112 protein-coding genes, 1 tRNA gene, 1 pseudogene and 2 riboswitches (2 of these 116 only partly in view) are annotated in these 112,981 nt (G+C 69.4%); of the genes and pseudogenes, 61 read left to right on the top strand and 53 right to left on the bottom strand.

Going from position 1 to position 112,981, the window contains the following annotated elements; translation table 11 throughout:
- Window positions 1-274, bottom strand: partial view of a hypothetical protein gene (locus QSK25_RS29055; protein ID WP_285642927.1) — the 5' portion only. It extends 158 nt beyond the left edge of the window; only the first 274 of its 432 coding nucleotides appear in the window; it begins with the start codon at window positions 272-274; the stop codon falls past the left edge of the window.
- Between the two features lie 271 nt (window positions 275-545).
- On the opposite strand from QSK25_RS29055, the gene radA reads away from it, so the two are divergent.
- The 3 genes from radA to QSK25_RS29040 are packed head-to-tail and all read left to right on the top strand — an operon-like array spanning window position 546 to window position 3,057.
- A complete protein-coding gene (gene radA, locus QSK25_RS29050) occupies window positions 546-1,937 on the top strand; it encodes a DNA repair protein RadA (protein WP_285642926.1) in 1,392 nt (463 codons plus the stop codon).
- Between the two features lie 60 nt (window positions 1,938-1,997).
- Window positions 1,998-2,555 (top strand): hypothetical protein, encoded by a 558-nt coding sequence (locus QSK25_RS29045; RefSeq protein WP_285642925.1) that lies wholly within the window; start codon window positions 1,998-2,000, stop codon window positions 2,553-2,555.
- Window positions 2,524-3,057 (top strand): hypothetical protein, encoded by a 534-nt coding sequence (locus QSK25_RS29040; RefSeq protein ID WP_285642924.1) that lies wholly within the window; start codon window positions 2,524-2,526, stop codon window positions 3,055-3,057. The genes QSK25_RS29045 and QSK25_RS29040 overlap by 32 nt, the downstream gene beginning before the upstream one ends.
- A gap of 59 nt (window positions 3,058-3,116) precedes the next feature.
- On the opposite strand, the gene otsB is transcribed toward QSK25_RS29040, so the two are convergent.
- The 3 genes from otsB to QSK25_RS29025 all read right to left on the bottom strand — a co-directional run bounded on the left by otsB (window position 3,117) and on the right by QSK25_RS29025 (window position 8,540).
- Window positions 3,117-5,648: a trehalose-phosphatase gene (gene otsB, locus QSK25_RS29035; RefSeq protein ID WP_285642923.1), complete on the bottom strand. Its 2,532-nt coding sequence runs from the start codon at window positions 5,646-5,648 to the stop codon at window positions 3,117-3,119.
- Window positions 5,649-5,693: 45 nt separating this feature from the next.
- The gene (locus tag QSK25_RS29030; RefSeq protein WP_285642962.1) at window positions 5,694-7,127 is read right to left on the bottom strand and encodes an alpha,alpha-trehalose-phosphate synthase (UDP-forming); all 1,434 of its coding nucleotides are present in this window, start codon (window positions 7,125-7,127) and stop codon (window positions 5,694-5,696) included.
- 69 nt (window positions 7,128-7,196) lie between these two features.
- On the bottom strand, window positions 7,197-8,540 hold the full coding sequence (locus tag QSK25_RS29025) for a threonine/serine exporter family protein (RefSeq protein WP_285642921.1): 1,344 nt from the start codon (window positions 8,538-8,540) through the stop codon (window positions 7,197-7,199).
- A 259-nt stretch (window positions 8,541-8,799) separates the two neighbouring features.
- Here QSK25_RS29025 and QSK25_RS29020 point away from each other — a divergent pair.
- The 3 genes from QSK25_RS29020 to mgrA all read left to right on the top strand — a co-directional run bounded on the left by QSK25_RS29020 (window position 8,800) and on the right by mgrA (window position 10,870).
- Window positions 8,800-8,872: transfer RNA gene (locus QSK25_RS29020), tRNA-Thr, on the top strand.
- 335 nt (window positions 8,873-9,207) lie between these two features.
- The gene (locus QSK25_RS29015; RefSeq protein ID WP_285642920.1) at window positions 9,208-9,777 is read left to right on the top strand and encodes an RICIN domain-containing protein; all 570 of its coding nucleotides are present in this window, start codon (window positions 9,208-9,210) and stop codon (window positions 9,775-9,777) included.
- 64 nt (window positions 9,778-9,841) lie between these two features.
- On the top strand, window positions 9,842-10,870 hold the full coding sequence (gene mgrA, locus QSK25_RS29010) for an L-glyceraldehyde 3-phosphate reductase (protein WP_285642919.1): 1,029 nt from the start codon (window positions 9,842-9,844) through the stop codon (window positions 10,868-10,870).
- Here the strand turns inward: mgrA and QSK25_RS29005 are convergent, their stop codons facing one another.
- Both QSK25_RS29005 and QSK25_RS29000 read right to left on the bottom strand, forming a co-directional pair.
- A complete protein-coding gene (locus QSK25_RS29005; RefSeq protein WP_285642918.1) occupies window positions 10,871-12,295 on the bottom strand; it encodes a sensor histidine kinase in 1,425 nt (474 codons plus the stop codon).
- 7 nt (window positions 12,296-12,302) lie between these two features.
- On the bottom strand, window positions 12,303-13,001 hold the full coding sequence (locus QSK25_RS29000; protein ID WP_198680521.1) for a response regulator transcription factor: 699 nt from the start codon (window positions 12,999-13,001) through the stop codon (window positions 12,303-12,305).
- A gap of 135 nt (window positions 13,002-13,136) precedes the next feature.
- On the opposite strand from QSK25_RS29000, the gene QSK25_RS28995 reads away from it, so the two are divergent.
- Genes QSK25_RS28995 through QSK25_RS28985 form a run of 3 tightly spaced genes read left to right on the top strand, consistent with a single transcriptional unit; the run spans window position 13,137 to window position 15,750 of the window.
- Window positions 13,137-14,495, top strand: a complete 1,359-nt coding sequence (locus QSK25_RS28995) for a ferredoxin reductase family protein (protein WP_285642914.1) — start codon at window positions 13,137-13,139, stop codon at window positions 14,493-14,495.
- Between the two features lie 14 nt (window positions 14,496-14,509).
- Complete coding sequence (locus QSK25_RS28990; RefSeq protein WP_285642912.1) at window positions 14,510-15,007, top strand: FMN-binding protein; 498 nt, start codon at window positions 14,510-14,512, stop codon at window positions 15,005-15,007.
- A 2-nt stretch (window positions 15,008-15,009) separates the two neighbouring features.
- Window positions 15,010-15,750, top strand: a complete 741-nt coding sequence (locus QSK25_RS28985; protein ID WP_285642910.1) for an FAD:protein FMN transferase — start codon at window positions 15,010-15,012, stop codon at window positions 15,748-15,750.
- 170 nt (window positions 15,751-15,920) lie between these two features.
- Here the strand turns inward: QSK25_RS28985 and QSK25_RS28980 are convergent, their stop codons facing one another.
- Entirely contained in the window at window positions 15,921-16,955 is a 1,035-nt protein-coding gene (locus QSK25_RS28980) for an ADP-ribosylglycohydrolase family protein (protein WP_285642908.1), read from the bottom strand.
- A gap of 101 nt (window positions 16,956-17,056) precedes the next feature.
- On the opposite strand from QSK25_RS28980, the gene QSK25_RS28975 reads away from it, so the two are divergent.
- Entirely contained in the window at window positions 17,057-19,822 is a 2,766-nt protein-coding gene (locus QSK25_RS28975) for an AfsR/SARP family transcriptional regulator (protein WP_285642906.1), read from the top strand.
- Window positions 19,823-19,966: 144 nt separating this feature from the next.
- Here QSK25_RS28975 and QSK25_RS28970 read toward each other — a convergent pair whose 3' ends face one another.
- The 3 genes from QSK25_RS28970 to QSK25_RS28960 all read right to left on the bottom strand — a co-directional run bounded on the left by QSK25_RS28970 (window position 19,967) and on the right by QSK25_RS28960 (window position 23,609).
- Window positions 19,967-20,737 (bottom strand): SGNH/GDSL hydrolase family protein, encoded by a 771-nt coding sequence (locus tag QSK25_RS28970; RefSeq protein ID WP_285642904.1) that lies wholly within the window; start codon window positions 20,735-20,737, stop codon window positions 19,967-19,969.
- A 584-nt stretch (window positions 20,738-21,321) separates the two neighbouring features.
- A complete protein-coding gene (locus QSK25_RS28965; RefSeq protein ID WP_285642902.1) occupies window positions 21,322-22,335 on the bottom strand; it encodes an N-acetylglucosamine kinase in 1,014 nt (337 codons plus the stop codon).
- Between the two features lie 5 nt (window positions 22,336-22,340).
- Window positions 22,341-23,609 carry a 6-phospho-beta-glucosidase gene (locus QSK25_RS28960; RefSeq protein ID WP_285642900.1) on the bottom strand — a complete coding sequence of 423 codons (1,269 nt, stop codon included), beginning with the start codon at window positions 23,607-23,609 and terminating at the stop codon, window positions 22,341-22,343.
- Between the two features lie 65 nt (window positions 23,610-23,674).
- Between QSK25_RS28960 and QSK25_RS28955 the strand changes: the two genes are divergently transcribed.
- A complete protein-coding gene (locus tag QSK25_RS28955; RefSeq protein WP_285642898.1) occupies window positions 23,675-24,907 on the top strand; it encodes an RNA-guided endonuclease InsQ/TnpB family protein in 1,233 nt (410 codons plus the stop codon).
- On the opposite strand, the gene QSK25_RS28950 is transcribed toward QSK25_RS28955, so the two are convergent.
- From QSK25_RS28950 to QSK25_RS28935, 4 genes are read right to left on the bottom strand one after another with little or no spacing between them, the layout of a single operon-like run.
- Complete coding sequence (locus QSK25_RS28950; RefSeq protein ID WP_502881902.1) at window positions 24,897-25,790, bottom strand: carbohydrate ABC transporter permease; 894 nt, start codon at window positions 25,788-25,790, stop codon at window positions 24,897-24,899. The two genes, QSK25_RS28955 and QSK25_RS28950, sit on opposite strands and share 11 nt — an antisense overlap.
- Window positions 25,787-26,761 carry a carbohydrate ABC transporter permease gene (locus QSK25_RS28945; RefSeq protein ID WP_285642895.1) on the bottom strand — a complete coding sequence of 325 codons (975 nt, stop codon included), beginning with the start codon at window positions 26,759-26,761 and terminating at the stop codon, window positions 25,787-25,789. Before QSK25_RS28945 ends, QSK25_RS28950 begins: the two co-directional genes overlap by 4 nt.
- A 12-nt stretch (window positions 26,762-26,773) precedes the next feature.
- Window positions 26,774-28,099 carry an ABC transporter substrate-binding protein gene (locus QSK25_RS28940; protein WP_285642893.1) on the bottom strand — a complete coding sequence of 442 codons (1,326 nt, stop codon included), beginning with the start codon at window positions 28,097-28,099 and terminating at the stop codon, window positions 26,774-26,776.
- A 16-nt stretch (window positions 28,100-28,115) separates the two neighbouring features.
- Window positions 28,116-29,327, bottom strand: coding sequence for an ROK family transcriptional regulator (locus QSK25_RS28935; protein ID WP_285642892.1), 1,212 nt, complete (start codon window positions 29,325-29,327; stop codon window positions 28,116-28,118).
- Window positions 29,328-29,454: 127 nt separating this feature from the next.
- Here QSK25_RS28935 and QSK25_RS28930 point away from each other — a divergent pair, with 127 nt between their 5' ends.
- The gene (locus tag QSK25_RS28930) at window positions 29,455-30,102 is read left to right on the top strand and encodes a DUF3159 domain-containing protein (RefSeq protein WP_285642891.1); all 648 of its coding nucleotides are present in this window, start codon (window positions 29,455-29,457) and stop codon (window positions 30,100-30,102) included.
- A 1-nt stretch (window position 30,103) separates the two neighbouring features.
- Here QSK25_RS28930 and QSK25_RS28925 read toward each other — a convergent pair whose 3' ends face one another.
- Genes QSK25_RS28925 through QSK25_RS28885 form a run of 9 tightly spaced genes read right to left on the bottom strand, consistent with a single transcriptional unit; the run spans window position 30,104 to window position 37,769 of the window.
- Complete coding sequence (locus QSK25_RS28925; protein WP_285642890.1) at window positions 30,104-31,318, bottom strand: hypothetical protein; 1,215 nt, start codon at window positions 31,316-31,318, stop codon at window positions 30,104-30,106.
- Window positions 31,315-32,619 carry a hypothetical protein gene (locus tag QSK25_RS28920; RefSeq protein WP_285642889.1) on the bottom strand — a complete coding sequence of 435 codons (1,305 nt, stop codon included), beginning with the start codon at window positions 32,617-32,619 and terminating at the stop codon, window positions 31,315-31,317. The genes QSK25_RS28925 and QSK25_RS28920 overlap by 4 nt, the downstream gene beginning before the upstream one ends.
- Complete coding sequence (locus QSK25_RS28915) at window positions 32,616-32,942, bottom strand: hypothetical protein (protein WP_285642888.1); 327 nt, start codon at window positions 32,940-32,942, stop codon at window positions 32,616-32,618. The genes QSK25_RS28920 and QSK25_RS28915 overlap by 4 nt, the downstream gene beginning before the upstream one ends.
- Window positions 32,942-33,460, bottom strand: a complete 519-nt coding sequence (locus tag QSK25_RS28910) for a YbaB/EbfC family nucleoid-associated protein (RefSeq protein WP_285642887.1) — start codon at window positions 33,458-33,460, stop codon at window positions 32,942-32,944. The genes QSK25_RS28915 and QSK25_RS28910 overlap by 1 nt, the downstream gene beginning before the upstream one ends.
- A 43-nt stretch (window positions 33,461-33,503) precedes the next feature.
- Entirely contained in the window at window positions 33,504-33,665 is a 162-nt protein-coding gene (locus QSK25_RS28905; RefSeq protein WP_285642885.1) for a DUF397 domain-containing protein, read from the bottom strand.
- Window positions 33,662-34,498, bottom strand: coding sequence for a helix-turn-helix domain-containing protein (locus QSK25_RS28900; protein WP_285642883.1), 837 nt, complete (start codon window positions 34,496-34,498; stop codon window positions 33,662-33,664). Before QSK25_RS28900 ends, QSK25_RS28905 begins: the two co-directional genes overlap by 4 nt.
- Window positions 34,499-34,521: 23 nt before the next feature.
- Entirely contained in the window at window positions 34,522-35,901 is a 1,380-nt protein-coding gene (locus QSK25_RS28895) for a class I adenylate-forming enzyme family protein (RefSeq protein ID WP_285642881.1), read from the bottom strand.
- Window positions 35,902-35,904: 3 nt separating this feature from the next.
- The gene (locus QSK25_RS28890) at window positions 35,905-36,978 is read right to left on the bottom strand and encodes a 3-dehydroquinate synthase II family protein (protein ID WP_285642879.1); all 1,074 of its coding nucleotides are present in this window, start codon (window positions 36,976-36,978) and stop codon (window positions 35,905-35,907) included.
- Window positions 36,975-37,769, bottom strand: a complete 795-nt coding sequence (locus tag QSK25_RS28885) for a 2-amino-3,7-dideoxy-D-threo-hept-6-ulosonate synthase (RefSeq protein ID WP_285642878.1) — start codon at window positions 37,767-37,769, stop codon at window positions 36,975-36,977. The genes QSK25_RS28890 and QSK25_RS28885 overlap by 4 nt, the downstream gene beginning before the upstream one ends.
- Before the next feature lie 204 nt (window positions 37,770-37,973).
- On the opposite strand from QSK25_RS28885, the gene QSK25_RS28880 reads away from it, so the two are divergent.
- A complete protein-coding gene (locus tag QSK25_RS28880; RefSeq protein ID WP_285642959.1) occupies window positions 37,974-38,882 on the top strand; it encodes a LysR family transcriptional regulator in 909 nt (302 codons plus the stop codon).
- Window positions 38,883-38,918: 36 nt separating this feature from the next.
- On the opposite strand, the gene QSK25_RS28875 is transcribed toward QSK25_RS28880, so the two are convergent.
- Window positions 38,919-39,842, bottom strand: coding sequence for an N-acetylglucosamine kinase (locus tag QSK25_RS28875; protein ID WP_285642877.1), 924 nt, complete (start codon window positions 39,840-39,842; stop codon window positions 38,919-38,921).
- Between the two features lie 51 nt (window positions 39,843-39,893).
- On the bottom strand, window positions 39,894-42,710 hold the full coding sequence (locus QSK25_RS28870) for a S8 family peptidase (protein ID WP_285642876.1): 2,817 nt from the start codon (window positions 42,708-42,710) through the stop codon (window positions 39,894-39,896).
- Window positions 42,711-42,822: 112 nt separating this feature from the next.
- Between QSK25_RS28870 and QSK25_RS28865 the strand changes: the two genes are divergently transcribed.
- From QSK25_RS28865 to QSK25_RS28825, 9 genes are read left to right on the top strand one after another with little or no spacing between them, the layout of a single operon-like run.
- Complete coding sequence (locus QSK25_RS28865) at window positions 42,823-43,677, top strand: fumarylacetoacetate hydrolase family protein (RefSeq protein WP_285642875.1); 855 nt, start codon at window positions 42,823-42,825, stop codon at window positions 43,675-43,677.
- Between the two features lie 2 nt (window positions 43,678-43,679).
- The gene (locus tag QSK25_RS28860) at window positions 43,680-44,987 is read left to right on the top strand and encodes an enolase C-terminal domain-like protein (protein WP_285642874.1); all 1,308 of its coding nucleotides are present in this window, start codon (window positions 43,680-43,682) and stop codon (window positions 44,985-44,987) included.
- Window positions 44,984-45,736 (top strand): SDR family NAD(P)-dependent oxidoreductase, encoded by a 753-nt coding sequence (locus QSK25_RS28855; protein WP_285642873.1) that lies wholly within the window; start codon window positions 44,984-44,986, stop codon window positions 45,734-45,736. Before QSK25_RS28860 ends, QSK25_RS28855 begins: the two co-directional genes overlap by 4 nt.
- Before the next feature lie 14 nt (window positions 45,737-45,750).
- The gene (locus QSK25_RS28850) at window positions 45,751-46,788 is read left to right on the top strand and encodes a sugar ABC transporter substrate-binding protein (protein WP_285642872.1); all 1,038 of its coding nucleotides are present in this window, start codon (window positions 45,751-45,753) and stop codon (window positions 46,786-46,788) included.
- Entirely contained in the window at window positions 46,788-48,263 is a 1,476-nt protein-coding gene (locus tag QSK25_RS28845) for a sugar ABC transporter ATP-binding protein (protein ID WP_285642871.1), read from the top strand. Before QSK25_RS28850 ends, QSK25_RS28845 begins: the two co-directional genes overlap by 1 nt.
- A complete protein-coding gene (locus QSK25_RS28840) occupies window positions 48,260-49,276 on the top strand; it encodes an ABC transporter permease (RefSeq protein ID WP_285642868.1) in 1,017 nt (338 codons plus the stop codon). Before QSK25_RS28845 ends, QSK25_RS28840 begins: the two co-directional genes overlap by 4 nt.
- Before the next feature lie 4 nt (window positions 49,277-49,280).
- Complete coding sequence (locus tag QSK25_RS28835; RefSeq protein WP_285642867.1) at window positions 49,281-49,592, top strand: L-rhamnose mutarotase; 312 nt, start codon at window positions 49,281-49,283, stop codon at window positions 49,590-49,592.
- Window positions 49,589-50,545: an aldo/keto reductase gene (locus QSK25_RS28830; protein ID WP_285642866.1), complete on the top strand. Its 957-nt coding sequence runs from the start codon at window positions 49,589-49,591 to the stop codon at window positions 50,543-50,545. Before QSK25_RS28835 ends, QSK25_RS28830 begins: the two co-directional genes overlap by 4 nt.
- Window positions 50,545-51,372 (top strand): amidohydrolase family protein, encoded by an 828-nt coding sequence (locus tag QSK25_RS28825; RefSeq protein WP_502881904.1) that lies wholly within the window; start codon window positions 50,545-50,547, stop codon window positions 51,370-51,372. The genes QSK25_RS28830 and QSK25_RS28825 overlap by 1 nt, the downstream gene beginning before the upstream one ends.
- Here QSK25_RS28825 and dapA read toward each other — a convergent pair.
- On the bottom strand, window positions 51,369-52,226 hold the full coding sequence (dapA, locus tag QSK25_RS28820; RefSeq protein ID WP_285642864.1) for a 4-hydroxy-tetrahydrodipicolinate synthase: 858 nt from the start codon (window positions 52,224-52,226) through the stop codon (window positions 51,369-51,371). The genes QSK25_RS28825 and dapA overlap by 4 nt on opposite strands.
- A 71-nt stretch (window positions 52,227-52,297) precedes the next feature.
- Here dapA and QSK25_RS28815 point away from each other — a divergent pair, with 71 nt between their 5' ends.
- Window positions 52,298-53,176, top strand: coding sequence for a LysR family transcriptional regulator (locus QSK25_RS28815; RefSeq protein ID WP_285642863.1), 879 nt, complete (start codon window positions 52,298-52,300; stop codon window positions 53,174-53,176).
- Here QSK25_RS28815 and QSK25_RS28810 read toward each other — a convergent pair.
- Window positions 53,162-53,836, bottom strand: coding sequence for a FadR/GntR family transcriptional regulator (locus QSK25_RS28810; protein WP_285642861.1), 675 nt, complete (start codon window positions 53,834-53,836; stop codon window positions 53,162-53,164). The two genes, QSK25_RS28815 and QSK25_RS28810, sit on opposite strands and share 15 nt — an antisense overlap.
- A 189-nt stretch (window positions 53,837-54,025) precedes the next feature.
- Here QSK25_RS28810 and nagA point away from each other — a divergent pair, with 189 nt between their 5' ends.
- Window positions 54,026-55,231 carry an N-acetylglucosamine-6-phosphate deacetylase gene (gene nagA, locus QSK25_RS28805; RefSeq protein ID WP_285642860.1) on the top strand — a complete coding sequence of 402 codons (1,206 nt, stop codon included), beginning with the start codon at window positions 54,026-54,028 and terminating at the stop codon, window positions 55,229-55,231.
- A gap of 212 nt (window positions 55,232-55,443) precedes the next feature.
- Window positions 55,444-56,472 (top strand): serine hydrolase domain-containing protein, encoded by a 1,029-nt coding sequence (locus tag QSK25_RS28800; RefSeq protein WP_285642859.1) that lies wholly within the window; start codon window positions 55,444-55,446, stop codon window positions 56,470-56,472.
- Window positions 56,473-56,524: 52 nt separating this feature from the next.
- Here QSK25_RS28800 and QSK25_RS28795 read toward each other — a convergent pair whose 3' ends face one another.
- Genes QSK25_RS28795 through QSK25_RS28775 form a run of 5 tightly spaced genes read right to left on the bottom strand, consistent with a single transcriptional unit; the run spans window position 56,525 to window position 62,088 of the window.
- Complete coding sequence (locus QSK25_RS28795; protein ID WP_285642858.1) at window positions 56,525-57,568, bottom strand: SIS domain-containing protein; 1,044 nt, start codon at window positions 57,566-57,568, stop codon at window positions 56,525-56,527.
- Window positions 57,565-58,983: a glycoside hydrolase family 3 protein gene (locus QSK25_RS28790; RefSeq protein ID WP_285642857.1), complete on the bottom strand. Its 1,419-nt coding sequence runs from the start codon at window positions 58,981-58,983 to the stop codon at window positions 57,565-57,567. Before QSK25_RS28790 ends, QSK25_RS28795 begins: the two co-directional genes overlap by 4 nt.
- Before the next feature lie 3 nt (window positions 58,984-58,986).
- Complete coding sequence (locus tag QSK25_RS28785; protein WP_285642856.1) at window positions 58,987-59,805, bottom strand: carbohydrate ABC transporter permease; 819 nt, start codon at window positions 59,803-59,805, stop codon at window positions 58,987-58,989.
- A complete protein-coding gene (locus QSK25_RS28780; RefSeq protein ID WP_285642855.1) occupies window positions 59,805-60,803 on the bottom strand; it encodes a carbohydrate ABC transporter permease in 999 nt (332 codons plus the stop codon). The genes QSK25_RS28785 and QSK25_RS28780 overlap by 1 nt, the downstream gene beginning before the upstream one ends.
- Window positions 60,804-60,813: 10 nt before the next feature.
- Complete coding sequence (locus QSK25_RS28775) at window positions 60,814-62,088, bottom strand: sugar ABC transporter substrate-binding protein (protein WP_285642854.1); 1,275 nt, start codon at window positions 62,086-62,088, stop codon at window positions 60,814-60,816.
- Window positions 62,089-62,311: 223 nt separating this feature from the next.
- Here QSK25_RS28775 and QSK25_RS28770 point away from each other — a divergent pair, with 223 nt between their 5' ends.
- Window positions 62,312-63,067: a GntR family transcriptional regulator gene (locus QSK25_RS28770; RefSeq protein WP_089910302.1), complete on the top strand. Its 756-nt coding sequence runs from the start codon at window positions 62,312-62,314 to the stop codon at window positions 63,065-63,067.
- Entirely contained in the window at window positions 63,064-64,524 is a 1,461-nt protein-coding gene (locus QSK25_RS28765) for an MFS transporter (RefSeq protein ID WP_285642853.1), read from the top strand. Before QSK25_RS28770 ends, QSK25_RS28765 begins: the two co-directional genes overlap by 4 nt.
- Before the next feature lie 3 nt (window positions 64,525-64,527).
- Here QSK25_RS28765 and QSK25_RS28760 read toward each other — a convergent pair whose 3' ends face one another.
- Window positions 64,528-65,436 carry a threonine ammonia-lyase gene (locus QSK25_RS28760; RefSeq protein WP_285642852.1) on the bottom strand — a complete coding sequence of 303 codons (909 nt, stop codon included), beginning with the start codon at window positions 65,434-65,436 and terminating at the stop codon, window positions 64,528-64,530.
- Entirely contained in the window at window positions 65,433-66,362 is a 930-nt protein-coding gene (locus QSK25_RS28755; protein WP_285642851.1) for a threonine ammonia-lyase, read from the bottom strand. Before QSK25_RS28755 ends, QSK25_RS28760 begins: the two co-directional genes overlap by 4 nt.
- 64 nt (window positions 66,363-66,426) lie before the next feature.
- Here QSK25_RS28755 and QSK25_RS28750 point away from each other — a divergent pair, with 64 nt between their 5' ends.
- From QSK25_RS28750 to QSK25_RS28745, 3 genes and pseudogenes are all read left to right on the top strand, one after another.
- Window positions 66,427-66,915: a superantigen-like protein SSL4 gene (locus QSK25_RS28750; RefSeq protein ID WP_285642849.1), complete on the top strand. Its 489-nt coding sequence runs from the start codon at window positions 66,427-66,429 to the stop codon at window positions 66,913-66,915.
- 360 nt (window positions 66,916-67,275) lie between these two features.
- Window positions 67,276-67,587: pseudogene (locus tag QSK25_RS45620) on the top strand (S1 family peptidase); the annotation flags it as partial.
- A 21-nt stretch (window positions 67,588-67,608) separates the two neighbouring features.
- Window positions 67,609-68,427, top strand: a complete 819-nt coding sequence (locus QSK25_RS28745) for a S1 family peptidase (protein WP_352236466.1) — start codon at window positions 67,609-67,611, stop codon at window positions 68,425-68,427.
- Window positions 68,428-68,481: 54 nt separating this feature from the next.
- On the opposite strand, the gene QSK25_RS28740 is transcribed toward QSK25_RS28745, so the two are convergent.
- Window positions 68,482-69,411: an NADP-dependent oxidoreductase gene (locus tag QSK25_RS28740; protein WP_285642847.1), complete on the bottom strand. Its 930-nt coding sequence runs from the start codon at window positions 69,409-69,411 to the stop codon at window positions 68,482-68,484.
- Window positions 69,412-69,459: 48 nt separating this feature from the next.
- Here QSK25_RS28740 and QSK25_RS28735 point away from each other — a divergent pair, with 48 nt between their 5' ends.
- Window positions 69,460-70,023 carry a TetR/AcrR family transcriptional regulator gene (locus QSK25_RS28735; protein WP_285642845.1) on the top strand — a complete coding sequence of 188 codons (564 nt, stop codon included), beginning with the start codon at window positions 69,460-69,462 and terminating at the stop codon, window positions 70,021-70,023.
- Here QSK25_RS28735 and QSK25_RS28730 read toward each other — a convergent pair.
- Entirely contained in the window at window positions 70,006-70,767 is a 762-nt protein-coding gene (locus QSK25_RS28730; protein ID WP_285642844.1) for a dioxygenase family protein, read from the bottom strand. The two genes, QSK25_RS28735 and QSK25_RS28730, sit on opposite strands and share 18 nt — an antisense overlap.
- A 31-nt stretch (window positions 70,768-70,798) precedes the next feature.
- A complete protein-coding gene (gene thiE / locus QSK25_RS28725; protein ID WP_285642843.1) occupies window positions 70,799-71,437 on the bottom strand; it encodes a thiamine phosphate synthase in 639 nt (212 codons plus the stop codon).
- A gap of 26 nt (window positions 71,438-71,463) precedes the next feature.
- Window positions 71,464-71,575: riboswitch (TPP riboswitch) on the top strand.
- Between thiE and QSK25_RS28720 the strand changes: the two genes are divergently transcribed.
- The 4 genes from QSK25_RS28720 (at window position 71,561) to QSK25_RS28705 (ending at window position 74,000) form a co-directional block, all read left to right on the top strand.
- Window positions 71,561-72,526 carry an FAD-dependent oxidoreductase gene (locus tag QSK25_RS28720; protein WP_502881901.1) on the top strand — a complete coding sequence of 322 codons (966 nt, stop codon included), beginning with the start codon at window positions 71,561-71,563 and terminating at the stop codon, window positions 72,524-72,526. (Overlaps the previous riboswitch by 15 nt.)
- Window positions 72,523-72,723, top strand: a complete 201-nt coding sequence (thiS, locus tag QSK25_RS28715) for a sulfur carrier protein ThiS (protein ID WP_285642841.1) — start codon at window positions 72,523-72,525, stop codon at window positions 72,721-72,723. The genes QSK25_RS28720 and thiS overlap by 4 nt, the downstream gene beginning before the upstream one ends.
- A 1-nt stretch (window position 72,724) precedes the next feature.
- Window positions 72,725-73,480 carry a thiazole synthase gene (locus tag QSK25_RS28710; RefSeq protein ID WP_285642840.1) on the top strand — a complete coding sequence of 252 codons (756 nt, stop codon included), beginning with the start codon at window positions 72,725-72,727 and terminating at the stop codon, window positions 73,478-73,480.
- Between the two features lie 76 nt (window positions 73,481-73,556).
- Entirely contained in the window at window positions 73,557-74,000 is a 444-nt protein-coding gene (locus QSK25_RS28705; protein ID WP_245821941.1) for a MarR family winged helix-turn-helix transcriptional regulator, read from the top strand.
- Window positions 74,001-74,028: 28 nt separating this feature from the next.
- On the opposite strand, the gene QSK25_RS28700 is transcribed toward QSK25_RS28705, so the two are convergent.
- Genes QSK25_RS28700 through QSK25_RS28690 form a run of 3 tightly spaced genes read right to left on the bottom strand, consistent with a single transcriptional unit; the run spans window position 74,029 to window position 75,769 of the window.
- The gene (locus tag QSK25_RS28700; RefSeq protein WP_285642838.1) at window positions 74,029-74,436 is read right to left on the bottom strand and encodes an Imm1 family immunity protein; all 408 of its coding nucleotides are present in this window, start codon (window positions 74,434-74,436) and stop codon (window positions 74,029-74,031) included.
- Window positions 74,433-75,191 carry a DddA-like double-stranded DNA deaminase toxin gene (locus tag QSK25_RS28695; RefSeq protein WP_285642837.1) on the bottom strand — a complete coding sequence of 253 codons (759 nt, stop codon included), beginning with the start codon at window positions 75,189-75,191 and terminating at the stop codon, window positions 74,433-74,435. Before QSK25_RS28695 ends, QSK25_RS28700 begins: the two co-directional genes overlap by 4 nt.
- On the bottom strand, window positions 75,188-75,769 hold the full coding sequence (locus QSK25_RS28690) for a hypothetical protein (protein ID WP_285642835.1): 582 nt from the start codon (window positions 75,767-75,769) through the stop codon (window positions 75,188-75,190). Before QSK25_RS28690 ends, QSK25_RS28695 begins: the two co-directional genes overlap by 4 nt.
- A 68-nt stretch (window positions 75,770-75,837) precedes the next feature.
- Here QSK25_RS28690 and QSK25_RS28685 point away from each other — a divergent pair, with 68 nt between their 5' ends.
- The 4 genes from QSK25_RS28685 to QSK25_RS28670 all read left to right on the top strand — a co-directional run bounded on the left by QSK25_RS28685 (window position 75,838) and on the right by QSK25_RS28670 (window position 78,459).
- A complete protein-coding gene (locus QSK25_RS28685; protein ID WP_285642833.1) occupies window positions 75,838-77,013 on the top strand; it encodes a hypothetical protein in 1,176 nt (391 codons plus the stop codon).
- Window positions 77,014-77,017: 4 nt separating this feature from the next.
- Window positions 77,018-77,572 (top strand): cysteine hydrolase family protein, encoded by a 555-nt coding sequence (locus QSK25_RS28680; protein ID WP_285642831.1) that lies wholly within the window; start codon window positions 77,018-77,020, stop codon window positions 77,570-77,572.
- On the top strand, window positions 77,569-78,045 hold the full coding sequence (locus QSK25_RS28675) for a phosphatase domain-containing protein (RefSeq protein WP_285642829.1): 477 nt from the start codon (window positions 77,569-77,571) through the stop codon (window positions 78,043-78,045). Before QSK25_RS28680 ends, QSK25_RS28675 begins: the two co-directional genes overlap by 4 nt.
- A gap of 159 nt (window positions 78,046-78,204) precedes the next feature.
- Window positions 78,205-78,459: a hypothetical protein gene (locus QSK25_RS28670; protein ID WP_285642827.1), complete on the top strand. Its 255-nt coding sequence runs from the start codon at window positions 78,205-78,207 to the stop codon at window positions 78,457-78,459.
- On the opposite strand, the gene thiD is transcribed toward QSK25_RS28670, so the two are convergent.
- From thiD to QSK25_RS28655, 3 genes are all read right to left on the bottom strand, one after another.
- Entirely contained in the window at window positions 78,402-79,217 is an 816-nt protein-coding gene (gene thiD / locus QSK25_RS28665; RefSeq protein ID WP_285642826.1) for a bifunctional hydroxymethylpyrimidine kinase/phosphomethylpyrimidine kinase, read from the bottom strand. The genes QSK25_RS28670 and thiD overlap by 58 nt on opposite strands.
- The gene (thiC, locus tag QSK25_RS28660) at window positions 79,214-80,854 is read right to left on the bottom strand and encodes a phosphomethylpyrimidine synthase ThiC (protein ID WP_285642825.1); all 1,641 of its coding nucleotides are present in this window, start codon (window positions 80,852-80,854) and stop codon (window positions 79,214-79,216) included. The genes thiD and thiC overlap by 4 nt, the downstream gene beginning before the upstream one ends.
- Window positions 80,844-80,968: riboswitch (TPP riboswitch) on the bottom strand. It overlaps the preceding gene by 11 nt.
- Window positions 80,969-81,680: 712 nt before the next feature.
- Window positions 81,681-82,283: a LysE family translocator gene (locus tag QSK25_RS28655; RefSeq protein ID WP_285642823.1), complete on the bottom strand. Its 603-nt coding sequence runs from the start codon at window positions 82,281-82,283 to the stop codon at window positions 81,681-81,683.
- Window positions 82,284-82,354: 71 nt separating this feature from the next.
- Here QSK25_RS28655 and QSK25_RS28650 point away from each other — a divergent pair, with 71 nt between their 5' ends.
- Complete coding sequence (locus tag QSK25_RS28650) at window positions 82,355-83,284, top strand: aldo/keto reductase (RefSeq protein WP_285642822.1); 930 nt, start codon at window positions 82,355-82,357, stop codon at window positions 83,282-83,284.
- On the opposite strand, the gene QSK25_RS28645 is transcribed toward QSK25_RS28650, so the two are convergent.
- Window positions 83,281-83,856 carry a peptide deformylase gene (locus QSK25_RS28645; protein ID WP_285642821.1) on the bottom strand — a complete coding sequence of 192 codons (576 nt, stop codon included), beginning with the start codon at window positions 83,854-83,856 and terminating at the stop codon, window positions 83,281-83,283. The two genes, QSK25_RS28650 and QSK25_RS28645, sit on opposite strands and share 4 nt — an antisense overlap.
- Window positions 83,857-83,964: 108 nt before the next feature.
- Between QSK25_RS28645 and QSK25_RS28640 the strand changes: the two genes are divergently transcribed.
- Together QSK25_RS28640 and QSK25_RS28635 are read left to right on the top strand one after the other, a co-directional pair.
- A complete protein-coding gene (locus tag QSK25_RS28640; RefSeq protein ID WP_285642820.1) occupies window positions 83,965-84,249 on the top strand; it encodes a DUF3263 domain-containing protein in 285 nt (94 codons plus the stop codon).
- Window positions 84,249-84,848, top strand: coding sequence for a LytR C-terminal domain-containing protein (locus QSK25_RS28635; RefSeq protein WP_285642819.1), 600 nt, complete (start codon window positions 84,249-84,251; stop codon window positions 84,846-84,848). The genes QSK25_RS28640 and QSK25_RS28635 overlap by 1 nt, the downstream gene beginning before the upstream one ends.
- A 33-nt stretch (window positions 84,849-84,881) precedes the next feature.
- Here the strand turns inward: QSK25_RS28635 and QSK25_RS28630 are convergent, their stop codons facing one another.
- Window positions 84,882-87,035, bottom strand: coding sequence for an AAA family ATPase (locus QSK25_RS28630; protein ID WP_285642818.1), 2,154 nt, complete (start codon window positions 87,033-87,035; stop codon window positions 84,882-84,884).
- 40 nt (window positions 87,036-87,075) lie between these two features.
- Between QSK25_RS28630 and QSK25_RS28625 the strand changes: the two genes are divergently transcribed.
- Window positions 87,076-87,576 (top strand): DUF4265 domain-containing protein, encoded by a 501-nt coding sequence (locus QSK25_RS28625; protein ID WP_285642817.1) that lies wholly within the window; start codon window positions 87,076-87,078, stop codon window positions 87,574-87,576.
- Entirely contained in the window at window positions 87,573-87,803 is a 231-nt protein-coding gene (locus tag QSK25_RS28620; protein WP_285642815.1) for a hypothetical protein, read from the top strand. Before QSK25_RS28625 ends, QSK25_RS28620 begins: the two co-directional genes overlap by 4 nt.
- Window positions 87,804-87,855: 52 nt before the next feature.
- On the opposite strand, the gene pssA is transcribed toward QSK25_RS28620, so the two are convergent.
- The 4 genes from pssA to moeA form a co-directional block, all read right to left on the bottom strand.
- Window positions 87,856-88,824, bottom strand: a complete 969-nt coding sequence (gene pssA, locus QSK25_RS28615) for a CDP-diacylglycerol--serine O-phosphatidyltransferase (RefSeq protein WP_285642813.1) — start codon at window positions 88,822-88,824, stop codon at window positions 87,856-87,858.
- Window positions 88,825-89,520, bottom strand: coding sequence for a phosphatidylserine decarboxylase (locus QSK25_RS28610; RefSeq protein ID WP_285642811.1), 696 nt, complete (start codon window positions 89,518-89,520; stop codon window positions 88,825-88,827).
- Between the two features lie 203 nt (window positions 89,521-89,723).
- On the bottom strand, window positions 89,724-91,124 hold the full coding sequence (locus tag QSK25_RS28605; RefSeq protein ID WP_285642809.1) for a M48 family metallopeptidase: 1,401 nt from the start codon (window positions 91,122-91,124) through the stop codon (window positions 89,724-89,726).
- A gap of 26 nt (window positions 91,125-91,150) precedes the next feature.
- Window positions 91,151-92,347, bottom strand: coding sequence for a molybdopterin molybdotransferase MoeA (moeA, locus tag QSK25_RS28600; RefSeq protein ID WP_502881900.1), 1,197 nt, complete (start codon window positions 92,345-92,347; stop codon window positions 91,151-91,153).
- A gap of 72 nt (window positions 92,348-92,419) precedes the next feature.
- Between moeA and QSK25_RS28595 the strand changes: the two genes are divergently transcribed.
- The 4 genes from QSK25_RS28595 to groL all read left to right on the top strand — a co-directional run bounded on the left by QSK25_RS28595 (window position 92,420) and on the right by groL (window position 96,499).
- A complete protein-coding gene (locus tag QSK25_RS28595; protein ID WP_285642805.1) occupies window positions 92,420-93,061 on the top strand; it encodes an AIM24 family protein in 642 nt (213 codons plus the stop codon).
- A gap of 88 nt (window positions 93,062-93,149) precedes the next feature.
- A complete protein-coding gene (locus QSK25_RS28590) occupies window positions 93,150-93,356 on the top strand; it encodes a cold-shock protein (protein ID WP_030470913.1) in 207 nt (68 codons plus the stop codon).
- Window positions 93,357-93,438: 82 nt separating this feature from the next.
- Window positions 93,439-94,671 (top strand): serine/threonine-protein kinase, encoded by a 1,233-nt coding sequence (locus QSK25_RS28585; protein WP_285642803.1) that lies wholly within the window; start codon window positions 93,439-93,441, stop codon window positions 94,669-94,671.
- A gap of 208 nt (window positions 94,672-94,879) precedes the next feature.
- Window positions 94,880-96,499, top strand: coding sequence for a chaperonin GroEL (gene groL / locus QSK25_RS28580; protein WP_285642802.1), 1,620 nt, complete (start codon window positions 94,880-94,882; stop codon window positions 96,497-96,499).
- Window positions 96,500-97,327: 828 nt separating this feature from the next.
- Here the strand turns inward: groL and QSK25_RS28575 are convergent.
- Both QSK25_RS28575 and QSK25_RS28570 read right to left on the bottom strand, forming a co-directional pair.
- Window positions 97,328-97,804 (bottom strand): carboxypeptidase regulatory-like domain-containing protein, encoded by a 477-nt coding sequence (locus QSK25_RS28575; protein ID WP_382442885.1) that lies wholly within the window; start codon window positions 97,802-97,804, stop codon window positions 97,328-97,330.
- Between the two features lie 5 nt (window positions 97,805-97,809).
- A complete protein-coding gene (locus QSK25_RS28570; protein WP_285642800.1) occupies window positions 97,810-98,415 on the bottom strand; it encodes an RNA polymerase sigma factor in 606 nt (201 codons plus the stop codon).
- Window positions 98,416-98,762: 347 nt separating this feature from the next.
- Between QSK25_RS28570 and QSK25_RS28565 the strand changes: the two genes are divergently transcribed.
- The 5 genes from QSK25_RS28565 to QSK25_RS28545 all read left to right on the top strand — a co-directional run bounded on the left by QSK25_RS28565 (window position 98,763) and on the right by QSK25_RS28545 (window position 103,869).
- Window positions 98,763-99,422, top strand: coding sequence for a copper homeostasis protein CutC (locus tag QSK25_RS28565; RefSeq protein WP_285642799.1), 660 nt, complete (start codon window positions 98,763-98,765; stop codon window positions 99,420-99,422).
- A gap of 85 nt (window positions 99,423-99,507) precedes the next feature.
- Complete coding sequence (locus QSK25_RS28560; protein ID WP_285642953.1) at window positions 99,508-100,785, top strand: extracellular solute-binding protein; 1,278 nt, start codon at window positions 99,508-99,510, stop codon at window positions 100,783-100,785.
- A gap of 2 nt (window positions 100,786-100,787) precedes the next feature.
- Complete coding sequence (locus QSK25_RS28555; RefSeq protein ID WP_285642798.1) at window positions 100,788-101,672, top strand: carbohydrate ABC transporter permease; 885 nt, start codon at window positions 100,788-100,790, stop codon at window positions 101,670-101,672.
- On the top strand, window positions 101,669-102,502 hold the full coding sequence (locus QSK25_RS28550) for a carbohydrate ABC transporter permease (protein WP_285642797.1): 834 nt from the start codon (window positions 101,669-101,671) through the stop codon (window positions 102,500-102,502). Before QSK25_RS28555 ends, QSK25_RS28550 begins: the two co-directional genes overlap by 4 nt.
- Window positions 102,499-103,869 carry a beta-N-acetylhexosaminidase gene (locus tag QSK25_RS28545; protein WP_285642796.1) on the top strand — a complete coding sequence of 457 codons (1,371 nt, stop codon included), beginning with the start codon at window positions 102,499-102,501 and terminating at the stop codon, window positions 103,867-103,869. The genes QSK25_RS28550 and QSK25_RS28545 overlap by 4 nt, the downstream gene beginning before the upstream one ends.
- Here QSK25_RS28545 and QSK25_RS28540 read toward each other — a convergent pair whose 3' ends face one another.
- Both QSK25_RS28540 and QSK25_RS28535 read right to left on the bottom strand, forming a co-directional pair.
- Window positions 103,870-104,100: a PspC domain-containing protein gene (locus tag QSK25_RS28540; RefSeq protein WP_285642795.1), complete on the bottom strand. Its 231-nt coding sequence runs from the start codon at window positions 104,098-104,100 to the stop codon at window positions 103,870-103,872.
- An 83-nt stretch (window positions 104,101-104,183) separates the two neighbouring features.
- On the bottom strand, window positions 104,184-104,567 hold the full coding sequence (locus QSK25_RS28535; RefSeq protein ID WP_285642794.1) for a VOC family protein: 384 nt from the start codon (window positions 104,565-104,567) through the stop codon (window positions 104,184-104,186).
- A gap of 28 nt (window positions 104,568-104,595) precedes the next feature.
- Between QSK25_RS28535 and QSK25_RS28530 the strand changes: the two genes are divergently transcribed.
- The 8 genes from QSK25_RS28530 to QSK25_RS28495 all read left to right on the top strand — a co-directional run.
- Entirely contained in the window at window positions 104,596-105,426 is an 831-nt protein-coding gene (locus QSK25_RS28530) for an AAA family ATPase (RefSeq protein WP_285642792.1), read from the top strand.
- Window positions 105,423-106,397 carry a vWA domain-containing protein gene (locus tag QSK25_RS28525; RefSeq protein ID WP_285642791.1) on the top strand — a complete coding sequence of 325 codons (975 nt, stop codon included), beginning with the start codon at window positions 105,423-105,425 and terminating at the stop codon, window positions 106,395-106,397. The genes QSK25_RS28530 and QSK25_RS28525 overlap by 4 nt, the downstream gene beginning before the upstream one ends.
- The gene (locus tag QSK25_RS28520) at window positions 106,390-107,481 is read left to right on the top strand and encodes an XdhC family protein (RefSeq protein WP_285642790.1); all 1,092 of its coding nucleotides are present in this window, start codon (window positions 106,390-106,392) and stop codon (window positions 107,479-107,481) included. The genes QSK25_RS28525 and QSK25_RS28520 overlap by 8 nt, the downstream gene beginning before the upstream one ends.
- An 81-nt stretch (window positions 107,482-107,562) precedes the next feature.
- Window positions 107,563-108,096, top strand: coding sequence for a (2Fe-2S)-binding protein (locus QSK25_RS28515; RefSeq protein ID WP_285642789.1), 534 nt, complete (start codon window positions 107,563-107,565; stop codon window positions 108,094-108,096).
- The gene (locus QSK25_RS28510; protein ID WP_285642788.1) at window positions 108,093-110,519 is read left to right on the top strand and encodes a xanthine dehydrogenase family protein molybdopterin-binding subunit; all 2,427 of its coding nucleotides are present in this window, start codon (window positions 108,093-108,095) and stop codon (window positions 110,517-110,519) included. The genes QSK25_RS28515 and QSK25_RS28510 overlap by 4 nt, the downstream gene beginning before the upstream one ends.
- Window positions 110,516-111,331: an FAD binding domain-containing protein gene (locus tag QSK25_RS28505; protein WP_285642787.1), complete on the top strand. Its 816-nt coding sequence runs from the start codon at window positions 110,516-110,518 to the stop codon at window positions 111,329-111,331. Before QSK25_RS28510 ends, QSK25_RS28505 begins: the two co-directional genes overlap by 4 nt.
- The gene (locus tag QSK25_RS28500) at window positions 111,328-111,924 is read left to right on the top strand and encodes an SRPBCC family protein (protein ID WP_285642786.1); all 597 of its coding nucleotides are present in this window, start codon (window positions 111,328-111,330) and stop codon (window positions 111,922-111,924) included. The genes QSK25_RS28505 and QSK25_RS28500 overlap by 4 nt, the downstream gene beginning before the upstream one ends.
- Window positions 111,925-111,950: 26 nt before the next feature.
- Window positions 111,951-112,981, top strand: partial view of a CapA family protein gene (locus tag QSK25_RS28495; protein ID WP_285642785.1) — the 5' portion only. It continues 61 nt past the right edge of the window; the window shows 1,031 of its 1,092 coding nt (coding positions 1-1,031); its start codon is at window positions 111,951-111,953; the stop codon falls past the right edge of the window.

Here is a 112,981-nt window from a genome sequence, read left to right as displayed (position 1 = left end):
GCGGCACGAACCTCCCGACGAGGAGCAGCAGTCCCGCGACGAGCTGCACGGCACACGTGAGCTGCAGCATGTAGCCGGTCTCGTAGAGCGCGGTGTTGAAGGCGACCCCGCCCGGTGCGAGCGTGCTGGGGTCGGGGGCGGGCATGAAGAGCAGGAAGCCGTTCAGGCCGGTCGTGGTGAAGAGCAGGCCGGTCAGCACGCGGGTGACGACGGTGGCGTAGCGGCCGAGGGCGAACTTGCGGGTCTGCGTCTGCGTCGCGGTGGCGGTGCTCACGGTGTCCTCCAGGCTGTGTCGTGTCCTTCCACTGATGCGTCGAACGGCACCCACGCCGGATCGACACGGCGCACGAAAAATCTTGGAAGTTTTGTCGAACAGGCCCTGAGCTGTGGATTTGCCGGTGGACAGAGGTCAGACGCGCCTCTCGGCAGGCAGCCGGGCTTCGTTGGCTCGCGAGTTCGCGACGACCGACTCCCCGGCGAACGAGCCGCGCGAGCGGAGCGAGCGCCGACGAACACTGTCAGACCCTTGCTCTAACGTTCGTTTCGTGGCGAAGACAGCGCGGCCGATCTTCCGTTGTGCCGAGTGCGGGCACGAGGTGGCGAAGTGGTTCGGCCGCTGCCCCGAGTGTCAGGCGTGGGGCAGCATCGAGGAGCGGGGCACCGCGTCCGTGACGCGGGTGGTGGCGGGTGCGCCGACGTCGGCGGCGCGTCCGATCGGCGAGGTCGACATCGAGTCGGCGCGGGCCTTGTCGACCGGTGTGAGCGAGTTCGACCGGGTGCTGGGTGGTGGTCTGGTGCCCGGTGCCGTGGTGCTGCTCGCCGGCGAGCCCGGCGTGGGCAAGTCGACGTTGCTGCTGGAGACGGCGCACCGGTGGGCGGAGTCGCACGGGCGTTGCCTCTACGTCACGGGTGAGGAGTCGGCGGGGCAGGTGCGGTTGCGCGCCGAACGCACCGGCAACCTGCACGCCGAGATGTACCTGGCGGCCGAGAGCGAACTCAGCGCGTTGCTCGGGCAGGTCGACCAGGTGAAGCCGTCGATGTTGATCGTCGACTCGGTGCAGACCATGTCGACGGTGAGTGTGGAGGGCGTGCCCGGCGGCGTCACGCAGGTGCGGACCGTCGCATCAGGACTCATCGCGATGGCCAAGGAACGCGGCCTGCCGGTCGTCCTCGTCGGACACGTCACCAAGGACGGATCCGTTGCGGGGCCCAGGGTTCTGGAGCACCTGGTCGACGTCGTCCTGCAGTTCGAGGGCGACCGGCACTCCAGCCTGAGGTTGCTGCGCGGCATCAAGAACCGCTACGGCGCCGCCGACGAGGTGGGTTGCTTCGAGCTGCGCGACGACGGCATCGTGGGCGTGCCGGACCCGTCCGGGCTCTTCCTGACGCGCCGCGAGAAGGCCGTCGAGGGCACCTGCGTGACGGTGATCGTCGAGGGCAAGCGGCCGATGCTCGGCGAGGTGCAGGCGTTGGTGGCCAAGACGAACCTGCCCGCGCCCCGGCGCGCGGTGAGCGGTCTCGACTCGGCGCGCATCTCGATGGCGTTGGCGGTGCTGGAGAAGCGCGGCAAGGTCAACCTGTTCCAGAAGGACGTCTTCACCGCGACCGTGGGCGGCATGCGCCTGACCGAACCGGCCGCGGACCTCGCCGTGGTGCTCGCGGTCGCCTCGGCGGAACGCGAGATCGCTCTCCCGGCCGACCTCGTGGTGCTGGGCGAGGTGGGTCTCGCGGGGGAGATCCGGCGGGTCAACGGCGTCGGCAAGCGCTTGCAGGAGGCCGCGCGGCTCGGCTTCAAGAAGGCCCTGGTGCCCCCGGACCACGGCCCGCTGCCGGACGGCGTGCGCGCGTTGGTGGCGAACGACCTCGTGTCGGCGCTGGACGTGCTGGGCCTGAACCGGAGGCGTGCCACGAAGAAGGAGGAGAGGGAAGAAGGCTGAGCCGCGCTCTGCGGCGATGGATCGCCTGCGCCGTGCCTCGGTCCTCGTACCTACCCGCCGATGACTGAACTGCTGCGCCGAGCCCTGACTCTGGTTCCGCCCGACGCCCGCAACGACGCCGGTGCGTCGGCGGAGGACGTGCGCGCCTACCTCGACCAGGACGAGTGGGACTTCGCGCTGGAACTGCTCGGCGCGTTCGGCGGCATCGCCTGGCAGACGTCCGCGTACTGGAAGCTCCTCGCCGCCGCGGCCGAGGAGCTGTACCTGCCGTCGAAGTGGTTCCACTGGCGCGAGGCCGAGACGCGCCTGGGCCTGGTCCGCGCGGACCTGGTGCACGACAGGAGGTACCCGATCCCGGCCCAGGGCGTCTACCGGCCGCTCTGGAACCTCGGCCGAGGCCCCCGGGACCACTGGACGGCCGTGGTGTGGGTCGAGGCGCGACCAGAGCTCCCGGCGGGGGAAAGCGCCACCGTCCGGCTCGTCGCGCTGAGCCCGGAGGGCTGGCGGCACCTCAGGCCCGGTGACGTCATCACCATGCACGAGGGACAGCCGGTGGCGGGCACGGCGACTGTGATCGAATACGCGGGTGTTGGGGAGACACGACAGCGAGATCGGTGAGTTGTTGCGGTACGCCGTGTCCTTGGTACCGCCCGAGGTGCGGGGCGACGAGCTGCCCGACTACCTCGACCTCGAGGAGTGGGACCTGGTCCTGCAGCTGCTGGGCGACTTCGACGGCCACACCTGGCAGACACCGCGCTACTGGGCCCTGCTGGCCGAGGCGGCCACGCAGATGGACCAGGACGAGGCGTGGTTCCAGTGGCGTTGCGTGGAGTCGATCCAAGGTCTCATCAGGGTGGAGCTCACCCTCGCGGTGGACGCGGAACCGTTGCGGGCCAGGGGAGAGCGCCCGCTGTGGGACGTCACCGGCAAGACGCAGCGGGTGGCCGCGCTGTGGATCGAGTCCAAGCCGGTCCTCGGCCCTGGCGAACGAGCCACGGCCAGGCTGAGGCCGTTCGTGCCGCCGGCGTGGGCGCACCTCATCCGCGGCGACATGATCACGCTGCACGGCACCTCGCCGGGCACCGCCAGGATCATCGAGAAGGTCCCGCCGAGGCTCTGAGACGAGAAACCGCCGCGGTCCCGAGAAAGGACCGCGGCGGCTCCGAGCCAGAAGCTAGATCATTGTGAGAGCAGCTGGGCGCAGCGGATCAGGCCCAGGTGCGAGTACGCCTGCGGGTGGTTGCCCAGCGAACGCTCGGCCACCGGGTCGTACTCCTCGGGCAGCAGGCCGGTCGGGCCCGCGGCCGCCACGATCTGGCCGAACAACTCCTCGGCCTCGGTGCGGCGACCCGTCAGGAGATAGGACTCGATCATCCACGCCGCGCACAGGTGGAAGCCGCCCTCGTCGCCCGGCAGGCCGTCGTCGCGGTGGTAGCGGTACACGGTCGAACCGGACCGCAGCTCCGCCTCGATGGCGGTGACGGTGGACTGGAACCGCTCGTCGGCCGGGTCGATGAGGCCCGACAGGCCGACGAACAGCGAGGCGGCGTCGAGGTCGTCACCGTCGTAGGCCGTGGTGAACGACTGGACCTCGTCGTTCCAGCCGTTCTTCAGCACGTCGGTGGCGATCGTGTCGCGCAGCGGCACCCACGAAGGATCGAGCGACCGGCCGAACTGCTCGCCGAGCTTGATCGCGCGGTCGATGGTCAGCCAGCACATGACCTTCGAGTACACGTGGTGGCGCGGTGCGTGCCGCTCCTCCCAGATGCCGTGGTCGGGCTCGTGCCAGCGCCGTGAGACGGCCTCGGCCATCGCCTGGACCATCGTCCAGTCGGCGTCGGACAACGAACCCCGCGCGGTCGCCAGGGACACCACGAGGTCGACGACGGGGCCGAAGACGTCGAGCTGCACCTGCTGGTTCGCGAGGTTGCCCACGCGCACCGGCCGGGAACCCGCGTAGCCGGGCAGCGACTCGATCACGGCCTCGGCACCGAGCTGCGTGCCGTGCAACGTGTACAGCGGGTGCAGGCGCTCGGGACCGGGGATGGTCTCCAGCACGCCGTGCAGCCACGCCAGGAAGCCGTCGGCCTCGGCGAACGAGCCCACCGACACCAGGGCGGCGGCGGTCATCGCGCCGTCGCGCAGCCAGCAGTAGCGGTAGTCCCAGTTGCGGACGCCGCCGAGCTCCTCGGGCAACGACGTGGTGGCCGCGGCCATGATCGAGCCGGAGTCCTTGTGCACCAGGCCGCGCAACGTCAACGCCGAGCGCAGCACCAGGTCCGTCTGCACCTTCGGCAGGTGCAGGCCGGCGGCCCAGTCCGACCAGTAGCCGGCCGCGCGGTCACGGCGGACCGACTCGGGCGACACGTGCTCGGACAGGTCGTCGGTGCCGCACCGCAGTTCCAGCAGCACGGGCGCGCCCTCGCGCGGCCGCACGACGGCGCGGGCCGTCTCCTGCTGGCCGTCCGAGGAGATCTCCCAGTCGACGCCGGGGGACCGCAGCACCATCGGGTCGGACGTGCCGACGATGCGCAGGCCGTCGCGCTCGCGCAGCAACCGCACGGGCACCTGGCCGAACTCCGGGCGCGGCGCGAACGTGATCACCGCGTTGGTCGAGCCCGAGATACGCCGCACCAGGTCGGTGCGGTGCGACGCGAGGTCGTGCTCCAGGTAGTCGGTCACGAGCAACCGCGACCAGCGGGTCTCCACGATCATCGTGCCTGGCAGGTAGCGCTGGCCCAGGGGCAGCGACCCGTGCTCCGGCTTGATCGAGAAGTGACCGGCCGACGGCCCGCCCAGCAGGTCCGCGAAGATCGCCGCGGAGTCCGGTTCGGGGTGGCACAGCCAGTTGACCTTGGCGTCCGGCGTCACGAGGGCCACCGAACGCTCGTTGGCGAGCATGGTCAGGCGCTCGATCGGCACGGCCTGGTCGCCGTGCAGCCACGCCCGGCGCTCCTCCAGCAGGAACGCGAGCACGGTCGCCACGTCGGCAGGGTCGGACACGTAGTACGACGCCAGCGACTCGCCGGCACCCACGCGGATGCCGACGTCCGGGCCGGACAGGCGCGCGAACGCCTTCTCGTCCGTCACGTCGTCGCCCAGGAAGATCGCCGCGGTGGCGCCGACCTGGTGGCGCAGGATGTCGAGGGCGTGGCCCTTGTTGGTCTCGACGACGGCCAGTTCGATGACGGCCTTGCCCTCGGTGACCTGCACACCCTCCCAGGTGCACGGGCCGGAGCGGACGGCGGACAGCACCGTCTCGCCGATCTCCGGGGAGGCCGCGCGCCGCACGTGCACGGCGATCGAGGCGGGCTTGACCTCCAGCTGGACGCCGTCCTGGCCCTCGGCGATCTGCTCCAGCTCGGACTCGAGGCGGCGCAGCAACGCCTTCGCGTCCGCGTCGAGCGCGTGCACGAAGCCGACGTCGAACTCGGAGCCGTGCGACCCGACGAGGTGGACCTCGCCGGGCAGCCGGGACAGGGTGGCCAGGTCGCGCAGCGCGCGTCCCGAGATCACCGCGGATGTGGTCTCGTGCAGCGAAGCCAGCGAGCGCAGTGCGTTCACCGACTCCGGGAGCGGACGGGCCGCCTCGGGGTCGGCGACGATCGGCGCCAGCGTGCCGTCGTAGTCGCTCGCGACGAGAAGTCGTGGGGTCCGCGCGAGCTGAACGATCGCTCTGCGCAGTTCGGCGGGGAGGGCCTCGGCGGTCAACGCCCCTCCTGGAGCACTAGATGGGTCAGGTGGATCTGAAAGGATTCAGACCGAGGTCTGCGTGCCCAACGCCTCCAGGAACGACCTTGCCCAGCGATCAACGTCGTGGGTGAGGACCTGACGGCGCAGCGCGCGCATCCTACGGCGGCCTTCGGCGGGATCGATGTCGAGGGCGGCCTGCAGAGCGTTCTTGACACCGTCCAGATCATGGGGGTTCACCAGGAACGCGCTGGTCAGTTCTGCGGCAGCGCCGGCGAACTCGCTGAGCACCAGAGCTCCACCAAGATCATATCGGCAGGCCACGTACTCCTTGCACACGAGGTTCATTCCGTCCCGAACGGGCGTGACGACCATGACGTCCGCCGCGCTCATGAACGCGACGAGCTCCTCGCGGTTCACCGACTGGTGCAGGTAGTGGACGACGGGTTTGCCGACCCGGCCGAACTCGCCGTTGATCCGGCCGACGGACTGCTCGATGTCCTTGCGCATCGTCACGTAGTGGTCGACGCGCTCCCGGCTGGGCGTGGCGAGCTGCACCATCGCGACGTCCTCCGGGTCCACGCGTCCGTCCGCGATGAGCTCGTAGAGCGCGCGGATCCGGACGTCGATGCCCTTCGTGTAGTCGAGGCGGTCCACGCCGAGCAGGATGCGCTTGGGGTTGCCGAGGTCCGCTCGAATCTGCTTCGCGCGGGCCTGCGTCTCCTTGCGCCGGGCCACCGCGTCGAGGCCCGCGCTGTCGATCGAGATGGGGAACGCGCCGACCCGCACCGTGCGGTCGCCGACCTGCACGACACCTGGCCGGGTCCTGACACCAACGGTCCCGCGCGAGGGCTCCAAGCCCACGAGGCGGCGGGCCAGCCAGAGGAAGTTCTGCGCGCCGCCGGGGCGGTGGAAGCCCACCAGGTCGGCGCCCAGCAGGCCGCGGATGATCTCCGTGCGCCACGGCAGCTGCATGAACAGCTCGACGGGCGGGAACGGGATGTGCAGGAAGAAGCCGATCTTGAGGTCGGGCCGCTGCTCGCGCAGCATCGCCGGCACGAGCTGCAGCTGGTAGTCCTGCACCCACACCGTCGCGCCCTGGGCGGCCACCTTCGCGGTCGCGTCGGCGAACCGCTGGTTGACCTTCACGTACGCGTTCCACCAGTGCCGGTGGAACGCCGGCTGCGCCACGACGTCGTGGTAGAGCGGCCAGAGCGTGCCGTTGGAGAAGCCCTCGTAGTAGTCCTCGACCTCCTTGGCCGAGAGCTCCACGGGGTGCAGCAGCAGGCCGTCGTCCTCGAACGGTGGCACGTCCGTGTCCGCGACGCCGGGCCAGCCGACCCAGGCGCCGCTGTGTGAGCGGAGGAACGGCTCGAGCGCGCTCACCAGCCCTCCAGGGCTGTGCTTCCAGCGCTCGGTCCCGTCAGGGAGCCGCTCCAGGTCAACCGGCAGCCGGTTGGCCACGACTACGAACTCTGCCCCGTTCTCGCCAATGTCCATGCTCACGCGAAAGACGCTAGCCGGTGTGCGTGTCCTCGGCGTGTCGTGTAACCCCCGTCACAGCGAGTTTCACTCCAAACGACGCTTGGTGGGTTTGAGCGGCCCGGACAGGCGTGGACCTGCGAACTTCCGCTCCAGCCGCCCCAGTCCGGTGCGCACCGGCTGGGCCAGGTACTCGCCGAACACGACACCTCCGGCCAGGGCGAGAGCAATCCCACTCGCGAACACCAGCGTGCTCAAACCGGCCGTGTCGCCCTCGGCGGTGAGCTGGAACAGGCCCCGGTACGTCGTCCAGCCGGGCAGCAGCGGGACGACGCCCGCCTGCACGACGACGAGCGTCGGGATGCGCAACCGGCGGGTCATCGTCGCGCCACCGAACCCGGTGATCGCGGCGGCCACGGCCGAGGCCAGCAACGCGTCCAGCCCGAGGCTCGTCATGAGGCCGTAGGCGGCGGTGCCGATCGCACCGGAGACGGCGGCGGCGACCAGCGCGCGGGGCCGGGCGTAACAGGCGAGCGCGAAGAACGCGCTCGTCGCCGCGCCGGCTGCGAACTGCATGGGCACCGCGGAGATCAGGGCGGGCAACGGCTCGCTGAGCTTGATCTCCAGTCCGAAGTGGACGGCCGCGCGGATCGCCAGCGCGACACCGACGATGAGCCCGGCGCTGAGCAGCACGGTCTCCACGGTGCGGCCGGCGGCGGTGACGTTGTAGCCGGAGATCGCGTCCTGCACGGTGCTGACCAGCGCGAGCCCGGACAGCAGCACGACGATCCCGACCGCGACCAGCAGGCTCGGCCGGACCGGCAGCAACCCGGTCGAGTAGATGGCGAGCGCGGCACCCGTGCCGAGCGCACCGCCGACGAGCTGCTGGAAGAAGAACGGCAGGTTGCGCCGGTTGAGCAGGCGCCCGACCCGGTCGACCACGGCGCTGATGCCGGCGGCGGTCAACGCGAGCACCACACCACCACCGACGAGGAACGCGACGGCGGCGGCCATGCCACCCCATGCGACCGTGGCGACCCAACGCGGATATGGGTGCGCGGCGTTCGTGATGTCCTCGAGCCGTGCGTGCGCCTCTTCGATGGGCGGGAGATTGCGCACGAGCTGTTCGACGTCCGCGAGTCGCGTGTAGTCGAGTCCGCGCTGCCGGACGACGCGAATGGACGTGATGGGCAGCGCTTCCGTGCCGCGATGACACGACACGCTGATAGAGGTGTAGATCACGTCGACTTCCGTGTGCGGAAGTCCATAGCTCTCGGTGACCGAGAGAATCGTCGCTGTCACATCGGCCGCACCCGCTCCACTGGCCATTTGGACCTCGCCGATCTTCAGTGCGAGATCGAGTACCAGGTGAACCGTGGTGTCATCGGGCAGAGCAGGGCCGTGCAGGCTGTTCGCGGAAATCTCGTGCACCTCCGTCGTGTGATCGTGACGGACTCTTCGACTGTTGCTGTGTCGTCGGCCACCTCCGATCGGGCGACCCGAAAAGGAGGACATGATCACTGTCCGTTGGTTACCCTCCTGACCTGGTCAAGGCGGTCAGTCCGACGCATTGATCCACTCAGTTGGTTGGTCCGGCTCCGGTCGGAGCAATCCGATCACACTGAGAGCAGACCGTTCGCCGCAGGTAGCACCCGCAACGGGCGCTTACGATGTTCGCGAACACGAGCCGGCCGGCGTAGCTCAATTGGCAGAGCACTCGCCTTGTAAGCGAAAGGTTAGGGGTTCGATTCCCCTCGCCGGCTCTTTCAAGGCGCCCTGACCAGCCATGACGGTTGGCCGGGGCGCCTTCTTGCTTCCCGGGGTTGCGCGGCGTTCAGTTCGCGTGCCCGAACTGAACGCCCATCGCGCCGGCGGGTGGAGGCTCGCGCGTCTCCGCGCAGTTCGTGCGCTGTTCTCATCCGGGCAGTTTCCGGCACTATCCGCACCGCTGCATGTGCGTTCCGTAGTCGTTTGGTTGCGGGCCGGCTCGGCGGAACTCGGGAACGGCTTGAATTCGCGGCCGTGCAACTGGGCCCGCCGCGGCTCCCGTGACCAGTACCGTTCTTGCTTCGACCACACCGCAATTGGGGGATTGCTCATGGCGTTTCTTCGGCGTGTTCTGGTCATCGCAGCGGCGCTCTTCATGGTCGCGTCACTCGGCACCGCCGCGCAGGCCGCGGACGGGACGATCACCTACGTCAAGCGCACCGGCGGCGATGTGAGCGCCGCCGCGCAGACCTACAACCTGAGGAACATCAACACCGGTCGTTGCCTCGCGATCAGGGGCGCGGCGAACTACAACGGATCACCCGCCTTCCAGCACGACTGCGGGTTCGCGGACCAGGCCTGGACGATCCGGCACCTGGGCAGCGACCGCTGGGAGGTCCGCAACGACTACACCGGCCGTTGCCTGTCCATCCGGTCGGCGGACAACTACAACGGTTCGCCCGCGTTCCAGCTCGACTGCGTGCTGTACGCGGACCAGCAGTGGTTCATCGTCGACGCGCACGACTCGGTCGGCTACTACCTCTACAGCATCCTGATCAACAACGTGACCGCGCGCTGCCTCGTCGTCCCGGCGGCGGCGAACTACAACGGTTCGCCCGCGTTCCAGCACGACTGCCACCCGAACTACAACGACCAGCACTGGAAGTTCGTCCGGCTGTGATCCCGGCACGTGCCCACGAGATCATGTCCTGCACTGTCTCGTTAGGACGTGACATCGTGGGCACATGTCCTACCTCGCGGATAGCGCGCGCTACGACCAGATGACCTACCGGCGCACGGGACGCAGCGGCCTCAAGCTGCCCGCCATCTCGCTCGGCCTGTGGCACAACTTCGGCGGCGACCGGCCGTACGAGTCGGGTCGCGGGATCGCGCGGCGGGCGTTCGACCTCGGCGTCACGCACTTCGACCTCGCCAACAACTACGGACCTCCGTACGGAAGTGCGGAGATCACGTTCGGGCAGATCCTGAAGGACGACCTCCGGCCGTACCGCGACGAGCTGGTGATCTCGACCAAGGCGGGCTACGACATGTGGCCCGGCCCGTACGGGGAGTGGGGCAGCCGCAAGTACCTGCTCAGCTCGCTCGACCAGTCGCTGACCCGGATGGGCCTCGACTACGTCGACATCTTCTACAGCCACCGGTTCGACCCGGAGACGCCGCTCGAGGAGACCATGGGCGCGCTCGTGTCCGCGGTGCAGCAGGGCAAGGCGCTCTACGTCGGCATCTCGTCGTACTCGCCCGCGAAGACGCGGGAGGCGGCGCAGCTGCTCAAGAGCGCGGGCGTGCCGTTGCTGATCCACCAGCCGTCGTACTCGATGCTGAACCGGTGGATCGAGCCGGAGCTGCTCGACACCCTCGACGAGGTGGGCGCGGGCTGCATCGCGTTCTCGCCGCTCGCCCAGGGCATGCTGACCGACCGCTACCTCGACGGCGTACCGGAGGGGTCGCGGGCGTCGCAGGGCAAGTCGCTGTCGACGGACCTGCTGACCGAGCAGAACCTCGGGCGCATCCGGTCGCTCAACGAGATCGCGAAGTCGCGCGGGCAGTCGCTGGCGCAGCTCGCGCTGACCTGGACGATCCGGGACCCGCGGGTCACGTCGGCGTTGATCGGCGCCTCGTCGGTGGGGCAGCTGGAGCAGAACCTCGCGGCCCTGCAGGCTCCGCCGCTGACCGACGACGAACTCGCCGAGATCGACAAGTACGCCGTCGAGTCGGGCATCGACCTGTGGGCCACGAGCTCCCAGGCCGAGTAGTCAGGCCGCGTGCCGGGGGAGGCGGATCGTGAAGACCGTCGACCCCGGCCTGCTCGCCAGTTCGATCGTGCCGCCGTGCGCCTCCACCAGCGACTGGACCACGGCGAGCCCCAGGCCGCTGCCGCCGCGCTGCCGGGTCCGCGAGTCGTCGACGCGGTAGAACCGATCGAAGATCCGCGCCTGGTCGGCCTCCGGGATGCCGGGACCGGTGTCGCTCACCCTGATCACCGCCCAGCCGTTCTCGGCCGTCACCTTCACCGTCACGGCCGTGCCCGCGGGCGTGTGCACGGCCGCGTTGGTCAGCAGGTTGTCGAGCACCTGCCGCAACCGCGTCGGGTCGGCCGTCATCCGCACGGTGTCTGCGTCCAGCGTCAGCGGGTGCGTCGAGCGGGCCGCGTGGAACGCGTCGGCGGCGGCCTCGGCGACCACCGACAGGTCCACCTCCTCAGGCCGCAGCGGCGGTTCGGACTCGGCGGCGTCCAGGCGGGCCAGCAGCAGCAGGTCGTCGAGCAGCACGCTCATCCGCGACGCCTCGGACCGCAGCTTCTCCAGGTGCTTCTCGCGTTCGCCCGGTTCGTTGGCTGCCGCGTACTTGAAGAGGTCCGCATAGCCGCGCAACGACGTGAGGGGCGTTCGTAGTTCGTGTGAGGCGTCGGCGATGAACCGGCGCAGGCGTTGCTCCGCGGCCGTGCGCGCAGCCAGCGAGGAGTCGATGTGCGCGAGCATGTTGTTGAACGCCTCGCGCAGCTCTTCGACCTCCACGCCGCCGCCCCGGCCGTCGACGCGCATCTTCAGGTCGCCGGAGTCGGTCAGGTCGTGCGACGAGATGTCGTGCGCGGTGTCGGCCATGTCCGACAACGGCTGCATGCCCTTGCGGATCAACGCCTGACCGCCGACGACCAGCGCGACCAGGGCGGCCAGGAACGCGATCACACCGACCGTGACCAGCTGCGAGATCGTGCCGTCGCGGTCGTGCATGGGGGCCGCGCTGACCACGATGTACTCGTTCTTGATGACCTGGCACGCGCGCAACCGGAACTTGCCCTCGTCGCGCAGGTACTCGGTCTCGAACTCGTCGGCGACCAGGGCCCTCTTCGCCAGGGCGGCGAACTCCGCCCGGTCCTCGCTGTCCGGTGGCTGCTGGTCGCCCGGCAGCGCCTGCAGCTCGCCGTCGTCGATCTTGTAGACGACCGCGAACCAGTCCGGCGGGAGCTTGGTGAGCTTGCCGTAGTACTCCAGCTCCTTGACCGAGCCCTGCTGGCTGATGATCATCTGGTCGTCCAGGCGGCGGTCGAGGAAGTCCTTCATCGACGTGACCATGACCCAGCCGACGATCACGAACACCGTGAGCGCGAGTGCGCCGAGGCCCAGGGCGAGGCGGGTGCCGAGCCGCCAGTCGCGGACGGGCTTCAAGCGGAACCTCATCGGGGGCTCACTCCGCTGCTCGGCGGAGCACGTACCCCACACCGCGCACGGTGTGGATCAACGGCTCGCGGCCGTCGTCGAGCTTGCGGCGCAGGTGCGAGATGACGAGCTCGACGACGTTCGACCGTCCGCCGAAGTCGTACTCCCACACGTGGTCGAGGATCTGCGCCTTGGTCAGCACCGCCGGGGAGCGCCGCATCAGGTACCGCAGCAGCTCGTACTCGGTCGGCGTGAGCGTCACGAGCTTGCCGCCGCGGCGGACCTCGCGGGTGTCCTCGTCCATCACCAGGTCGGACACCTTCAGCACCGACCGCTTCCACGACGGACCGGTCGAGCGGCGCAGCACGGCCCTCAACCGGGCCATCAGCTCCTCGACCGAAAAAGGTTTCACGAGGTAGTCGTCGCCGCCCCTGGTGAGTCCCGCCACCCGGTCCGCGGTGCCGTCCCGAGCCGTCAGGAAGACCACCGGGACCATCGCGCCGGCCGCCCGCATTCGATCGAGAACGGTGAATCCGTCCAGGTCAGGCAACATGAGGTCGAGCACGACGATGTCGGGTTGGAACTCGGCCGCCTCTCTCAACGCGTCCTCGCCGTTGAGCGCGGTCGCGGCCTGCCAGCCCTCGTACCGGGCGACCGTCGCGACCAGGTCAGCGATGTGCGGCTCGTCATCTACGACGAGCAATCGAACCGAGTTCCCCTTGTCCACGTGCTCATGGTGCGTCACCCCGTGGCCCGCGCGCTCGATCGACAGGAAGTCGACAGCGCGTGCAAAGGGGAGCCACAGCTCGACCGCTGAGGATCGACACCGACCGACAGAGACCGCCCGACCGAGGAGCCCGCCGTGACGACCACCCTGCAGCACACCGCGAGACAGGCTCCGGCCGGTCGCGCGACGCCGCACAAGGTGCTGGCCAAAGCCGGCCTGTACGTGTTCCTCCTCGCCAACGCGGCCTTCGTGACGTACCTGTTCAACGCGGCCGGGGTGGGGTCCAACAAGCTCATCAACTTCGGTCGGCTCGCGGGCCTCTACGGCGCGCTCGCGATGGCGTTCCAGCTGCTCCTGGTGGCGCGGCTGCCGTGGCTCGACCGCCGTCTGGGCATGGACAAGCTCACCGGGTGGCACCGCTGGGTCGGTTTCTCGATCTTCTGGCTGCTGATCGGCCACCTGGTCTTCATCGCGTTCGGCAACGCCGGGGACGAGGGCCCGATCGCCGAGGTCGTCCGGCAGGCGACCGAACTCGAAGGCATCCTCCGCGCGCTGGTCGCGTGGGCGATCATCATGACCGTCGGCATCGTCTCGGCCCGGTTCGCGCGCCGCAAGCTCGCCTACGAGACCTGGCACTTCATCCACCTCTACACCTACGTGGCGATCTTTCTGGCGTTCTCGCACCAGGTCGCGGTGGGCAGCACGTTCCGCAAGTCGGCGCTCGCGACCGGCTACTGGTGGGGCCTGTGGGCGTTCGCGCTCGGGTCCGTCCTCGTCGGACGCGTGCTCCTGCCGCTCTACCGCAACTGGAAGCACCAGTTCCGCGTCGCCGCCGTCGTGCCGGAGGCGCACAACGTCGTCTCGGTCTACATCGAGGGCAAGGACCTCGACCAGCTCGGGGCTCGCGCCGGCCAGTTCTTCCTCTGGCGCTTCGTGACCAAGGACCGCTGGTGGCAGGCCAACCCGTTCTCGCTGTCCGCGGCGCCGAACGGCAAGTACCTGCGCCTCACCGCGAAGGCCCTGGGCACCGGCAGCGCCGACATCCGCAACGTCAAGGTCGGCACCCGCGTGTTCGCCGAGGGCCCGTACGGCGCCTTCACGACCATGCACCAGACCAAGCCCAACGCGCTGCTCGTCGCGGGCGGCGTCGGCGTCACGCCGGTGCGCGCGCTGCTGGAGGAGATCCGCGGCCACGTCGTGGTGCTCTACCGGGTCAGCGACCCGCGTGAGGCCGTGCTGCTGCGCGAACTCGAAGGCCTGGCCCGTGCCAAGGGCGCGGTGCTGCGCCTCGTCACCGGTTCGTCGAAGACCATCACCGCCAACGGCCCGTTGCTCGGCCCGGAGAACATCGTCGCGCTGGTCCCGGACGTGCAGGACCGCGACGTGTTCATCTGCGGCCCCGGCGGCATGACCGGCGCGGTGATCAAGAGCCTGGACGAGCTGGGCGTGCCCGCCAACCAGATCCACGCCGAGCGCTTCGCGCTGGCCAACTGAAGGGGTTCGACGACGTGAAGTGGGCAATTCCCGTAGCGGTGCTCAGCGTGGCCGGTCTCGTCCCGGTGTGGCTCTACTCGCCCGGCGCGGCGCACGAGGGTGAGATCAACGAGGTCGCGGCCCCGCCCGCGCAGGAACAGCAGACCGTTCCGCCGGCCACCACCACCGCACCGAAGACGACCGGGTCCGCGCCGAAGACCGGCGGCAGCACGCCGCAGACCCAGCAGGCCCCGCAAACCCAGCAACAGCAGCAGAACCGCACCGTGGCCGGGCCTGCCGTGAACACCTCCGAAGGCACCGTGCAGGTGCAGGTGACGTTGCAGGGCAAGAAGATCGTCGACGTGAAGGCGTTGCGGGCCCCCAACTCCGACCCGACCAGGATGGCGCTGCCGTTGCTGAAGCAGTCGGCGCTGAAGGCCCAGAGCGCGGACATCGACACGGTGTCCGGCGCGACCGCGACCTCCGAGGGCTACAAGCAGTCGCTGCAGGCGGCCCTCGACGGGGCGAAGTAACCGTGGCCGTGCGGCGCGTCGAGCACATCATGGGCCTGCCGATCTCGGTGGACCTGCGTGACGGGGACGCCGCACTGGCCGAACGGGCGTTCGCGTGGCTGCGTGCCGCCGACGCCCAGTTCTCGCCCTTCAAACCGGACAGCGAGGTGTCCCGGCTGGACCGGGGTGAGCTCACCAGGGATGAGCTCACCCCGGACCTGGTCGAGGTCCTCTCGCTCTGCGACTGGTACGAGCAGTCCACCGGCGGCGCCTTCACCGCTCGGGTGCCGGGCCGCGGCCTCGACCCGTGCGCGGTGGTGAAGGGCTGGGCCGTGCAACGGGCCGCGGACATGCTGCGCGACGGCGGCTGCACCTCGTTCTGCGTCAACGCCGGTGGCGACGTCGTCGTGTCGGGTGAACCGGAACCCGGAAAGCCTTGGCGCGTAGGCGTTCGCCATCCCGATCTCGCCGATCGGCTGAGCGTCGTGCTCGGTGTGCGGGACGGAGCCGTTGCCACGTCAGCGTTGTACGAACGCGGTCAGCACATCCTCGACGGCCGCACCGGGAAGCCGGTCTCGGGGATTCTTTCGGTCACAGTTCTCTCCGACGACCTGGCGATCGCGGATACCACTGCCACAGCAGCGTTTGCGCTGGGCAGGGACGGGATCGAGTGGGCGGCGGAGCAGGAGGGCTGCGAGGTCTTCATCGTCGACGAAGATCGTCAGGTGTACTCGAGCCCTGGACTTCCCGTACACATCTGTTAACATGCCCGCCCAACGGAGCTTTGACTCCGGGGCACGTTTCTCGTTGATCAAGAGCTGGATCGGAACTCGCGCTCGGGGCGAGACCCGGCCTGCTGTTGACCAACTACTCGTGCGGGAAGGCCTGCTGCGTCGCGAATTCGGGAGCGCGACACAGCAGGCCTTCTCTGTTTCTAGGCGTAGCGGTCCTCGTTGAAGTCCAGGTTCACCGCGGACATGCCGAGGTCGCGTCCCATCGCGTCCAGCACGTCCACCATCTCGAGCCCCGTCAGCCAGTCCCGCGGCAACGCGTCGGTCCCGTGCAGCGCACCGAGGACGTTCCCGGTCAACGCCGCCGTGGCGTCGCTGCCACCGGAGTGGTTGGCCGCGGCCCGCATCGCGTCCACGAACTGCGAGGGCTTCGGGTGCGTCAGCACGGTGTAGACCGCGATGGCCAACGCCTCGGGCCCGGTCCACCCGCTGCCCAGCCGATCGACGCGCACCGGAGCAGAACCGTCGTGCTCCTCAGCCAGCACCACGGCACGGGTCAGCACCGTCGCGGTGTAGGTGTCATCGCGCAGGACCCGGCCGATGACCTGGTCGATGGCCTCACGCAACGGCCGCGCCTTCACGGCGAGCAGGTGGACCAGCAACGCCAGCGCGCCACCCGACACCCACCCACCGGTGCCGCCGTGCGTCAACGCCGCGAACCGGCACCCGAGGTCGTAGGCGATCGCCGCGGAGGGCGCGAACCCGGCCGGCGCGGTGCGGGTGACCCCGTTGCAGCCGGACGACTCGTTGTGCGGGTTCTCCGGAGTGGACGGTGTCTCGGCGGCCAGCGCGCGCAGGCACGTCAACCCGGGAGACCGGCTCTCGTACAGCCGTTCGTCGGCCAGCAGACCGACCGCACCGCGTTCGGGTGCGGGCTGCTGCTGGGTCACGAGCCACCGGCGGTAGCTGTGCCAGACCATCTCGGACGGTTCCCACTCGCCGGTCCGCTTGCCGCGCACCCAGGCGCGCAGATAGCCGTCGGCGGTGAACAACGTCAGCTGGGTGTCGTCGGTGAACAACGCGGGCTTGGGCGGGCCCAGCACGCCCTCGGGTCCGTGTTCGCGCTGGATGTCGGCCCAGCCGAGGTACTGCACGGGGGCTCCGAGCGCATCACCGAGAGCGCCGCCGAGAAGGCACCCGGCGCCGCGGTCCACCACGGAATTCCTGTCTCGCGGCACGTGTGAACAGTAGCGTCCCGCGAACTCGGGCCGAACTTGTATCTGAGACACGGGCTCGCCCACCTTCTGAAGTGACGAGGTCAGCGCACTTGAGGAGGGGCATGCGGAGCAAAACCGGACTCGAGTTCGGCGTGCTCGGTCCACTTCAGGTGCTCGCGGACGGACGGCTCGTGCAGCTCGGCCGTCGCGGCATGCGCGGACTGCTCGCCATGCTGGTCGTGGAGGCGAACCGACCCGTCTCCATCGACCAGATCGTGGACGCGCTGTGGACGGACACGCCTCCGGCCACCGCGCGGACGATCGTGCACGGCTACGTGTCCCGGCTGCGCAAGGTGCTGGAGGAGTCCGATCCCGCGGGCTCCGCGACGATCCGCACCACGCCCACCGGGTACCAGCTGACCGTCGATCCCTGGCGACTCGACCTGCACCGCGCCCGGCAGCTCGTGGCGTCCGCTCGCGGCAAGCCCGCCGCCATCAGGGCGGGCTTGCTGCGCGAGGCGTTGGGTCTGTGGCGCGGGCCGGTGCTCGCCGACGTACCGGGTGACCCGATGACCTCCGACCTCGAAGAGCTGCGGCTGTCGGCGCTGGAGGAACGCATCGACGCCGAGCTCGAACTCGGCCGCCACCTGGAGCTGGTGGGCGAGCTGCGCGGCCTCTGCACCGAATACCCGTACCGGGAACGCCTGGTCGCGCACAGCATGCGCGCGCTCTACCGGTCCGGGCAGCGCGCCGACGCGCTGGAGGCCTACCAGCGGTTCCAGCGCCGGGCCGTGGACGAGCTGGGCATCGACCCCGGTCCGCAGCTGCGGGCGTTGCACGAGCAGGTGCTGCGCGACGACCCGTCGTTGAGCGTGATCGGACCGGTCGAGTCGCGGCCCGTCGCACCCCGCGCCGGGATCGTGGCGCCCGCGTTGCTGCCGGCGTCCGCGTCGAGGCTGTTCGGCCGCGACGACGACCTGATGTGGCTCGACCACGTCGTGACGGTCAGGAACCTGCTGGCCACGACGGTCATGGTGCTGACCGGTCCGCCCGGCGTCGGCAAGAGCGCCCTCGCGATCACGTGGGGGCACGAGAACTCCGAGATGTTCCCGCACGGCGTGCTGTTCGCGTCGCTCGGCGACCAGGAACCCGGCGAGGTGCTGACCCGGTTCCTGGTGGCGCTGGGCGTGCCGGCGGACGGCGTGCCGGTCGGCGTCGAGGACCGCGTCGGGCTGTACCGCTCGCTGCTCAACCGCCGCCGCGTGCTGGTGGTGCTGGACGACGCGACGTCGTTCGAGCAGGTCCAGCCGCTGCTGCCGCCGGGCTCGGGCTCGGTGGTGGTCGTGACGTCCCGCTCGCAGATGGAACGCCTCGTCGTCACCAACAGCGCCCGCGTGCGCAAGCTCGGGCCGTTGGAGGACGAACCGGCCCGCGCGCTGGTCGACGACGTGCTGGGCAGGCCGCTGTCCGAGGAGGACCCGGTCGCGGCCAAGAAGCTGGCCGAACTGTGCGGCGGACTGCCGCTCGCGCTGCGGGTCGCCGCGGCCAAGCTCGTGATCAGTCCCGAGTGGACCGTCGACGAACTGGTGGGGGAACTGGCCGACGACGAGCACCGGCTGCGCGGCCTAGACCTGCCCGAAGCCGGGGTCGGGGTGTCGCGGGCGCTCGACCTGTCGACCCGCGACCTGCCGGAGGAGCTCGGTGAGGTCTTCCAGTCCGTCGGCATGGCCCCCGGCCGCTGGATGTCCTCGCACGCCGTCGCCGCGCTGACCCGCACGCAGGTCGAGGCGGCGCGGTCGCGGCTCGCCCAGCTCGTCGGGGTGAACCTGCTGGTCGAACCGTGGCCGGACGGCTTCACCATGCACGAGCTGGTGCGCCTGTACGTGCGCGGCGCCGGACGGCCGGACCTGGACTCGTTGCGGCGCTTGGTGAACTACTACCTCGTCGCGTGCGACCACGTCCGCCGCTACCTCCGGCCGGCCAGGGACGGACTGGACTTCTCGTTGGAGGACAACGGTTCCACGCCGTTGCCCGTGTTCGAGGACCCGGTCGACTGGTTCGACCAGGAGTGGCCCAACATCGTCGCGGTCGTGCACGCGTCCGCCGAACGGGGCCTGCACGACCAGGTGTGGCAGCTCGTACGGCTGTTGCACCACTACGCGACGGTGCGCGCGCTCACCGGGGAGTGGGTGGCGCTGGTCGGGTTCGGTCTGGCCGCGGCCGAGGTGACGGGGAGCCGCCTCGGTCAGGTCCTCATGCTGGACACGACCTACACGACGAACGCCCGCCTGGGACGGCCCGTCCTGCTGGCGGACGCCCGTCGTGCGCACCGGATCGCGACCGAACTGGGAGAGCGCCAGTACCTGGTGCTGACGCTCGCCCAGCTCGCCGACGTGCTGTTCCGCCTGCGACTGCACGACGAGGCGTTGCTGCACTTCTGGGAGTCCGTGCAGCTCGCGCAGCAGTCCGGTGACGTCGTCGGCGAGGCGCACGGCCTGAACAACGTGGCGCAGGTCGAGCAGGCCCGCGGGCACGTCGACGTGGCGTTGCGCCACCAGGCCCACGCGGTCGAGGTGTACCGGCGTTCCGGCGACGCCGTGGCGTTGATCCGCGGCCTCGCGAACCTGGCCGAGCTGCACCTCGAGGCCGGGGCGCTCGACCACGCCGAGCGGCTCGCCCGCCAGGTCGTCGACCAGGCCGCCGTCGCCGAGGTGACGTACCTGGAGGGGTTCGGGCGGCACGTGCTCGGCGGGGTGCTGCTCCAGCGGGCGGAACGGGTTGCTGCACAAGCGGAATTGACGGAGGCGCTGCGCCTTTACGCGCAGGTCAACTCGGCGCGCGCGGTCGAGGTGCGGGCCGCTTTGGACATGCTCTCGTCCGAGGTTTAGTCAGCGTTTAGTCGTCTGGTCCCAAAACATGGGATGTTGGACGAGCAGGTTGCCGAGTGGGGGATTACCGAGGGGGTAAGGCGACCTGCTTCTGGAGGGCCCGACCGGCATTCGGGGGAGAGTGCCGGTCGGGCCCTCCTCTTGTCACTTGCCGACGCAGGTCTCGTCACCGCGGCGCGCGACGGGCAGCAGCTCGGGACGCTTGGGCGCCAGACCGTCCCCCATGGACTCGCCCCGCAGCGTGCGGCCGATCCACGGCACCACGTGCTCGCGCGCCCACTTGAGGTCGGCCTTGCGCTGGGTGACCCAGTCGGTCTGCTCGAGCGCGGGCCACGGTTCGTTCCACGAGTGGTCGTCGACGAGCCCGAGCACCTCGGCGGCCTTGAGCGCGACCCGCTGGTGCCCCTCCGGGGAGAGGTGCAGCCGGTCCGCGCTCCACGCGCGACGGTCGTGCAGCGGGTGCATGGCCCACAGGTCGACCATCCGGCAGTGGTAGCGCTCGGCGATCGACCACAGGTGCGTGTTGTAGATGGCGACCTTGCCGCGGATGCTGCGCAGCAGCGGAGTGGACCGGGTGTCGAAACCGGTGAAGATCACGACGTCGGCACCGGTGGCGCGCAGGTCGGCCACCGCCACCTCGTACACCTCGGCCAGCGCGTCCGGGTCGCTGTTGGGCAACATGAGGTCGTTGCCACCACCGCAGAACGTCACCAGGTCCGGCTTGAGCGAGATCGCGAGCGACACCTGGTCGTCGATGATCTCCTGCAGCATCTTGCCGCGGACCGCGAGGTTCGCGTACCGGAACTCCGGCGCCTGCTGGGCGATCATGCCGGCCAGCCGGTCCGCCCAGCCCAGGTAGGTGTCACCCGGCCCCGGGTCGTCCATGCCTTCGGTGAAGCTGTCCCCCAGGGACACGAGACTGTTCCATCGCAGCAGCACAACATCCCCCTATCTCCGTGCGACGTGCCTGCCTGACGACCGCCTGCGGGCTCCCGTCCGAAGGCGACTGGTTAGCATGCACAACGAACCCGTGGTTACGCCACCGTCGGTTATTTCATCGTAAGTTTCGTTGCAGTAGGTGACGATTCTTTTACCACTCGATTGAGGGAAGCTGGAGAGCGTTCCGCGAGGTTCGCCGGGTTGGGTCGCTACCTTCTGCCGGATGCGTTCTGGTTTGCCCCTTCCGTTCCTTTCCCTCGGTGTCGCGCTTCTCACAGCCGCTGCCCTGGCCGCCGCGGTCCTGAGCGACCCACCGGGAGGTGGGATCACCCCGCCCCCGCACTCCCACCCCGTCGTGACGCCCCGGACCGGCACGCCCGTTCCACCGCAAACGGAAAACCCCCGCAACGACCTCGGCGCGTGAGGTCGCTGCGGGGGCAGTGGGGCCTTTCCGGGTGGACGCCGCCGCCGGTCTTGGCCACCCGGAAAGGTGTTCGTGGGGACCGTCTCAGGGGGCGCCGCCGCCGATCTACCCCCTGAGACGGGTTCCGCGAACGGCGTCAGCCGCTCGCCGCCACGTCCAGCGCGGGCGCCGGCTCGTGGTCGTGGTAGGCCGAGCGCAGCCTCAGCTCCGCGCTCGGCGAGGCCCCGATGTGGTCGAGGCCGAGGAGTGCCGCACCCACCACGGGTGGGACGTCGACCAGGCGAACCTGGGCGAGCGGTGCGACTTCCAGGATCTGCTGCCGAACCGGCCCGACGACGACGTCGCCGGTGTGCGTCAGCACGCCACCGCCGAGCACGACGTCGACGGGCTCGTTCATCAGGTCGAGCTTGCGCATCGAGACGGTGGACAGCAGGACGATCTCCTCGATGAGGCGGTCGACCTGGGCCAGCGCGACCTCGTCACCCCGCGCCGCGACCTCGAAGACCAAGGGGCACAACGCGTGCGGGTCGAGTTCGAGCTCCTCGAAGTGGATCTTCTCCACGACGGTGGAGATCGACGTCTCACCGTAGTGCGCGAGCAGTGCGTCCAGCAGCAGCGTGGGCTTGCCGCGGCCGTCCTCGGCGCGCACGGCGTGCCACAGCGCGTCGTTGCCGAGCTGGCCACCGCCACCCCAGTCACCCGAGATCGCGCCCAGGGCGGGAAATCGGTGGGTCCGTCCGTCGCGCGCCACGCCGACCGCGTTGATGCCGGCACCGCAGACGACCGCCACACCCCCAGCGGCGGCGGTCCCCGCGCGCAGCAACGCGAACGTGTCGTTGCCGACGAACGTCGTCTTGGACCAACCACGCTCGATGATCGCCCGCGTCAGGTCCTCCTCCTCGCGGGGCAGATCAGCTCCCGCGAGGTAGGCGGACGTGTGCGTGGCGATCGGCTCGTCGGGGGACAGTCCCGCCTGAGCTGCGGCCTCGCGTGCCAGTCCCTCGAACACGTCGAGTCCGCGCTTCATGCCCACTGTCTGCGGCGGGGCACCGGGCCCGCGCACCTGCGCGAGCACCTTGCCGTCCGCGTCCACCAGGAGCACCGCGGTCTTGCTGTTCCCGCCGTCGATGGCGAGCACCCGGTCGGTCATCGTTGTCAGTTTCCCTTCACCCACGGCAGCAGATCGCGGTTCTGCGCGATCAGCTCGTCGGCCAGCTGGTCCGCGATGGCGTGCTGGCCGATCAGCGGGTGCGCGAGCAGCGCGTTCGCCACTCGGTCCCGGCCGCCGTGCTTTGCGGCTTCCAGAGCCAGGTACTCGTACGCGGTGACGTGCGAGATCAGGCCGGAGATGGACGGTTCCACGGGACGCACGGGCAGCGGCCTGCCACCATCAGCGTCCACAGTGGACGAAACCTCGATCACGGCGTCGTCGGGCAGGAAGGGCAGCGAGCCGTTGTTCTGCACGTTGACCACGTGCTTCTCCGCGCCCTCGCCACCGGTCAGCGCGTGCACGAGCTGCACGGCCGCCTCGGAGTAGTACGCGCCGCCGCGCTGCGACAGCTGCTCCGGCTTCGTCACGACCGACGGGTCGCCGTAGATGTCGAGCAGTTCCTTCTCAACGGCAGCAACGACTTCCGCCCGCGGCGGGGAGTCCAGCTGCTTCTGCACGACGGCGTCGTGGTTGTAGAAGTAGTTCAGGTAGTACGACGGCACCATGTTCAGGCGCCGCATCAGCCCGCCGTCGATGCCGATGTGCTCGGCCAGCCCCTCGACGTGCTTCTCGAGCAGCTCCGGCAACCGGTCGACGCCGTCCACGTACACGCCGCGTTCCCACGTGAGGTGGTTGAGACCCACGTGCTCCAGCTCCACGGTGGACGGGTCCACGCCGAGCAGCTGCGAAGTCCACCGTTGGAACGTGATCGCCACGTTGCACAGGCCGATCGCCTTGTGGCCCTCCTGCAGCAGCGCGCGCGTCACGATGCCCACCGGGTTCGTGAAGTTCACGATCCACGTGTCGGGCCCGGCGATCCTGCGCACCTTCTCGGCGATGTCCAGGACCACCGGCACGGTCCGCAGGGCCTTGGCGAGGCCTCCCGCGCCGGTGGTCTCCTGGCCGACGCACCCGCAGGTGAGCGGGAACGTCTCGTCCGAGGCACGCGCCTTCTGCCCGCCCACCCGCAGTTGGAGGAGGACAGCCGACGCACCCTCGATGCCTTCTTCGAGCGACGAGGTGGTGCGCACCTTCGCCGGGTGGCCCGCGTGCTCCAGCAGACGCTGGCTGAACGGGCCGACGATGCCGAGGCGGTGCTGGTCCGGGTCCACGAGGACGATCTCGTCCACCGCCAGGCTGGTGCGACGGCCGGCGATGCCGTCGATCAGCTCCGGTGTGTAGGTGGACCCGCCACCGACGACCGTGAGTTTCATGAGAAGTCCTTCGAGAAGACCCCGTCCGGTAAGAGGGCGAGGAATCGTTTGGTACCTTGCGAACGATGAACGGGCAGGTGAAGCGGGCGTTTCGGTACCGCTTCTATCCGACTGAGGCGCAGGCGGCGGAGCTGTTGCGCACGTTCGGGTGCGTTCGCAAGGCCTACAACCTGGCTCTGCAGGAACGTGTCGACGCGTGGACGCAGCGCGGAGAACGGATCGGCTACGACGCCACGTCGGCGTTGCTGACCGCCTGGAAGCGCACCGACGAACTTGCTTTCCTCAAAGAGGTCTCGGCGGTGCCGCTGCAACAAACGCTGCGGCACCTGCAGGCTGCGTTCGCGAACTTCTTCGCAAAGCGCGCCAGACACCCTCGTTTCAAGTCGCGCAAGAACTGTCGAGCCGGCGCCGAGTACACGCGCTCGGCCTTCCGCTGGCGTGACGGCGTGCTGACGCTGGCCAAGATGGCCGAGCCACTGGACATCCGCTGGTCGCGACCACTGCCGGAGGGCGTGGCGCCCTCGACGGTGACCGTGTCCCGGGACTCGGCCGGACGCTGGTTCGTGTCCCTGCTCTGCGAAGACCCCGGCGTGACACCGTTGCCCGCGGTGGATGCCGTGGTCGGGATCGACGTCGGCCTCGACCACCTGCTGGTGCTGTCGACCGGCGAGAAGATCGGCAACCCCCGGCACGGACGCCGAGACCGCGCGGCGCTCGTCAGAGCTCAGCGATCTCTGTGCCGCAAGCAGAAGGGCAGCGCCAACCGGGACAAGGCCCGCGTGGGAGTCGCCCGAGTGCACGCTCGGATCGCAGACCGGAGATCCGACTTCCTGCACAAGGTCACCACTCGGCTCGTGCGTGAGAACCAAACGCTCGTGATCGAGGACCTGCCCGTGTCCAACATGGTCCGCAACCGGCACCTGGCTCGCGCCATCAGCGACGCGGGCTGGCGACAGTTCCGGCAGCTGCTGGAGTACAAAGCCGGTTGGTACGGGCGCCAGGTGGTCGTGGTCGACCGTTGGTTCCCGTCGTCCAAGCAGTGCTCGGCCTGCGGTGCGCTCGTCGCGGCGCTGCCGCTGCACGTGCGCACGTGGACCTGTGCCTGCGGCACGACCCACGATCGGGACGTGAACGCAGCACGCAACATCCTGGCCGCCGGGCTGGCGGTTTCGGTCTGTGGAGCTGACGTAAGTCCTCAACGGAACACTCCGAGCGGGCTGTCGGCGTTGAAGCAGAAACCCTGCGGCGCGAGCCGTAGGACTCTCCTCGGACACGAGCGAGAGGAAGTCAACCTTTGACCCCCGTGAACGTGATGCCCTTGACGAACGACTTCTGCGCGAAGACGAAGAGGATGACGGCCGGGATCATCGTCAGGAACGTGACGGCCATCGAGGAGTTCCACTGCACGATGTGCATGCCCTTGAACGTCGCCAGCGCCAGCGACAACGTCCACTGCTCCTTGACCTCACCGGTGTAGAGCAACGGCCCGAAGTAGTCGTTCCAGGTGAAGAGGAAGCAGAACAGGGCGGTGGCCGCGATGCCGGGCTTCGCCATCGGCACGATGATCCGCACCAGCGCCTGGAACTCCGAGCAGCCGTCCACCCGTGCCGCGTCCACGTAGGACTGCGGGATGGTCAGCATGAACTGGCGCAGCAGGAAGATGCTGAACGCGTCGAACAGGAAGTACGGCGCGATGAGCGGCACGAGCGAGCCGGTCAGGCCCAGCGACGACCACGTGTCGTACAGCGGCACGGCGACGACCTGCGGGGGCAGCATCATGGCGCCGATGACGAGGATGAACGCGATGTTCCGGCCACGCCACTTCAGCTTCGCGAGCGCGTAGGCCGCCGGGATCGACGAGATCAGCATGCCCGCCGTCGCCAGCAGCGAGTAGGTGAGGCTGTTGACCAGGTACTGGAAGAGCGGGGCCTTGTCGAAGACCTCGACGAAGTTCTCCCAGTGCCACTCGCGCGGCCACAGGTCCGCGGTGAACGCCTGGTCGTCCGACATCACCGCGGTGAGGAAGACGAACACCACGGGGGTGGCGAACATCAGGCCGAGGGCGAGGCCGAGAGCGTGGGTCGCGACCCAGTTCAGCACGGCGCCGACGTTCATCTTGCGGCGCGGCTGCTCGGGCTCCGCGGGGACGTCGACCGGTGGTTTGGTCAGCGTGGCGGTCATGCTCCCGGACCCCCTTCCTCAGCGGTGGAGTTCTTGCGCATCCGCTGGACCAGGACGATGGTCACGGCGAACGAGATGATGAACAGGACCGTGGCCATGGCGGCCGCGTAGCCCATGTCGAAGTAGCGGAAGCCCTGCGTGTACAGGTAAACCGGGAACGTCAGCGTGGAGTTGTCCGGGAAACCGAGATATTTGGTCGATCCGGTCGCGTCCGCGGCTCCCGAGGCGGCCGACCCCGCGACGACCGCCTGGGTGAACAGCTGCAACGCGAGGATCACCGAGTTCACGATGCCGAAGAGCAGCACCGGGGAGATGGTCGGCAGCGTGACGTGCCACCAGCGCCGGATCGGGCCGGCGCCGTCGAGTTCGGCGGCCTCGTACTGCTCCTGCGGCACGTCGAGGATCGCGGCGAGGATGATGATCATCAGGTCGCCGGAGATCCAGAGCATGATCGCCGTGATGCCGGGACGCGACCAGGCCGGGTCCGCGAACCACAGCGGCGAGTCGATGCCGAACCAGCCGAGCACGCTGTCGAGCGGGCCGCCGTTGGGACGCATGACCATGAAGAACACGAGGGTCGCGGCCACCGGCGGTGCCAGTGAAGGCAGGTAGCAGAGCGTCCGGATCAACCCGACGCCCGACTTGAGTCGAGCGATGACCGATGCCACGCCCAGCGCGAACACCGTCCGCGCGATCGTGAGCACCACGACGAACCAGAGCGTGTTCCCGATCGCCTTGGTGAGCAGGGGATCCTTGAACATGAACTCGTAGTTCGCGAGGCCGTTGAACTCCGGTGCGTTGATCAGGTCGTACTTCGTGAAGCTGAAGATGACCGTGGCGATCAACGGGTACACGAAGAAGATGGCGAAGCCGATGATTGCCGGGGCCATGAACCCGAGCACGGCGAGACGGTGGCGGGCACGAGCCCGCCCCCTGCCGGGGGCGGGTCGGGCGCCGAGCGTGGCGGTCATCTGCCGAATCCCCTACTTGCCGCTCTTGGCGATCAGGTCGTCGATGTTCTTGTCGACCTCGGCCAGGCCCGCCTTCAGGTCGGGGACCTTGCCCGCCTGGTAAGAGATCGAGAAGTCCGTGACGGCCTTGATGTGCGCGTCACCGATCGGGGTGACCGGGTTGCCCTTGAGCTTGTCGCTCTTGGCCAGGTCGATGAACGTCTTGAACTGCTCGTCCACCTCGAGCTTGGGGCTCTCCATGGCGGCCTTGGTGCTCGGGACGTTCTTGATGGCGTTCGACAGGTTGACGATCGTGTCGGTGTCGAACGTCAGGTGCTTGATCAGCTCCCACGCGGCGCCGGGGTTCTTGGCGCCCTTGGGGATGCCCATGATCGTGCCCGTGGTGAACGCGGTGCCGTACGCGGCGTCCTTGCTGGTCGGGAACGGCGCGGTGCCGAACTTGATCTGCGGCGCCTGGGCCTTGAGGAACGCGGTGCGGTACTCACCGTCGATCATGATCGCGATCTTGCCCTGGTGGAACGCGTGGTCGGCCGAGTACTCCTGGCCGAGACCCGCGCGGAACCGCTCGAGGGCGTCGTAGCCGTAGAAGTCGACGAGCTTCTTCTGGAACGTCATCATCTCGGTGAAGCCGGGCGAACTCGCCAGCGCGGACTTGCCGTCCTTCTCCCACTCCGCACCGAACGTCGGCGCGAGGATGGTCGGGCGGTTGGCGTAGAAGCCCATCGTGGGCAGGTAGCCCGCGACCTCGATGTCACCGTTCGGCGCCTTCTTGGTCGCCTTCACGGCCGCGTCGTACAGCTCGTCGAGCGTCTTCGGCGGGGCCGTGATGCCGGCCTCGGCGAGCTTGTCCTTGTTGTAGTACATGGCGTACACGTCGGTGAGCATGGGCATCGCGCAGCGGTTGCCCTTGTACTCGGTGTACTGCTGAACCGCCGGGGTGAGCTGGTTCAGGTCGACCTTGTCGCGCTCGATGTAGGACTTCAGCGGCTGGAACGCCCCGGAGGAGCAGAACTGGCCGATGTTGTCCGTCGTGAACGACAGCGCGACGTCCGGGGTGTTGCCCGACCGGATACCCGCGGTGATCTTGTCGTCGTCCTGCGAGCCCTCGTGCTTGATCTCGATGTTCGGGAACTTCTGGTTGAACGTCTTGAGGGCCTTCGTGACTTCTACGAGCTCGCGGTCGGAGTAGTTGCTCCAGACCGTGAGAGTCAGCTTGTCGTCCTTGCCAGGAGCAGCTGCGGCGTCAGAGTTGGCGCCACCACCCTTGCCCGCCGCACATGCGGTGAGGGTCAGCGCTGCGGCGACACAGAGCAAGGCAGCACGGGTGTGCTTGCGCATGTGCACTCCTTCTCGATCAACGTGGGGACCCGGCGACCACAGGGCCGCGGAATGGAGCCGTGGTGGCGGCCGGGAGGCCGAAGACCTGTTCGCGTGCCACGGCCAGGGCCGAGTGCAGTGCGCCGCTGCGCACCGGTTTCCCGGTCACCAGGGCCAGCTGGACAGGTGTTCGCGGCACCACCAGTTGCCGCAGTTCCGCGGCAACGAGGTCGTTCAGCGTGGTTCCGCCTGCCTGGGCGATGTCGCCGGACAGGAGGATGAGTTCCGGGTCGAGCACCGCGACGACGCTAGCCACGCCCGTGGCTATGCGCTTGGCGAGATCGGCCATGAACTCACGGCCCGCAGGACCCGCGGCCAACGCCTTGCGCACGGCCCCGTGGCCGTTGCGCGCGGCGAGCCCGTGGGCGCGTGCGAGCTTGCAGATCGCTGTACTGCTGAGCAGCTCACCGAACGTGCCGCCGGAGCGGTCCGTGTCGGTGTCGGCCGCCGCGCGGTCCGGGATCATGAGCCCGTCGATCTCGCCCGCGCCACCGGAGGCACCGCGCAGCAGCGCCCCGTTGACGACGACGGCGGCACCGACGAGGTCCGCGGGCCAGATGACGACGAAGTCGCGCACCTCGGTGGCCCGTCCGGCGACCATTTCTTCCAGCGCGACCAGGTTGACGTCGTTCTCGACGCTCACCGAGGTCGCGAGCCGCTCCCGCAACCGGCCGGGCACGTCGAAACCGCTCCAGCCGGGCAGATGTGGTGCGTAGGCGAGCTCGCCGTTCGCGGGGTTCACCGCTCCCGGACAGCCCACCACGACGTGCAGCAGCTGGTCGGCGCTCAGGCCCGCTTGCCCGCAAGCCTTGCCGACCGCGCTCACGAACGCCTCCAGCACGCCGTGCTTCACGGGCATCGGGGCCTTGTGCTCGGTGAGCACGGCCCCGGAGATGTCCGCGATGGCGATGTCGACCGTCTCGGGGGTGAGGTCGACAGCGGCGATGTGCGCAAGCGCCCCGTTGACCGACCACAGCTGGGCCCGCGGCCCGCGTCCGCCGCCACGAAGTCCGTTGCGGACCACCGTGTCGGCGTCTTCGAGACGCGTGAGCAGCTGTGCGGTCGCCGGCTTCGAAAGACCGATCAGGCCTTCCAACTCCGACCTGGTCAGCGGCCCGTTGCGCAGCAGAGCCTCGATGGCTGCGCGGTCGTTGATCTCCCGCAGCAGTCGTGGGCTTCCGGCACGCATTAGGTCCGCTCCTGTCTGTTAACTTTCCAGACGATTTCGGGGCAACGGTAGTGACGCCGTTCACGCGGGTCAATCCCCGATACGGGTCCGTTACCTGACTTAGGCTCACCTAAGGCACCCTGGAGACATGACGGACGTGCGCCAGGAGTCGCTCGCTTCACTGCTGGGAGGCAGGGGCGGCGCCCTCGACGCCTCCCTGCCGCCGCTGGCGTTCGTGGCGGGGTGGCTGATCTGGGGCCACTCGATCGGAGCAGGGGCGATCGCGGCCGTCCTGTGCGGCGTGGTGATCGCGGTGGTGCGGTTCGTGCGCGGCGACAAACCCCGAGCGGTGCTGCTGTCCGTGCTGCTGGTCGTGGCTGCCGCTCTGGTGGCTTTGTACACCGGGCGCGTCGAGGACTTCTTCCTGATCCAGCTGCTGTCCAACGTGGCTTCCGCGCTGGCCTGGGCCGGGTCGATCGCCGTGCGGTGGCCGTTCCTCGGGCTGGTCGTCGGGACTCTGCTGGGGCAGAAGACCCGGTGGCGGCGCGACCCCGAGCTGTTGCGGGCGTACTCCGTCGCGTCGTGGCCGTGGGTCGGGCAGTACGTGCTGCGGGTGGCCGTGTTCACGCCGTTGTGGCTGGACGCGCAGGTGTTCTGGCTGGCCACACTGCGGGTCGCGCTGTCGTGGCCGTTGCAGATCGTCTGCATCCTGGTGTCGGGGTGGGTGCTGCGGCGGGCACTGCCGGCGGAGCACCCCGGGTTCCGGCATCCGCGGGTGCCGGAGTCTGCCCCTTAGGTCAGCGCTTCTTCCGCTTCTTGCCCGAACCCGGCACCGTCCCGGTCTTGGGCGGAGGGGCCGGTGCCTCCGGGAAGGCCTCGATGTAGTCCTGGAACTTCATGCTGCTGACGAAGCCCTGGATCACGAAGCCGTTCAGCAGGTAGAGGAACACGATCGACCCGACCCCGAGCGTCGCGACCCAGATGGGGTCGATCACACCGTCGAACACCTTGAACTGCTTCTGGAGGTACGCGGATCCCGTGATGACCGACAGAGCGGTCCCGCAGAGCATCACGAGCGGCATGAGCAGGAACGTGCCGATGACGCCCAGGACGTACGGCCTCTTGTCGGTGGCGTAGTTGGCGACCTTCTCGTTGCGCCGGAGTTGTTCGCTGTAGATCGTGGTGTCGTACCTCGGCACGCCGGACTGGCGACACCAGTCCTCCTCGGTCAGAGGTGACTCGTCGAGTTCGACTCCTGCCGACCGCTGCCGAACGGCCTCGACGACCACGCGGCCCAGCTGTTCGGTCACCGGCACCAGCAGTTCGCGGGCTGTGCCGATCACGTGCAGTGCGGGGCCGGGGGGCACGTCGAACCTGCGCACGTTCCCCACCTTCGTGGCGGAGAACACGAACACCGAACAGGTCATCTCCTGGTCGACCTCGACGAGCTCGATCGATCTCAAGGTCGTCCACGGGACGGCGGCGACGTCACGCGAACGCTTGCGCCGCGAGGCGAGGCTGTCGAGGACGAGCCGGTCGGCGCGCACGCAGAGCCTCGCCTTCAGACCCCGCAGGGGGAACGGGATCTCGAGCTTCGACGCGATCAACCGAGGTGTGACGGGGCGCGTCAGGACGAGCCGGACCGCCTCGCCCAGCGCCCAGCACAGGACGGCCAGGCCCAGCCAGACGGCGAGCGCGACCGGCCGGCCGCGGTCGCCCGCGAGCTGGACGCACTCGAAGAAGGCCGCGAACAGGCCGGTGGCCGAAGCCCAGCGCGACCAGACCGGCCACATCGTCGTCCGCCGCCAGTGCCACCACAGGCCCACGAGGATGATTCCCCACAGCAGCGTGCCGATGACCGCGACGTCCGCGATGCCGAGCGGCTCGACCGACTTCCTCCCGGCGAGCTCGTTCTCCCACGCGGACAGCCGGGCAGCGGCCACGACGGGCACCACCGCGGCGAGCAGGACCAGCAGCAGGGCTGCGGTTCTGCGCGCGAGCATCTCGATCACAGATCGCCTTCCATGCGCTGGAACGACTTCGGCTGTTCTACGTTCGCGCGCTGGCCGGCCCAGTACTCGCGCCAAGCCTCGTCCTTGTCGTTCTGCTTGGCCTCAGCGTCCGCCTCGCGGTGCGTCTGATCGCTCCACTCCTGGACCACCGCGTTGCCGAGGACCTTGGGGTAGTTCGGTGCCGAGACCGGCATCTCGTGGCCGAGGATCTTGGGTCTGAACTCGCGTTCGAGCACGTCGGCAGCGCTGTCCAGCCTCGGGTCGCCGGTACCCAGACGGTCGCGGAGGTTGTCGCCGCGGGTCTCCACCAGGTCGTCGATGACCTTCTTCTTGTCGGCCATCAATTTCTCGCCCTGCTCGCCCAACTCCCGCAAACTCTTGGCGTCGTCGGCGTCCAGTTTGCCCGCTTCCGCCTTCCTCGCCATGTGCAGCGCCTTGTTGGCGTGTTTGGCGGCGTCGCGGTTGTAGTCGGTGACGGTCTTCTTGAGGTTCTCGGTCGTGCCCTTGATCATGTTCCGCGAGTTCTTGGCCTCGTCGGACACCTTCTCCAGCTGTTTGACGACCTTGCTGATCTTCTTCGCGTTCTTGCCCGCGGTGATCGCACCCTGGGCGACGGTGTCGGCGATGAACGCCGCCTCCGACGCACCGAACGTCACCGGTGCCAGTGCGGTCGCCGCCGCGAACTTGATGATCGCGTTCGACACGAAGGTCGCGATGGCGTCCCGGATCGCGCCGCGCACCACGCCCACCGCGGACGCGGCGACGGTCATCGCCTGCGCGGCGGAGGTGGCATGACTGGCGCCGCCGGCGACGACGTTCGAGAAGTCCTGGACCGCTTTGCGGTAGCCGTCCATCGCCGGCCCCTGAGCGCCGGACAGCGCACTGAGCGTGCTCGTGTACTTGTCCGCGGTCTCCTGCATGCGCTTCGCGATGTTCGTCCACGTCTCGGCGATGGCGTTGACGGCGTCCGGGTCACCCGCGACGAGGTCGAGCGCCTCCTTGATGAACGCGATGTGCTCGATCAACCAGCCGATCCCCGCGGACAACAGGCTGCCGAGCGGGTTCGTCACGAAGCCGAGCAGGTCCATGCCGAATCCGGCCGCGTCACCCAGCACGGCGGTCCAGTCACCCTTGATGCCGTCGTAGATCAGGTTCGCCGAGCTGCTGAAGATGCCCGCCGCGTCCCAGGCCTGCGTGGGACTGTCGAAGTTGGAGAAGACCTCGACCCCGCCGTCTTCGGGCTCCTTGGTCGCGTCGAGCGGGTTCAACTCGCCGATGTTCTTCGGACCGGGCTCGCTCACGGCTGACCCCCGTCCAGGCCCTCACGCAGCTTCCTGAACATCTCGGCGGCGGATTCCTCCTGGTCAGCGTAGGTCTTGCACATGTCAGCGAAGCGCTGGACCAGCACGTCACCCGCTTCCTTGACGGCATCGACGTACTCGCTCGCGTCTCCTGTCCAGTTGCTCATGAGAGCGGCGAACGGCTGACCGGCGACGCCCCACGCCTCGAAGTTCCAGAGGTTGTTCGCTCCCGAGGCTTTGGCGTCCGGGAGACCCCCGAGGAGGGCCTGTAGCTCCCGTCGGTGGACGTCGAGGGCCTGCAGGTCGACGTTGAAGCCCGTCATCACCAGCCACCTTCCTTCTTGAAGAGGCTGCGCTGGTCGAAGTCCGTGTCGTCGTCCTCGGCGGGGCGGCGGGCCGGTCGTGGCGCGGGTGGGGGCTGGGTGGCGACGGCGTCCTGTTGTTCCTCGTTCACCACGAACTGCTGTGGTGCCTGGGGTGTGGGTTCGTCCGGGACGTCGATCTGCGGGATCTGGGATTGGACGAACTCCATGGCCTCGCTGTTGTCTCCGATGAGCGGGGCCATGATGGTGGCGATCTGGGCCACGGCCTGGGCCTGGGCCCGCTTGGACGTCGACATGACCAGGGCGGCCAGGCGGTCTTTGGGCATGTCGTCGGCTTTGGTGCCGAAGCTCAGGCTGAGCAGCGCTCCCCCTGCGCTGACGCTCACCGTCACGGCGCCGTCCGCGCTGGTGGCGGCGCCGGTCAGGTTCGCGATCTGGGACTTGGCCTCTTCGGCCTGGGTGAGCAGGGCTGCGGTGCGCTGCTCGTAGTCCTCGATGAGCTGGTTCGGATCGGTCATGCGGGTCCCCCTTGCACGTGCGTGAGGGGGACGTTACCGAGGGTTACCGGTTCGTGCGGTGCGAACGGAGGAAAGCGGACCAGGCGGCGGCGGAGACCGGGAGATGGGTCGCCGGGGCCTTGCTGTCGCGGATGCCGACGCCTCGACCGATTTCGACGCAGTTGTTGCTGCTGCCGCTGTAGCTGCTCTTGCGCCAGGCGGTCATTGGAGGCCCTCCAAGATGTTGTCGATCACCGCCCTCGATTCTTCCTCGCTCAGCGCGACGGCCGCGAGCGCCGTCAGGATGTTCTCGTGGACCTTGATGGTCTCGGGGTCATCGAAGAAGAGGCAGTAGTTGACGCTGTCGGCGTAGACGACCGGTGGGTACTTCGGGAACTTCATCAGGCAGAAGTCGCCGCAGGTGCCCGCGTGCACGCCTGCTGATCGGGGTACGATCCGGATGCTGATGTATTTCCGCACCGACATCCTGAGCAGGTGCGCCAGTTGCTCGCGCCACACCTCGACGGTGCCGACGGGGATCTCCAACGCCTGTTCGTGGATGAGAAACACGAATTTCCGGCCAGGTTCCAGCACTTCCGCGCGTGCTGTCCTGGCGGCGGCGACCTCAGGAACGTCCTTCGCCTCGATCACGGGCGAACACTCGGTCACGACGTAGCCGTAGTCGAGTGTTTGCAGCAGGCCTGGCACCAGAATCATCGACCACGTGATGACCTCGTTGGCGATCTGCTCGTGTTCGATGAGCGTGCGCACCTGGTCCGGGACGCCGTCCTTCGGCATCTGGAGCCAGGCGCTGCCGCATTCGCGGAACAACGCGAGGAGGTGTTCCCGTTCTTCGACGGTGGCGTGGCAGTAGCCGAGGACCAGGACGACGTCCTGCTCGGTCACGCCGCCCTTGCCGAGCGTCATGTCCGAGATCTTGGCTTCCTGCCAGCCGAGTCGTTCCGCTAGTTCGCGGTGGGTGTAGCCGGTTCTGGCGATGATGGCGCGCATCATGCCGCCGAACTCACGGCCCACCACGCTGGAGGATCTTTTGGGCATGCCGGAAAGTTAGGGCCGGGAAGTCATTCCCTGCCATTGTTTCCGGCCGAATGTGCCTGAAGGTAGGACGCGTGGAGCGGCTCCATGTTTCGGATGATCTTCCCGGTAGGAGTACGGGGAAGTGTGTCCATCACGTGGATGTGCTGGGGGAGTTTGAATTCCGCGAGCCTTTCCGTGCACCAGTCGGACAACGCCTGTGCGGTGAGCGTGTTGGTGGACGTGCCGACGTACGCGCGGATTTCTGGTCCTACGGCGACGGCCTCGGTCACTTGTGGGTGTCCACGCAGGACGGTTTCGACCTCGGTGAGGTCGACCTTGTTGCCGCGCACCACGACCAGCGAGTCGGAACGGCCGAGCAGGTGCAGTTCGCCGTCGCGGAACTCGCCGCGGTCGCCGGTGCGGAACCAGCCGCCGGAGAAGCGCGCCGGGTCGTCCGAGGAGAGGTACGGGGTGGAGGGCAACGCGACCTCGACCAGGCCGTCGCGGACGCGGGCGGTGACGTTCGGCATCAGCGGGCCCACGGACGGGCGGATCGTGCCGCCGACGGCCATGGTCAGCGCGCCGGTTTCGGTGGTGCCGAAGCATTCTCCGACCGGGATGCCGTACTCGGCGAGGAAGCGGGAGGCGACTTCCTGCGGCATCAGTTCGCCGCCGGCGAAGGCTCCTCGCACGGTGCGCAGGGATGCTCGGTCGGGGGAGGAGGCGAGCAGGTCGAAGTGGAACGGCAGGCCGGTGACGAAGTCGACCGCGAACTCCCGCGCCTGCCGCAGGATCGCTGCCGCGGTGGGCTTTTCGGCGAAGACGAGGTGCACGCCGGCCGACAACGCGTGCAGCAGGCCGCCGATCAGGCCGAAGCTGTGGGCGGGGGAGTTCAACAGCAGCAGGCGTTCGCCGCGGCGTGCCATGCCTGCCGACGCCTCGAAGCGCGCCACCTCGTCGATCAGCGATTGCGTGCTGCGGCCGATCACCTTGGAACGGCCGGTCGAGCCGGAACTGAACTGCACCAGCCGGTGCGGAGAAGAGGCGGGCAGGCCGTCGACGCGCGTGGCCACCAGGCCGTAGCGCTCCTGGAAGCCGGATGCCGACGAGCCGCTCGGGTGCACCAGGAACTGCGGGTGGGTCAACGCGTGCAGGGCGTGCGCCTCGGCGGGCTTCAGGCGGTGGTCAATCGAGATCACCTGGGCGCCGAGGCTCCACAACGCCAGCACGGCTTCGAGGTGGCTGAAGCTCGGCGGCACCTGGACGGCCACCGTGCTGCCCTCGCCGATGCCGACCGCGCCGAACCGGTCGGCGTGCGCCAGGACGTCGGCGCGGAGCAGGCCGTGAGTGACGGTGGTGCGGTGGCTGAAGATCGGCGACGAGTCGCCGTGCCGGTGCAGCAGGTCGGTGATGAACGCGCGCATGTGTCAGGACTCCTTGCAGAACTCGCCGATCGGCAAGCCCACGTGTCGTTGCTCGGTGGCGATGTGGCCGAGGAGTTCGTCGCCGGGGCGGAGTTCTGTGACGTTGCGGACCTCGCCGCCGGGGCCCAGGACGCGGACGTGCCAGTCGTCCTGGACCATCAGGTCGACGACGACGCCTTCCGGGGAGCGGGCGGTGATCGTGAGCATCGGGCGGGATTCGAGCTTGGCGCGGCCCACGGTGAGTTCGCGGGTGCGGCCGTCGGCGTTGACGGCGAGGACCTTGCTGCCGGAGCGCAGTTCGGACAGGTAGTTCGTGCGGTTGCCCGGCCCGAGGACGTACGAGTGCAGCGCGCCCGCGTTCACCCGGAACGGCCGGGTCGGCATGTACGGCAACGGATGCGTTTCGCTGCAGCACAGAACGAAGCCGGACGAGAACGAGCCGACGAGGATGCCCTCGTCCTCGGCGAAGTGCGAGGCGGTGTCGACGCAGACGCGGTCACCCAAACCGTTGTGCGTCAACGCTTCCACGGTCAGCGTGGTCAAGGTCAGCGGTGGGGATTTCGCTTCCAGCAGCCGGGCCAGCCGGAACACGTCGGTCGCGTCGGCGGGGGCCATCAGGACGCCGTCGGAGCCGTGTTCCAGGCACTCCAGCACGATCGCGGCCTCGACCAGGTCGGAGACGACGGTGACCAGCTTGCCGGGGGCGCCGTGCGCGGCCGCGATCACGATCTCCAGGGGGATCTTGGTCGGGTCGGTGAACGCGACGACGGTGTGGTCGAGCCGTTCCGCCGCGGCACAGGCGAGTTTGAGCGTGCGGTCGTCGCTGACCGTCACGAACGCCGACCGCGAGGGCGACCGGTCGAGCGAGTCCTGGTCGTCCACCGGCACGACCACCAGGTGCGGGCTCTCGACCGAGGTGTCCGAGAACAGCACGCGGGTGATCGTCGGTGGCAGGTCGTCGAGCAGTGCGGGATCGTCCGCGACGACTCCGGCGACGCGGCTGTGCACGGCCGCGTCGACCACCGCGGTCCGGTGCTCGGCGGCGACGGTTCTGAGGTCGATCCAGGCGAACTTCACCGGTTCTCCCAAGCTGTCAGTGCGTGGATGAGGCCCTCGTCGGCCGGGGCGTGCACGATCGACGCGAGTTCGGCGACGAGCGGCAGCGGGGCCGGCGAGGTGAAGACGCGGCGTCCCACGGCGAGACCCGCGCACCCGGCCGCCATCGCGGCGCGGGCGTGTCCGGCGAGGCTGGTCGTGGAAGCGGGACCACCGGCCACGACAACGGGGATCGGCGAGTTCGCGACGACGTCGGCCATGTCCTCGACGGAGTGCGCGAGGGTGGTCTTGACGATGTCCGCGCCCAGGTCGGCGGCGATGTTGACGACGTGCGCGAGCAACGCCGGGTCGCGAGGATCGCTCACGCGAGGGCCGCGAGCGTAGGCCATCACGACCAGCGGGACGTTCCACGAGTCGCACGCCGCCGCCACCCGGCCGAGGTCGGTGAGCTGGCGGGGTTCGGTGTCGGAGCCGATGTTGACGTGCACGCTCACCGCGTCCGCACCCAGCCGCAACGCCTCGTCGACCTCGCCGACGAGCACCTTGGCGTTGGCGTCGGCCATGTGCGCCGTGCCCGCGCTCAGGTGCACGATCAACGCGCATTCGCCCAGCACACCGGGATCGATCGTGCGCACCCGTCCTTTGTGGACGATGATGGCGTCCGCGCCGCCCAGCACGACGGATCGGACCAGCTCGTGCCACCGGTCGCGCGGCACCACCGGGCCGTCGGAAACGCTGTGGTCCAACGGCACGAAGAGGTACCTGTCGTCGTTCGGACGGGAAAGCCGTCGCAGCCGCAACGCCTTCCTCATGGGCGCTCCCACCTCCTGAACTCGTTTGGTGGTCAACAGCCTGGGGGAGCCCGCGCGGGCAGCGGCAGGTGTGAGATGCCGATAACTCGCGAGTTATCGGCCTGACAGAGCAATCGGCCTTACGACGACCACTGTGCGTTATCTGGTGACACCCGCGTGGCCGTGTTTGTGGTTCCTCAACTGCCTTAGGCTTCGTCAGTGCGAATGGAGCTGAGACATCTGCACGTGGTGCTGGCCGTGGCGCGGGCGGGGAGCATCAGCAGGGCCGCCTCCCAGCTGAAGATCGCGCAGGCCGGGCTGACCGCGCAGGTGCGCAGGATCGAGGCGGGTCTCGGAGGGCCGTTGTTCCTGCGCCGCACCGACGGCGTCGAGCTGACCGAACTGGGCCGCCACGTCGTGCTGCGGGCCCAGGACCTGGTCGAACGGTTCGACGACTTGCTCGTCACCTCGCACAAGCTCGCCCGTCGCGGCGACGCGGGCCTCCGCCTCGGCGGCGTGGTCGGGTCGCCGACGGCGTTGCTGGTCGGGGTCGTCCGCGAGATGTTGCCGGGCTTGCCGCAGACCACGCACATCGAACGCGCCGGTGACACCGTGCTGGAACTGGTGCGCACGGGTGAGCTGGACCTGGCGCTGGTGGTGGAGTTCCCGCGTTCTCCGTTGCGCTACCCCGAGGCCGTCGGCCTGCGCGGGGTCGTCACGGAACGCATGCTCATCGGCGTGCCGGTGGGGCATCGGCTGTCCGGGCGCAGCGAGGTGCTGCTGTCCGAACTCGCCGGCGAGGAGTGGGTCGTGCCGGACGAGCACCACGGCGGACGGCTCAACCTCGACCTGGCCTGCGAGGCCGTCGGGTTCACGCCCCGGTGCGCGCACTTCGGCGTCGATCCGGGGGTGGCGGCCGATCTGGTGCGCTCGACCGGTGCGGTGGCGGGGTTCTTCCCCGGTCACGACGTGCCGGGCGTGCTGCTCAAGCCGATCATCGGCAACCCGTTGCACCGGCGGATCACGTTGGTGTGGAACGACGACGCCGCCGAGCACGTGGACGACGTGCACGCCGGGCTGCTCCGCGCATACCACGAGAGGACGCCGCACTCGGGCCGGTTGCTGGCCTCGTGACGCGGTGTGGGGACCCGGTGCGGGCGTCCCGGCGAGTCAGGACCGGTTCGGCCTCGGCGCGTCCGGCCCCAGCACGTCCACGGCCGCGAGCCACGCCGCCCCGGCCGCCCCTTCCGTCGCCATGATCACCTGAGCGCTGCACCGGGCCAGCAGCTCCTCCTTCAGCCGCGTGCCGACCGGCGTCTTGATCAGGCTTCCCACCAGCACGATCGGTGAGGTGTCGGACGGCTCGCGGACGGCGGTGGCCGTGTCGGCGAGCAACCGGGCCGCGTGCGCCACGATCGAAAGAGCCTCGGGATCGCCGTGGTGGTAGGCCGAACTGACCAGCGGCGCGAACTTCGCCAGCGCGATCGGCGGCCGGTCGTTGACGGCGTTGATGAGCCGGCCGCGGTTCTTGACGCCCGCCGCCGTCAGCACGGCGGTGGCGAGGCCTTCCAGCGGGGCGCCCAGGTCGAGGAGCTTCAGGGTGGCCCGGACGGCCTCGCGGCCCAGCCAGAACGCCGACCCGTCGTCGCCGATCAGCCAGCCGTAGCCGCCGGACTGGGCGACCATCCGGTGCCCGGCGATGCGGCCCGCGATGGATCCCGTGCCCGCCACCAGGGCCGTGCCGTCCGGGGACGACGTGCCGGTGGCAAAGGCCGCCTCGATGTCGGTGATCACCCGCATCGGGCAGTGCAGGCCCGCGTGCGTCCAGGCCTCCTGGAACAGGTCGAAGATCGCCGGGTCCGCGAGTTTCGACGCGCCCGCCATGCCGAGCACGCCGGAGCGGACCTTGCGGGAGTCGAGACCGTCCAACGCCTCCGTCAGCGCCTCACCGATGTGCGCGGCGGCGACCGACGGCGGGTGCGAGTTGGGGTTGGCGCCCCCGGCCAGGCCCTGGCCCAGCCGGGCGCCGTCCAGGTCGAGCACCAGTGCCCTGGTTGACGTGCCGCCCGCGTCGAGTCCCACGACCAGATCCATGAAAGCCGAGTATGCCGAGAGACTCGGGCGGGAGGCACGCCCAACCGGGTGTCACCGCACGAACGCGCGGTTACCGCTCGCGTTGTGGTGGAACAGCACCAACGATCCAGAGGGAACCCGATCACCCGGACGGACCACTGTGGACAGTTCCGGGACGATCAAGCTGTAGTCGAACGTCGCCTGCGGGGCCACGTCGACCAGGTCGTCGGTGTCGGCCGGAGCGGTGTACCGGCTCTGCACGCCGACGGTGTAGGTGACCGGCCCGGACGGCAGCGAAGCACGCGAAACGGGCAACACGACCACGTCGCTGTCGAACAGGTTCGTGTCGGTCGCACCGTCGAACCCGTTGAGCGGCTGCTCGTCGACGACGTCCTCGGTACCGGCCACGACCGTGCGGGCGAACCAGACGTCGGCCGTCACGTCGCCGTCGGGGTTGCTCTGCTTCTCGGCGGTGGTCACGAAGTCCTTGCCGCCCACCGAGAACCTCACCTCCGGCTTGGTGATGCTGCCGATGTTCGCCCAGGTGTCCCAGGTCGCGACGCCGAACGCCAGCAGGTCCTCGGTCGCCGTGGCGCCGACGTACCGCAGGTCGCCGCCGCGAGCCGTGCGGTTGACGGCGCAGTCGTTCTGCACGCCCTCACCGCAGGCCGGCAGCCGGTCCGAGCGCGCGCCGAGGTTCAGCACGGTCATCCGCGACTGGTAACCGGGCTGGTCGAGGCCGCGCCCGGCGACCCGGCCACCGGCCAGCGTCAGGCGGGACACCGGCTTCGGCGCCGCGTACACCGGGACGCGCAGCGAGCGATCACCCGTGAACACCACCAGGCCGGACGCCTCGGCGAGGAACTGACGGCCCTCGTCCAGCGACACCGTCGGGTCGGCCGCCTTGCGCAACGCGGCGGGGTCGGTGATCCGCACCTGCACGGGCACCGACGCCGACGCACCCGGCCGCAGCGTCACCTGCGGCACCACGACCCGGAACGACACCCCGGGCACGGTGGTGATCGGTTCGTAGCGGGTGTTCAGCGACACGGTCTGCGTGCCCTTGTTGACCAGCCTCAACGTCCGGCTGAGCGACACCGGTCCGGCTGCCTCGACCGTGCCGAACGACGCGTCACCGAGCACCAGGACGTCGGACTTCAACGCCGCGAGCCCGTCCACCCGGCCCGCACCGACGCGCATCGGCGCTTCACGCACGCCCGAGGAGTCCTTGATGATCCCGGAGGCCGTGTTCATCAACGCGGCCTTGACCTCCGCGACCGTCCACTCCGGATGGACCTGGCGCAGGAGTGCGGCGATGCCCGCCACGTGCGGTGACGCCATCGAGGTGCCACCCATCGACACGCCGTCCGAGGCGGTGCCGGACGCGGCGGAGAAGATCGTGTCACCCGGTGCGGCCACCGCGATCGACGAGCGCGACCGCGAGGACGACGGGGTGATGGTGTCCTGGATCGACGGCGTGATCGACGGCACGGCGACCTTCAACGACGAGGTCAGGCGCACCGTGAGCGTTCCGGCCGTCAACGAGGGCCGCAGTGCGGCGGAGGCCTCAGCGGTCAGCTGGAACGCCGGGATGTGGGCGTTCCCGGCGATCCCGGCCGCGAACACCGGCAGGGTCGTCGGCAGCAGGACACCCGCCGCTCCGGCCTTCCAGGCGTTGTCGGTGCGGGCACCCGAACCGCACGCGCGGGTCGCGTCGCTGTCGTCCCACTCCAGCCAGACGACCTTCCCGGCCAGCGGCTCGGAGATCGGCTGACAACCGTCCACGTTGGACGACAGTCGAACGACCGGTTTCGAGAGGTCGAACGACTCCTTGTAGTTCTGGCTGTACTGGCCCGCGTACCGCTTCCCGGCCACCTCCAGCCCGTCCAGCATCGAGAACGAGTCGCGCGTGTTCGCCACGGAGATCGCTTCGGCGGAGTTGCCCGGCGAACCCGAGACGTCGTAGAAGTCGCCACCGTTGCCGGCCGCCGCGACCACGACGACACCGTTCTCGACGAGCTTGCGCACGAACAACGCGTCGGGGTCGTCCGGAGCGCCGAAGTCGCTGCCCAGCGACAGGTTCACCACGTCGAGCTTGTCGGAGAAGTCGCCGTCGCCGTTGGGGTCGAGCGCCCAGTCCAGTGCCTGCGCGGTCAGGTTCGTGCCGCCCTCGCAGCCGAACACCTTCAACGCGTACAACGACGCCTTGGGGGCCGTACCAGGGCCGATCTTCAACGCATCGAGATCGACCGAGGCGTACGAACCCCGGTAGGTCGTGCCGTCGGCGTTCACCCCGAACCCGGCCGCGGTGCCGGCGACGTGCGTGCCGTGGCCCTCGCAGTCGAGCGGGTCGGCGTCCGGCTCCGGGATCGACCCCGGCTTGGCCGTGTAGGCGTCACCGGCGAAGTCGTAGCCGCCGACGACCTTGGCGGTCGGGAACGTGCCGCCGCCGAAGTCCGCGTGCCGGTAGTCGATGCCGGTGTCGATCACCCCGATCCGCACGCCGTCCCCGAACCTGCCGAGCGACTTCCAGACGTCGGACGTCCGGGTGAGCCGAACGGCGTGCGCGTTCGAGACCTGCTTGGGGACCATCCGGTGCACCGCGCGGACCTCGGGCATGCGCGACAGCGAGGACAACCGCGACCTGTCGGCCGAGAGCACCACGCCGGGCACGGCGTTGGTCGTTCGGGCCACTTCCCGGCCACCGGATCGGGACACGATCCGGGACACGTGCTCCGAGGTTCTGTCCCGTGCTGAACGGGCCTGAGAAACCGTGCCGGCGTCGACCGCTGCGGCCGAGGTCAGCTCCACGAAAACGGTTACAGGCTCGACCGGTGCGGCCGGTGCCAGCAGTGCGCCCACCAGGAGCGATGCGGCGGCCAGATTCATGATCAACTCCTCTTATTCATCGGACGACTTCATGCCGAGCCCTAGACGAGGGCGCCCTCGCAGGGCTATACATCCGATGTATTTCGTAGGTGTGAGCAGAGGAGGAACGGCCGTGCACTTCTTGCGCCTGGGGCCGGTCGGCGACGAGCGTCCCGCAGTCAGGGCCGACGACGGGATCACGTACGACCTCCTGCCGATCACCCCGGACATCGACGGGGCGTTCCTCGCGAACGACGGCGTCAACCGCGTGCGTGCCGCACTCGAAGCGAACGAGCTGGAGGTGCTCGACCACGAGGACCTGCGGGTCGGGCCGCCGCTCGCGCATCCGGGCAAGGTCATCTGCATCGGCCTCAACTACCGCGACCACGCGGAGGAGACCGGCGCGGACATCCCGGGTGAGCCGGTGGTGTTCCTCAAGACGCCCGACACGATCGTCGGCCCGTACGACCAGGTGCTCGTGCCCCGCCGGTCCGTGAAGACCGACTGGGAGGTCGAGCTCGGCGTCGTCATCGGGAGCACGGCTCGTTACCTGGAGTCCGAGGAGGAGGCTCTGGCGTGCGTCGGCGCGTACGTGCTCTCGCACGACGTCTCCGAGCGCGAGTTCCAGATCGAGCGCGGCGGAACGTGGGACAAGGGCAAGAACTGCGAGACGTTCAACCCGCTCGGCCCCTTCCTCGTGCCCGCCGACGAGATCGCCGACCCGCAGAGCCTGGAAATGCGCCTCTGGGTGAACGGCGAGATCAAGCAGAACTCCTCCACCAAGAACATGATCTTCTCGGTCGCGGAGGTCGTTCGCTACCTCAGCCAGTTCCTTGTCCTTCGTCCGGGTGACGTCATCAACACCGGTACACCCGCTGGTGTCGCGCTCGGCCAGCCGGAGCCGAAGCCGTACCTGCGCGCAGGGGACGTCGTCGAGCTGGAGATCGAAGGCCTCGGCAAGCAACGCCAGACCCTCGGGCAGGCCTGACGATGCCGAAGATCACCGCACTGGACGTCCTCGACATCCGGTTCCCGACGTCGCGCGAGCTGGACGGCTCCGACGCGATGAACCCCGATCCCGACTACAGCGCCGCCTACGTGGTGCTGCGGACGGACGAAGGGCCGGAGGGCCACGGGCTCGCGTTCACCATCGGCCGCGGCAACGACGTGCAGGCCGCCGCGATCAAGGCGCTGGCGCCGCACGTCGTCGGCAAGGACGTGCCGGGGAACGCGAAAGCGCTGGCGGAGCTGTACTTCGAGCTCATCGGCGACTCGCAGATCCGCTGGCTCGGGCCCGAGAAGGGCGTCGCGCACATGGCGATCGGCGCCGTCGTGAACGCCGCGTGGGACCTCGCCGCCCGCCGCGCCGGACTGCCGGTCTGGAAGTTCCTCGCGCAGATGACGCCCGAGGAGATCGTCAGCCTGGTCGACTTCCGGTACCTGAGCGACGCGCTGACGCCCGACGAGGCGTTGCGGATCCTGCGCGAGGCCGAGCAGGGCAAGGCCGAGCGCATGGACACCGTCGCCCGCGACGGGTACCCGGCGTACACGACGTCACCGGGCTGGCTCGGCTACTCCGACGAGAAGCTCGCCAGGCTGGCGCGGGAAGCCCTCGCCGACGGCTTCGACATGATCAAGCTCAAGGTCGGCGGCAGCCTCGACGACGACGTCCGCCGGATGAAGCTCGCCCGCGAGGTCGTCGGCGACGAGGTGCGCGTGGCGGTGGACGCGAACCAGCGCTGGGACGTCGACACCGCCGTGCGGTGGATGAGGGAACTCGCGCCGTACGACCCGTACTGGATCGAGGAGCCCACCTCGCCGGACGACGTGCTGGCGCACCGCGCGATCGCCGACGCGCTGGCCCCGATCCGGGTCGCCACCGGCGAGCACGTGCAGAATCGGGTGATCTTCAAGCAGCTGCTGCAGGCGGGGGCGATCGACTTCCTGCAGCTCGACGCGTGCCGGGTCGCGGGCGTCAACGAGAACGTCGCGATCCTGTTGCTGGCCAAGAAGTTCGACATCCCGGTGTGCCCGCACGCCGGCGGTGTGGGCCTGTGCGAACTGGTCCGGCACCTGTCGTTCTTCGACTACGTGGCCGTGTCCGGCGAGGTCGGCGAGCGCGTGATCGAGTGGGTAGACCACCTGCACGAGCACTTCCTCGACCCGGCCGTCGTCGAGAACGGCCGCTACCTCGCGCCCACGCAGCCGGGCTTCTCCGCCCAGCTCAAGGACGAGACGCTGGCCGACTACGTCTACCCAGACGGTCCTGTGTGGACTGAGCTGGAGGGTGCGGAATGACCGACTTCGAAGGTCTCGTCGCCGTCGTCACGGGCGGGGCGTCCGGCATCGGTCTCGCCACCGCCGAGCTGCTGGCGTCCCGTGGAGCCACGGCCGTCGCGCTGGACCTGAACCCGGACGTCGAGGACCCGCTGGTCGGCATCCGCGCGGACGTCTCGGACGACGAGAGCGTCCGGGCCGCCGTCGACGAGGTCGTCCAACGCTTCGGACGGCTCGACGTCGTGGTCAACAACGCCGGCATCGGCGCGCAGGGCGACGTGACGGCCAACGACGACGCCCAGTGGTCGAAGGTGCTGGACGTCAACGTCCTCGGCATGGTCCGGGTCTCCCGCGCCGCTCTGCCGCACCTGCGGAAGTCGCCGGCCGCGGCGATCGTCAACACCTGCTCCATCGCTGCCTGGGCCGGGCTGCCGCAGCGAGCGCTCTACTCGGCCAGCAAGGGCGCGGTGTACTCGCTGACGCTCGCGATGGCCGCCGACCACGTGCGCGAAGGCATTCGCGTCAATGCGGTCGCCCCCGGCACGGCGGACACCCCGTGGGTGGGCCGTCTCCTCGACTCGGCGCCCGATCCCGCTGCCGAGCGGGCCGCGTTGGAGGCACGCCAGCCGCACGGCCGGCTCGTCTCCGCCGAGGAGGTCGCGGGAGCCATCGCCTACCTGGCGAGCCCGCTTTCGGGTTCCACCGCCGGCACGATCCTCGCCGTCGACGGTGGCATGCACGGCTTGCGCTTGCGTCCCCAGCAGTCATGAAAGGCAACACAACGATGAAGCGTCGCAACCTCACCGCCGCGGTGTGCCTCGCGCTCGCCGGTGCACTGACACTGTCCGCCTGTGGCGGCGGTGGAGCCGCCGGCACCGGAGCCGGTGGTGTCGGCCCGATCGGTGCCGACCACCCCCGTGCCGACACCGACTTCTGGAACTCGTACATCAAGTACTTCCCGGAGAAGGCCAAGGACCTCGGGGTCAACCTGCTGAACCCGACCAACTCGCAGAACAAGGTCGAGAACCTGGTCGCCAACGCCCAGTCGCTGCAGTCGCAGGGCGCCAAGGCGATCATCATGGCGCCGCAGGACACGGGTGCCATCGCGTCCACTTTGGACCGCCTGGAGAAGGCGAACATCCCGGTCGTCACCGTCGACACCCGTCCGGACAAGGGCAAGACCTACATGGTCGTGCGCGCGGACAACAAGGCGTACGGCGAGAAGGCCTGCAAGTTCCTCGGCGACAAGCTGGGCGGCAAGGGCAAGGTCGTCGAGTTCCAGGGCGCACTGGCGTCGGTCAACGGCCGCGACCGCTCGGAGGCGTTCGCCGCCTGCATGAAGCAGAACTACCCCGGCATCACGGTGTTCGAGGAGCCGACCGACTGGGAGGGCCCGAAGGCGTCCGCGGCCCTGCAGACCCGGCTGAACCAGCACCCGGACATCAACGGCATCTACATGCAGGCCGGTGGCGCGTTCCTCACGCCGACGCTGCAGGTGCTGCGGCAGCGCAACCTCATCGTGCCGCCGACCGACCCGAAGCACATCTTCATCGTGTCCAACGACGGCATCCCGCAGGAGCTGGAGGCCATCCGCAAGGGTGAGATCGACGCGACCGTCTCGCAGCCGGCCGACCTCTACGCGCAGTGGGCGCTCTTCTACGCGAAGGCCGCGGTCGAGGGCAAGACGTTCCAGCCCGGCAAGACCGACCACGACTCCACGATCGTCGACACCGGCGGCGGCCGGCTGGAGGACCAGCTCCCGGCTCCGCTGATCACCAAGGAGAACGTCGACGACAAGGCGTTCTGGGGTAATCAGATCTGATGAGCGAATTCGCGGCTGTCGCGCGCGGCGTGACGAAACGTTTCGGGCGCACGCTCGCGTTGGACGACGTGGGCATCGAGATTCGCGCCGGTGAGTCGCACGCGCTCGTCGGTCGCAACGGCGCGGGCAAGTCGACGCTGGTGTCCGTGCTGACCGGCATGCAGGTGCCGGACGCGGGCGAGGTCAGCTTCTTCGGCGAACCCGCGCCGCCCGTCGCGGACAGCGCGGCGTGGCGCCGGCACGTGGCGTGCGTCTACCAGAAGTCGACGGTCGTGCCCGACCTGTCCGTCGCCGAGAACCTGTTCATCAACCGGCAGGACCTCGGCGGCGGGCTGATCAGGTGGAAGAAGCTGCGTGCCGAGGCCTCGGCGTTGCTGGAGACCTACGACGTCGCGGTGAACCCGGACGCGCTGGTGTCGACGTTGACGGTCGAGCAACGGCAGTTGGTCGAGATCGCGCGGGCGTTGTCGATCGGGTCGCGGTTCGTGATCCTCGACGAACCGACCGCACAGCTCGACGGACCGGCGATCGAGCGGCTGTTCGACCGGATGAGGTCGTTGCAGGACAAGGGGGTGACGTTCCTCTTCATCTCCCACCACCTGCAGGAGGTCTACGAGGTCTGCCAGACGGTGACGGTCTACCGCGACGCGCGGCACATCGTCACCGCGCCGGTGGCCGAGATGTCGAAGCCCGACCTGATCGAGGCGATGACCGGCGAGGCCGGCGGGCTGAACGTGCCGTCCGGCGACGACCGGCCCTCGTCCGACGAGACGGTGCTGGCGGTGTCGTCGTTGAGCGGCGACCACTTCTCGGACATCACCCTGTTGGCCACCCGCGGTGAGGTCATCGGGCTCGCCGGCAGTGCGTCGTCCGGCAAGCACGAGTTCGCCGAGACCATCTACGGACTGCGCAAGCCTTCGGCCGGTGCTGTTTCGGTGGACGGTTCGCCGGTGCGCGGCGGTGACGTCCCGGCGGCTCTGCAGGCTGGAATCGGCTGCGTGCCACGGGATCGGCACCACCAGGGGCTGGTGCTGGACCTGTCGATCGCGGAGAACGCGACGATGAGCACGGCCGGGGCCTTCGTGTGGCCGTCGGCGCAGCGTTCGGCCGGCAGCAACGCGATCGACTCGTACGACGTGAAGGCCGCCGGGCCGGACCAGCCCGTCTCGGACCTGTCCGGTGGCAACCAGCAGAAGGTCGTGATGGCGCGGGCGCTGGCGGGCGACCCGTCGGTGCTGGTGCTGATCAACCCGACCGCGGGTGTCGACGTGAAGTCGAAGGAGTCGCTGCTCGGGGTCGTCGACGCCCAGGCGCGGCGGGGCAAGGCGGCGATCGTCGTCTCGGACGAGCTCGACGACCTGCGGGTCTGCGACCGCGTGCTGGTGCTGTTCCACGGCCGGGTCGTGCGGGAGTTCGGCCGCGGCTGGCGTGACCAGGAACTGATCTCTGCGATCGAAGGACTGAGCTCGGAATGACCAAGGCCATGACACCGCAGGTCGCGGCGCCCGCGCCCGCGGAGAAGCAGAAGTTCCGGCTGGCGCGCTACCAGGACCTCGCGCTGGTCCCGGTGATCATCCTCCTGCTGGTCATCGGTGCCGTGCTGTCGCCGATCTTCCTGACCGCCAACAACCTGATCGCCGTGCTGACCCAGCAGAGCGAGCTGTCGTTGCTGGTGCTCGGGCAGGCGATGATCCTGATCGTCGGCAAGATGGACCTGTCGCTCGAATCGACCGTCGGTCTCGCGCCCGCGCTCGCCGTCGCGTTGATCATCCCGTCGTCGGCGGGTGGGCTGGACGTCGGTCTCGCGGCCTGGCTCGCGTTGCCGTTGTGCATCCTGATCGGCGTCGCGATCGGTGGCCTGAACGGGTTCCTGATCCTGAAGGTCGGGCTGTCCGGGTTCATGGTGACCCTGGGCATGCTGACGATGCTGCGCGGGTTGCAGCTCGCGATCACCGAGGGCAAGTCGCTGATCGACGTGCCGGAGTCGTTCCTGTACCTGGGTTCCACGACGTGGCTCGGGCTGCCGGCGGCGGTGTGGATCTGCGTCGTCTGCTACGCCGTGGGCATCTTCGTCCTGAAGTACCTGCGGGCCGGGCGGTCGTTGTACGCGATCGGCGGCAACTCGGAGGCGGCCCGTGCGGCCGGCATCCGGGTCGACCGGGTGGTGTGGACCGTGCTGATCATCGGCTCGGTGCTGGCGGTGATCGCGGGCATCCTGATGACCGGGCGCCTCGGATCCGTCGCCGCGACCCAGGGCGAGGGCATGATCTTCCAGGTCTTCGCGGCCGCGGTGATCGGCGGCATCTCGTTGCAGGGCGGCAAGGGCACGCTGTTTGGTGCGCTGTCCGGTGTGCTGATGCTGGGACTCGTGGAGCAGATCCTGCGGTTGCAGGGCGTGTCCGGCTTCTACATCAAGGCGTCGTACGGCGCGGTGATCATCCTCGCGTTGATCGTGACGCGGTTCGCCACCGGGCAGAAGCAGGAGTAGTTCGTTGGAGACCGTTGCGTTGCACACCCGGCTCCGTGCCGGCGCCGAGGCCGAGTACGACCGGGTCCACGCCACGATTCCGCCGGAGCTGGACGGGGCGTTGCGCGAGGCCGGGGTGCACTCGTGGCGCATCTGGCGGTCGGGGCGCGAGTTGTTCCACCTGGTCGAGGTGGACGACTACCGGGCGATGCGGGCGTTCCTGGCCTCGCACCCCGCCAACGTTCCGTGGCAGGCTCGGATGGCGTTGTTGCTGGAGGTCGAGGACGACTACTCCGGTGCTGAACCCGATGTGCGACTCGTGTGGGAGCTGCCGTGAAGGTTGCTGTTTCTCGTCTGGGCTTCGGTGCCGCGCCGATCGGCAACCTGTACCGGGAGACCTCCGACGCCGATGCCTCCGGTGCGGTGGAGGCGGCCTGGGACGCCGGGGTCCGGTACTTCGACACCGCGCCGCACTACGGGCTCGGGCTGTCGGAACGCCGCCTCGGGGCCGTGCTGGCGGGCAAGCCGCGCGAGGAGTTCGTGATCTCGACGAAGATCGGGCGGGTGCTGGAGCCGTCCGACGGGGTCGGGATGGACGACCAGGGCTTCGCGGTGCCGCGGACGTTCCGGCGCGTCCGCGACTACTCGGCGGACGGTGTCCGCCGGTCCCTCGAGTCCTCTTTGGAGCGTCTCGGCACCGATCACGTGGAGATCGTCTACATCCACGACCCGGACGACCACTGGGACGAGGCCTTCGGCGAGGCCTATCCGGCGCTGGAGTCGTTGCGGTCGCAGGGGGTCGTGGGCGCGATCGGCGTCGGGATGAACCAGTGGGAGATGCCGGAGCGGTTCGTCCGCGAGACCGACATCGACGTGGTGATGCTCGCCGGGCGGTACACGTTGCTGGAACAGCCTGCCCTGCCTTCGTTCCTGCCCGCCTGCGTCGAGCGCGGTGTTTCGGTGGTGGCGTGCGGGGTGTTCAACTCCGGGCTGCTGTCGAAGCCCGTCGTGGCGGCCGATTCGAAGTACGACTACGAGGACGCGCCTCCCGCGCTGGTCGCGCGGGCTCGGGCCGTCGCCGAGGTGTGCTCGCGGCACGGCGTGACGTTGCCCGAGGTGGCGATCCAGTTCGCTCTCGGCCACCCCGCCGTGGAGTCGGTGGTGATCGGGGCTCGCAACGCTCAGCAGATGACGTCCAACGCCGCTTACTTCTCGTCGTCGATCCCTGCCGGTGTGTGGGACGAGCTGAAGTCGCTGGGGCTGCTGGGTGCGGAGGTGCCGACGCCGTGATCGTCGACGCTCACCACCACCTGTGGGACCTGTCGGTGCGGGACCAGGACTGGATCACCGATCCGCCGATGGGGGTGATCCGGCGGTCGTTCCTGGAGTCCGACTTCGTGGCCGCCGCGCCCGAGGTTTCCGCTTCCGTGCTGGTGCAGACGGTGTGCGTGCCGGAGGAGACGCCGGAGTTCCTCGCGGTGGCGGCCTCTTCGGACGTGGTGTCCGCGGTGGTGGGGTGGGTCGACCTGACGTCGGCCGGCGTGGCGGATTCGCTGGCCTCGCTGGTGGAGTCGCCGGACGGCTCCTGGCTGCGCGGGATCCGGCACCAGGTGCAGGGCGAGGCCGACCCGGAGTGGTTGTGCCGCAAGGACGTCCGGCACGGGCTGGCGGCTGTCGGCTCTGCCGGGCTGGTCTACGAGCTGTTGACGTTGCCGGTGCAGCTGCCTGCGGCGGTGCGGACCGCGGCGGCGTTGCCGCAGGTCGAGTTCGTGGTGGACCACTGCTCGAAGCCCGCTGTCGGTGCGGATCCGGGGGAGTGGGCCTCGTCGATCCGGGCGCTGGCGGCGCACGAGAACGTGACGTGCAAGCTGTCCGGGCTGGTCACCGAGGCCGACTGGGAGTCCTGGGACGTCGCTGCTTTGCGGCCGTACTTCGAGGTCGTGCTGGACGCGTTCGGGCCTGAGCGGTTGATGTTCGGCTCGGACTGGCCGGTCGTGCTGCTGGCCGCCTCCTACGAGGAATGGCTTGGCGCGGCTCAGGAACTGGTCTCGCAGCTGTCGGCCGGCGAGCAGGACGCGATCTTCGCGGGTACTGCTCGCCGGGTCTACGGGATTTAGAACAGCGCCTTCAGCTCGTTGATGAGCTGCGGCGTCGCCCCGGCCAGCGGTTCGCGGACCGGACCCGAGGGCAGTCCGAGGATGGTGAGAGCGGCCTTGACGGCGACGGCACCCGGTTCGCGGGTCATGATCGCGGTGATGACCGGCAGCAACGCCTGGTGGCGGCGCAGGGCTTCCTTGTTGTCGCCCTCGTCGTAGGCGTCGAGCATCGCCTTGATCTCGTTGCCGACGACGTGGCCGACGGTGCTGACCGTGCCGACGCCACCGATCGAGTACAGCGGCAGGATCAGCTCGTCGTTGCCGGAGTAGTAGTCGAGGCCGGTCTCGGCGATGACCCGTGCCGTCGCGAGCAGGTCGACCTTGCAGTCCTTCACGCCGATGATCCGCGGGTGCTCCGAGAGCCTGAGCAGCGTCTCGGTGTCGATCGCGGTACCGGTGCGGCCGGGGATGTCGTAGAGCAGCGCGGGCAGGCCGGACGCGTCGGCGACGGCGCGGAAGTGGTTCTCGACGCCTTCCTGCGTGGGCTTGCTGTAGTACGGCGTGACGACAAGCAGGCCGTCGGCGCCGTTCTGCTCCGCCTGGTGCGCGAGTTCGACGGTGTGCCGTGTGGAGTTGGTGCCGACGCCCGCGAGGATCTGCGTGCGGTCGCCGACGGCCTCCTTGACGGCCCTGATGACCTGCGCCTTCTCGGCGTCGGTGGTCGTGGGCGCCTCGCCGGTCGTGCCGTTGACGACCAGCCCGTCCGCGCCGCCCTTGTCGACGAGGTGCGCCGCCAGCTCCTGCGCACCCTTGAGGTCCAGGTCACCGTCGGGGGTGAACGGGGTGACCATCGCTACCAGCACTCGTCCGAACATGACTCCAGCGTGGCTCTAGTTTTCGCGAAGTTCCAGTTAGAAGTTCTGCTCGGAACGTTAAGCTGAGCTTTGTGTTGGATGTGCGGCGTCTCCGGTTGCTCCACGCCCTGTCGGTGCACGGCACGGTCACGGCCGCTGCCGAGGCGCTCCACGTCACCTCTCCGGCCGTGTCCCAGCAGCTGGCTGCCCTGGAACGCGAGGCCGGCGTCGCCCTGGTCGAACGTGATGGCCGCCGGCTGGCGCTGACCCGTGCCGGGCACGTGCTGGCCGCCCACACGCAGCTGGTGCTGGACCAGCTGGCCGCGGCCGAGGCCGATCTGGCGTCGCTGCGGACTTCGGTGTCCGGGGTGGTGCGCGTGGGTGCTTTCGTTTCGGTGGCCGCGTTGTTGCCGCGGGTGATCCAGGTGCTGCGGTCCCAGCACGGGTCCGATGTGGACCTGTTCGTGCACGAGATGGAACCCGAGGCGTCCCTACCCGCGTTGCGGCGCGGCGACATCGACATCGCGGTGATCCACTCCTACAACATCATGCCGCGCTCGCTGCCCACGTCCTGCGAGTCGTTCGAGCTGTTCGTGGAACCCGTGAACGTGGCGCTGCCGTTGTCAGATCCGTTGGTGCAGCAGGATTCCGTGGACCTCGCGGTGCTGGCCGACCGGCCGTGGATCATGCCTCGGACGGACGCGTCGTGCCACGAGCTGACCCAGCGGGCGTGCGGCGCCGCCGGGTTCGTGCCCCGGGCGCAGGCCTACTGCGACGACTTCGGGGTGATGTGCGGGCTGGTCGAGGCCGGGCTCGGGGTGGCCTTGGTGCCGTCGGTGGCGCGACGGCCAGGGGTGGCGTTGCGGCCGTTGAAGCAGCAGGTGTTCCGGACGGTGTCGGCGGTGGTGCGCAACCGTGCCGACGGCCAGCCCGCGGTGCGGGCGGTGCTGGAGCAGCTACGCCAGGTCTGAGAGCCACTGCTCGACGCCGGCCACGTGCACCGTCGACCAGCTGCGGGCGAGTTCCGGCTGGTGGGCGGCCAGTGCGTCGACGATGGCGCGGTGCTCGGCGACCGTGCGGTCGACGGCGTTGGACTGGGTGATGCCGCGCCAGATGCGCACGCGGACCGTCGGGCCGGCCAGCGTGTCGAGGAGCTGCGCCAGGTAGGCGTTGCCGGAGCACTGGGCGATGGCGCGGTGGAAGTCGAGGTCGTGCTCCACCAGTTCCTCGACGGATTTGGCGTGCTCGGCCGCGTCGCACAGCGCCCGCAGTTTCACGATCTCGTCCGGGTCGACCCTTTGGGCAGCCATCGCGGCGGCTGCGGGCTCCAGGATCCGGCGAACTTGGAGGACCTCCAAGACCGAGTCTTCGCCGCGGTGCAGGTCGAGCACGAACGAGAGCGCGCCCAGCAGGTCGTCAGCCCTCAGTGACGACACGTACGTGCCGTCGCCCTGGCGGACGTCCAGCACCCGGACGAGCGACAGAGCCTTGACGGCCTCGCGCAGCGAGTTGCGCGACAGCCCGAGGCGTTCTGCCAGGTCAGCCTCTCGCGGGAGACGGTCGCCGGGCTTCAGCTCGCCCGAAACGATCATCTCCTTGACGCGCAGGATCGCATCGTCGGTGACTGCCACGGCACCCTCAACTCGTCGTAGACCTCGGATGTCTGGGGACCAGTATGCGCCACAGATGGTCATCTTCGGCGCATCCCGGCATTTCCGGCGCTGATTAACCAGGTTTTATGTGAGATGGTTATCTACTAACGACACGTGACGTGGACCTCTGTTGTGGCCATAATGGTCTGGACCATTCAAGGAGGGATCTTGGACGCCGTTGTCGCAGCACCGCGCGCATTGCTCGGTCGCACGATCGTCGGTCCTGCCTCGGTGCGGATCAGGGACGGCCGCATCGTCGAGGTGACCACCGGTGAAGCACCACCCGGCGCGGAGGTCCTGTCCGACGGCCTGCTGACGCCGGGCCTGGTCGACGTGCAGGTGAACGGCGCCGTCGGCGTCGACTTCGCCGAGGTGGACGCCGACGGGATGCGTTCCGTGGCCGAAGCACTGCCGTCCACCGGTGTGACCCGGTTCCTGCCCACGTTGATCACCGCACCGGTCGACGTGGTGTTGAGGCAGGCCCGTGCCGTTCTGGCGGCTTCCGCTGCCCTGCCTTACGGCGTGGGAGCGCGGCCGTTGGGCGTACATCTCGAAGGCCCCTTCCTGTCGCCGAAACGGGCAGGGGTGCACGACCCGTCGTTCATGGTCGAGCCTGGTCCTGACCAGATCTCGGCCCTGCTGGACGACGAGCTGATCCGCCGCGCGTTGCGGATGGTGACCATGGCTCCCGAGCAGCCCGGTGGTCTGGAGGCGGTCCGCCGTCTCGTCGAGGCCGGTGTGCTCGTCGCGGTGGGCCATTCCGACGCCACGGGCGAGCAGACCCGCGCCGCCGCCGATGCGGGTGCCCGCATGGTGACGCACCTGTTCAACGCCCAGCGGCCGCTCGGCCACCGCGAACCCGGTGTGCCCGGGGTCGCCCTGGTCGACGAGCGGTTCACCCTCGGCCTCATCGCCGACCTGGCCCACGTGGGCCCGGACGTGTGCCGCCTCGTGTTCAACGCCGCCGGATCACGAGTCGCACTGGTCACGGACGCCGTCGCCGCCGCGGGGATGCCGCCCGGCCGCTACCACCTCGGTGGGGCGGACGTGCTGCTCACCGAGGACGGCGTGCCGCGCTCGCCGGAGGGCACGATCGCCGGCTCCGCGCTCACGCTGGACCGCGCCGTGCGCAACATCGTGTCCGTGGGCGTGCCGGTGGCCGACGCGCTCGCATCGGCCACGATCGTGCCCGCCGAGGTCATCGGCGAGTCCGGTCTCGGTCGCCTCGCGCCCGGTGCCGTGGCCGACCTGGTGTGGTGGGACGACGAGTTGCGGCCCAGGAAGGTCTGGGTCGACGGCCAGGTCGTGTTCGACGCGGACTCCCCGGTGGTGGCCGCGCCGGTCGCGGCCGGGTACGCGACCGCGGGCCAGTAGCACCAACGCTCAGAGGGCGCTTCCGTCCCCCGTCGCACGGGGAGGGAGCGCCCTCTGTCGTGCGCGGGGTTCAGAATCCATCCATTGCAACGATATCGTTGCGTTGAGTGCACACCCGATGCAACGATCTTGAGGCTTTCAGCTGCTGATAATCGGCTTGAGGCCTGCAAGGATGTTGTTGCAATAAGGAAACGCGCCGTAGCGTTTCGCTCATGGGAAACGAACTTGCTCAGGTCATGGTCGACGCCGGTCTCCTCGGTGTGACGATCCGCGTGCGTGACGAACACGGCGACCAGATCGCGTGTGCCGGGTCGAGCGAACTGGACGGAAGCGCGCAGCCACCGCCGAACGGGTACGTCCGGATCGGCAGCAACACCAAGACGTTCGTCGCGGCGGCGGTCCTGCGGCTCGTGGCGGACGGCCGGGTCGGGCTGGACGACGCGGTGGACGCGCACCTGCCCGAGTTCGGCGTCGACCCCCGGATCACGGTCCGGATGCTGCTCCAGCACACCAGCGGGATCTTCAACCACACCGGCGAGTACTACGAGGACGGCACGGTCGCGCCGGGGATCCCCTGGCAGGGAAGGGAGTGGCTGGACAACCGCTTCCAGTCGCACCGCCCGGAGGACCTCGTGCGGTTCGCGCTGGCCAAGCCCGCGCGGTTCGAGCCGGGTGCGGATTGGAGCTACTCCAACACCAACTACGTGATCGCCAGGCTCCTCGTGCAGAGGATCGCCGGCGTCCCGTTCGCCGAGGCGATGCGCGAACTGGTGCTCGACCCGCTCGGCCTGGACGACACCTCGGTGCCGACCGGACCGGAGATCGCCGAACCGCACGCCCACGCCTACCACCGGCACGAGGACGAGACGATCGACCTCACCCGCCTCGACCCGTCGTGGATCTCGAGCGGCGGTGACATGATCTCGACGACCGCGGACCTCGCCACGTTCGTCGGCGCGCTGGTGCGGGGTGAACTCCTGCCGGCCCCGCTGCTCGCCGAGATGCTCGACCCGCACCCGAAGGTGGGCTACGGCCTGGGCGTGTTCGTCCAGGAGACGGGCGGCGGCAAGGTGATCTCGCACAACGGCGGCGCGATGGGCCACGCCGCGCTGATGTACGCGACGGCCGACGGCGGCAAGGTCCTGACCGCCGCGCTGAACTACGTCGACGACGCCGGCCTGTCGCTCGCACCGGCGTTCCAGGAGATGACGAAGAGGCTCGTCGACGAGACGTTCCACTGACGGAAAAGAGCCCCGCCCGGGGGGACCGGGCGGGGCTCCTCGGTGGTGCGGATCAGAGGGTCCTGGTGACCTTGTTCAGGCCGCGCGGGCTGTCCGGGTCGCCGCCGCGGGCCAGGGCCAGGCCGTAGGCCAGGCGCTGCACCGGGAGGATCTCCAGGACGGGCGCCACCTCCTCGGCGGTCTCGGGGATCGGGATCGACAGCGTCGCGCCCACCTTCTCCGAGGCCGAGCCGACGGCCACGACGTCCGCCCCGCGCTGGTGCACCACGTCCAGGGCGTCGCGCAACGAGTCGCCGCCCTTGCCCAGGGACGTGACGGCCAGGACCGCGGTCTCGCCGTCCACCGCGGCCACCGGGCCGTGCAGCAGGTCCGCGCCGCTGTACGCGCGGGCCGCCAGGTAGGAGGTCTCGGCCAGCTTCAGCGAAGCTTCCAGGGCGGTGGCGTAGGAGTAGCCGCGGCCCGTGGTGAGGACGCGGTCCACGAACCGGTAGCGGCGCACCGCCTCGTCGACGGTCGGGGCCGACGCGTCCAGGGTGACCTGGGCCAGGTCGCCCAGCGACGCGGCCGCCTCGCCGTTGCCGCCGCGGATGGCGTCGACCAGGAGGTACAGGGCCAGCAGCGTGGCCGAGTAGGTCTTGGTGGCGGCCACGGCGTGTTCGACGCCCGCGGAGACGTCCACCGAGAGCTCCGCCGCCGCGTTCAACGGCGAGGAGGCCGTGTTGGTGACCGCGACGGTGAGGGCGCCCCGGCGGCGGTAGGAGGCGGTGACCTCCAGCAGGTCGGGGGAGCCGCCGGACTGGGAGACCGTGACCAGCAGGACGTCGCGCAGGTCCGGCTCGGCGCCGTACAGCGTGGTCGTCGAGGCGGAGACCAGACCGGCCGGGAGCTGCAGCAGGATCTCGGTGAGGTACTTGGCGTAGATGGCGGCGTGGTCGCTGGAGCCGCGGGCCGCGAACAGGACGAAGCGCGGGGCCCGTTCGCGGATCACGGCCGCCACCTCGGCGATCGCGGCGCGCGAGGCGTAGAGCGACGAGAAGATCTCCGGCTGGGCCGCGATCTCCGCTGCCATGTGCCGGCCTGGCTGGGGCGTGGTCATGTGGTGCCTTTCAGGATCAGCTCGGCCGCGGCTCGGAGGCTCACCCGAGAACCGCCGTGGGTGTCGATGCGGGCGACGCTGCCCAGGTCCGGACCCGGCACGCCGGTTTCCACGTGCACCACGTCCAGGCCCAGATTAGTTAAGTTTGTTACCAGTTGTCGAGCGCTCGTGTGGCGGTGAGCGTCTCTGGTCACGACCACGATTGTCCGGGTACCCGCCGAGGCGGCCACTTCGTCGGCCGAGACGTCGCGGGCCGCGATCACCTCGGTGCCCGGCAGGACCTCGCGCAGGTACGGGCCGAGACCCCACGGGACGTCGCCCACGGCGATCGACGGGTCGACCACGAGGTCCACGACGACCGGAGCGGAACCGACGTCGACCCTGCCCCGGACCTCCACGGCCCGGCGGGCGGCGGTCATGCCGATCTCCGCGTCGTGGGCGTCCACGGTGGACGGCGGCAGGCCGAGGGCGAGCGAGCGGGCGGCTGCCTGGGTCAGGCGTTCCTCGGAGAGTTCACCGGACTTCACGGCCGCGACGATCGAGTCGATCAACCACTGGATGTCGTTGTCGTCCAACGACATGCCGCCGAGGCACATCGCGTCGACGCCTGCTGCCAACGCGCGCACGGCGCCCTGGGCCAGGTCGCCACCGACCGCCTTCATGTCCAGGCCGTCGGTGATCACCGCGCCGGTGAAGCCCAGCTCGGTGCGGAGCAGGTCGATCGCGTGCTTGTTCAGCGTCACCGGCGCCGGGCCCCACTCGGGGACGACCAGGTGGCCGGTCATGATCGAGCGGACGCCCGCGTTCACCGCCGCCTGGAACGGCACGAGCTCCACGGCGCGCAGCTGTTCCTCGGTGCGGGGGAGCACCGGCAGCTGCTCGTGGGAGTCCTCAGTGGACGCTCCGTGGCCGGGGAAGTGCTTGGCGCAGGCGGCGACGCCCACGGCCTGCAGTCCCTCGACCCACGCCGCGACGTGACGAGCCGCCAGCACCGGGTCCGACCCGAACGCGCGGACGCCGATGATCGGGTCGTCGAGCGTCAGCACGAGGTCGGCGGACGGCGCGAGGTTCAGCGAAATGCCGCACTTCGCCAGGCGGGCGCCGATCGAGGCGGCCACCGAGCGGGTGAGGTCGAGGTCGTCCGCCGCGCCCAGCGCGTGGTTGCCCGGCACCTCGGAACCGCGACCCGCGTCGAGACGCGTGACGTCGCCGCCCTCCTCGTCGATGCCGATCACCACGTCCGGGCGCACCGCGCGGAGTTCGGTGCACAGCGCGGTCACCTGGGCGTCGTCGACGACGTTGCGCCCGAAGAGCACAACGCCGCCCAGCCCGTCAGCGACGCGCCGCAACAACCAGTCGGGGGCGGTCGTTCCGGTGAAGCCGGGAAGCAGAACGGCTGCGGCCAACTGATCCACGCGTCATCCCTTCACAGCACCAGCGGTGACGCCGGCGACCATCTTGCGTTGCACGATGAGGAAGAACACCAGCGCGGGCACGGTGAACAGGACGGACGCGGCCATCGCGCCACCCCAGTCCGTGCCGAACGCGGTCTGGAACCCCGACAGCCACACGGGCAGCGTCTCGCTGTCCTGGCTGCGGATCAGCACCTTGGCGAAGAGGAACTCGTTCCACGCCGTGATGAACGCGAACACCGAGGTGGCCACGAGACCGGGACCGAGCAGCGGCAGCGTCACCTTCTGGAACGCCTTCCACCGCCCGCAGCCGTCGACCATCGCGGCCTCTTCGAGTTCGGCCGGGATGCCGTTGACGAACCCGCGCAACGTCCACGCGCAGAACGGCAGCGTCACCGCGAAGTACACGAGGATCAGCGACGACAGGTGTTCGTAGAGCTGGAGGTCCCGCATCATCAGGAACATCGGGATCAGCAACGCCTCGAACGGCGCCATCTGCGCGATCAGCATCAGCAGCACGAAGCTCTTGCGGCCGCGGAACGCGAAGCGCGACATGGCGACCGCCGCCGTGATGCCGATGACCACCGCGGCGAGCACGGCGGTGAGCGTCACGAGGAGGCTGTTGCCGAGCGACGACAGGAAGCCCGGCTTGGTCCACGCCGTGACGAAGTTCGAGAACGTCACCGAGAACGGGATCAGGTCGTAGTCCGACGTGATCGTCGTGCCCTTGGGCTTCAACGCCGACGTGATCATCCAGTACGTCGGGAAGATGAAGAACAACGCGAGCAGGAGGCCCGTGATGTTCGCGGCAGACTTCTTGAGCATCAGAGCTTGCCCTCCTCGGTCTGCAGCAGCTTGCGCAGGTACTGGAACGTGATCAGGCCGAGGATCAGCATCATCAGCACGGAGATCGCGGCCGCGACGCCGAAGTGGCTCTTCGCGATGCCCTCCAGGTACTGCAGCACCGGCAGCGTCGTCGACTCACCGCTGGGACCGCCCTCGCGGAACACCCAGATCTGGGCGAAGACCTTGAAGTCCCACAGGGTCGACAGGAACGTCACCATCATCAGCAGCGACCGGATCTCCGGCCACGTGACCGCGCGGAACGTCTGCCACGGCGAGGCGCCGTCGATGCCCGCCGCCTCGTAGAGGTCGCGCGGAATGCCGACGAGCCCGGCGTAGAGCGAGAAGGCGAGGAAGGGGATCGCCTGCCAGATGATCAGCAGACCGACGACGGACAGCGTCGACGTGCCCGAGGAGAACCACGAGTAGCCGGCGTAGGAGTCGAAACCCAGCTGCACCAGCGTCTTGTTCAAGATGCCGTAGTTCTGGTCGAACATCCACTGGTAGACCGTGGTGGACGCCAGGATCGGCATGGCCCACGCGCAGAGCATCGCGATCTGCAACGCGATCCGCACCCACGGCGTGAGCACGCGCATCAGCAACGCGATGCCGAGACCCGTGCCCACCGAGGCGCCGACGACGGCGACGGTGAACACGACGGTCCGCAGCGAGGCGATCCAGAACCGCTCGTCCTGCAGGACGGCGGCGTAGTTGTCGAGGCCCGTCCACACGACCTCGCCGCGCACCAGCTCGCCGAGGTTCAGCTGGCGGAAGCTCGTCACGAAGACGGAGACGACCGGCCAGCCGATCAGCCAGAGGATCGCGATCAGGGCGGGTGCGAGCAGCAGGTAGGGCAGTGCCCGGTCGAAGGCACTGCCCCGGCGGCGCCGCTTGGGCGCCCCCCGGGTCGTGGCAGGCGGCAGCGCCGGGGGGATGGTCCCCGCCGGCGCTGCCGCTTCGGTCGTGTTGACGGCCGTCATCTCAGCTTGGCTAGGCCATCGCCTTGGTGATGGCGTCGCTCGCGTCCTTCGTCGCCTGGTCCAGCGTCTTCGCGCCGGTCAGGTACGCGGTGAGCGCGTCCTTCAGCGGGTTCTGGCCCGCCTCGACGGCCGCCCACTTCGGCGTCACCGGGGTGACCTTGCCGTTGGGGGAGGAGTCCGCCATGGCCTTGCCGATCGCGTTGCTGGCGAGCTTCGAGGTGTCCTTGGAGGTACCGGGGACGGCACCACCCGCGGCGAGCTGGTCCTGGTAGTTCTTGGAGGACAGCAGCGCCAGGTACTTCTTGGCCGCGTCGGCGTTCTTGCTGGACGCCGGGATGGCGAGGTTCGAGCCGCCGAGGAACACCGGCGCGGCCGAACCGGCCTTCTTGGACGGGATCGGGAACGCCGAGGTCTTGTCGGCCAGGTCCGGCTTCGCCTTCACGGCGCCGCCGAGCTCCCACGGGAGGCCGACCATCATGCCGACGTTGCCCGTGCCGAAGACCTCCATCTGCTGGGGCTTCGCCTCGTCGATGTCCGCCGGGACCTTCTTGGTGGCCGACGCGTCGTAGAGCTCCTTGTACGCCTGGAAACCGGCCTTCGCCTGCGGCGTGTCGAGGGTGCCCGTCCACTTGCCGCCGTCCTGCTTGGCGATGTCGCCGCCCTCGTCCCAGATCAGGGACAGCAGGAAGTACCAGGACTGACCGGGCAGGTACAGGGCCTGGAAGTCCGGGTTGGACGCGTTCGCGGCCTTGAGCTTGTTGATCGCGTCGAGCCACTCGGCACGCGACGTCGGCGCCTTCTCCACGCCCGCGGCCTTGAGCAGGTCGGTGCGGTAGATGACGGTGCGGTTCGCGGCGTAGAACGGCACGCCGTACTGCTTGCCGTTCAGCGTCAGCGAGTCCTTGAGGCCGCCGAGCCACTCGCCGCCGTTGAACTGGCCCGCGTCCGCGGTCAGGTCGGCGAGGGTGCCCTGGTCGGCGAAGCTCGCGGTCTGGGTGTTGCCGAGCTCGATGACGTCCGGCGGCGTGCTGCTCGCCAGCGCGGTGGTCAGCTTCTCCTGGATGCCGGTCCACTTCTGGACCTCGTACTTGACCTTGATCCCGTTCGCCGACTCGAACTCCTTGTTCAAGGCGTCGGTCAGGGTCGTCGGCGCGGAGCCGTCCATGAGCCACACGGTGATCTCTTTGGTCTCCGTGGCTCCACCGCTGCTCGTGCTCGTGCCACAACCTGACACGGCCACTGCCAGCGCGGCGGCACCGACAGCGAGTCCTCTCCAGCCCTTCACAGTTCGCGCCCTTTCACCAAGCCCGGCTCTCGGCCGGAACGTCCAAGTGGTGTAGACCAATGCGGAACAGCGTGTGCTGCGTCACCGCGTCTGTCAAGCGCGTGACCAAGACGTTGCGAAGTCATCGGACGAATTTCGTGGCTCATGTCGGGGGTTCGGACGCACGAATCGGCACGGACAAGGCATCCTTGTGATGCGTGACATGGAGTGCGAGGAGGAGGCCATGCTGGAGACGACGCCTGCATCAGGCGTGGACGCCAGGACGCGTGCGCAACGCGAACCGAAGTACTGGGGTCTCAAGCGGCACCTGCTCGACCTGTTGAGGGCGCTGCCGCCGGGTTCACCGATCCCCACGGAACGGTCGCTCGCGGCGGAGTTCGACGTCTCCAGGACGACCGTTCGCCAGGCGCTCGCCGAGCTGACGGTGGAAGGCCGCCTGCTCCGAGTGCAGGGCAAGGGCACCTTTGCGGCGGAACCGAAAGTCGCCCAGAGGTTGCAGCTGTCTTCGTACACAGAGGACATGCGCGCCCAGGGCCGCGTGCCGTCGTCGAAGCTGATCGAGGCCTCCGAGATGCCCGCGGAGGCCGAGCTCGCCCGGCTCCTCGGCGTGCGTCCCGGTGCGAAGGTGCTGCGCCTGCACCGCCTGCGGCTCGCCGACAACGAGCCGATGGCCATCGAGACGACCCACCTCGCGCTGGGTCGCTTCCGCGGGCTGCGCCGGTACCTGGCGCCGGGAGCGTCGCTGTACCAGGTGCTCTCGGAGCGGTTCGGCGTCGAGATGGGACACGCCGAGGAGACGATCGAGACCGCGCTGGCCTCGCCCGAAGAGGCAGAGCTGCTCGGCGCCGACATCGGCCTGCCGATGCTGCTGCTGTCGCGGCACTCGTACGACACCGACGGCAACCCGATCGAGTGGGTGCGCTCGGTGTACCGGGGTGACCGCTACAAGTTCGTCGCCACGCTGAACAGGCCGTCTTGATCGCCTGGGGCACGCCGCGCGCCCGCTGGGTGCTGGCCACGACGATCCTCGGCTCGGGCATGGCGATGCTCGACGGGACGATCGTCAACGTGGCGCTGCCCCGGATCGGCGCGGAGTTCTCCGCGTCGGTCACCGATCTGCAGTGGATCCTGAACGGGTACCTGCTGGCCCTGGCCTCGCTGATCCTGATCGCCGGGTCGCTGGGCGACCGGTTCGGCCGGCGCCGGGTGTACGTGGTCGGCGTCGTGTGGTTCGGCGTGGCCTCGTTGCTGTGCGGTGCCGCCTGGAACGTCCCGGTGCTGGTCGCCGCCCGCGTGTTGCAGGGCGTCGGGGCGGCGTTGCTGACGCCAGGGGCCCTGGCGATCCTGCAGTCGTCGTTCAACCGGGAGGACCGGTCGCGGGCCATCGGCGCCTGGTCCGGGCTGTCGGGTGTCGCGACGGCGGTCGGGCCGCTGGTCGGCGGGCTGCTCGTGCAGGCCTGGTCGTGGCGGCTCGCGTTCCTGGTGAACCTGCCGGTCGCGGCGCTGTGCGTGTTCCTGGCCCTGAAGTACGTGCCGGAGTCGAAGGACGAGTCCGCCGGCCACCCGAACTACCTGTCCGCGCTGGTCGGAGCCGTGGGACTGGCGCTGCTGACCGGCGGACTGGTCGAGCAGTCGTACCTGCTCGCGATCCTCGGTGTGGCCGCGATGGTGGCGTTCGGCGTCGTGCAGAAGCGGTCGGCCGACCCGCTCGTGCCACCCGAGCTCTTCCGCAACCGGACGTTCCTCGTGGCGAACGTGCTGACGTTCCTGGTCTACGCGGCGCTGGGCGGTGTGATGGTGCTGCTGGTGTTGCAGCTCCAGATCTCCCTCGGCTACTCGCCGACGGCCTCGGGCCTCGCGAGCGTGCCGATCACGATCATCATGCTGCTGGCGTCCTCGACGTCCGGGAAGATCGCCCAGCGCCACGGGCCCCGGTTGCAGCTGATCGCCGGGCCGATCCTGGTCGGCCTGGGCATGTTGCTGCTGCGCAACGCCACTCCGGGCGCCTCGTACGTGTTCGGCGTGCTGCCGGGCGTGCTGGTGTTCGGCATCGGGCTCGCGGTCGTGGTGGCGCCGGTGACGGCGACCGTGCTGGCCTCGGCACCCGACCACCACGCCGGGGTGGCGTCCGGGGTGAACAACGCCGTGGCGCGCACCGGCAGCCTGCTCGCCATGGCCGTGCTGCCCGCGGCGGTCGGGCTGATGGGCGAGGACTACGCGAACCCCGAGGTCATGACGGCCGGGTGGGAGATGGCGCTGGTGCTCTGCGCCGTCGCCGCGATCGCGGGTGGCCTGCTGGCGATCGGCGTGGACAACCGCGTGCTGGCCGCGGCCCCGGAGCAGCAGGAGGCGCCGCATCCGGGGGAGTGCCTGCACTGCGGGGTGGAGGGACCGCCCACGCACATCCGCTCAGGCGGGGAGAAGGCGCACCAGTAGGGCTCAGCTCTTCAGCAGGCTCGCCAGCAGCGCCGGGTCCACGTTCCCGCCCGAGACGATCGCGACGCCCGCTCCGCCGATCTTCTCCAGCGCGGCCACCGCCACCGCGCCGCTCGGCTCGGCGATCAACCGCGCCCTGCGGGCGAGGCCGGCCACCGCTGCCAGGATCTCGTCCTCCGACACCGTGATCACGTCGTCCACGTGCGCCCGGATGTGCTCCCAGGTGAGCGCCGAGGGTTCGTCCCGCAACGCGTCAGCGGCCGTCTGAGCCCGCTTCAGCGGGTCCCAGCGCACCAGTTCGCCCTTTTTGAGCGATTCCGCGATGTCCGCGGCCAGTGCGGGTTCGGCACCGAGCACGCGGACGTCCGGGCGCAACGCCTTGATCGCCGTCGCCACGCCGGAGATCAGCCCACCGCCCGACATGGGCACCACGACGGTCGAGACGTCCGGCTGGTCGGCCAGGACCTCCAGGCCGATGGTGCCCTGGCCGGCGATGACGTCCGGGTGGTCGAACGGCGGGATCAGCGCCGCACCGCGTTCGGCGACCAGGGCCTCGGCGCGTTCGACGCGTTCGGTGATGCCGACGATGAGGACCTCGGCACCCAGGGCCTTCGTGGCCTCGATCTTCACGGCCGGGGTGTTGTCCGGCATCACGATCGCGGCCGGGACGCCGTGCAGCCTGGCCGCGAACGCCACGGCCTGGGCGTGGTTGCCGCTGGAGTACGCGACGACGCCGTTCGCCTTGTTCTCCAGGCGCGCCAACGCGTTCAGGGCGCCGCGGAGCTTGAACGCGCCGATCGGCTGGAGGTTCTCGGGCTTGATCCATCCGGGACCGAACGGCAGCAGCGGTGTGCGCACCACGTGCGGTGCGATCACCGCCGCCGCCGAACGGATGTCTGGGAGCGCGATCATCCGAGGATCGACGCGAGCTGGGTGGGCTCGATGTTGCCGCCGGAGACGATGGCGACGGCGGGACCGGAGGGCAGCGAGCGGTTCAGGTACGCGGCCACGGCGACGGCGCCGCTCGTCTCGGACACGACCCGCGTGCGGCGGGCGATCTGCTTCACGGCGTCGCGGATCTCGTCCTCCGACACCGTGATCACGTCGTCCACGTGCTCCTGGATGTGCGCCCAGGTGAGGTCGGACGGTTCGGCGCGCAGTCCGTCCGCGACGGTCCGGGCACGGTCGTGCGCGTCCCAGTGCACCTGCTCGCCGGCGGCGAACGACGCGGCGGTGTCGCCGGCCAGTTCGGGCTCGACGCCGATGACGCGGACGTTGGGGCGCAACGCCTTCACGGCCACCGCGACGCCGGAGATCAGGCCGCCGCCGCTGACCGGCACCAGGACCGTTGCCACGTCGGGAAGATCCGCGCAGATCTCCAGGCCGATCGTGCCCTGGCCGGCGATGACGTCCGGGTGGTCGAACGGCGGGATCAGCGTGGCCTTGCGCTCCTCGACGAGTTCGTAGGCGCGCGACTCGCGTTCGGTGATGCCGACGACGAACACCTCGGCGCCGTGCGCGCGGGTCGCGTCGATCTTGAGCTGCGGGGTGTTCTCCGGCACGACGATCGCGGCCGGCATGCCGAGGGTCTTGGCGGCGTAGGCCACCGCCTGCGCGTGGTTACCGCTCGAGTACGCCACGACACCGCGTTCGCGATCCTCGGAAGGTATGCGGGACAACGCGTTCACCGCGCCGCGCTGCTTGAAGGCACCGATCGGCTGCAACGACTCGGGCTTGATCCACAGTCCGGAGTCGAACGACAGCAACGGGGTGTGGACGACATGCGGGGCGATCGCGGCGGCGGCCGCGTGGACGTCTTCGAGAGTCACCAGGCGCATGGCGTTGATGATGCACGTCACCGGGCCACAACCGGTGAACTGTGCCCAACGTCCTACGTGTGTCATGTCTGAGAAGGAGAAGATCACCCCCGTCAAGCTCGTCGCGAGTGTGCTCGCTGCCGCCACAGCGGCCGTGCTGAGCCTTCGCCTGAACCTCGTCGGCACCGTCATCGGCGCGATCCTCGCGAGCCTGGTGACCACTTTGGGTGCCGTGTTCTACCAACGGTCGATGGAACGCGAGAAGCGCTGGCAGGTCATCGCCGTCGGCGCGGTGCTCGTGTTCGTGGTGACCGTGCTCACAGCCACGAGCGTCCAGCTCGTCACCGGCAAACCCGTCACGGCCGATCCGGGCAAACCGTCCACAAGCACTCATACCGAGACCCGCATCGAGACCACGAAGATCGAGACGATCACCGTTTCGCCTAGTCCGACCACGTCCGTTCAGTCGCCGACCGAGAGCACGACGCCGACCGGACCGCCGTCGTCGACGACAGATTCCCGACAGGTTCCGGGCAGCTCGACGGCGCCGCCGAGCAGCGACCCCATTCGGTGATCACGTCACTACGTTGAGCGACAGTTAACTGTCAATTGCTACGCACCGCAGTTGATCTGTCGTGAGCTGTGACACACTTCGTTCACGTTCGAGGCGGGGCGTCATAGCCGACAGCTCCGCAACTTCACTCGAACGGGCGTAAGGATTCGGTCCGAAAGAGACCGGGAGGAGGCGCAATGAGGCTCGTGGCACGTCCGCTTGAGCCCGGCGCCTGCCGTGATCGCGAGAAGCACGAAGGGATGGGAGGGGTGGGGCGACCCCTGCCGCCGCCCCACCACCCGTCCCCCTAGAGCCCCCGAGAGAGGTCCCTGCAACCGATCTCTCGGGTTCCCCTGCACCCGAAAGTGAGGGAGACGTCTGATGAACCGCACGAGTGCGGCCCGCGTAACCGGTGCCGTTGTTCTCGCCACCGGAGTCCTGACTGCTCTCAGCGTACCGGCGTTTGGCGCCCCTGCCGCACCAGTCGCCCCAACCGGTTCCGATACGGAGAGCTACCCGGCCGAATTGCTCCAAGCGGTCCAGCGTGATTTGGGCCTGAACGCTGACCAGGCCCGCGTCCGATTGGCCAATGACGCCCAGTCAGGCCAAGTTGCCGAGTCCGCCAAGGCCTCTCTCGGCGACGCGTTCGGCGGAGCCTGGATCGACCAGGCCAGCGGCAGACTGACCGTCGCGGTGACCAAATCAGGACTCTCCGTGACCGGAGCGGACACCAAGGTCGTCGCGAACTCGCTCTCCCAGCTCAACGGGACCAAGTCGGTCCTCGACCTCATGACGGCCCCCGCGGCCATCACCAGCTGGCGCGTGGACGAGAAGTCGAACAGCGTCGTCGTCGAGGTCAACAAGAACGTCCGCGACGCCGCCGCCGACCAGTGGATCGCGACCGCGAAGTCCATCAGCGGCTCGGTGAAGGTCGACGAGGTCACCGAGAGCCCCACCCCGCTGTACGACTCGCGCGGCGGTGACGCCATCTACATGGGCGGCGGCCGCTGCTCGCTCGGCTTCTCCGTGACCGGCGGCTACGTGACGGCCGGCCACTGCGGCACCACCGGCACCGCCGTCTCCGGTTACAACCGCGTCGCGCAGGGCACGTTCGCCGGCTCGGTGTTCCCCGGCAACGACTACGCCTGGGTCCGCACCAACGCGAACTGGACCTCGCGTCCGTGGGTCAACCGCTACAACGGCACGAACGTGATCGTGCGCGGCAACACCGAGGCCGCCGTCGGCGCCTCGATCTGCCGCTCGGGCTCCACGACCGGATGGCGCTGCGGCACCGTCCAGGCCAAGAACCAGACCGTGAACTACCCGCAGGGCCAGGTCCGGGGCCTCACCCGCACCAACGCCTGCGCCGAGGGTGGCGACTCGGGTGGTTCGTGGGTGGCGGGCACCAGCTTCGGTCAGGCCCAGGGCGTGACGTCCGGCGGTTCGGGCAACTGCTCGTCCGGCGGCACCACGTACTTCCAGCCGCTCAACCCGATCCTGTCGCGCTACGGCCTCACGCTGACTCGCGGCTAGTTCTCCGACCGAAGCGCCGCGACACCTGCACCGGGTGTCGCGGCGCTTCCGCGTTCAGACGAGGACGATCTTGCCGTGGGCGTGACCGGTCTCGCTCAGCCTGTGCGCGTCGGCGCCTTGCGCGAGTGGGAAGACCCCGGCGAGCGGGACCGTGAACGCGCCGCGTTCGGCGAGTTCCGCGGCGATGGCGAGGCCGTGCAGCGCCTGGGGGTCGGCGCCGGGACCGCCCGCGGTGTGGGTGAGCCGGATCCCGTGCTCGCCGGACAGGTCGGCGATCGTGACCACGCGGTCCGGTGAGCCTGCGAGGGAGATGAGGTCGGGTACGGGCCCCGCGCAGTGCAGCACCGCGTCCACCACCCCGCCCCGGCCCACGCCCGCTCCCGCCGCGCCGACCCGGTCCACCAGCCCCTCGCCGTAGATCACCGGGATCGCGCCCAGCGAGCCGACGAAGTTCTGCGTCCCGGGACCGGCCGTGCCGATCACCTTCGCACCTCGCGCCGTCGCCAGCTGGATCGCCACCGTGCCGACCCCGCCCGCCGCGCCCGCGATCAGCACCGTCATCCCGTCGCGCACCCCGAGCAGGTCCAACGCCCTCGTGGCGGTCTCCGCGTTCGCCGCCGCTCCACCCGCCTGCTCCCAGCTCCACGAGGCAGGCCTGGGAGCCCACGCGGCCAGCACCGCGAACTCGGCGTTGGCCCCGCCGAGCAGCGTCAGGTCGACCATCCCGAACACCTCGTCGCCGACGCCGACGCCCGTCACCCCCTCGCCGACCTCGTCGACGACCCCGGCCGCGTCCACGCCCGGCACGTGCGGCAACGGCAACCGCTCGCCGAACATCCCGGAGCGCAGGTAGGTGTCGCCCGGCGTGACGCCGGAGGCGCGCACGGCGATCCGGATCCGGCCGGGACCGGCGCGCGGTTCCTCGACCTCGGCGACGTGCAGCAGGTCAGCGGGGCCGTACTCGGTGAACTGGAGTGCTCGCATGCCGACGAATTTATGGAACAGGGCGTCCACTTAGGCGAAACTGAGACGGTGACGAGGAATCTGACTCACAACCTGCGTTCGGACGCCCGGGACAACCGCGACCGGATCATGGCCGTGGCGCGCGAGGTGTTCGCCGCCGAAGGCCTGGACGTGTCGATGCGGGAGATCGCCCGCCGCGCCGGGGTGGGGCCCGCGACGCTCTACCGCCGCTTCCCGACCAAGGAGGCGCTCGTGGTGGAGGCGTTCGCGGAGCAGGTGGAGGCCTGCACCCGAGCGGTCGACGAGGGGCTCGCGCACCCGGACCCGTGGGAGGGCTTCCGCTGGACGGTCTCCGAGGTCTGCCGGCTGCACGTGCTCGACCGCGGGTTCGCGGCGGCGTTCAGCACCGCCTACCCGAAGGCGGTCGACTTCACGGCGGTGCGCGACTCGGCGTTCCGCAAGCTCGGCGAACTCATCCGCCGGGCGAAGGCGGCCGGACGGCTGCGCGCTGACTTCTCGGTCGACGACGTGGTGCTGCTGCTGATGGCGAGCGCGGGCGTCCGCAACGGGACGCCCGCCATCGCGCGCAGGCTCGCCACCCTGTTCCTGGACGGCTCAGCTGAACTGCACTGACCGCTTCGACAGGCCGTACCAGAAGCCGTCGACGGTGCTCGTGGCCTTCTCGTCGCTCGCCGCGCCCAGCGCCACGAACAACGGCGCGAAGTGCTCGGTGCGCGGGTGCGCGATCCCGGCGGCCGGTGCCTTGGTCTGGAAGTCCAGCAACGAGTCCACGTCACCGGCGGCGAGCTGCCGGCCCGCCCAGTCGTCGAACTCCTTCGACCACGACGGCGCGTCGTGGTCCGGCCCCTTCTCGAAGTGCACGCAGCTCAGGTTGTGCGTCATGAAGCCGCTGCCGACGATCAGCACGTTCTGGTCCCGCAACGGCGCGAGCCTGCGGCCGATCTCGTGCAGTTCGCGGGGGTCGAGCGTGGGCATCGACATCTGCAGCACCGGGACGTCGGCGTCCGGGAACATCTCCTTGAGCGGCACGTAGGCGCCGTGGTCGAGGCCCCTGGCGGGGTCCTGCTCGACGTGGCCGCCGAGGAGCTTGCGCACGTCGTTCGCGAGCTCCGGGGCGCCCGGCGCCTCGTAGGTGACCTCGTAGTAGCGCTGCGGGAAGCCCCAGAAGTCGTAGACCAGCGGCACGGTGGTGGTCGCGCCGATGGTGGTCGGCGCCTCCTCCCAGTGCGCGGAGACCATGAGCACGGCCTCCGGGCGCGGGAGGGCGGCGGACCAGTCCTGGAGCTCTCTGGTCCACTTCTCGTCGTCAGCCAGCGGGGGTGCCCCGTGGCTCAGGTACAGCACAGGTGCGCTCACGTCATCGAGAGTACGCCTGATAGTTCAAATTTCAACGATCAAGTTCGGATTTGAACAACTCGGCGGCGCGGCGGGGGTCCTCGGCGTCGGTGATGGCCCGGACGACGACGACTCGGGTGGCGCCGGCTTCCTTGACCTCGTGCAGGTTCGTGAGGTCGATGCCTCCGATGGCGAACCACGCGCGGTCGGTCTTCGTGGCGCGGACGAGGTCGAGCCCCGGTGCCGGACGGCCCGGCTTGGTCGGGGTCGGCCAGCACGGGCCGGTGCAGAAGTAGTCGACGCCGGGTTCTTCGGCCGCCGCCGTCATCTGGTCGACGTCGTGCGTGGAACGGCCGATGACCACCTCGTCGCCGATGATCCTGCGAGCCAGCGGCACCGGCAGGTCGTCCTGGCCGAGGTGCAGCACGTCGGCGTCGACGGCGTGGGCGATGTCCGCGCGGTCGTTGACGGCGAGCAGCCTGCCGTGGCGTTCGGTGGCCTCCGCGAGGACCTCGATCGCCTCGATCTCCTGCTTGGCCTCGAGTGACTTGTCCCGCAGCTGGATGATGTCGACACCGCCCGCGAGGGCCGCGTCCGCGAACTCGGCCAGATCAGGCCGGTTCGGCGTGCAGAGGTAGAGCGTCGCGGCGGCGAGTCGTTGCCTGATCAGGTTTCCGTCGAGTCCTGGCACGCGAGCACGTTAACCGTTATGTTGGCATTGGTCCGCACGGGAGCCTGGAGAACACCGGGCTGAGAGGGAGCGTGGTTCGCTCCGACCGTCGAACCTGATCCGGGTCATGCCGGCGCAGGGAGCGTGAATGCCTTGAGCAGTGTGGAAGTGGCCGTCCGGGGTGGCGGTGTCATCGGCCTGTCCGTCGCGTTGTTCGCGGCACGGGCCGGGTTCTCGGTCTCCGTCTCCGACCACGGGTCGCCGCACGCCGGTTCCCGGGTCGCGGGCGGGATGCTGGCGCCGTTGACGGAGGCGTGGCCCGGCGAGGAAGACGTGGTGGCGCAGGGGGTTGAGGCCCTCGCGCAGTGGCCCGCGTTCGCCGCGTCGATCGGCGTGCCGTTGTTCGAGGCCGGAACTCTGGCGGTCGGCACGCAACCCGGCGACCTCGCCGACCTGCGGCACGCGGGGGAGTTGCTGACGTCACGGGAGATCCGGGCCCTCGAACCTTCGCTGGGCCCGGCGGTGCGCGGTGGCGTCCACGCGGCGGGTGACCTCGCCGTCGACAACAGGCTGCTGCTTTCCGCGCTGTGGAAGGCTTGTCAGGAACTGGGTGTGCGGTCTGATGTGGACGGACGGGTCCAGGTGATCGCCGCCGGGGCGTGGAGCGGTCAGCTGCACCCGGCGCTGCGCGACGTCATCCGGCCGGTCAAGGGCGAGATCCTGCGGCTCACGCACCGGCCCGGCGCGTTGCCACCGCCCCGCCACACCATCCGCGCGCTGGTCTCCGGCCGTCCGGTGTACCTCGTGCCGCGCGACGACGGACTGGTCGTCGGCGCCACCCAGTACGAGGCGGGGTTCGACACCGACGTGTCCGTCGCGGGTGTGCGGGACCTGCTGCGGGACGCGGAGACCGTGCTGCCGGGCATCGCCGAGTACGCGCTGACCGAGGCCGCCGTGGGGTTCCGCGCGGGCAGCCCGGACAACGTGCCGGTGGTGCGCCGGCTCGAACCCGGCGTGATCGCCGCGACGGGCCACCACCGCAACGGTCTGCTGCTCGCCCCGCACACGGCTCAGCTCGTGGTCGGCCTGCTAGAGGAGGGAACTTCGTGAAGGCACAGGTGAACGGGACTTCCCGCGACTTGGCCGCGGGCACGTCGGTGGCCGCGGTCGTGACGCTGGTGGGCGCGCCGGACAAGGGCGTGGCCGTGGCCCTGGACGGCGCCGTGGTGCCGAGGGCGTTGTGGGACTCCACGATCGTGCCGGACGGCGGCGTGGTCGAGGTGCTGACCGCGGTCCAGGGAGGCTGACGTGGACGATCCGTTGATCATCGCGGGCCGGGAGTTCCGGTCCAGGCTCATCACCGGCACCGGCGGTGCCGCGAACCTCTCGGTGCTGGAACGCGCGCTGGTCGCGTCCGGCACCGAACTCACCACCGTGGCGATGCGCCGGGTGGACGCGGCGGGCCGGACCGGGGTGCTGGAGTTGTTGCGGCGCCTGGGGATCGAGGTGCTGCCGAACACCGCGGGCTGCCGCACGTCCGCCGAGGCCGTGCTGACCGCGCAGCTCGCGCGCGAGGCGTTGGAGACGAACTGGGTCAAGCTCGAGGTGGTGCACGACGAGGAGACCCTGCTGCCTGATCCCGTCGAACTCCTCGACGCGGCCGAGCGGCTGGTGAACGACGGCTTCGTCGTCCTGCCCTACACCAACGACGACCCGGTGCTGGCCAGGAAGCTGGAGGACATCGGGTGCGCGACGGTCATGCCGTTGGGTTCTCCCATCGGTACCGGCCTCGGCATCCGCAACCCGCACAACATCGAGCTGATCACTTCTCGTGCTTCTGTTCCGGTAGTCCTGGACGCGGGCATCGGCACGGCGTCCGACGCGGCCCTCGCGATGGAGCTGGGGTGCTCGGCCGTGCTGCTCGCGACCGCCGTCACACGAGCTCAGGACCCGGAACGGATGGGCGCCGCCATGCGTTGTGCGGTCGAGGGCGGACGGCTGGCGCGGCTGGCCGGACGCATTCCGCAACGCTTTTGGGCCCAAGCGTCTTCGCCGAGTCGCTGAGGTCGCTACCGTGGGTGCACACGTGTTGGGGGATGATTGAGCACTACCTGAAATCCGCCGAGGAGGACGACAAGCCGTGACGGCCCCCATTGACGCCGAGGTCGAGGACGCGACCGCGCGTCTGTACCTGGCGATCGGCCGGCTGGCCCGGTTGCTGCGACGCACCGGTTCCCCCGGACTCGGCCCCGGCGCGGTCTCCGCGCTCGCCACCCTCGCGCGCTGCGGTCCCATGCGTCTCGGCGACCTCGCGAACAAGGAGGGCGTGGCACCCCCGACGCTGTCCCGCATCGTCGCCGCCCTGGTGGAAGCCGGGTACGTGAAGCGGGAACCCGATCCGCAGGACGGCCGCGCCTGGCTCGCCACCCCCACGCCCGAGGGCGAGACGATGGTGTCCGGCGTGCGTTCCGCGCGGGTGCGTGAACTGCAGCGGCGCATCGAACAGCTGACGCCGGAACACATCTCGGCGCTGGTGGGCGCGCTGGACGCCCTGGAGACGCTGGTGGGCGAGGAGTCGAAGTAGGCGGTCGTTGAACCGGTGCCGAGCCGGTTCAGCTTTCCTCGTCGAGCCTCCACTCGACGCAGGCGGGCCTCTTGCCGGTGCGCACGTACTCGTGCACGGCCTCACGAACCACTTCGATCGGCACCTCGCCGCCTGGCGGGAAGCAGAAGTGGTGGCTGTCCCAGGTGAAGTAGTCCGTCCAGGCGGACTCGACGTCGGAGACGGGGACGAAGGCGTCGTCTTGCTCGCACCACAGCAAAGCGCCTTTGTCACTCCTCATACCCACTACGAGGCTGGGCACGTCCTGTTCCGGCGAGCCTTGGAAGAACCAGACGACTCCGGCGTCGAAACTTCCGAACTGCTGAACGAACCCCGCCATGCCGGAGATCAACCGGTCGGTGTCGGAGACCTCAGCCCGGTAGATGTTCTGCCGCTGCAGCTCGGACAACGCTGTCATGCCTGTCCCTCATAGGTTTGTGAAAGCGGTTCACCCTGCTGAGTAGTGCCGTGGACGGTCAACGTATACCCCTTCGGCAGATACAGGCTCAGGACGTCATGACACCCGAGTGGCTGAATCCGTCCTGCCCGGCAGGGAACATGGTTGATGGTCACTTCGCAGTGACGACGCCCCTGCATCACCATCATCGTGGCGACCTTCAGTTCGACGTGGGTCGAAAGAAATCTGCGCTGGCTTGACGTCGCGATACCGAGCTCACGCATCCTCCGCACGATCTCGGAGGTCCACGTGTCATCTCGCCCGGACACGAACGGGATCGGTGCATGCGCGACATAACCAACCGTCTTGTGGTCGTTGTTCACCACGACACGAGGTGGGAGCAGATCCAGACACCAGGCTGATGAGGACGAGTAGCGAGAGCCATCCGGTGCTGTCACGGCTTCCAACACCGTCGGCTCAGGCGAGACGGTCTGGTCAGGGAGGCGCTCATCGCCGAGCAGGGACCTGCGGTAGGCCGCAACTCGGTCGCAGATGTCACCCAACTCGGTGCGCACGTCGGCGAACCGCAGTCTCGCGATGTCGTCCAGCCGGGCCAGTTCTCCAGCCTCGGCCATCCCGGACCCGGCCACAGCGCTGGACAGTTGCTCGGCAGCGTCGATCCACAGCGACTCGGCCGAGCCCAGCAGGTCCGAAGCATTCGAGACCTGCACCAGGATGCGGTCGATGGTCGCGATGACCTCACTGAGCGACGTCAAGCGCCCTCGACCGCTCCGAGCAGCAGCACAGAAGCATGCTCTGCCGCTTCCGGGTTCAGTCGGTAGTGGAACTGGGGGCGACCGGGCGTGTCCTGGTCAGGTAGGTCGCGCACCACATAGCCGGCCTCGTGGAGTTCCTGCACACTTCGGCGGACGGCAACGTCTCTGCGGCGGGTCTTGTCGCACAGTCCGGCCACGGTGAAGGACTGGTCGGGCTCGTCGTGCAGCACCTTGAGGACTCGCTGATAACGCGGCAGGCCGGGTAGCGGCGAGACCGAACGCGTTTCGCCGTCCTCATCATTCGCGAGGAAACCTCGAACAACGTCTTCGGTGCCCTCCGTCAACCGGTAGTGGGCAATCCCGTTCGCCAGATCTGCCTGCGTCACTACGCCAATGCGTTGGAGTGTTTTCAACGCGTACCAGACAGAGGCGAATGTGCGTCGGGGTCCGCCCTGGGCGGCTTGTGCGGCCGTCAACGACTGCGGTGTGCTGCCGAGAAGCCGATCGAGAATGTGCCGCTTGAGCGCCAGCCCTCCTGGAGAAAGCCCATCCAGTGCAGATGCAATACGTTCGGTCACACTTGAAGGATCGACAGGCTGATCCGGCGGCGGGAGACGACAGCGGTGGACATGGGAGGACATGGGCGATGTCCAGTGAGGTTGGCGCGACCAGTGAGGGAAAGAGGCTCACGCCCAACGTCGTGCTGATCGCGCGGCGCCAAGCCAAGGGGTGGGGACGCGACAGGCTCGCGAGAGAGTTCGAGAGGCTTGGTCGGGCGATGGACCTTCCGACGCCGGAGTTGAGCGCCATGACCAAGGCCATCTACCGCCATGAGACAGGGCGTGCCGCTGTTCGAGACGAGATCTACATCCGGCTCTATTGCGCCGCGTTCGGGGCCAGCCCACATGAACTGTTCGGCACTCTCAGCGGCGTCGCCCAGACCGGCGAATCGTGTGGACTCACCAGTCACAAGTTCGTGCCCGTGTTCCTCGGGACGGAGTTGCTCCCCGCTCTCGTCGAAGCAGCAGGCCTCGCACCGAACACTGTGCAGTGGGCGGACTGCTACGCCGGACAGATCGAGCATCCGGCGGGAGCGTGCACGTTGTACGCCTTCCCCTGGGGCGTCGTGGTTCTCCATCTGGTTGAAGAACTCAGCGTGCCGAACATCGCGAGTCTCGCGGTGTGGAGACGTCAGACGTATCGCGATGTTCGGCAGTGGGCGACTGACTGGTTTCGCGAGATCACTGGTTCTGCCATCCCGGTGGCGCACTACGTGTTGTCCGCCTATTGGGTGTACGAGCCGCCGTGGAGAGGTCGTGAGCTGTCGATCGCGCTTCGGCTGCTGAGCATGCCGCGTGTGCTGCTCGAACGGGGAACTGACGACGCTGGGCCGTCGCTTCACCACGCCGAACTGGTGGAGCAGGCGCTGCTGCGGGACGGGTTCCACGACGGACGGATTGATGAGTTCGGGATCAGCGGTTTGTCCATCGGATGTGCCAGCTGGGCTGGCCTCAGCTACTACCCGCAGGCTCCGGGACGTGCCCTCCAGGCATCCGATCTGGTCGATTGCGAACTGCTGGTACAGGCATTGTGGTGCTACTGCCATCACGTGCGTGAGCAGGTCGAGCAAGGACGTGACCCTGTTGTTCCCACTGAATACGGCTGGCGCTGGATCCGGGCTGTCAGGTCTCGCCTGACGGTCACCAGACCACAGGAAACCGCGCAGCACGCCTCGATGCGCAGCGCGGTGCTGGAGACCAGCGAGTTGGGAAAACACCTGACCGCCGCGCTGGAGCTGATGCGAGATGTGGACGGAGAATGAAGTAGTGGATCTGGCCAAGAGCGTGCTGGTCGTAGTCGATGTGCAGAACGGCTTCGTGTCCAGCAAGTCGGCGCCCATCGTGCCTCGCGTCACCGACGTGGTAAGGCGTTGGGAAGAGCTAGGCGGCGCAACCCTGTTCACCAGGTTCGTCAACTATCCGGGGTCGCCGTACGAACGGCTGATCCACTGGTCGCGGATGCAAGAGCCACCGGAGATCGACATCGTGGGGGACCTGATCGAGGCATCACGTCGAGCGGTGATGGTTCTCGAGAAGCCGATCTACTCCCTGTTCACCGATGAGGGCACCGCGGTCGTAGCGCAGCATGGATGGACGGACATCGTGATCGTCGGCATCGCCACGGAATCGTGTGTTCTCAAGACAGCTTGTGACGCCTTCGAACGTGGTCTGACGCCGTGGGTGATCACGGATGCGGTTTACAGCCACGCGGGACAGGGGCCGCACGAGGCAGGGCTTCTGGTCACCGGCCGGTTCATCGGCCGACGACAGCTGGTCGACGCCGACACGCTGTTCACCGAGAAGCTGGTCGTCGCCGCGTGAGCCGCCCCGTAGCAGTCATGGACATAGATGGAACCGTTGCCGATGTTCGGCATCGCCTTCACCTGCTCGACTCGGACTCACCCGGCAGATGGGCGGACTTCTTCGACGCCGCCCAAGCTGACGAGCTGTTGCCGCAGGGCGCTGAACTCGCCCACAAGCTGGCGGCTGACCACGACATCGTCTGGTTGACCGGCAGACCGGCGCGGATCATGGAACTCACCCGGCGGTGGCTTGCCGAGCACGGCTTGCCGACCGGTGTGTTGCTGATGCAGCGCGAGGGCGACAAGCGGCCGGCCCGGGTGGCCAAGCTCGAACGAATCGAGGAACTCCGGCACCATCGCGCGGTCGTCGTGATCGTGGACGACGATCCGCGCGTGGTCAGCCATCTTCGAGAAGCTGGGCTCCCCGTCTACCAGGCCACCTGGTCACCTTGGGCTCCCCGGCTCGGCAACGAGAACGAAGAGTCGAGGTAGCGATCGGTGAGGGGTCCCGCGCGCCGGCGACCTCCTGCCTCAGTGCCTCGGTGAAGGCGTCGAACTCGGCCACGAGCACCTCACGCGTCCGCTCCGGCACGCCCGCGGCCATCGCGCCGGTGAAGCGCTCCACGTTCACCAGCCGCGTGCCTGCACACGGTGCCGCAGGCAGAGCATCTGGCCCGCGACGACGAGATCACGCGCCGGTTCCGCGCCCGCAACCGCCTGCTCCGCGGCCACTTCGCCGCCGTGCTGGGCGAAGTGGCCGCGCTGGAGCTGATCGCGTTCCTCGAAGGCGCGCTGACGGTCTGGCTGCCAGACCCGGAGACGACCGACCTCCGGGCGAAGTACTCCCGCTACCGGTCGAGGCTCCAGAACGGTGACACCGGCCCGGTCCCGCCACCCAACGGGTAAGCGGCGGCCACCGACTTCACGATGAAGTCCTTGCCGAACCGCACGGCCTCCGGCACCGAAGCGCCCTTCGCGAGAGCCGAACTGATCGAGGACGCCAGGGTGTCACCGCTGCCGTGCGTGTGGTCGGTGTCGTAACGAGGTCCGGGCAGTTCGATGAACGACCGCCCGTCGTAGAGCAGGTCGAGGCACTCCGGGTCGTCCCACATGTGGCCGCCCTTCACCAGCACCCACTCCGGCCCGAGGGCGTGCAACGCCTCGGCCGCCACGCGCTGGTCCGCGCGGTCCTTCACCGTGATGCCGGTGATCAGCCGCACCTCGTCCAGGTTCGGCGTCACGAGCGTCGCGCGCGGGAAGAGCAGGCCGCGCAACGCGTCCAGGGCGTTGTCGGCCAGCAGCGGGTTGCCGTGCATGGACGCCGAGACCGGGTCGACGACGAACGGCACGCCGCCGCGGCCGATGCCCACGCGGTCCAGCACGGGGGCGATCGCCTCGATGATCGCCGCCGACGCGAGCATGCCGGTCTTCGCGGCCTGCACACCTATGTCCAGCACCACCGACTCGATCTGGGCGGCGACGACGTCCGGTGGGATCTCGGACACCCCCGTGACGCCCAGGGAGTTCTGGACCGTCACGGCCGTGAGGGCCACGCAGCCGTGCACCCCGCACGCGAAGAGCGTGCGGAGGTCGGCCTGGATGCCCGCACCACCGCCGGAATCGCTTCCGGCGATGGTGAGCACCCTGGGAGGTGCGACGGTCACGAGGTCTCCACGACGGGCAGGTAGACCTTGTTGCCCGTGTCGGCGAACTCGCCGGACTTCTCCGCCATGCCGGCCTCGATGGCCTCCACAGTGGACAGTCCGCGTTCCTCGGCGTAGCGCCGCACGTCCTGCGTGATCTTCATGGAGCAGAACTTCGGGCCGCACATCGAGCAGAAGTGCGCCGTCTTCGCCGGTTCCGCGGGGAGCGTCTCGTCGTGGAACGAGCGCGCGGTGTCCGGGTCGAGCGACAGGTTGAACTGGTCCTCCCAGCGGAACTCGAAGCGCGCCTTGGACAACGCGTCGTCCCAGTCCTGCACGCCGGGGTGGCCCTTGGCGAGGTCCGCGGAGTGCGCCGCGATCTTGTACGTGATCACGCCGGTCTTCACGTCGTCGCGGTTCGGCAGGCCGAGGTGCTCCTTCGGCGTGACGTAGCAGAGCATCGCCGTGCCGAGCCAGCCGATCTGCGCCGCGCCGATCGCCGACGTGATGTGGTCGTACGCCGGCGCGATGTCCGTGGCCAGCGGCCCGAGCGTGTAGAACGGCGCCTCACCGCACCACTCCTCCTCGAGCCGGACGTTCTCGGCGATCTTGTGCATCGGCACGTGGCCGGGGCCCTCGATCATCACCTGGACGTCCTTCGCCCGCGCGATGTGCGTGAGCTCGCCCAGCGTCCGCAGCTCGGCGAACTGGGCCTCGTCGTTGGCGTCCGCGATCGAACCCGGCCGCAGCCCGTCACCTAGCGAGAACGTCACGTCGTACGCGCGCAGGATGTCGCACAGCTCCTCGAAGTGCGTGTAGAGGAAGCTCTCCTTGTGGTGCGCGAGGCACCACGCGGCCATGATCGAACCGCCGCGCGACACGATGCCGGTGACCCGTCGCGCCGTCAGCGGCACGTACCGCAGCAGCACGCCCGCGTGCACGGTCATGTAGTCGACGCCCTGCTCGCACTGCTCGATCACGGTGTCGCGGTAGACCTCCCACGACAGCTTCTCCGGATCACCGTTGACCTTCTCCAGCGCCTGGTAGATCGGCACGGTGCCGACCGGCACGGGCGAGTTGCGCAGGATCCACTCGCGCGTCTCGTGGATCCGCTTGCCGGTGGAGAGGTCCATGATCGTGTCGGCGCCCCAGCGGGTCGCCCACACCATCTTGTCGACCTCGTCCTCGATCGACGACGACACCGCGGAGTTGCCGATGTTGGCGTTGATCTTCACGAGGAACTTCTTGCCGATGATCATCGGCTCGGCCTCGGGGTGCTTGCGGTTCAACGGGATGACCGCACGCCCGATGGCCACCTCCTCGCGCACGAACTCCGCGTCGAGGTTCTCGCGCACCGCGACGTAGCGCATCTCCGGGGTGATGATCCCGGCCTTCGCGTACGCGAGCTGGCTGACAGCTCCGTTGATCGGTTCCCGTGCGGCGATCCACCCCGACCTCAGGTCGGGCAGTCCACTGTGGACGTCGATGGTCGCGTTGTCGTCGGTATACGGACCGGAAGTGTCGTACAGATCGACATGGTCGCCGTTGGTCAGTTCCACCCTGCGGAAAGGCACACCATCGCGGTACACCTTGCGGGAGCCCGAGATCGGGCCCGTGGTCACACTGGGCTTGACCGAACGGTCGTCAAGTGCCGTCACGACATTCCTCCCTACGCCGGCATTACCCGGTCAGGTTCAGGCGGTCGGTGACACCGGCACGACGGCCAGTCACCCTCTCAGCCCGCTCAGGCGCGAGCTCCCGCGTTGTGTTGAGTTGTCGAGAACCGACCATAGTCAGAGCGCGCCGTTACTGCCAAGGGCCCGGTTTGGCCCTAATCTCTTCCCCGTGGCTGATCACCAGCCGTTCCCGCCCGGCGCGCGACGCGGCCAGCGTCCCGCCGTGGTCTCGGCATGCCCGTCCTGCGGTGAGCTCGCCGGCCGCGGCTACCCCGACTGCGGCTTCTGCGCGGAACTGCTCGACCAGTTCTGGCTGGCCGACTGGGAAGCGCTGCGGACGTCGTCGCAGCTCGCCGACCGGGAACTGGCCGAGCTGGTGACCTCGGCGGACGTCGGGCAGTACCCGTGGACGTGCGTGGACTGGGCGATGACGTTGCTGGCGTGCTCGCGCTGCGGTGCCGAACTCGGCACCGGGCCCGTCGAGTGCGTGCGCTGCGCCGTCACCGAGGAACGCCGCTGGAACTGGGACCACGCGGCGCACCCGTACACGATGAGCGCCAACGAGCACCTGCTCCGCGTCGCCCGCGCGGCGTTGCGGGCACCCCACCGGCGCCGCCCGGCCGTCGTACAGGCCTGGCAGCTGGTGCTGCCGTTCCTGATCGCCGGTGAGGTGATCGAGTTCGGCCGGCTGGACCGGATCCGCGCGCACGTCCTCGCGGGCGGCTACGCGTCGATGGCGGCCTGCCACACGTTCGCCGAGCTGGCGGGCCTCCCCGAGCTGTTCTGGCGCCGGGGAGGAGACGCGATCTCAACGCGGGTCGAGTACCAGCCGGATTCCGAGCGCCAGCAGCACGCCGCCCGACAGCTTCTCCAGCGCGGGGCGGACGCGCGGCCTGCTCAGCCAGCCGCGGATGGTGTGCAGGACCGACACGATGACCAGGTACCAGACGGTGTCGATCAGGACCCAGCCGACGGCGAGGAAGAGCAGAACCCCCTGGCCGGCCTCCCCGGCAGGCACGAACTGCGGTAGGAACGAGATCGCGAACACGCCGAGCTTCGGGTTGGCGAGGTTCACGACCAGGCCGCTGCGGAACGCGTGGCTCGCGGGCGGGGGTTCCGACAGCGGCATCGTCTTGCTGATCAGGGCCTTCACGCCCAGGTAGATCAGGAAGACGGCGCCCACGATCCGCAGGCCGTGGTAGGCGATCTCCGACGCCGTGAGCAGGACGCTGAGCCCGAGAGCGGCCGCGACCGCCCAGCAGGCGACGCCGACCTCCATGCCGAACACCGTCGCCAGCGCGGCCCTGCGCCCGTGCACCGACTGTCGCAGGACCATGGCCGTGCCGGGTCCGGGCGACAGTGCGATGAGGAACGAGGCCGCGACGAACGCGACGATGTTTTCGAGTGGCATGCCTCGATGGTCGCCGGTGGCTGCAACTGGTTTCTTGACCTGGTGCGCGCTCCAGGATGTTCGGTGGACCCATGACGGTGGAACTGGGGAAGCTGGGGTTCGGCACGTGGGCCATGGGTGGCCCGTTCACCTACCAGGGGCAGCCGGTCGGCTGGGGTCCCGCGGACGACGGCGAGTCGCTGAGGGCGTTGAGGAGGGCCTACGACCTGGGGGTTCGCCTGATCGACACCGCGGACGTCTACGGCTGCGGGCACGCCGAGACGCTGGTGGGGCAAGCGTTTGCGGACGTGCGGGACGAGGTCGTGATCGCGACCAAGTGGGGTGACGAGTTCGACCCGGCGAAGCGCGAGCTGACCGGGTACGACGGAACCGTCGAGTACCTGCGCCGCGCCGTCGAGGGGTCGTTGCGGCGACTGGGTACCGACTACATCGACCTGTACCAGCTGCACCTCGGCGACCTCGGGCTCGACCAGGCGGCCGTGCTGCGCGACGAGTGCGAGGCGCTGGTCGCAGCGGGCAAGATCCGCGCGTACGGCTGGAGCACCGACGACCCGCAACGAGCGCGGTTCTTCTGCGAGGGGGAGCACGGGATCGCCGCTCAGGCGGACATCAACGTGCTGTTCGACAACCCCGAGATGTACGCGGGGGAGTACGCGGTGCTGTGCCGCCGTCCGCTCGCGATGGGGCTGCTGGCGCGGGACGAGTTCGACATCCCGGCCGACGACGTGCGCGCGTCGGACCCGGCGTGGCTGCTGTTCTTCGAGAACGGCAGGCCGACGCCGGACTACTTCAAGGCGCGGGAGGCCGTGCGCGACGTGCTCACGTCGGGCGGGCGGACGCTGGTGCAGGGCGCGCTGGCGTGGTTCTGGGCGCGTTCTCCCCGCCTGGTGCCGATTCCGGGCGTCCGGACGGTGGCCCAGGTCGAGGAGAACGCGGGTGCGCTGGCGTTCGGTGCGTTGAGCGAGGAGGAGCTGGGCCAGATCGAGGCCGCGCTGCGTTAGTCCTCGTCCTCGAAGTTCGCGGGGTCGGCCGGGTCCCAGGAGTTGCCCGGCACGCCCCACTCGTTGTCGCGCAGCATCCGCTTCGACTCCTTCTTGTACCGGCCGACGAGGCGGTCGATGTAGAGGAAGCCGTTGAGGTGGTCGGTCTCGTGCTGCAGGCAGCGCGCGAAGAAGCCGGTGCCCTCGACCTCGAACGGCTGACCGTCGAGGTCCTGGCCGGTCACCTTCGCCCACCGGGCGCGTCCGGTCGGGTACGCCTCGCCGGGCACGCTCAGGCAGCCCTCGAAGTCGTCGTCCGGGTCCGGCATGGTCTCCGGGATCCCGTCGGTCTCGAGCACGGGGTTGCAGATCGCGCCGCGGTGCTGGACGCCCTCGTCATCGGGGCAGTCGTAGACGAAAACCCGCAGGTCGATGCCGATCTGGTTGGCCGCGAGCCCGACTCCGCGAGCGGCTGCCATCGTCTCGAACATGTCGTCGGCGAGGGTCTTCAGCTCGGTGTCGAACTCGGTGACCTCGCGCGTCGGGTGGTGGAGCACGGGGTCGCCTGCGATGCGGATGCGGTGGACGGCCATGGTCAGACCATAAGCGGTCCAAAACTGTCGGTGTCGCGCGGTAGGTTGGAACGATCACGTGATTGAATTGCCCGCACCTGAGATGGTGTGGCGACCGTGGGGAGCCAGATGGATCACACCGAGACGCTCGCCTCCGCTGACGGCCTGACCAGCCGCGAACGCACCATGCTCGCGTTCGAGCGCCAGTGGTGGAAGTACTCGGGATCCAAGGAACAGGCCATCAGGGAACTGTTCGACATGTCAGCGACCCGCTACTACCAGCTGCTCAACGCGCTCGTGGAATCCGAAGCCGCCCTGGCCGCCGATCCGATGCTGATCAAGCGGTTGCGAGGCGTCCGGACAGGCCGTCAGAGGGTTCGCGTACGCGCACGCGCCAGGAGCACCGAGGACTGATGACCTCCCCCGAGTCCGCAAGCCCGTCCCGTCCCGCCAAGGCAGCAGGCTTCGCCCTGCTCGGTGTCGCCGCCGTCGCGCTGGTGATCGGTGTCATCTCGCTGTTCGGCGGGGGTTCCGAGGACACCCCGCCGGCCGCCGAGGGCACGTCCACCGCGCCGCCCGCGCAGACCACCACGGTCGTCTCCGAGCAGCCGCCCGCCTCCACACCGTCGTCCGCGCCGCCCGCGACCACGACGGCCTCGCCGACCGTTCCGGCGACCACGACACCGCCTCCACCGGTCACGCAGCCGGGGGCGACCAAGGCCCCGGTCCGGGTCTACAACAACTCGACGATCACCGGCCTCGCGTCCAAGGCGTCCGACGAGGTCCGCGGCAACGGCTGGACGGTCGCGGAGACCGGCAACTACTCGGGCGGCACCATCCCGACCACGACGGTCTACTTCCGCCCCGGCACCGAGGAGGAGGCCTCCGCGAAGGAGCTCGCCGCGGCGTTGCGGGCGCGCGTCGAGCCCCGGTTCGACGGCATCCAGTCGGCGGCGGCGGGAATCATCCTGATCGTCACCAACGACTACCAGGGTCCGGCCAAGAACAAGTAATGGCTGGTGGGGGCGGCCGCGCCGCCCCCACGCTCAGCGGTTCTGCGCGTAGGCCGCCAGCCCGGCCAGCTGCACCGGGTCGAGCGACGGCCGCACCACGTCCCGCGCCTTCGCCAGGTGCGCCTGCGTCACCTCGGCCGCGTCCAGCGACTCCCGCATGGCCGTCAGCGCCGCCTCGCGGATGAGCGCAGCGCAGTCCGCCGCCGAGTACATGTCCAGCTCACCGGCGAGTGCCGCGAGATCGACGTCCCCGGCCAGCGGTGTGTTCCGCGACGAGGCCTTCAGGATCTCCGTGCGCGCCTCCGCGTCGGGCGGCGGCACGTAGATGATCCGCTCCAACCGGCCGGGCCGCAGCAACGCCGGGTCGATCAGCTCGGGCCGGTTGGTCGCCGCGATCACCACGACGTCCCGCAACGGCTCCACGCCGTCCAGTTCGGTGAGCAGCGCGGCCACGACCCGGTCGGCCACCCCGGAGTCGGACGACTGTCCGCGCCGCGGCGCCAGCGCGTCCACCTCGTCCAGGAAGACCAGCGCGGGCGCGGCGTCCGCGGCTCGCCGGAAGAGCTCGCGCACGGCCCGTTCCGACTCGCCGACGAACTTGTCCATCAGCTCGGCACCCTTGACCGTCAGCACGTTCAGCTGCCCCGAACCCGCCAACGCCCGCACGAGGAACGTCTTGCCGCAGCCGGGCGGTCCGTAGAGGAGCAGGCCGCGCGGGGGTTCCACGCCCAGCCGGGCGAAGGAGTCCGGGTAGCGCAGGGGCCAGAGGGCAGCCTCGGTGAGGGCCTGCTTGACCTCCTTCATGTCGCCGACGTCCTCGAGCGTCAACCCTCCGGTTTGGACGGTGTCCGACGCCGACATGGAGATCGGCCGCACCGTTCCGAGCGCCGCCAGCAGGTCCTCCTGCCCGACCCGGGGCTCCGCCACCTCGCGCTGCCGCAACGCGGCCCGGACCGCGGCTTCCCGGCGCAACGCGCACAGGTCGGCCGCCACGAACCCGGGCGTGCGCGCCGCCACCTCACCGAAGTCCACATCGGACTCCAGCGGCACGTCCCTGAGCAGCACCCGGAGGAGCTCCGTCCGCCCGGACGCGTCGGGCAGGGGGAGGGCCAGCTCGCGGTCCACCAGGTCAGGTGCCCGCAGCCGGGCGTCCACCGACTCGGCGCGCGCCGACGTGACCACCAGCGCCAGGTTGGGGCGGGAGATCGCCGTGCGCAGGATGTCCAGCACCACCGTCGCCACCGGCGGCGGGGCAGTGGGCAGCAGCGCGTCGACGTCCGTGAGCAGCAGCACCGTGGGCTTCTCCGGAACGCTCGCGATCGCGTCCCCGAGCTGCTTGGCCATCGCGCCCGGCTCCAGCACCGCGATGCTCGGCGCCGCCAGCTCCACCACCGAGGCGTCCACCGACCGCGCCACCGCGCGCACCAGCGTCGCCTTGCCCACGCCCTCCGGCCCGCTGACCATGGCGGCGAGGCGAGCCGACGCGCCCAGCTTCGTCAGCAGCTCGGGCTGCCGGAACATCAGCTCCAGCCACTCCGTCAGCCGCCGGGCCTGCTCGCGCTGCCCGACCAGGTCCGCCACCGGCAACGCCTCGTGCTTCTCCTGCACCACCACCGGCGTCACCTCGGCGGCGGGAGCCGAGGCGGACCGCCACCCCACGACGCTCGACGGCTGCACCGCCACCGGCCCGGCCGGATCGGTCGAGGTGATGGTGATCAGCTCGTTCGTCCACGTCATCCCGATGGCGTTGGACAGCTTCCGCCGCGTCTCGGACACGTTCGCACCGGGCGGCGGCGCGAGGTCCTGCGGCAACAACGACACGTTGTCGCCCACGGTGATGACCTTCCCGGTCAACGCCATCCGCACGTGCTCGGGCGTCAACGCGGTGGTGGCCAGCCGGGACCCGGCCACGGTGATCGACCGCGCGCCCGCCACCTGCACCGGCGCCACCACGATCTCCGCACCCTCGACCACGCCGAGGTTCGTGAGCGTGACGTCGTCCACCAGCACCACCCCCGGCGGCTGCTCACCGGCGGCGGCCAGCGCGGCACTCACGCGGGCGCCGGTCAGCTTCACGGCGTCCCAGGCCCGCAACCCCAAGGCGTCGAGCACCTCGGGGTGGAGGCGGACGACACCGCGGCGGGTGTCCAGTGCGGACGGGGACAGGCGAGCCGTCAGCGTGATCACGCCGCCGACTCTAGTTGCTCCGCCTTCTTAGAATGCGGACGTGAGTGATCCTGGGGAGATTCCTGTTTCGCCGGACGGCAACCCGATGACCAAGGTTGTCTTCGAGCTGGACCAGGACGACGAGGGCTGGCCCCCGGTCGGGTCGGAACGTCTGTGGGGCGAGAAGTCGGGCAAGGCCGAGCTGCGGCTGCTGAACACGCCGTTCTTCGTGCGCGGCATCGCGTTCGGCGACCGGATCAGGATCAGGCCCGACCACGAGCGCCGGGAGTTCGTCTTCGACGGCGTCGTGGCCGAGTCCGACCACTCGACGGTCCGCTTGGTCTTCCTCCGCGGCGACGACGGCAGGGAGGCGGTCGAGGACCGGCTGCGCGACGCCGGGTGCGACATCGGCACCCTGAGCGAGTTCCCGAACCTGATCTCCGTCAACGTCCCGCCCACCACCGACTACGCGGAGCTGCGGGCGTGGCTGTCGGAGCAGGCCGGGGTCGTCGGGTTCGAGGAGGGCGCGATCTCGGCCCTGCACCGCGGCCGGCCGGCATGACCGGGCGGGTGCTGTCCTTCGGCGGCGTCGAGTTCCGCGTGACCTCGATGAGCAACATCATGGACGACAGCGAGAGCATCGAGTTCATCGCGGACGACGGTCCGTTCGTGGCGGTCAGCAGGAAGGACGACGACCCCTCCTGGGCCCTCCACATCAGCGTGGACGGCGAGGTCGAGGAGTCCGTGCTGCTGGCGATGATCGCCCACGCCCGGCAGCGGCTGGCCTGAACGGCGAACGGCCCCGGACACGCGAGGTGTCCGGGGCCGTTCGCACAACGTCCTAGCGCTTCGGCTGGCGCCGCAGGCCCAGCTGCCGCCACGAACGACGGCGGCCGTTCCCGGAGATCTCGGCGTTCTCCGCCGCGATCGCGGCGGAACCATCCCGCCGGGGCCGGCGAACGGCACGCATGGCCGCACCGGCCACCCGGCCGCGCAACGGCTGCCGCAACCCGAGACGACGAGCCGCCACCCCGTGCGCCCGCTTGATCGCGCGGCGGTCCGCACCGGTGACGGTCCACGCCTCCGGGTGCTTCGACAGCCACAGGTACCGCCGCACCGAATAGGGCAGGTGGGCCAGGTACACGACCATCGCGATGATCAAGGCGACCAACGGGTAGGTGATGATCCCGGCCGCCGCCAGACCCACGACGACGAGCAGGGGGGCCACCGCGCGCGGCGGCACCTTCACCGTCTTCACCGACAGCGTCGGGATGCGGGAGACCAGCAGCAGCGCGACCAGCACGGTCCACGCGGCCACGACGTAGGAGTTGTTCCACCAGCCGTCGGAACGCACCTGCTCCTCGATGATCAGGGGCAGCAGCAGCAACAGACCACCGGCGGGCGCCGGGACGCCCACGAAGAACTCCTTCGCGAACGGCGGCTGTTCCTTCTCCAGCAACGTGTTGAAGCGGGCGAGGCGGACGACCATGCAGACCGCGAAGATCAGCGCGATGACCCAGCCCGCGCGGTTGCCCTCGAACTTCCAGAGGTAGATCGCCAACGCCGGTGCCACGCCGAACGAGATGGCGTCGGCCAGCGAGTCGAGCTCCGCGCCCATCTTCGACGTCGCGTCCAGCAGGCGGGCGATGCGGCCGTCGAGGCCGTCGAACACGGCGGCCGCCGCGATCGACGCGATGGCCGCGCCCCACATGCCGACGTTCGCGAAGTGCACTGCGGACAGGCCCGAGCACATGGCCAGGACCGTGATCGCGTTCGGCAGCAGGCGAACGCCGGGCCCGCTGGGTGCCACTTACGCCTCCGGGAGTTCGGCGAGAACGGTCTCGCCGCCGATGGTGCGCTGGCCGGCCTCGACCAGGACGCGGCTGCCGCGCGGGACGTAGAGGTCGACGCGCGAACCGAAGCGGATCAGGCCGTAGGTCTGACCGGCGGTGACCTTCTCGCCCTCGGCGACCTCGCACACGATGCGGCGGGCGACGAGACCGGCGATCTGCACGACGACGAGGTCGTGGCCGTCGACGGTGCGCAGCCACACGGTGTTGCGCTCGTTCTCCTCGGAGGCCTTGTCGAGGTCGGCCGAGAGGAACTTGCCGGGGTGGTACGAGACCTGGACGACCTCGCCGTCCGCGGGCACGCGCTGCACGTGCACGTCGAAGACGGAGAGGAACACGCTGACGCGCGTCATCGGCTGCGAGCCGAGGCCGAGCTCGGCGGGCGGGACGGCGTCGACCACGTGCGAGACGGTGCCGTCGGCCGGGGCCACGGCGAGGTTCGGACGGGTCGGCGTCACGCGCTTCGGCTCGCGGAAGAACCACGCCACCCACGCCGTGACCAGCGCGAGGACGACGCCCAGGCGCTTGAAGCGCAGCCGGACGAGGAGGGTCGCGATCGCCGCGGCGGCGACGAACGGGCGCCCAGCCGGGTGCATCGGCGGCACCATGCCGCGCGCGAGTTCGAGGAAGTGGGAGACGGGCTTCTCGCTGCTCATCGTGTCTGTGGGTTCCGTAGGTTGGGGGAGTGTCGGGCGTCATCACGCTACGGCAACGGCCCGAACCGCCCATCAGGACTGCCGGAAAGACAAGCGGCCGGTAGGCCCGTGCATCCCCCGACGAATGCACGGGCCGACCGGCACCTGCGGGCAGTGTAATCCCCGTCACATGGAGTTAACAACGTCGCTCGGTGAGCGTTCCGTCACAGTCCGTCCACTCCGAGGGACCGCAATCTCGCCCGCAGTTCGGCGACCCGGTTAGCGTCACGGACGGCGGGCTCGACCAGGTCGTCCGGGTAGATCGCAGCTCCGTCGGCCGTGCGCAGCACGAACAGCCCGCCCCAGTTGAGTTCCAGCGTCGCGCGGTTAGCCGTCACGAGCTGGTCAGCCACCATGCAGCCGAGGAGTTCCGTCACGGCCTCGACGGCCGCCTCGTGCACCTGCCCGGACGACAGCGAGCCGTCCACGGGCCGTCCGGTGAGGTCGTGCAGCCGCGCCTGTTCCAACGCCCGCAGCACGTCGGGCAGGGTGTCGCCGATCTTGCCGACCCGGCCGGCGTGCCGCAGGGCGTCCGCCTTCCAGCGCACCAGCGCGGGCCCGGCCAGCGGAGCGAGCTCGGCCCAGGTGATCGGCGGCCCGGACACCCCGACCAGCTCCGCGACCTGCGTGCCGGCCAGCAACGCGTGCGCAGGCCGTTCGTCGACGGCCTCCGCCACCGGCGACGCCGACCTCATCGCCGCTACCCGCTCGCGGACCGGCGGGTGGCTGTCGAACACCGACGTCGGCTCCAGCTCGGCCATCAACGGCTCCAGCTCGCGCAGCTGGTGCACGCGCCGCGGGTGGTCGAGGTAGGAGCGGAAGCCCTCGACCAGCGGCGGGGTGCGGCCCGCGTGCGCCGCGAGCGAGACGTACCAGGTCAGGTAGTCGCTCCAGGCCTCGGTGACCGGCCCGATCCGCAGCATCGCCCGCGCCGCCGCCTCCCGCCCGGCCGCCGCGACCGCGACCTCGTCGGCGAACAGCTCGTGCTTGCGGCTCTCCGGCGCGGCCACCAGCGCGTACAGCCGGGCCCACGCGTAGAGGACGCCGGTCGTGTCGAACCGCTCGGTCGTGAGCCGGAGGGTGAGCGTCGCGCGGTAGGTGAGGGCGGAGAGCTTGGTGTGCCCGCCGCTGTAGTGGCCGAGCTCGTGCGCGAGCACCGACCGCAGCTCACCGATGCTCATCCCGGCCACGAACGGCAGGCCGAGCGACATGTACCGCGCCCCGCCGTGCTCCCACACGCTCGCGTTCGGCTCGCTGATCAGCCGGATGTCGTCGGGACCGGGGGTGCCCGCGATCCGCGCCAGCTCGTCGACGTGCCGCCACAGCTCGGGGTGGTCCGCGCGGGTCAGCGGGACGCCGTCCGGCCGCGGCGTCACCCAGAGCGCGATGCCCATCGCCACCAGCGGGGGCCCGCCCAGCGCGAGCGCCATCAGGGCCAGCGCGCCGCCGGTGACGACCTCGCCCTGCTCGAACTGCGTGTACGCCAGCGCGCCCAGGGTGGCGAGCAACCCCAGCGCGAGCACGAAGAACCCCGCCAGCAACGCCAGCGCGAGCACCGCTCTCATGACCAGTTCCCCCAGAACGCTCGGAACTACTGCAGGTAGCGCACGGTGACCTCGGAGCCCGCCGCCAGCTCGGTGACGTCCTCGGGCACCTCGATCAGGCAGTTCGACAGCGCGAGCGCCGACAGCAGGTGCGAACCCGGCCCGCCGACGGGCGTCACGACCTCGCCGGACGCCGGGTCGTGCAGCCCGCGCCGGAACTGCGTCTTGCCCGCGGGCGACGTCAGCCCCGTCGTGATGCGCGCACGCGCCGTGCGGCGTTCCGGATCCGTGTGCCCCATGGCCGCCATCAGCGCCGGACGCACGAACACCTCGAACGACACCTGCGCGCTCACCGGGTTGCCCGGCAGCGACAGCACCGCGACGCCCTCGTAGCGGCCGGAACCCTGCGGCCCGCCGGGCTGCATCGCGACCTTCGTGAACTGCACGTCGTGGCTCGCCAGGGCGTCCTTGACCACCTCGTACGCGCCCGCGCTGACCCCGCCGGACGTGATGATCGCGTCCACCGCGCCGACGTACGGCTTGAGTGCGGCGTGGAACGCCTCCACGTCGTCCGGCACGAACCGCAGCTGGATCGCCTCGCAGCCCGCGTCGCGCACGGAGGACGCGAGCATCATGCCGTTCGACTCGTAGATCTGGCCCGGTAGCAGCGGCTGACCCGGCTCGACCAGTTCGGAGCCCGTCGACAGGACCAGCACGCGCGGGCGGCGGCGGACGGGCAGTTCGGGCAGACCCAGCGCCGAGGCGAGACCGAGCGTGGACGGGCGCAGCACCGTGCCCGCGACCAGCACCGGATCGCCCTTCCGCACGTCGTCACCGCCGACCCGGATGTTCTGGCCGGGCTCGACGGGCCGGTTGATCGTGACGGTCTCGGTGCCGCCGTCGGTCCACTCGACCTGGACGACGGCGTCGGCGCCGGGCGGGACCGGGGCACCGGTCATGATCCGCTGCACGGTGCCGGGGACCAGCGGCGTCAGTTCGGTCCGGCCGGCCGGGATGTCGTCGGTGACGGCGAACCGGGTCGGATCGTCGGGGTTCAGGTCGGCGGCGCGGACCGCGTACCCGTCCATCGCGGAGTTGTCGAACGGCGGCAGGTCGAGCGGCGCGATCACGTCGGCGGCGAGCACCAGCCCGAGGCACTCCTCGAGCGGCAGGTTCAGCACGGGCATCAGCCCGACGAGCCCGGCGACGCGCTGGCGGTGTTCGGCGACAGAGGTGGGGGACACGACTGCATACTGCCAACGTCGCGCCGTTCGCGAGCGCCGCATTGCCCGCAATCCTCACCGGAGGTGTTGTTCGTGCAGGTCCGGACCAGGCACACACCGACGTTCGGCGTGGCGAGACTCGTCCTCGCGCCCGGTGAGGCGGTGCTGGTCGACCCGCTGACGATCGCGGCCACGAGCTACGGACTCGCGGTCGAGGTGAAGGGCGCGGGCTCCGTGGCCGTCGCGCTGGCCACCGCCGGGGCCGAGGGAGGCTGGCTCGACGCGGCCCCCGTGCTGCCCGGCGACCTGCACCAGGTCGAGCTCGACGGCTCGCACGGCTGGTGTCTCGCCCGGCACAGCTGGATCGCCCAGAGCAGCACCGTCGCGATGAACCCGGACGCGCCGCCCATGCAGGCCATCTTCGGCGGCGCCGAGGGGTTCATGAACTACGCGCACGGCCAGGGCGTCGTCGTCCTCGCCTGTTGCGGCGCGCTCGACCTCGTGACGCTGGAGGCCGGCGAAGCGGTGACCATCAGCAGCGATCACGTCGTCGCGTTCGCGGACACGCTGCAATGCCGGCTGCGGCCGTCGGTACCCGATGGCGTGCAATCCATTCAGACGGGTGAGGGCCTGGTGTTCGACTTCGCAGGTCCCGGTGCCGTGCTCACGCAGACGCGCGGGCCTCGCAGACTCACCACCTGGTTGCGCGCCAACGGAGTCAGCCCCCGTTCATGACTCCGTAAGGAGGTATCCGAGTGAGTTTTCTTCTTTTAGCGTTGCGTTCTGCGCTTTGCGTGAGATGCGTGATCTGAAGGAGGACGTCTTGGCTCTCGGTACCGTCAAGTGGTTCAACTCCGAAAAGGGATACGGCTTCATCGCAACCGATGGCGGGCCCGACGTGTTCGTGCACTACTCGGCGATCCAGATGGAAGGCTTCCGGACGCTCTCAGAGGGCGACCGGGTGGAGTTCGAGGTGCAGGCCGGGCGGGACGGGCGCAGCCAGGCGTCGGACGTGCGCCGGGCGGGCTGACCGAGTCGGTTGGACGTCGCTCTGATCACGGCTTCGGTGAACCCGGAGCAAGCCGATCTCGGCGGACGTTAGGCTGCCTCGCGTGTCGGAGGACCTGAGCGGACGGCGAATCGCGCATTACCGGATCGACGGAGTGCTCGGCCGCGGTGGCATGAGCGTGACGTATCGGGCCACGGACGTGAGGCTGGGCCGGAAAGTCGCGCTCAAGGTCATCGGTGAGCACCTCGCGCCCGACGCGGAGTTCCGCGAGCGGTTCGTCGACGAGGCGCGCAACACCTCCGCGATCGACCACGCCAACATCGTGCCGCTGTACGACTTCGACGAGGTCGACGGCCTGCTCTACATCGCGATGCGGCTGGTGGACGGCCAGGACCTGGCCGGGCACATCAAGTCGGGCCCGCTCACGCCCGCGCGCACGTTGACGCTGCTCGGCCAGGTCGCCGAAGCGCTCGACATGCTGCACGGCAAGGGCCTCGTGCACCTCGACGTGAAGCCGGCGAACGTGCTGGTGACCGAGAAGGAGGGCGTGCGCGAGCACGTCTACGTCGCCGACTTCGGCCTGACCCGCCGCGGCGCCACCGGCCACCGCACCCGAACGGGTGATTTCCTCGGTTCGCCGACCTACGCGGCGCCGGAACACCTGCGCGGTGAGCCCGTCGACGGCCGCACCGACCAGTACGCGCTCGCGTGCATGCTCTTCGCCTGCCTGTCCGGGCGCCCGCCGTTCCAGGGCGGCGTGCAGGAGGTCATCGCCGGGCACCTCGGCAGTGCCGTGCCGGCGTTGTCGCAGCTCGTGGCGTTGCCGCCGGCCATCGACGACGTGATCCGCAAGGGCACCTCGAAGGACCCGGCGCAGCGGTACGCGAACTGCGCCGAGCTGATCGCCGCCGCGCGCGTCGCCCTCGCCGGGGTCGCGCAGGGCTCGGCTCCCGCTCAAGCCGGGCCGCAGTCCGGCTCGTTCCCCGCTCAGGGCTCGCCGGTGTCCGGGCCGGTGCCCGCGCAGCAGCAGGGGCCGTACCAGGGCGGCGGGTACCAGCAGCCGTTGCAGGACCCGGTCCGGCTGCGCCCGCCGAACCAGGTGGGCGTGAGCGCTTTCACGTCGTCGGCCAAGAAGGAGCGCCCGGCCTGGTTCGCGCCGGTCGTGGCGGCCGCGGTGGCGATCGTGGTGATCATCATCGTGGTGGTGATCCTCTCGCCTGGTGACGAGCCCGCACGTCAGCCCAAGACGAGCTCCGCCCCGTCCCTGCACATCGGGGACGACCCGACCTCGAACAAGCCCCTCCCGACCTCTGTGCCGGTCCGCACCTCACGCTGAGTTCGCTTGCACTCGTCGTGCCCGAGTGCTAAACACGAACTAGCACTCGGCTCCATCGAGTGCCAAGAAGTGAGGCTAGGAAGGTGAGGCCCCTCTCCGGGGGTCGTCCGTCGCGGGCACCGACCCTTGCCACTCGCATCGTGTTCCGCTGTGGGCTCTGCCGGCTCACAGTGGCCCAGAATCCACAAAGGCGGAGGAACACACCGCAATGGCCAAGATGATCGCGTTCGACGAGGACGCCCGCCGCGGTCTCGAGCGGGGTATGAACACCCTCGCCGACGCCGTCAAGGTGACGCTCGGCCCGAAGGGCCGCAACGTCGTTCTTGAGAAGAAGTGGGGTGCGCCGACGATCACGAACGACGGCGTCTCCATCGCGAAGGAGATCGAGCTCGAGGACCCGTGGGAGAAGATCGGGGCCGAGCTCGTCAAGGAAGTTGCGAAGAAGACCGACGACGTCGCGGGTGACGGCACCACCACCGCCACCGTGCTCGCCCAGGCGCTCGTCCGCGAGGGTCTGCGCAACGTCGCCGCGGGCGCCAACCCGCTCGGCCTCAAGCGCGGCATCGAGCAGGCCGTCGAGGCCGTCGCCGAGCAGCTGCTGAAGGCCGCCAAGGAGATCGAGACGAAGGAGCAGATCGCTGCTACCGCGTCCATCTCCGCCGCTGACCCCACGATCGGCGAGCTCATCGCCGAGGCGATGGACAAGGTCGGCAAGGAAGGCGTCATCACCGTCGAGGAGAGCAACACCCTCGGTCTCGAGCTCGAGCTCACCGAAGGCATGCGCTTCGACAAGGGCTACATCTCCGGTTACTTCGTGACCGACCCCGAGCGTCAGGAAGCGGTCCTCGAGGACCCGTACATCCTGCTGTTCGGCTCCAAGATCTCCACGGTCAAGGACCTGCTCCCGCTCCTCGAGAAGGTCATGCAGGGCGGCAAGCCGCTGCTGATCATCTCCGAGGACGTCGAGGGTGAGGCCCTCGCGACCCTGGTCGTGAACAAGATCCGCGGCACCTTCAAGTCCGTCGCCGTCAAGGCGCCCGGCTTCGGTGACCGCCGCAAGGCCATCCTCCAGGACATCGCCACCCTCACCGGTGGCCAGGTCATCACCGAGGACGTCGGCCTGAAGCTGGAGAACGCCGACATCTCGCTGCTGGGCAAGGCCCGCAAGGTCGTCGTCACCAAGGACGAGACGACCATCGTCGAGGGCTCGGGCGACGCCGACCAGATCCAGGGTCGCGTCAACCAGATCCGCGCCGAGATCGAGAAGTCGGACTCCGACTACGACCGCGAGAAGCTCCAGGAGCGCCTCGCCAAGCTCGCCGGCGGCGTCGCCGTCATCAAGGCGGGCGCGGCCACCGAGGTCGAGCTCAAGGAGCGCAAGCACCGCATCGAGGACGCCGTTCGCAACGCGAAGGCCGCCGTCGAAGAGGGCATCGTCGCGGGTGGTGGCGTCGCGCTGCTGCAGGCCGCCGAGGCTGCCTTCGCGGGCCTGAAGCTCACGGGCGACGAGGCCACCGGTGCCAACATCGTGAAGGTCGCCGTCGAGGCGCCCCTCAAGCAGATCGCGGTCAACGCCGGCCTCGAAGGCGGCGTCGTGGTCGAGCGCGTCAAGTCCCTCCCCGCCGGCGAGGGCCTCGACGCCGCCACCGGCGAGTACAAGGACCTGGTCGCCGCGGGCATCATCGACCCGGCCAAGGTCACCCGCTCGGCGCTGCAGAACGCCGCGTCCATCGCCGCGCTGTTCCTGACGACGGAAGCCGTCGTCGCGGACAAGCCGGAGAAGAACGCGGCCCCGGCCGCGCCGGACGCCGGCGGCATGGACTTCTGAGTCCACCCGCAGCACCACCGCACCACCCAGGAAGGCCCGACTCGCTCCGCGAGCCGGGCCTTCCGGCTTTTCCGGCCCCGCAATCGCGCTCGCTGTCGCGGCCGAGGTGAGCACGACAGCCGCCGGTGGTGCCAGCGCACACCGGCGGGCAGGCAAGACGGGCTGAAGGCGAGCTTGAGAGTTGAGGGGGCTGGAGGGTAGAGGGGGCTGGAGGGCAGAGGGGGTGGAGAGCTGAAGGCTGAGGGGCCCGAGGGGAGTTCCGGGCTGTGGGAGGCGGGTTGCGGGGCCGGAGGGCCGAGGGGAGTTGCGGGAGGCGGGCTACGGGAGGCAGAAGGCTGGCTGCGGACGGCGGGAGTAGGCCGCGATGCCGGGGCCGTGGGGCGCGGTTATGGGGCCGGGCGGCAACGAGTCGTAAGCATCGCGATGGCGCAGCCAAGCCACCCAAGACCCAACGGCAATGCCGCAGGCGAGGCGTCAGAGCTCTTGCCTCACCACACCGCCCGCCAACCGCAATGCCGAAGGCGAGCCGTCCCTAGCTCTCAGCTCCGAATAGCCGGTATCGGTGACGTGCCAACGAAACCCAGCCACGCACCCGAAGGGATTGGTGCTTGACTTCGGGTGCGAGGTGCTACCACTCGTGGCTCGGCCGGGCGCTTTTCAGCCCGGCCTTTTCCGGTCCGACCAGCGCCTCGCAAGGGCCCCGAAGTCAAGCCCCAATCCCCATCGTCGCGCAGCGGCGATGACGAAACCACGCCCGTCCAAAGTCTTTGCACCCCAACGCGACCACCAGTACGAAGGCGACCGGAACCCCAGAACCCCAGCAAAACCTCAAAGCATGATCGTGGGCGTGACAACGGTCCGCCCAGGCTCCCCACGAGAATTCACCAAATGCACCAGGATTTGCGTGGTCCCGGTGGGAACATCGGGAAGAACAAACCGCCCACCGTCATCAGCCCGAGTGCAGGAGGACTGGTGATCGGCCACCCGGACCTCCACCTCGTGCTCCCCGGCCGGCACCAACCACCCGTCGATCCGGTGCCGTGACCCGGTCGACGTGAAGTTGACCATCAGGGTCAGGTTGTCCACGGTGAACGTGATGGTGCCGGTCTGCCCGCCCCGCACGCCGGCGAACGATCCGGCACGTTCCCACCGCGCCACCTCGACGTCCAGGGACTCCAAAGCGATCGCGAACTTCACGCGGTCCACCAGGTCGGCGGGCGGCGGGTCCAGTTCGTCGACGAGCCTGTTCAGTTCGGAGAGGACTGCGGTGTCCTCGGGGCCCCTGCGGTCGTCGCGCGGGTCGATCTCGTTCACCGCGATCCTCCTTCCGTCTCCAGGTAGTTGCGCAGCAGTGTCAAACACCGTCCCCTGGTCGGACCGATGCTGCCGTGGGGCATGGCGAGGGCCTCGGCCACTGCCCGGTACTCCGCGCGGCCCGCGAGCACGGTGAGTCGGAGCAGTTCCTGGCACCTCGTGGTCAGGCGGCCGAACGCGAGCCACAGGCGGCGGTCGCGGTCGTCCTGCAGCGTGACGTCCTCCGGCAGGCCGGTGTCGGACTCCAGCTGCTCGGCGTACTCGTCCGAGAGGTGCGTTTCACGCTTATTAGGTGTCCAAGTTCGGCGTGCTTCACGCCTCGTCGTGACGACCAGGTAGCCGACCAGGGCTTTCGGCTCGTTGATGTTCTCGATGTTCTTGAGGAACGCGAGCCAGACCGTCTGCACGACGTCCTCCGCGGCGGCGCGGTCGAGGCCCTGCCCTCGCGCCACGTGCCACAGCAGCGGGGTCAGCTCCGTCACGAGCACGTCCAGTGCGTTGCGGTTGCCCTCTCGTGCGGCCGCCACGCACATCGCGTGTCGTTCGGTGCCTTCAAGCCCGTCCCACGGCGGACGGTCATCCGCCGTGTGCAGCTCGTCCATGTGGCACCTCCGATCGGCCGCCCTGTCAGCGCCGTCCGCCAACTCATGAAGGGCTAACTGGGCGGTAGATACAAAATTCACTCGATTGGAGCAGTATCACCGCCAAGGTGACCCTCATCTTCCTCCGAGCACGCCAGCGGCCCGTGATTCCCCCTCCGAGTCACGGGCCGCCAGTGGTGGGAGCTCGCGCCGACCGGCACCCCTCGAACCGGCCGGCACTCGCTCCACGCCTGAACAAAGCGCTCTACTGAACAAGAGCGGAACTCAGGCGATCAGATACAGCCCTCTGACGCGGCAACGGCCGCGAAGGCTCCCGATTCACGAAAGCACACGTTATGGTCTAGACCATGCCGATTCTCGAAGTGATCGCACTGACCGCGAAGGACGCCGAGGCCGCCCAGGCCGGGGGCGCCGACCGGCTCGAACTGGTCGCCGACATGGCGAGCGACGGCCTCACGCCGTCGACCGCCACCTTCAAAGAGGTCAAGAACGCCGTCGACATCCCCGTCCGCGTGATGCTCCGGGACGCCCAGGGCTTCGCGCCCGGCAACCTCAAGCACCTCCGTCGCCAGGCCTGGGAACTGAGGGAGGCGGGCGCGACCGAGTTCGTCCTCGGCTTCCTCGACGCGGAGAACGAGATCGACGAGGGCGTCACCCTCAACCTCCTCGCGGAGTTGGAAGGGTGTGCCTGGACGTTCCACCGTGCGCTCGACAACTCCAACGACGTCTTCCGCTCGTGGGCGACCGTGCAGACCCTCGGCTGCGACACGGTGCTCGCCGCGGGCGCCAGGACCGGTGTGAAGGACGGAATCGAGAACCTGAAGAAGCTCGTCACCCAGGGACCGCCCGCGCTGCTCGTCGGCGGCGGTCTTCAGCAGCACCACGTCCCGGAACTGCTGGCAGCGGGCGTGAACGGGTTTCACGTTGGTAGCGCGGTCAGGCCTGGTGGATGGGACTCCGCCGTCGATTCCGCATCAGTTCGGGAATGGGTCAATCGTCTGGTCTAGACCCTTGCCTAATCGCGTTCTACAGTCACGTTGCTTCCTGTGAAATAGCTGTTGCAACATACGCAACGTGAAGGGCGCGACGACGATGCGGCTGAAGACACTTGCGGCGGTGCTGGGCGTGGGCGCGGTGGTCGCCTGCGCACCGGTGCAGTCGGGACCGACCAGCACGGGTACGGACGAGCAGACGGGACAGCTGCGGGTGTGGCTGTTCGACGAGGTCAACCGCGGCCCCAAGGAGGCCGTGGTCAAGGAGGCGATCTCCGAGTTCCAGGGCAAGCACAGCGGCGTCACCGTCGACGTGCAGTACATCCAGGTGTCCAGCCGGGCCGAGCGCTTCAAGGCCGCGTTCAGCGACCCGAAGAGCGCCCCGGACGTCGCCGAGTTCGGCAACACCGACCTCGCGGGCTACGTCTCCGCAGGCGGCTTCTCCGAGCTCGACCTGGGCAAGTGGGAGGAGTCGAAGGACCTGGTCCCGACGATCCTCGACACGGCCAAGGTCGACGGCAAGACGTACGGCGTGCCGTGGTTCGTGGGCGTGCGCGCGTTGTACTACCGCACGGACGTGTTCAACGAGCTCGGCCTCAAGCCGCCGGCGACGTTGGACGAGATCGCGACGACGGCCCGCGAGATCAGGCAGAAGAAGCCGGACATGATCGGCATCTCGGCCGGCGGCAAGTACCTCTTCGCCGCGCTCCCGTACATCTGGGCGCAGGGCGGCGACCTCGCGAAGTCCGACGGCGGCAAGTTCACCGCCACGATCGACAGCCCCGAGGCGAAGGCCGGTGTCGCCAAGTACACCGAGCTGATCAAGGACGACATCTGCCCGCCCGCCGCCTGCGCGGGCAACGGCGGCGACGCGAGCGTCGAGGCGTTCCGGGCCGGCAAGGCCGCGATGACCATCGGCGGCGACTTCAACCGCAAGTCCGTCGACGCGTCCTCAGCCGCCGGCAAGTACGCCGTGGTGCCGCTGCCCGGCAAGGACAAGGGTTCGGTCGCGCCCGCGTTCGCCGGCGGCAACCTGCTCGGCGTCATGAAGGGCACGCAGCGCAAGACGCTCGCCAACGAGTTCACGCAGCTGCTCGCGTCGAAGAAGTACCAGCAGAAGATGTACACGGCGATGGGCAACCTGCCGACGTTCACCGACGTGCAGAAGCAGGTCTCGGACGCGGACAAGTTCCTGGAGCCGTTCACGAAGACCCTGCAGTCCGGCACGAAGTTCGTCCCCGTCACGCCGGCGTGGGCGAAGATCGAGGCGCAGACCGTGGTGCCGACGATGATCCAGGAGATCGTCACCGGCGCGAAGAACGTCGACACGGCCACCGCCGACGCCGCCAAGACGATGAACGCGGCCTTCACGTCGTGAGCATGACCGCCAAAGGCCAGGGGCGGACCGCGTTCGCCTACCTGGCTCCAGCGCTGCTGGTCCTCGGGGGGCTGCTGGCCTACCCGATCTACCAGCTGGTGCTCATCTCGCTCTACGACTACGGCCAGGAACAGGTCAGCGGCGGCGCGCCGCTCGAGTTCCTCGGTCTCGGGAACTACCAGAAGCTGCTGGGAGACCAGCAGTTCTGGACGGTGTTCGGGCAGACCGTCGCGTTCGCGGCGGTCTGCGTGGTCGGCACGTTGCTTGTGGGCGCGTCTCTCGCAATCCTCGCCACCCGCGTCCGCACGTGGGTGCGCATGACGTTGTTCCTGGCGGCGCTCGGCGCGTGGTCCACGCCCGCCGTCGCCGGCTCGACGATCTGGCTCTTCCTGTTCGACGCGAACTTCGGGTTCGTGAACGAGGTCCTGGGCATCCAGGGCTTCTCCTGGACGTTCGACAAGTGGACGGCGTTCGGACTCGTCGCCGCACAGGTGATCTGGTGCTCGTTCCCGTTCGTCATGGTGACGCTCTTCGCGGGCATCAAGGCGATCCCGGGCGAGGTGCTGGAGGCCGCCGCGCTGGACGGCGCGTCGGCGTTCCGCACGGCGTGGAGCGTCACGCTCCCGTTGCTCAAGCCGATCATCCTCGTGGTGACGATCCAGTCGATCATCTGGGACTTCAAGGTCTTCACGCAGATCTACGTGATGACGAACGGCGGCGGCATCGCCGGGCGCAACCTCGTGCTCAACGTCTACGCCTACCAGCAGGCGTTCGCGGCGTCGGAGTACGGCCTGGGCGCGGCCATCGGTGTCGTGATGACCGTGCTGCTGCTGGGAATCACGATGTTCTACCTGCGTGCGCTCAAGAAGTCGGGGGAGGTCCTGTGAGGCGCTGGCTGACCGAGGGCTTCGTCCTCATCATCGCCGCGGTGGTGGCGTTCCCGCTGTTCTGGATGGTGCTGTCCGCGTTCAAGCCGGAGGACGAGATCATCTCGGCCGACCCGGTGCCGTGGACGACGCGGCCGACGCTCGACAGCTTCACGCGGGCGCTGACCGTCGCGAACTTCGGGCGCTACTTCATGAACAGCATCATCGTCGCGTTGATCGTGGTCGCCCTGAGCATCCTGATCTCGTTCCTCGCGGCGACCGCGCTGACCCGCTTCCGGTTCCGCAGCCGCACGACGCTGCTGATCATGCTGCTGGTCGTGCAGATGGTGCCGGTCGAGGCGTTGACCGTGCCGCTGTTCTTCCTGATGCGGTCCGTGGGTGACTCGGTGCCGGTGTTCGGCCTGAACCACCTCGGCTCGCTCGTGCTGGTGCACCTGGCCTTCAGCCTGCCGTTCGCGATCTGGATGCTGCGGGGCTTCGTCGCCGCGGTGCCGGTGGAACTGGAGGAGGCCGCCACCCTGGACGGCGCCTCGCGGTTGAGGTTCCTGTGGCAGGTGCTGTTCCCGCTCGTGGCGCCCGGCCTGGTGGCCACGAGCGTGCTGTCGTTCATCCACGCCTGGAACGACTTCCTGTTCGCCAAGACGTTCATCATCTCGGCCGTGGAGAACCAGACCCTGCCGCTGGCTCTCCAGGTGTTCGTCAAACCCGACCAGAACGATTGGGGCGCGATCATGGCGGGCTCCACCCTGATGACCATCCCCGTGCTGATCTTCTTCGTGCTCGTGCAGCGTCGTCTCGTGTCCGGCCTCGCGGGGGCGGTGAAGGGATGAACCTGCTGCCCCGCCCCGTTTCCTATGTGGACGGTGGAAGGCTCTGTGAGTACAAGGGCTGGCAGACCGTCGTGGCCGAGGCGCCACCCGGCGGCTACCGGCTCGTCTCGTCCGACGAGGGCGTGCTGATCGAGGCGAGCGACTCGGCCGGCGAGATGAACGCGTTGCAGACCCTGCGGCAACTCCTCGGCGCGCAGGCGTTCCGGGCGGCGGGCGACAAGCCGTCGGTCATCCCGGCGTGCGAGGTCGTGGACTACCCGCGGTTCGAGTGGCGCGGCGTGATGCTGGACGTCGCGCGGCACTTCCTGCCCAAGCGGGAGGTGCTGCGCTACGTCGAGCTGATGTCCGCGCACAAGCTCAACGTCCTGCACCTGCACCTCACCGACGACCAGGGCTGGCGCTTCGAGTGCAGGCGCTACCCGAAGCTCACCGAGGTCGGGTCGTGGCGGGAGGACTCGCGGTTCGGCGACCGGCGCTCCGGCGGGATGGAAGGCCGTCCGCACGGCGGTTTCTACACCCAGGACGACCTGCGCGAGATCGTCGAGTTCGCGAGGTCCCGGTACATCACGGTGATCCCGGAGATCGACATCCCCGGCCACTCCCAGGCGGCGATCGCGGCCTACCCGGAACTCGGGCTGCACGGCGGGGGAGTCTGGACCGACTGGGGCGTCAACGAACGCGTGCTCAACACGAACGAGTCCACAGTGGACTTCTACCGGAACGTGTTCGACGAGCTGATGGACGTCTTCCCGGCGGAGGTCATCGGTCTCGGCGGGGACGAGGCACCCGGTCACGAGGACGGCGTCCTGGTGCGCGCCATCGCCGAGCACATCGTCAGCAAGGGACGCAGGCCGTACGGGTGGGACGAGGTCCTCGACGCGCGTCCGCTGCCGCACGGCACGGTCGTCGCGTCGTGGCGCGGGGTCGAGGGTGGTGTCACGGCGCTCGGCGCGGGCCACGACGTCGTCATGTGCCCCGAGCAGCACGTCTACCTGGACTACCGCCAGTCGGACGGGCCGGACGAACCGATCCCGGTCGGCACGGTGACGACGCTGGAGGACGTCTACGCGTGGGACCCGGTGCCCGCGGGCCTGACGGGTGAGGAACCCGGACGGCTGCTGGGCGCGCAGGCGAACATCTGGAGCGAGCACCTCGACTCGCCCCGGCGCCTGGACTACGCGGCGTTCCCGAGGCTGGCCGCGTTCGCCGAGGTCGTGTGGTCCCCGGCGGAGAAGGACCCGGCGTTCGTCACGCGGCTGCGCGAACACCACCTGCCCAGGCTCGACGCCCTGGGGGTGGAGTACCGACCCCTCGCCGGTCCCCACCCCTGGCAGCGACTACCCGGTGTTCCCGGTTTTCCACGGTGATCACATCGCAGCGTCTTCCTCGGGCATGAGGAGCCAGGCGGCGACGTAGAGGACCGCTCCGGTGCCGAACCCGAGCAGCGTCGCCGCCACGAGGATGATCCGCAGGATCGCCGCGTCCACGCCGACCATCTTGGCGACACCGCCGCAGACGCCGGCGATCATCTTGTCGTTGCGACTCCTGCGGAGCTTCTTGACCTGGGCCGTTGCGTCGTTGAGAACGTTGTTCGTCATGTACCCAGAATCGCGTTTTCACACGCACCGCACATCGGGAACCACCCCGAACCCGACCCTGATCCGCGACCCCGGGGTCGCACTCAGTCCAGGCAGAACTCGTTGCCCTCGACGTCCTGCATGACGATGCAGGACTCGTTCTCCTCGTCGGCCTCCATCACGCGCACGAGGGTCGCGCCGATCGCCTCCAGTCGTGCCCGCTCGGCCTGCAGCGTGGCGAGCCGTTCGGCACCCACGAGCCCGGTGCCCGCCCGCACGCAGACGTGGACGCGGTTCTTGACGACCTTCGACTCGGGAACGCGCTGGAAGAAGAACCGCGGACCCTCGCCCGTCGGATCGGCGACCGCGGACCACGAGCCGTCGCTGTCCTGCGGCGCGCCGTACCCGAGCACCTGGCTCCAGAACTCCGCGACGCGCACGGGTTCCGCGCAGTCGAACGTGATCTGGACTTTCTTGATCGACCCCATTCGCCCACCGTAGTCGTACCCTGAGCCGATGGAGTCCCCTGAGGAACTCAGCGCAGCCCTCGACCGCGCGGGGTACCTGCCGGACGGCGGCGTCGCCACGGCGGCGTTCCTGGCGGTCGCGATGGGACGCCCGCTGTTCCTCGAAGGCGAGCCCGGCACCGGCAAGACCTCACTCGCGCTGGCGCTCGCCAAGGCGATGGACGTCCCGCTGATCCGGCTCCAGTGCCACGAGGGCATCGACGCCACCCAGGCGTTGTACGACTGGGACTACCCGCGCCAGCTCATGCACCTGCGCGTGCTCGAAACCCGCGGCGAGGTCGACGAGGCGTCCCTCTACACGCGACGGTTCCTGCTGGCCCGCCCGTTGCTCCAGGCGCTGGAGAACGCCCCGTGCGTGCTGCTCGTCGACGAGATCGACCGGGCCGACGACGAGTTCGAGGCGTTCCTGCTGGAGGTCCTGTCCGAGAACGCCGTCAGCATCCCCGAGTTCGGCGAGATCAGGGCGACCACGCCCCCGCTGACCGTGCTGACCTCGAACCGCACCCGCGAGGTGCACGACGCGTTGAAGCGCCGCTGCCTCTACCACTGGCTGGAGCACCCGGACCTCGAACGCGAGGTCGCCATCCTCCGCCGCACCCTGCCCGGCCTGGACGAACGGCTGGCGCGCAAGGTCGCCGAGGCCGTGCACCGGATGCGGGGCCTGGACCTGCTCAAACCGCCGGGCGTCGCGGAGTCGCTGGACTGGGCGCGCGCGTTGCGGGCGCTGGGGCGCAGCGAGCCGGACGCCGACACGCTCGGCGCGGTCCTGAAGTACCGGGAGGACGCGGAACGCGTCGCCGGGAGCACGATCTTGGGATGACGGAAGCCTGCGTCGGGTTCACCAGCGTCCTCAAGGGCGCCGGGCTGCCGTGCGGGCCCGACCGCGTCCAGGCGTTCCTGAAGGCCACCGAACACGTCGACCTCTACTGGGCCGGGCGCCTCACCCTCTGCGCCGACCCCGACGACCTGCCGCGCTACGACGCCGTCTACCGGGCGTACTTCGGCGGCACCCCGCCCCGTCCGCGCGCGACGGCCGAACTCGACGCGGTGACCGTCGGGGTGGCCGCGTCCGACGTGGAGGTGTTGCAGCACAAGGACATCTCGGAGTTCAACGCCGCGCCGCTGATCGCCCGCCTGCACCCGCTCCCGCCGCGCCGGCGTTCCCGCAGGCTCCGCAGGGCACGCCGCGGCCGCCTCGACCTGGCCAGGACCGTCCGCGCGATGATCGAGACCGGCGGCGAGATCGCCCTCCCGAGACACCGCAGGCGCGGCACCAAAGCCCGCAGGCTGGTGCTGCTGATCGACGTCTCCGGCTCGATGGCCGCCTACTCCGACGCCCTGCTGCGGTTCGCGCACGTGGTGTCGAGGGCCATGCCGGTGGAGGTCCGCACGATCGGCACCCGGCTCACCCGCGTGACCCGCCAGCTGCGCGAACGGGACCCGGAACGGGCGCTGAAGGCCGCGGGCAGGGCCATCCCCGACTACGAGGGCGGCACCCGGCTCGGCGACTCGCTGCGCAGGTTCAACCAGCAATGGAGACAACGCGGCGCGGTCGTCGTGCTGTTCACCGACGGCTGGGAGCGGGGCGACCCGACGTTGCTCGCCACCGAGATGGCGCGGCTGAGGCGGGTGAGCCACAAGGTCATCTGGGCCAACCCGCACGCCGGCAAGCCCGGCTACCGTCCGGTGCAGACCGGGGTGCTGGCGGCCCTCCCGCACGTCGACACCATGATCGCGGGCCACAGCGTGCACGCGCTCGAAGAACTGCTGAAGGAGGTGCGCCGTGCGTGATGTCCTCTACGACCTGGCCGGACGGGTGGCGAACGGCGAGACGGTCGGCGTCGGCACGGTGGTCGCGACCTTCAGTTCCGCGCCGCGGCCACCCGGCGCCGCGATGCTCGTGACCCAGGACGGCGAGGCGGTCGGCAGCGTGTCCGGCGGCTGCGTCGAGGGGGCCGTCTACGACCTCGCGCAGGAGACCTCCGAACCCGTCCTGCAGCGGTACGGCGTGAGCGACGACGACGCGTTCGCGGTGGGGCTGACCTGCGGTGGGATCATCGACATCTACGTCGAGAAGATCAACGCGGAGTCGTTCCCGCAGCTCGCCGAGGTCGTGGAGACCGTCCGCGCCGAGGAACCGGTGGCCGTCGCGACCGTCATCGAACACCCCGGCGGCATCGGCCGCCGCATGGTCATCTGGCCGGACCGCCGGGACGGCACGCTCGGCTCGTCCCGCATCGACGACGCCGTCACCGACGACGCGCGCGGCATGCTCGCGTCCGGCCGCAGCGGCGTGCTCCAGTACGGACCGGACGGTCAGCGGCGCGGCGAGGGCATGAGCGTCTTCGTGAACTCCTTCGAACCGCCGCCGCGCATGCTCGTGTTCGGAGCGATCGACTTCGCCGCCGCGATGGCGCGGCTCGGTGCGTTCCTCGGGTACCGCGTGACGGTGTGCGACGCACGGCCCGTGTTCGCGACACGCAGCCGTTTCCCGGAGGCCGACGAGGTCGTCGTCGCCTGGCCGCACAAGTACCTCCAGGCCGAAGCGTCCAAGCTCGACGAACGCACCGTCATCGCGGTGCTGACCCATGACCCGAAGTTCGACGTGCCACTCCTCGAAGTCGCATTGCGACTGAAAGTGGGCTACGTCGGCGCGATGGGATCCCGCCGGACCCACGAAGATCGACTGAACCGGTTGCGGGACACGGGAATGAGCGAATCCGAACTTGCGGCGTTGTCGTCGCCGATCGGGCTCGATCTCGGCGCCCGAACCCCGGAGGAAACCGCAGTTGCGATTGCCGCCGAGATCATTTCCTTGCGGTGGAAGGGAACCGGTCAGCGACTCACAGGGCTGGAAGTCCCGATTCATCGGTGATCGGGTTGTTGAACCCGCAAACAGGGAGCAAGCTGGAGTGACCCTCGTCACTCAAGGCCCCACCACCCTGGGAGGGTTCGAATGCACATCTCGGTCAACGTCGACGGAGTCACGTACGCCGACGAGGTCGAACCACGCCTCCTGCTCGTGCACTACCTGCGTGAGCGACTGAGCAAGACGGGCACCGTCGTCGGTTGCGACACCGGCAACTGCGGCGCCTGCACCGTCCACCTCGACGGCCACAGCGTGAAGTCGTGCCAGATGTTGGCCGTGCAGGCGAACGGCCACGACGTCACCACCGTCGAAGGCCTCGCTCGCGACGGCAAGCTGCATCCGGTGCAGGAGGCGTTCCACTCCAACCACGCGTTGCAGTGCGGTTTCTGCACGCCCGGCATGATCATGCAGGCGATCGACCTGCTCGCCGACGAACCCGATCCCGACGACGAGACCGTGCGCAAGGGCCTGGAGGGCAACCTCTGCCGCTGCACGGGCTACCAGAACATCGTGCGCGCGGTGCAGGACGCCGCCCAGCGGATGAAACCCGGCGCCGGTCCCGACCAGGAGCGGCACAGCGACGAGCACATCACCGCGAAGCAGCCGGTAGGTGGCGAATGACCGCCACGGCAGAGTCGGAGGTCGGCAAGGCCCGGCTCCGCAAGGAGGACGCCCGGCTGATCACCGGGCAGACGAGGTGGACCGACAACCTGCAGCTCACCGGCATGCTGCACATGGCCGTGCTGCGCAGCCCCGTCGCCCACGCCCGCATCACGAACGTCGACGTCAGCCGCGCGACGGCGATGCCGGGGGTGGCGCTGGTGCTGACCGGGGAGGACTTCGCCGCCGAGCAGGGCTCGCTGCCCTGCGCGTGGCCGATCACCGAGGACATGAAGTCGCCTGCCGCGCCCGCGATCGCGGTGGACCAGGTCAACTTCGCCGGCGAGGCCGTCGCCGTCGTGATCGCCGACAGCGCCTACCACGCCGCGGACGCGCTGGAAGCGATCGACGTCGACTACGAGGACCTCCCCGTCGTGCTCGACATGGAAGAAGCGTTGCGGGACAACGACCTCGTGCACCCCGACCTCGGCACGAACAAGTGCGCGACGTGGGTCTTCGACTCCGCCGAGGCGGGGTCCGGCACGAACGTCGAGGACGAGATCGCCGCCGCCGAGGTCGTGCTCGAGCGGACGTTCAAGCAGCAGCGGCTGATCCCGGCGTTCATGGAACCGCGGTCGGTCGTCGTGGACGTCACCGCCGGCATGTACACCGTCTGGTCCGCGACGCAGATCCCGCACATCCTGCGGTGGATGCTCTCGGCCGTCACGGGCATCTCCGAGCACAAGCTCCGGGTGATCGCCCCGGACGTCGGCGGCGGCTTCGGCGGCAAGCTCCAGGTCACGCCGGAAGAGCTGCTGTGCCTGCTGATCGCGCGCCGGATGGGCCGCCCGGTCAAGTGGACCGAGTCGCGCACCGAGTCGATGCTGTCGGCGCACCACGGCCGCGACCAGATCCAGAAGATCACGATGGCCGCCCGCCGCGACGGCACGGTCACCGGCCTGAAGGTCGAACTGCTCGCCGACATGGGCGCCTACCTGCGGCTCGTCACGCCGGGCGTGCCGATCCTGGGCGCGTTCATGTTCAACTCGATCTACAAGTTCGCGGGCTACCGGTTCGTGTGCACCAACGTCTTCACCAACAAGGTGCCCACGGACGCCTACCGCGGGGCCGGCCGGCCCGAGGCGACGTTCGCCATCGAACGCATGATGGACGAGCTCGCGGTCGAACTCGGCATGGAGCCGATGAAGCTCCGCGAGATGAACTGGATCAAGCACGAGGAGTTCCCGTTCACCACGGTCGCCGGGCTCACCTACGACTCCGGCAACTACGAGGCCGCGACGGCCAGGGCGATGGAACTGTTCGGCTACGACGAACTGCGCGAGGAGCAGGCGCGGCGGCGCGCCGGCGGTGACGTCGTGCAGCTCGGCATCGGGATCTCGACCTACACCGAGATGTGCGGCCTCGCGCCGTCCCGCGTGCTGGGCGCTCTGCGGTACGGCGCAGGCGGGTGGGAGACTGCGTCGATCCGCATGCTGCCCACCGGCAAGGTCGAGGTGATCACCGGGACCTCGCCGCACGGGCAGGGCCACGAGACGGTCTGGTCGCAGATCGTCGCCGACCGGCTCGGCGTGCCGTTCGAGGACGTCGAGGTGCTGCACGGCGACACGGCCACGTCGCACAAGGGCATGGACAGCTACGGGTCGCGGTCGCTCGCGGTCGGTGGCACGGCCCTGGTGCACGCGGCCGACAAGGTGCTGGCCAAGGCGAAGACCCTGGCCGCGCACATGATGGAGTGCGACGAGGCGGACGTGGAGTTCGCCTCCGGCTCGTTCTCGGTCCGCGGCACGTCTACCGCCCGAACGCTCGGTGACGTGGTGCTGGCCGCGCACGTCGCACACGACCTGCCCGAGGGCATGGAACCCGGCATGGACGCCGACGCCACGTTCGACCCGGACAACTTCTCCTACCCGCACGGAACCCATTTGTGCGCAACGGAAGTCGACACCGAGACGGGCCTGGTGAAGATCAGCCGGTACGTGGCGGTGGACGACGTCGGCACGGTCGTGAACCCGTTGATCGTCGACGGACAGGTGCACGGCGGGCTCGCGCAGGGCATCGCGCAGGCGTTGTACGAAGAGGCCACGCACGACGAGATGGGCACGCTGACGACGGCGACGTTCGCCGACTACCTCGTGCCGTCGGCGGCCGACCTGCCGGCGTTCCTGACGGACCGCACCACGACACCCGCGACCTCGAACCCGTTGGGCGCCAAGGGAGTCGGCGAGGCGGGCACGATCGCCTCGACGCCCGCCGTGGTGAACGCGGTGCTGGACGCCGTGCGGCACCTGGGTGTTCGCGACATCGACATGCCGATGTCGCCGGAACGCGTGTGGACCGCGTTGCAGGGTCGTGAGGACACGGGTGCCGGCGAGGTCGCCGCGGGCGGGCTCGGTTCCATCGACGCGCAGGGAGGCCAGGCATGATCCCCGCGGACTTCAGGTACCTGTTCCCGTCCTCCGTGGACGAAGCCGTGCGGATGCTCGCCGAGGAGGGTGAGGACGCCAAGATCATCGCGGGAGGGCAGTCGCTGGTGCCGGTGCTGCGGATGCGGCTCGCCGCACCCACGGCGTTGATCGACATCGGCGGCCTGACCGAGCTGACGGGCGTGCGCGACGACGGCGACTCGTTGCTCATCGGTGCGATGACCACGCACTACGAAGTGCAGCGCGATCACCTCGTGCAGGACCACGCGTTGTTGTTGAGGCTGGTCACGGACACCATCGCCGATCCGCAGATCCGGCACCGCGGCACGTTCGGCGGCTCGCTGTGCCACGCGGACCCGGCAGGCGACCTGCTCGCCCCGGCGCTCGCGCTGGACGCGGTGATGATCATCGCCGGCCCCGGCGGACGGCGTGAGGTGCCCGCGGCGGAGTTCTTCGTCGACTACTTCACGACGGCGCTGGCCCCCGACGAGATCCTGATCGACGTCCGCGTGCCGAAGTACACGGGCTGGCGCGCGCACTACGAGAAGCTCAACCGGGTCGCGCAGGCGTGGTCGATCGTCGCGGTGGCGGCGACCGTCCAGGTGCGGGACGGCGTGATCTCCGCCGCTCGGGTGGGCCTCACGAACGTCGGGTCCGGGCCGGTGCGGGCGGTCGACGTCGAGGCGGCGCTCGTCGGGCAGCCGACCTCGGCGATCTCCGAGGCGGCCCGCCTGGCGTCGTCCGGCGACGGGTACAAGGACAACCTGGCCCGCGTGCTGACCGGCCGCGCGTTGACGGCGGCGGTCGGATGAAGCTGACGCACTCGTTCGCCGCACCGGGTCCGGCCGAGGAGGTGTGGGAGGCGCTGCTCGACCCGGAACGGGTGGCGCCCTGCCTGCCCGGCGCCACGCTGACCTCGGTGGACGGCAAGACGTTCAGCGGGGAGGTGAAGGTGAAGCTCGGCCCGGTGCAGTTGCTGTACCGGGGCAGCGGCGAGTTCGTCGAGGTCGACCCGGTGGCGCGCCGTGCCGTCATGAAAGCCGCCGGCAAGGACACCCGCGGCAACGGCACGGCGTCCGCGCTGGTGACCTTCGTCGTCGGCGACACCGTGGAGGTGGAGACCGACCTGGCGATCACCGGGCGTCCCGCGCAACTGGGCCGCGGCCTGATCGCCGAGGTCAGCGGCAAGCTCGTCGACCAGTTCGCGGAATGCCTGGCGGGCACGCTGAGTTCCGTGGATCCTGACGAGGTGGCGCAACAGCAGCATCTCCGAGTGGTCCCCGACGAGCCGATCGACCTGATCGACACGGCAGGCGTTCCGGTGTTGAAGCGCGTGCTGCCCGTCGCGGCCGCGGCGTTCGCCGTCGTGCTGTTCGTGGTCCTGCGACGCCGGCGGCAGCGCTGAAGCGTGTGGTCCGGTGGCCGGCATTCGTGCTGGCCACCGGCCTTTTGCTGTCCGCGTGCACCGGCTCGCCGACCGTGATCACCTCGGCGCCTCCGCCTGCTTCGACCACGTCCGAGGGGCCGCCCGCGCCCCGGTCGTTCACGCTGACGGCCGGCGGGGACATCTTGATCCACCCGGCGCTGACCGACCAGGCGGTCGCCGACGGTGGCGCGGCCGGGCGTGACTACCTGCCGTTGTTCTCGGGGATCAAGGAAACGCTGAAGGCCGACCTGTCGCTGTGCCACCTCGAGGTGCCGCTGGGGCCCAAGGAGGGGCCGTTCTTCGGGTACCCGGCGTTCCTCGCGCCGCCCGAGGTGGCGAAGGGCCTCGTCGACGTGGGGTACGACTCGTGCTCGACGGCCTCGAACCACACGCTGGACCGGGGTGTCTCGGCGATCACGACGACGCTGGACGCGATGGACGCCGTCGGGCTGAAGCACACCGGCTCGTACCGCACGCAGGAGGAGTCCGCGGCGCCGTTGATCCTGGACGCGGGCGGGGTGAAGGTCGCCCAGCTGTCGTTCACGTACGGCTTCAACGGGATTCCGCTGCCGCAGCCGTGGCGGGCGAACCAGATCAACGCCGCGAAGATCCTCGCCGACGCGCGGGCCGCCCGTGCCGCCGGTGCCGAGGTCGTCGTGCTGTCCGTGCAGTGGGGCAACGAGTACCAGCACGAGGCGACGGCCGAGCAGAAGGCGCTGGCCCGTCAGTTGCTGGCCGACCCGGCGCTGGACCTGATCATCGGGACGCACGTGCACGTCGTGCAGCCGTTCGAGAAGATCGGCGGCAAGTGGGTCGCGTACGGGCTGGGCAACGAGGTCGCCCGGCACGCCGAACCCCGCGGTGTGACCGAGGAGGGCGTGGTCGCGCGCTTCAAGTTCGAACAGGGGCCGACCGGCTGGTCCGTCGTCGACGCCTCCTACACGCCGACCCTGGTCGAGCTGGGGCCGCCGATCCGGCTGGTGGACCTGACCCGTGTGTCCCCGTCCGAGCGCCGGACCGAGGCGATCAACCGGAC

The organism is Lentzea sp. NBRC 102530 (genome assembly GCF_030269365.1).
Lineage (GTDB): Bacteria > Actinomycetota > Actinomycetes > Mycobacteriales > Pseudonocardiaceae > Lentzea.
Note: the sequence above shows the minus strand (reverse complement) of the source record. Positions and strands in the feature narration are given on the sequence as shown.

Bases quoted from the DNA above. Each gene is read 5' to 3' on its own strand.
- QSK25_RS28685 (WP_285642833.1), top strand. From the start codon at position 75,838: ATGTCCAGTGAGGTTGGCGCGACCAGTGAGGGAAAGAGGCTCACGCCC.
- QSK25_RS28960 (WP_285642900.1), bottom strand. From the start codon at position 23,609: ATGAAACTCACGGTCGTCGGTGGCGGGTCCACCTACACACCGGAGCTG.
- QSK25_RS28905 (WP_285642885.1), bottom strand. From the start codon at position 33,665: ATGACCGCCTGGCGCAAGAGCAGCTACAGCGGCAGCAGCAACAACTGC.
- QSK25_RS28535 (WP_285642794.1), bottom strand. From the start codon at position 104,567: ATGGGGTCGATCAAGAAAGTCCAGATCACGTTCGACTGCGCGGAACCC.
- QSK25_RS28760 (WP_285642852.1), bottom strand. From the start codon at position 65,436: ATGATCGCGCTCCCAGACATCCGTTCGGCGGCGGCGGTGATCGCACCG.
- QSK25_RS29045 (WP_285642925.1), top strand. From the start codon at position 1,998: ATGACTGAACTGCTGCGCCGAGCCCTGACTCTGGTTCCGCCCGACGCC.
- QSK25_RS29015 (WP_285642920.1), top strand. From the start codon at position 9,208: ATGGCGTTTCTTCGGCGTGTTCTGGTCATCGCAGCGGCGCTCTTCATG.
- QSK25_RS29005 (WP_285642918.1), bottom strand. From the start codon at position 12,295: ATGAGGTTCCGCTTGAAGCCCGTCCGCGACTGGCGGCTCGGCACCCGC.
- QSK25_RS28795 (WP_285642858.1), bottom strand. From the start codon at position 57,568: ATGACCACGCCCCAGCCAGGCCGGCACATGGCAGCGGAGATCGCGGCC.
- QSK25_RS28870 (WP_285642876.1), bottom strand. From the start codon at position 42,710: ATGAATCTGGCCGCCGCATCGCTCCTGGTGGGCGCACTGCTGGCACCG.
- QSK25_RS28915 (WP_285642888.1), bottom strand. From the start codon at position 32,942: ATGACGGGCTTCAACGTCGACCTGCAGGCCCTCGACGTCCACCGACGG.
- QSK25_RS28845 (WP_285642871.1), top strand. From the start codon at position 46,788: ATGAGCGAATTCGCGGCTGTCGCGCGCGGCGTGACGAAACGTTTCGGG.
- QSK25_RS28515 (WP_285642789.1), top strand. From the start codon at position 107,563: ATGCACATCTCGGTCAACGTCGACGGAGTCACGTACGCCGACGAGGTC.
- QSK25_RS28560 (WP_285642953.1), top strand. From the start codon at position 99,508: ATGCGGCTGAAGACACTTGCGGCGGTGCTGGGCGTGGGCGCGGTGGTC.
- QSK25_RS28950 (WP_502881902.1), bottom strand. From the start codon at position 25,790: ATGACCGCCACGCTGACCAAACCACCGGTCGACGTCCCCGCGGAGCCC.
- QSK25_RS28500 (WP_285642786.1), top strand. From the start codon at position 111,328: ATGAAGCTGACGCACTCGTTCGCCGCACCGGGTCCGGCCGAGGAGGTG.
- QSK25_RS28555 (WP_285642798.1), top strand. From the start codon at position 100,788: ATGACCGCCAAAGGCCAGGGGCGGACCGCGTTCGCCTACCTGGCTCCA.
- QSK25_RS28570 (WP_285642800.1), bottom strand. From the start codon at position 98,415: ATGGACGAGCTGCACACGGCGGATGACCGTCCGCCGTGGGACGGGCTT.
- QSK25_RS28780 (WP_285642855.1), bottom strand. From the start codon at position 60,803: ATGACGGCCGTCAACACGACCGAAGCGGCAGCGCCGGCGGGGACCATC.
- QSK25_RS28620 (WP_285642815.1), top strand. From the start codon at position 87,573: ATGACCGGGCGGGTGCTGTCCTTCGGCGGCGTCGAGTTCCGCGTGACC.
- QSK25_RS28750 (WP_285642849.1), top strand. From the start codon at position 66,427: ATGTCTGAGAAGGAGAAGATCACCCCCGTCAAGCTCGTCGCGAGTGTG.
- QSK25_RS28935 (WP_285642892.1), bottom strand. From the start codon at position 29,327: ATGCGTGCCGGAAGCCCACGACTGCTGCGGGAGATCAACGACCGCGCA.
- QSK25_RS28965 (WP_285642902.1), bottom strand. From the start codon at position 22,335: ATGACCGACCGGGTGCTCGCCATCGACGGCGGGAACAGCAAGACCGCG.
- QSK25_RS28510 (WP_285642788.1), top strand. From the start codon at position 108,093: ATGACCGCCACGGCAGAGTCGGAGGTCGGCAAGGCCCGGCTCCGCAAG.
- QSK25_RS29030 (WP_285642962.1), bottom strand. From the start codon at position 7,127: ATGGACATTGGCGAGAACGGGGCAGAGTTCGTAGTCGTGGCCAACCGG.
- QSK25_RS28755 (WP_285642851.1), bottom strand. From the start codon at position 66,362: ATGCGCCTGGTGACTCTCGAAGACGTCCACGCGGCCGCCGCCGCGATC.
- QSK25_RS28505 (WP_285642787.1), top strand. From the start codon at position 110,516: ATGATCCCCGCGGACTTCAGGTACCTGTTCCCGTCCTCCGTGGACGAA.
- QSK25_RS28975 (WP_285642906.1), top strand. From the start codon at position 17,057: ATGCGGAGCAAAACCGGACTCGAGTTCGGCGTGCTCGGTCCACTTCAG.
- QSK25_RS28770 (WP_089910302.1), top strand. From the start codon at position 62,312: ATGCTGGAGACGACGCCTGCATCAGGCGTGGACGCCAGGACGCGTGCG.
- QSK25_RS28605 (WP_285642809.1), bottom strand. From the start codon at position 91,124: ATGAGAGCGGTGCTCGCGCTGGCGTTGCTGGCGGGGTTCTTCGTGCTC.
- QSK25_RS28610 (WP_285642811.1), bottom strand. From the start codon at position 89,520: ATGAGCAGCGAGAAGCCCGTCTCCCACTTCCTCGAACTCGCGCGCGGC.
- QSK25_RS28640 (WP_285642820.1), top strand. From the start codon at position 83,965: ATGGATCACACCGAGACGCTCGCCTCCGCTGACGGCCTGACCAGCCGC.
- QSK25_RS28545 (WP_285642796.1), top strand. From the start codon at position 102,499: ATGAACCTGCTGCCCCGCCCCGTTTCCTATGTGGACGGTGGAAGGCTC.
- QSK25_RS28650 (WP_285642822.1), top strand. From the start codon at position 82,355: ATGACGGTGGAACTGGGGAAGCTGGGGTTCGGCACGTGGGCCATGGGT.
- QSK25_RS28785 (WP_285642856.1), bottom strand. From the start codon at position 59,805: ATGCTCAAGAAGTCTGCCGCGAACATCACGGGCCTCCTGCTCGCGTTG.
- QSK25_RS28840 (WP_285642868.1), top strand. From the start codon at position 48,260: ATGACCAAGGCCATGACACCGCAGGTCGCGGCGCCCGCGCCCGCGGAG.
- QSK25_RS28940 (WP_285642893.1), bottom strand. From the start codon at position 28,099: ATGCGCAAGCACACCCGTGCTGCCTTGCTCTGTGTCGCCGCAGCGCTG.
- QSK25_RS28540 (WP_285642795.1), bottom strand. From the start codon at position 104,100: ATGACGAACAACGTTCTCAACGACGCAACGGCCCAGGTCAAGAAGCTC.
- QSK25_RS28525 (WP_285642791.1), top strand. From the start codon at position 105,423: ATGACGGAAGCCTGCGTCGGGTTCACCAGCGTCCTCAAGGGCGCCGGG.
- dapA (WP_285642864.1), bottom strand. From the start codon at position 52,226: ATGTTCGGACGAGTGCTGGTAGCGATGGTCACCCCGTTCACCCCCGAC.
- QSK25_RS28910 (WP_285642887.1), bottom strand. From the start codon at position 33,460: ATGACCGATCCGAACCAGCTCATCGAGGACTACGAGCAGCGCACCGCA.
- QSK25_RS28860 (WP_285642874.1), top strand. From the start codon at position 43,680: ATGCCGAAGATCACCGCACTGGACGTCCTCGACATCCGGTTCCCGACG.
- QSK25_RS28740 (WP_285642847.1), bottom strand. From the start codon at position 69,411: ATGCGAGCACTCCAGTTCACCGAGTACGGCCCCGCTGACCTGCTGCAC.
- QSK25_RS28700 (WP_285642838.1), bottom strand. From the start codon at position 74,436: ATGACAGCGTTGTCCGAGCTGCAGCGGCAGAACATCTACCGGGCTGAG.
- mgrA (WP_285642919.1), top strand. From the start codon at position 9,842: ATGTCCTACCTCGCGGATAGCGCGCGCTACGACCAGATGACCTACCGG.
- groL (WP_285642802.1), top strand. From the start codon at position 94,880: ATGGCCAAGATGATCGCGTTCGACGAGGACGCCCGCCGCGGTCTCGAG.
- QSK25_RS28645 (WP_285642821.1), bottom strand. From the start codon at position 83,856: ATGGCCGTCCACCGCATCCGCATCGCAGGCGACCCCGTGCTCCACCAC.
- QSK25_RS28635 (WP_285642819.1), top strand. From the start codon at position 84,249: ATGACCTCCCCCGAGTCCGCAAGCCCGTCCCGTCCCGCCAAGGCAGCA.
- QSK25_RS28955 (WP_285642898.1), top strand. From the start codon at position 23,675: ATGAACGGGCAGGTGAAGCGGGCGTTTCGGTACCGCTTCTATCCGACT.
- QSK25_RS28850 (WP_285642872.1), top strand. From the start codon at position 45,751: ATGAAGCGTCGCAACCTCACCGCCGCGGTGTGCCTCGCGCTCGCCGGT.
- QSK25_RS28900 (WP_285642883.1), bottom strand. From the start codon at position 34,498: ATGCCCAAAAGATCCTCCAGCGTGGTGGGCCGTGAGTTCGGCGGCATG.
- QSK25_RS28655 (WP_285642823.1), bottom strand. From the start codon at position 82,283: ATGCCACTCGAAAACATCGTCGCGTTCGTCGCGGCCTCGTTCCTCATC.
- QSK25_RS28855 (WP_285642873.1), top strand. From the start codon at position 44,984: ATGACCGACTTCGAAGGTCTCGTCGCCGTCGTCACGGGCGGGGCGTCC.
- QSK25_RS28875 (WP_285642877.1), bottom strand. From the start codon at position 39,842: ATGGATCTGGTCGTGGGACTCGACGCGGGCGGCACGTCAACCAGGGCA.
- QSK25_RS28885 (WP_285642878.1), bottom strand. From the start codon at position 37,769: ATGAGGAAGGCGTTGCGGCTGCGACGGCTTTCCCGTCCGAACGACGAC.
- QSK25_RS28945 (WP_285642895.1), bottom strand. From the start codon at position 26,761: ATGACCGCCACGCTCGGCGCCCGACCCGCCCCCGGCAGGGGGCGGGCT.
- QSK25_RS28565 (WP_285642799.1), top strand. From the start codon at position 98,763: ATGCCGATTCTCGAAGTGATCGCACTGACCGCGAAGGACGCCGAGGCC.
- QSK25_RS28530 (WP_285642792.1), top strand. From the start codon at position 104,596: ATGGAGTCCCCTGAGGAACTCAGCGCAGCCCTCGACCGCGCGGGGTAC.
- QSK25_RS28880 (WP_285642959.1), top strand. From the start codon at position 37,974: ATGGAGCTGAGACATCTGCACGTGGTGCTGGCCGTGGCGCGGGCGGGG.
- QSK25_RS28895 (WP_285642881.1), bottom strand. From the start codon at position 35,901: ATGCGCGCGTTCATCACCGACCTGCTGCACCGGCACGGCGACTCGTCG.
- QSK25_RS28930 (WP_285642891.1), top strand. From the start codon at position 29,455: ATGACGGACGTGCGCCAGGAGTCGCTCGCTTCACTGCTGGGAGGCAGG.
- QSK25_RS28800 (WP_285642859.1), top strand. From the start codon at position 55,444: ATGGGAAACGAACTTGCTCAGGTCATGGTCGACGCCGGTCTCCTCGGT.